104 protein-coding genes, 1 tRNA gene, 1 other RNA gene, 2 pseudogenes and 1 other annotated feature (1 of these 109 only partly in view) are annotated in these 114704 nt (G+C 56.9%); of the genes and pseudogenes, 58 read left to right on the forward strand and 50 right to left on the reverse strand.

Annotation, left to right across the window (positions count from 1 at the left end; all coding sequences use genetic code 11):
* From L384_RS10390 to amtB, 3 genes are all read left to right on the forward strand, one after another.
* A protein-coding gene (locus L384_RS10390) for a SmdB family multidrug efflux ABC transporter permease/ATP-binding protein (RefSeq protein ID WP_022650484.1) crosses the window boundary here: on the forward strand, positions 1-981 show its 3' portion. It extends 801 nt beyond the left edge of the window; the window shows 981 of its 1782 coding nt (coding positions 802-1782); its start codon lies beyond the left edge, outside the window; its stop codon occupies positions 979-981.
* Between the two features lie 211 nt (positions 982-1192).
* On the forward strand, positions 1193-1531 hold the full coding sequence (glnK, locus tag L384_RS10385) for a P-II family nitrogen regulator (RefSeq protein WP_006809867.1): 339 nt from the start codon (positions 1193-1195) through the stop codon (positions 1529-1531).
* Positions 1532-1566: 35 nt separating this feature from the next.
* Positions 1567-2853 (forward strand): ammonium transporter AmtB, encoded by a 1287-nt coding sequence (gene amtB, locus L384_RS10380; protein ID WP_022650485.1) that lies wholly within the window; start codon positions 1567-1569, stop codon positions 2851-2853.
* Between the two features lie 93 nt (positions 2854-2946).
* On the opposite strand, the gene tesB is transcribed toward amtB, so the two are convergent.
* A complete protein-coding gene (tesB, locus tag L384_RS10375; RefSeq protein WP_023324238.1) occupies positions 2947-3807 on the reverse strand; it encodes an acyl-CoA thioesterase II in 861 nt (286 codons plus the stop codon).
* 203 nt (positions 3808-4010) lie between these two features.
* Here tesB and L384_RS10370 point away from each other — a divergent pair, with 203 nt between their 5' ends.
* A complete protein-coding gene (locus L384_RS10370) occupies positions 4011-4538 on the forward strand; it encodes a YbaY family lipoprotein (RefSeq protein ID WP_003859018.1) in 528 nt (175 codons plus the stop codon).
* A gap of 37 nt (positions 4539-4575) precedes the next feature.
* Here L384_RS10370 and L384_RS10365 read toward each other — a convergent pair whose 3' ends face one another.
* On the reverse strand, positions 4576-4887 hold the full coding sequence (locus L384_RS10365; RefSeq protein ID WP_023315530.1) for an MGMT family protein: 312 nt from the start codon (positions 4885-4887) through the stop codon (positions 4576-4578).
* A 170-nt stretch (positions 4888-5057) separates the two neighbouring features.
* Between L384_RS10365 and ffs the strand changes: the two genes are divergently transcribed.
* The 3 genes from ffs to L384_RS10355 all read left to right on the forward strand — a co-directional run bounded on the left by ffs (position 5058) and on the right by L384_RS10355 (position 5864).
* Positions 5058-5154, forward strand: an RNA gene (gene ffs / locus L384_RS21945) — signal recognition particle sRNA small type.
* Positions 5155-5400: 246 nt separating this feature from the next.
* A complete protein-coding gene (locus L384_RS10360) occupies positions 5401-5652 on the forward strand; it encodes a hypothetical protein (RefSeq protein ID WP_006809862.1) in 252 nt (83 codons plus the stop codon).
* Positions 5649-5864: a hypothetical protein gene (locus tag L384_RS10355; protein WP_015571263.1), complete on the forward strand. Its 216-nt coding sequence runs from the start codon at positions 5649-5651 to the stop codon at positions 5862-5864. The genes L384_RS10360 and L384_RS10355 overlap by 4 nt, the downstream gene beginning before the upstream one ends.
* Positions 5865-5934: 70 nt before the next feature.
* On the opposite strand, the gene L384_RS10350 is transcribed toward L384_RS10355, so the two are convergent.
* Positions 5935-7356: a MocR-like transcription factor YczR gene (locus L384_RS10350; RefSeq protein ID WP_022650488.1), complete on the reverse strand. Its 1422-nt coding sequence runs from the start codon at positions 7354-7356 to the stop codon at positions 5935-5937.
* A gap of 84 nt (positions 7357-7440) precedes the next feature.
* Here L384_RS10350 and L384_RS10345 point away from each other — a divergent pair, with 84 nt between their 5' ends.
* The 3 genes from L384_RS10345 to L384_RS10335 all read left to right on the forward strand — a co-directional run bounded on the left by L384_RS10345 (position 7441) and on the right by L384_RS10335 (position 12393).
* A complete protein-coding gene (locus L384_RS10345; protein ID WP_023324239.1) occupies positions 7441-8052 on the forward strand; it encodes a membrane protein YczE in 612 nt (203 codons plus the stop codon).
* Between the two features lie 77 nt (positions 8053-8129).
* Positions 8130-9200: a LacI family DNA-binding transcriptional regulator gene (locus L384_RS10340; protein ID WP_023324240.1), complete on the forward strand. Its 1071-nt coding sequence runs from the start codon at positions 8130-8132 to the stop codon at positions 9198-9200.
* A 103-nt stretch (positions 9201-9303) separates the two neighbouring features.
* Positions 9304-12393 (forward strand): beta-galactosidase, encoded by a 3090-nt coding sequence (locus tag L384_RS10335; RefSeq protein WP_023324241.1) that lies wholly within the window; start codon positions 9304-9306, stop codon positions 12391-12393.
* Between the two features lie 51 nt (positions 12394-12444).
* Here L384_RS10335 and L384_RS10330 read toward each other — a convergent pair whose 3' ends face one another.
* Positions 12445-14004, reverse strand: a complete 1560-nt coding sequence (locus tag L384_RS10330; RefSeq protein ID WP_023324242.1) for an EAL domain-containing protein — start codon at positions 14002-14004, stop codon at positions 12445-12447.
* A 216-nt stretch (positions 14005-14220) separates the two neighbouring features.
* Here L384_RS10330 and L384_RS10325 point away from each other — a divergent pair, with 216 nt between their 5' ends.
* Positions 14221-14481 (forward strand): type B 50S ribosomal protein L31, encoded by a 261-nt coding sequence (locus L384_RS10325; RefSeq protein WP_015571255.1) that lies wholly within the window; start codon positions 14221-14223, stop codon positions 14479-14481.
* Positions 14482-14483: 2 nt separating this feature from the next.
* Complete coding sequence (gene ykgO / locus L384_RS10320; RefSeq protein ID WP_003859006.1) at positions 14484-14624, forward strand: type B 50S ribosomal protein L36; 141 nt, start codon at positions 14484-14486, stop codon at positions 14622-14624.
* Here ykgO and L384_RS10315 read toward each other — a convergent pair.
* On the reverse strand, positions 14621-15331 hold the full coding sequence (locus L384_RS10315) for a GNAT family N-acetyltransferase (RefSeq protein WP_023324243.1): 711 nt from the start codon (positions 15329-15331) through the stop codon (positions 14621-14623). The genes ykgO and L384_RS10315 overlap by 4 nt on opposite strands.
* Positions 15332-15432: 101 nt before the next feature.
* Here L384_RS10315 and L384_RS10310 point away from each other — a divergent pair, with 101 nt between their 5' ends.
* Positions 15433-16893: a MocR-like pyridoxine biosynthesis transcription factor PdxR gene (locus L384_RS10310; RefSeq protein WP_022650494.1), complete on the forward strand. Its 1461-nt coding sequence runs from the start codon at positions 15433-15435 to the stop codon at positions 16891-16893.
* Here the strand turns inward: L384_RS10310 and L384_RS10305 are convergent.
* From L384_RS10305 to acrA, 6 genes are all read right to left on the reverse strand, one after another.
* Positions 16865-17332: a YlaC family protein gene (locus tag L384_RS10305; protein WP_022650495.1), complete on the reverse strand. Its 468-nt coding sequence runs from the start codon at positions 17330-17332 to the stop codon at positions 16865-16867. The two genes, L384_RS10310 and L384_RS10305, sit on opposite strands and share 29 nt — an antisense overlap.
* Before the next feature lie 116 nt (positions 17333-17448).
* The gene (gene maa, locus L384_RS10300) at positions 17449-18000 is read right to left on the reverse strand and encodes a maltose O-acetyltransferase (protein ID WP_022650496.1); all 552 of its coding nucleotides are present in this window, start codon (positions 17998-18000) and stop codon (positions 17449-17451) included.
* Between the two features lie 208 nt (positions 18001-18208).
* Positions 18209-18427 carry an HHA domain-containing protein gene (locus L384_RS10295; RefSeq protein ID WP_015571250.1) on the reverse strand — a complete coding sequence of 73 codons (219 nt, stop codon included), beginning with the start codon at positions 18425-18427 and terminating at the stop codon, positions 18209-18211.
* A 27-nt stretch (positions 18428-18454) separates the two neighbouring features.
* Entirely contained in the window at positions 18455-18829 is a 375-nt protein-coding gene (tomB, locus tag L384_RS10290) for an Hha toxicity modulator TomB (protein WP_023324244.1), read from the reverse strand.
* A 510-nt stretch (positions 18830-19339) separates the two neighbouring features.
* Positions 19340-22486 (reverse strand): multidrug efflux RND transporter permease subunit AcrB, encoded by a 3147-nt coding sequence (gene acrB, locus L384_RS10285; RefSeq protein WP_022650497.1) that lies wholly within the window; start codon positions 22484-22486, stop codon positions 19340-19342.
* 22 nt (positions 22487-22508) lie between these two features.
* The gene (gene acrA, locus L384_RS10280; protein WP_022650498.1) at positions 22509-23702 is read right to left on the reverse strand and encodes a multidrug efflux RND transporter periplasmic adaptor subunit AcrA; all 1194 of its coding nucleotides are present in this window, start codon (positions 23700-23702) and stop codon (positions 22509-22511) included.
* A gap of 141 nt (positions 23703-23843) precedes the next feature.
* Between acrA and acrR the strand changes: the two genes are divergently transcribed.
* Both acrR and mscK read left to right on the forward strand, forming a co-directional pair.
* Positions 23844-24497, forward strand: a complete 654-nt coding sequence (acrR, locus tag L384_RS10275; RefSeq protein WP_032628152.1) for a multidrug efflux transporter transcriptional repressor AcrR — start codon at positions 23844-23846, stop codon at positions 24495-24497.
* Between the two features lie 113 nt (positions 24498-24610).
* Positions 24611-27958: a mechanosensitive channel MscK gene (mscK, locus tag L384_RS10270; RefSeq protein ID WP_023324246.1), complete on the forward strand. Its 3348-nt coding sequence runs from the start codon at positions 24611-24613 to the stop codon at positions 27956-27958.
* Between the two features lies 1 nt (position 27959).
* Here the strand turns inward: mscK and rsmS are convergent, their stop codons facing one another.
* Positions 27960-28136 carry a pleiotropic regulatory protein RsmS gene (rsmS, locus tag L384_RS10265; protein ID WP_022650501.1) on the reverse strand — a complete coding sequence of 59 codons (177 nt, stop codon included), beginning with the start codon at positions 28134-28136 and terminating at the stop codon, positions 27960-27962.
* A gap of 12 nt (positions 28137-28148) precedes the next feature.
* Positions 28149-28676 carry a primosomal replication protein N'' gene (gene priC, locus L384_RS10260; RefSeq protein WP_022650502.1) on the reverse strand — a complete coding sequence of 176 codons (528 nt, stop codon included), beginning with the start codon at positions 28674-28676 and terminating at the stop codon, positions 28149-28151.
* Between the two features lie 50 nt (positions 28677-28726).
* Here priC and L384_RS10255 point away from each other — a divergent pair, with 50 nt between their 5' ends.
* The 9 genes from L384_RS10255 (at position 28727) to L384_RS10215 (ending at position 38116) form a co-directional block, all read left to right on the forward strand.
* The gene (locus tag L384_RS10255) at positions 28727-29104 is read left to right on the forward strand and encodes a DUF454 family protein (RefSeq protein WP_022650503.1); all 378 of its coding nucleotides are present in this window, start codon (positions 28727-28729) and stop codon (positions 29102-29104) included.
* A 151-nt stretch (positions 29105-29255) separates the two neighbouring features.
* Positions 29256-29807, forward strand: a complete 552-nt coding sequence (apt, locus tag L384_RS10250; protein ID WP_000127359.1) for an adenine phosphoribosyltransferase — start codon at positions 29256-29258, stop codon at positions 29805-29807.
* Between the two features lie 88 nt (positions 29808-29895).
* The gene (gene dnaX, locus L384_RS10245) at positions 29896-31824 is read left to right on the forward strand and encodes a DNA polymerase III subunit gamma/tau (RefSeq protein ID WP_023324247.1); all 1929 of its coding nucleotides are present in this window, start codon (positions 29896-29898) and stop codon (positions 31822-31824) included.
* Positions 31154-31218 (forward strand) — a sequence feature (DnaX frameshifting element). (Overlaps the previous gene by 65 nt.)
* Positions 31825-31877: 53 nt before the next feature.
* Positions 31878-32210, forward strand: a complete 333-nt coding sequence (locus L384_RS10240; RefSeq protein ID WP_003858972.1) for a YbaB/EbfC family nucleoid-associated protein — start codon at positions 31878-31880, stop codon at positions 32208-32210.
* Positions 32210-32815, forward strand: coding sequence for a recombination mediator RecR (gene recR / locus L384_RS10235; protein WP_006809843.1), 606 nt, complete (start codon positions 32210-32212; stop codon positions 32813-32815). Before L384_RS10240 ends, recR begins: the two co-directional genes overlap by 1 nt.
* 110 nt (positions 32816-32925) lie before the next feature.
* A complete protein-coding gene (gene htpG / locus L384_RS10230) occupies positions 32926-34800 on the forward strand; it encodes a molecular chaperone HtpG (protein WP_023324248.1) in 1875 nt (624 codons plus the stop codon).
* A gap of 217 nt (positions 34801-35017) precedes the next feature.
* Complete coding sequence (gene adk, locus L384_RS10225; protein ID WP_006809841.1) at positions 35018-35662, forward strand: adenylate kinase; 645 nt, start codon at positions 35018-35020, stop codon at positions 35660-35662.
* Positions 35663-35786: 124 nt separating this feature from the next.
* Complete coding sequence (gene hemH, locus L384_RS10220; protein ID WP_003858963.1) at positions 35787-36749, forward strand: ferrochelatase; 963 nt, start codon at positions 35787-35789, stop codon at positions 36747-36749.
* Between the two features lie 62 nt (positions 36750-36811).
* Positions 36812-38116, forward strand: a complete 1305-nt coding sequence (locus tag L384_RS10215; protein WP_022650506.1) for an inosine/guanosine kinase — start codon at positions 36812-36814, stop codon at positions 38114-38116.
* Positions 38117-38209: 93 nt separating this feature from the next.
* Here the strand turns inward: L384_RS10215 and ybaL are convergent, their stop codons facing one another.
* Entirely contained in the window at positions 38210-39886 is a 1677-nt protein-coding gene (ybaL, locus tag L384_RS10210; RefSeq protein WP_022650507.1) for a YbaL family putative K(+) efflux transporter, read from the reverse strand.
* Between the two features lie 232 nt (positions 39887-40118).
* Positions 40119-41339: an MFS transporter gene (locus tag L384_RS10205; RefSeq protein ID WP_015571242.1), complete on the reverse strand. Its 1221-nt coding sequence runs from the start codon at positions 41337-41339 to the stop codon at positions 40119-40121.
* Between the two features lie 164 nt (positions 41340-41503).
* Here L384_RS10205 and ushA point away from each other — a divergent pair, with 164 nt between their 5' ends.
* Complete coding sequence (ushA, locus tag L384_RS10200; protein WP_023324249.1) at positions 41504-43156, forward strand: bifunctional UDP-sugar hydrolase/5'-nucleotidase UshA; 1653 nt, start codon at positions 41504-41506, stop codon at positions 43154-43156.
* A gap of 120 nt (positions 43157-43276) precedes the next feature.
* On the opposite strand, the gene ybaK is transcribed toward ushA, so the two are convergent.
* From ybaK to copA, 3 genes are all read right to left on the reverse strand, one after another.
* On the reverse strand, positions 43277-43756 hold the full coding sequence (gene ybaK / locus L384_RS10195; protein WP_003858950.1) for a Cys-tRNA(Pro)/Cys-tRNA(Cys) deacylase YbaK: 480 nt from the start codon (positions 43754-43756) through the stop codon (positions 43277-43279).
* A gap of 198 nt (positions 43757-43954) precedes the next feature.
* A complete protein-coding gene (locus tag L384_RS10190) occupies positions 43955-44749 on the reverse strand; it encodes a TraB/GumN family protein (RefSeq protein WP_022650510.1) in 795 nt (264 codons plus the stop codon).
* Between the two features lie 50 nt (positions 44750-44799).
* On the reverse strand, positions 44800-47298 hold the full coding sequence (gene copA / locus L384_RS10185) for a copper-exporting P-type ATPase CopA (RefSeq protein WP_023324250.1): 2499 nt from the start codon (positions 47296-47298) through the stop codon (positions 44800-44802).
* A 108-nt stretch (positions 47299-47406) separates the two neighbouring features.
* Here copA and cueR point away from each other — a divergent pair, with 108 nt between their 5' ends.
* Positions 47407-47817, forward strand: a complete 411-nt coding sequence (cueR, locus tag L384_RS10180) for a Cu(I)-responsive transcriptional regulator (RefSeq protein ID WP_017383222.1) — start codon at positions 47407-47409, stop codon at positions 47815-47817.
* On the opposite strand, the gene L384_RS10175 is transcribed toward cueR, so the two are convergent.
* From L384_RS10175 to L384_RS10165, 3 genes are all read right to left on the reverse strand, one after another.
* A complete protein-coding gene (locus L384_RS10175; RefSeq protein WP_023324251.1) occupies positions 47814-48266 on the reverse strand; it encodes an NfeD family protein in 453 nt (150 codons plus the stop codon). The two genes, cueR and L384_RS10175, sit on opposite strands and share 4 nt — an antisense overlap.
* Positions 48263-49177 carry an SPFH domain-containing protein gene (locus L384_RS10170; protein WP_003858941.1) on the reverse strand — a complete coding sequence of 305 codons (915 nt, stop codon included), beginning with the start codon at positions 49175-49177 and terminating at the stop codon, positions 48263-48265. Before L384_RS10170 ends, L384_RS10175 begins: the two co-directional genes overlap by 4 nt.
* Positions 49178-49331: 154 nt before the next feature.
* On the reverse strand, positions 49332-50186 hold the full coding sequence (locus L384_RS10165) for a hypothetical protein (RefSeq protein ID WP_023324252.1): 855 nt from the start codon (positions 50184-50186) through the stop codon (positions 49332-49334).
* Between the two features lie 142 nt (positions 50187-50328).
* On the opposite strand from L384_RS10165, the gene fetA reads away from it, so the two are divergent.
* The gene (gene fetA / locus L384_RS10160; protein WP_015571235.1) at positions 50329-51000 is read left to right on the forward strand and encodes an iron efflux ABC transporter ATP-binding subunit FetA; all 672 of its coding nucleotides are present in this window, start codon (positions 50329-50331) and stop codon (positions 50998-51000) included.
* On the forward strand, positions 50993-51775 hold the full coding sequence (gene fetB / locus L384_RS10155; protein WP_023324253.1) for an iron efflux ABC transporter permease subunit FetB: 783 nt from the start codon (positions 50993-50995) through the stop codon (positions 51773-51775). Before fetA ends, fetB begins: the two co-directional genes overlap by 8 nt.
* Before the next feature lie 51 nt (positions 51776-51826).
* On the opposite strand, the gene L384_RS10150 is transcribed toward fetB, so the two are convergent.
* The 3 genes from L384_RS10150 to tesA are packed head-to-tail and all read right to left on the reverse strand — an operon-like array spanning position 51827 to position 54162.
* Entirely contained in the window at positions 51827-52681 is an 855-nt protein-coding gene (locus L384_RS10150) for a co-chaperone YbbN (RefSeq protein WP_003858935.1), read from the reverse strand.
* Between the two features lie 58 nt (positions 52682-52739).
* Complete coding sequence (locus tag L384_RS10145) at positions 52740-53549, reverse strand: SDR family oxidoreductase (protein WP_104468573.1); 810 nt, start codon at positions 53547-53549, stop codon at positions 52740-52742.
* On the reverse strand, positions 53530-54162 hold the full coding sequence (tesA, locus tag L384_RS10140; protein WP_003858933.1) for a multifunctional acyl-CoA thioesterase I/protease I/lysophospholipase L1: 633 nt from the start codon (positions 54160-54162) through the stop codon (positions 53530-53532). The genes L384_RS10145 and tesA overlap by 20 nt, the downstream gene beginning before the upstream one ends.
* Between tesA and ybbA the strand changes: the two genes are divergently transcribed.
* The 3 genes from ybbA (at position 54133) to L384_RS10125 (ending at position 58558) form a co-directional block, all read left to right on the forward strand.
* The gene (ybbA, locus tag L384_RS10135; RefSeq protein WP_023315548.1) at positions 54133-54819 is read left to right on the forward strand and encodes a putative ABC transporter ATP-binding protein YbbA; all 687 of its coding nucleotides are present in this window, start codon (positions 54133-54135) and stop codon (positions 54817-54819) included. The two genes, tesA and ybbA, sit on opposite strands and share 30 nt — an antisense overlap.
* Positions 54816-57230 carry a putative ABC transporter permease subunit YbbP gene (gene ybbP / locus L384_RS10130; RefSeq protein WP_023324255.1) on the forward strand — a complete coding sequence of 805 codons (2415 nt, stop codon included), beginning with the start codon at positions 54816-54818 and terminating at the stop codon, positions 57228-57230. Before ybbA ends, ybbP begins: the two co-directional genes overlap by 4 nt.
* A 182-nt stretch (positions 57231-57412) precedes the next feature.
* Positions 57413-58558 (forward strand): porin, encoded by a 1146-nt coding sequence (locus L384_RS10125; protein ID WP_022650515.1) that lies wholly within the window; start codon positions 57413-57415, stop codon positions 58556-58558.
* A 125-nt stretch (positions 58559-58683) separates the two neighbouring features.
* On the opposite strand, the gene mnmH is transcribed toward L384_RS10125, so the two are convergent.
* The 5 genes from mnmH to ppiB all read right to left on the reverse strand — a co-directional run bounded on the left by mnmH (position 58684) and on the right by ppiB (position 62751).
* Positions 58684-59754: a tRNA 2-selenouridine(34) synthase MnmH gene (mnmH, locus tag L384_RS10120; RefSeq protein ID WP_022650516.1), complete on the reverse strand. Its 1071-nt coding sequence runs from the start codon at positions 59752-59754 to the stop codon at positions 58684-58686.
* Between the two features lie 84 nt (positions 59755-59838).
* Positions 59839-60906, reverse strand: coding sequence for a 5-(carboxyamino)imidazole ribonucleotide synthase (gene purK / locus L384_RS10115; protein WP_023324256.1), 1068 nt, complete (start codon positions 60904-60906; stop codon positions 59839-59841).
* Positions 60903-61412, reverse strand: a complete 510-nt coding sequence (gene purE / locus L384_RS10110) for a 5-(carboxyamino)imidazole ribonucleotide mutase (RefSeq protein ID WP_003858921.1) — start codon at positions 61410-61412, stop codon at positions 60903-60905. Before purE ends, purK begins: the two co-directional genes overlap by 4 nt.
* 118 nt (positions 61413-61530) lie before the next feature.
* Positions 61531-62253: a UDP-2,3-diacylglucosamine diphosphatase gene (gene lpxH / locus L384_RS10105; RefSeq protein ID WP_023324257.1), complete on the reverse strand. Its 723-nt coding sequence runs from the start codon at positions 62251-62253 to the stop codon at positions 61531-61533.
* A gap of 3 nt (positions 62254-62256) precedes the next feature.
* A complete protein-coding gene (gene ppiB, locus L384_RS10100; protein WP_000256009.1) occupies positions 62257-62751 on the reverse strand; it encodes a peptidylprolyl isomerase B in 495 nt (164 codons plus the stop codon).
* Positions 62752-62926: 175 nt separating this feature from the next.
* Here ppiB and cysS point away from each other — a divergent pair, with 175 nt between their 5' ends.
* The gene (cysS, locus tag L384_RS10095) at positions 62927-64312 is read left to right on the forward strand and encodes a cysteine--tRNA ligase (RefSeq protein ID WP_022650518.1); all 1386 of its coding nucleotides are present in this window, start codon (positions 62927-62929) and stop codon (positions 64310-64312) included.
* A gap of 89 nt (positions 64313-64401) precedes the next feature.
* On the opposite strand, the gene L384_RS10090 is transcribed toward cysS, so the two are convergent.
* From L384_RS10090 to folD, 5 genes are all read right to left on the reverse strand, one after another.
* Positions 64402-64929: a metal-dependent hydrolase gene (locus L384_RS10090; protein WP_023324258.1), complete on the reverse strand. Its 528-nt coding sequence runs from the start codon at positions 64927-64929 to the stop codon at positions 64402-64404.
* 73 nt (positions 64930-65002) lie between these two features.
* Entirely contained in the window at positions 65003-66019 is a 1017-nt protein-coding gene (malI, locus tag L384_RS10085; RefSeq protein ID WP_022650520.1) for a Mal regulon transcriptional regulator MalI, read from the reverse strand.
* Positions 66020-66102: 83 nt separating this feature from the next.
* Positions 66103-67602, reverse strand: a complete 1500-nt coding sequence (locus L384_RS10080; protein WP_023324259.1) for a PTS transporter subunit EIIC — start codon at positions 67600-67602, stop codon at positions 66103-66105.
* Positions 67603-67835: 233 nt separating this feature from the next.
* Positions 67836-68048: a ribosome-associated protein YbcJ gene (ybcJ, locus tag L384_RS10075; RefSeq protein WP_022650521.1), complete on the reverse strand. Its 213-nt coding sequence runs from the start codon at positions 68046-68048 to the stop codon at positions 67836-67838.
* 2 nt (positions 68049-68050) lie between these two features.
* Positions 68051-68917 carry a bifunctional methylenetetrahydrofolate dehydrogenase/methenyltetrahydrofolate cyclohydrolase FolD gene (gene folD / locus L384_RS10070; protein WP_006809817.1) on the reverse strand — a complete coding sequence of 289 codons (867 nt, stop codon included), beginning with the start codon at positions 68915-68917 and terminating at the stop codon, positions 68051-68053.
* A gap of 310 nt (positions 68918-69227) precedes the next feature.
* Between folD and fimA the strand changes: the two genes are divergently transcribed.
* The 6 genes from fimA (at position 69228) to sfmF (ending at position 75234) form a co-directional block, all read left to right on the forward strand.
* Complete coding sequence (fimA, locus tag L384_RS10065; RefSeq protein WP_003858911.1) at positions 69228-69791, forward strand: type 1 fimbrial major subunit FimA; 564 nt, start codon at positions 69228-69230, stop codon at positions 69789-69791.
* A 69-nt stretch (positions 69792-69860) separates the two neighbouring features.
* Positions 69861-70403: a type 1 fimbrial protein subunit FimI gene (gene fimI / locus L384_RS10060; protein ID WP_003858910.1), complete on the forward strand. Its 543-nt coding sequence runs from the start codon at positions 69861-69863 to the stop codon at positions 70401-70403.
* A gap of 34 nt (positions 70404-70437) precedes the next feature.
* Entirely contained in the window at positions 70438-71130 is a 693-nt protein-coding gene (gene fimC / locus L384_RS10055; RefSeq protein ID WP_023324260.1) for a type 1 fimbria chaperone FimC, read from the forward strand.
* 14 nt (positions 71131-71144) lie between these two features.
* On the forward strand, positions 71145-73703 hold the full coding sequence (locus tag L384_RS10050; RefSeq protein WP_022650523.1) for a fimbrial biogenesis usher protein: 2559 nt from the start codon (positions 71145-71147) through the stop codon (positions 73701-73703).
* Positions 73696-74703: a type 1 fimbria D-mannose specific adhesin FimH gene (fimH, locus tag L384_RS10045; RefSeq protein ID WP_003858903.1), complete on the forward strand. Its 1008-nt coding sequence runs from the start codon at positions 73696-73698 to the stop codon at positions 74701-74703. Before L384_RS10050 ends, fimH begins: the two co-directional genes overlap by 8 nt.
* 9 nt (positions 74704-74712) lie before the next feature.
* The gene (gene sfmF / locus L384_RS10040; protein WP_023315556.1) at positions 74713-75234 is read left to right on the forward strand and encodes a fimbria assembly protein; all 522 of its coding nucleotides are present in this window, start codon (positions 74713-74715) and stop codon (positions 75232-75234) included.
* Positions 75235-75284: 50 nt separating this feature from the next.
* Here sfmF and fimZ read toward each other — a convergent pair whose 3' ends face one another.
* From fimZ to L384_RS10025, 3 genes are all read right to left on the reverse strand, one after another.
* Positions 75285-75917: a fimbria biosynthesis transcriptional regulator FimZ gene (gene fimZ, locus L384_RS10035; protein ID WP_003858901.1), complete on the reverse strand. Its 633-nt coding sequence runs from the start codon at positions 75915-75917 to the stop codon at positions 75285-75287.
* Between the two features lie 809 nt (positions 75918-76726).
* Positions 76727-77443: a helix-turn-helix transcriptional regulator gene (locus tag L384_RS10030; RefSeq protein ID WP_022650524.1), complete on the reverse strand. Its 717-nt coding sequence runs from the start codon at positions 77441-77443 to the stop codon at positions 76727-76729.
* Between the two features lie 24 nt (positions 77444-77467).
* A complete protein-coding gene (locus L384_RS10025) occupies positions 77468-78130 on the reverse strand; it encodes an EAL domain-containing protein (protein ID WP_032628360.1) in 663 nt (220 codons plus the stop codon).
* A 303-nt stretch (positions 78131-78433) separates the two neighbouring features.
* On the opposite strand from L384_RS10025, the gene L384_RS10020 reads away from it, so the two are divergent.
* The 9 genes from L384_RS10020 to L384_RS09980 all read left to right on the forward strand — a co-directional run bounded on the left by L384_RS10020 (position 78434) and on the right by L384_RS09980 (position 89698).
* Positions 78434-78510 (forward strand) — tRNA-Arg (locus L384_RS10020).
* Between the two features lie 225 nt (positions 78511-78735).
* Positions 78736-79011 (forward strand): DUF1471 family periplasmic protein YahO, encoded by a 276-nt coding sequence (yahO, locus tag L384_RS10015; RefSeq protein ID WP_003858898.1) that lies wholly within the window; start codon positions 78736-78738, stop codon positions 79009-79011.
* 200 nt (positions 79012-79211) lie between these two features.
* On the forward strand, positions 79212-81395 hold the full coding sequence (locus L384_RS10010; protein ID WP_023324262.1) for a TonB-dependent receptor: 2184 nt from the start codon (positions 79212-79214) through the stop codon (positions 81393-81395).
* Between the two features lie 127 nt (positions 81396-81522).
* Positions 81523-83496 carry a PhoX family protein gene (locus L384_RS10005; RefSeq protein WP_023324263.1) on the forward strand — a complete coding sequence of 658 codons (1974 nt, stop codon included), beginning with the start codon at positions 81523-81525 and terminating at the stop codon, positions 83494-83496.
* Between the two features lie 102 nt (positions 83497-83598).
* Positions 83599-84987, forward strand: coding sequence for a phenylalanine transporter (gene pheP / locus L384_RS10000; RefSeq protein WP_023324264.1), 1389 nt, complete (start codon positions 83599-83601; stop codon positions 84985-84987).
* 252 nt (positions 84988-85239) lie between these two features.
* Entirely contained in the window at positions 85240-86475 is a 1236-nt protein-coding gene (locus L384_RS09995) for an MFS transporter (protein WP_023324265.1), read from the forward strand.
* Positions 86476-86490: 15 nt separating this feature from the next.
* Positions 86491-87516 carry a sugar phosphate isomerase/epimerase family protein gene (locus tag L384_RS09990; RefSeq protein WP_023324266.1) on the forward strand — a complete coding sequence of 342 codons (1026 nt, stop codon included), beginning with the start codon at positions 86491-86493 and terminating at the stop codon, positions 87514-87516.
* The gene (locus L384_RS09985; protein ID WP_032628156.1) at positions 87509-88651 is read left to right on the forward strand and encodes a Gfo/Idh/MocA family protein; all 1143 of its coding nucleotides are present in this window, start codon (positions 87509-87511) and stop codon (positions 88649-88651) included. Before L384_RS09990 ends, L384_RS09985 begins: the two co-directional genes overlap by 8 nt.
* A gap of 75 nt (positions 88652-88726) precedes the next feature.
* On the forward strand, positions 88727-89698 hold the full coding sequence (locus L384_RS09980) for a LacI family DNA-binding transcriptional regulator (RefSeq protein WP_023324268.1): 972 nt from the start codon (positions 88727-88729) through the stop codon (positions 89696-89698).
* On the opposite strand, the gene L384_RS09975 is transcribed toward L384_RS09980, so the two are convergent.
* Together L384_RS09975 and L384_RS09970 are read right to left on the reverse strand one after the other, a co-directional pair.
* Positions 89699-90943 (reverse strand): mechanosensitive ion channel family protein, encoded by a 1245-nt coding sequence (locus tag L384_RS09975; RefSeq protein ID WP_023315564.1) that lies wholly within the window; start codon positions 90941-90943, stop codon positions 89699-89701. It abuts the gene before it with no gap.
* 67 nt (positions 90944-91010) lie between these two features.
* Positions 91011-92447, reverse strand: coding sequence for an MFS transporter (locus L384_RS09970; RefSeq protein ID WP_023324269.1), 1437 nt, complete (start codon positions 92445-92447; stop codon positions 91011-91013).
* 107 nt (positions 92448-92554) lie between these two features.
* On the opposite strand from L384_RS09970, the gene L384_RS09965 reads away from it, so the two are divergent.
* On the forward strand, positions 92555-93424 hold the full coding sequence (locus L384_RS09965) for a helix-turn-helix transcriptional regulator (protein ID WP_003858886.1): 870 nt from the start codon (positions 92555-92557) through the stop codon (positions 93422-93424).
* Positions 93425-93696: 272 nt separating this feature from the next.
* Complete coding sequence (locus L384_RS09960; RefSeq protein WP_015571209.1) at positions 93697-93984, forward strand: helix-turn-helix domain-containing protein; 288 nt, start codon at positions 93697-93699, stop codon at positions 93982-93984.
* Between the two features lie 36 nt (positions 93985-94020).
* Here the strand turns inward: L384_RS09960 and nfsB are convergent, their stop codons facing one another.
* The 3 genes from nfsB to L384_RS09945 form a co-directional block, all read right to left on the reverse strand.
* Positions 94021-94674: an oxygen-insensitive NAD(P)H nitroreductase gene (gene nfsB, locus L384_RS09955; RefSeq protein WP_023324270.1), complete on the reverse strand. Its 654-nt coding sequence runs from the start codon at positions 94672-94674 to the stop codon at positions 94021-94023.
* A gap of 120 nt (positions 94675-94794) precedes the next feature.
* The gene (locus L384_RS09950) at positions 94795-95163 is read right to left on the reverse strand and encodes an MmcQ/YjbR family DNA-binding protein (RefSeq protein WP_003858883.1); all 369 of its coding nucleotides are present in this window, start codon (positions 95161-95163) and stop codon (positions 94795-94797) included.
* The gene (locus L384_RS09945) at positions 95153-95743 is read right to left on the reverse strand and encodes a TetR/AcrR family transcriptional regulator (RefSeq protein ID WP_003858882.1); all 591 of its coding nucleotides are present in this window, start codon (positions 95741-95743) and stop codon (positions 95153-95155) included. Before L384_RS09945 ends, L384_RS09950 begins: the two co-directional genes overlap by 11 nt.
* A gap of 191 nt (positions 95744-95934) precedes the next feature.
* Here L384_RS09945 and L384_RS09940 point away from each other — a divergent pair, with 191 nt between their 5' ends.
* Both L384_RS09940 and L384_RS09935 read left to right on the forward strand, forming a co-directional pair.
* The gene (locus L384_RS09940) at positions 95935-97038 is read left to right on the forward strand and encodes a RomA family MBL fold metallo-hydrolase (protein WP_023324271.1); all 1104 of its coding nucleotides are present in this window, start codon (positions 95935-95937) and stop codon (positions 97036-97038) included.
* A gap of 32 nt (positions 97039-97070) precedes the next feature.
* The gene (locus L384_RS09935; protein ID WP_003858880.1) at positions 97071-97412 is read left to right on the forward strand and encodes a RamA family antibiotic efflux transcriptional regulator; all 342 of its coding nucleotides are present in this window, start codon (positions 97071-97073) and stop codon (positions 97410-97412) included.
* Positions 97413-97518: 106 nt separating this feature from the next.
* On the opposite strand, the gene L384_RS09930 is transcribed toward L384_RS09935, so the two are convergent.
* Positions 97519-99663: a TonB-dependent siderophore receptor gene (locus tag L384_RS09930; RefSeq protein WP_023324272.1), complete on the reverse strand. Its 2145-nt coding sequence runs from the start codon at positions 99661-99663 to the stop codon at positions 97519-97521.
* Between the two features lie 123 nt (positions 99664-99786).
* On the opposite strand from L384_RS09930, the gene L384_RS09925 reads away from it, so the two are divergent.
* Positions 99787-101355 (forward strand): alpha/beta hydrolase-fold protein, encoded by a 1569-nt coding sequence (locus L384_RS09925; RefSeq protein ID WP_023324273.1) that lies wholly within the window; start codon positions 99787-99789, stop codon positions 101353-101355.
* On the opposite strand, the gene L384_RS09920 is transcribed toward L384_RS09925, so the two are convergent.
* On the reverse strand, positions 101341-101589 hold the full coding sequence (locus L384_RS09920) for a DUF1158 domain-containing protein (protein WP_003858875.1): 249 nt from the start codon (positions 101587-101589) through the stop codon (positions 101341-101343). The two genes, L384_RS09925 and L384_RS09920, sit on opposite strands and share 15 nt — an antisense overlap.
* Positions 101590-102077: 488 nt before the next feature.
* Between L384_RS09920 and L384_RS09915 the strand changes: the two genes are divergently transcribed.
* The 3 genes from L384_RS09915 to L384_RS09905 all read left to right on the forward strand — a co-directional run bounded on the left by L384_RS09915 (position 102078) and on the right by L384_RS09905 (position 109124).
* A complete protein-coding gene (locus L384_RS09915; protein WP_023324274.1) occupies positions 102078-104786 on the forward strand; it encodes a cation-transporting P-type ATPase in 2709 nt (902 codons plus the stop codon).
* A 108-nt stretch (positions 104787-104894) separates the two neighbouring features.
* Positions 104895-105959, forward strand: coding sequence for an efflux RND transporter periplasmic adaptor subunit (locus L384_RS09910; RefSeq protein WP_023324275.1), 1065 nt, complete (start codon positions 104895-104897; stop codon positions 105957-105959).
* A gap of 9 nt (positions 105960-105968) precedes the next feature.
* Positions 105969-109124, forward strand: a complete 3156-nt coding sequence (locus L384_RS09905; RefSeq protein ID WP_023324276.1) for an efflux RND transporter permease subunit — start codon at positions 105969-105971, stop codon at positions 109122-109124.
* Here L384_RS09905 and L384_RS09900 read toward each other — a convergent pair.
* Positions 109054-110175, reverse strand: a complete 1122-nt coding sequence (locus tag L384_RS09900; protein WP_023324277.1) for a YbdK family carboxylate-amine ligase — start codon at positions 110173-110175, stop codon at positions 109054-109056. The genes L384_RS09905 and L384_RS09900 overlap by 71 nt on opposite strands.
* A 105-nt stretch (positions 110176-110280) precedes the next feature.
* Between L384_RS09900 and L384_RS09895 the strand changes: the two genes are divergently transcribed.
* Positions 110281-111171, forward strand: a complete 891-nt coding sequence (locus L384_RS09895; RefSeq protein WP_023324278.1) for an oxidoreductase — start codon at positions 110281-110283, stop codon at positions 111169-111171.
* Between the two features lie 52 nt (positions 111172-111223).
* Here the strand turns inward: L384_RS09895 and L384_RS09890 are convergent, their stop codons facing one another.
* The 4 genes and pseudogenes from L384_RS09890 to L384_RS0121125 form a co-directional block, all read right to left on the reverse strand.
* Entirely contained in the window at positions 111224-111658 is a 435-nt protein-coding gene (locus tag L384_RS09890; protein WP_003858863.1) for a hypothetical protein, read from the reverse strand.
* Complete coding sequence (locus tag L384_RS09885) at positions 111655-112011, reverse strand: tlde1 domain-containing protein (RefSeq protein ID WP_006809708.1); 357 nt, start codon at positions 112009-112011, stop codon at positions 111655-111657. The genes L384_RS09890 and L384_RS09885 overlap by 4 nt, the downstream gene beginning before the upstream one ends.
* A gap of 10 nt (positions 112012-112021) precedes the next feature.
* Positions 112022-112513: an Hcp family type VI secretion system effector gene (locus L384_RS09880; protein ID WP_003858859.1), complete on the reverse strand. Its 492-nt coding sequence runs from the start codon at positions 112511-112513 to the stop codon at positions 112022-112024.
* 343 nt (positions 112514-112856) lie between these two features.
* Positions 112857-113080: pseudogene (locus L384_RS0121125) on the reverse strand (glutamate-cysteine ligase family protein); the annotation flags it as partial.
* On the opposite strand from L384_RS0121125, the pseudogene L384_RS0121130 reads away from it, so the two are divergent.
* Positions 113076-113228 (forward strand): annotated as a pseudogene (locus L384_RS0121130) (ketopantoate reductase C-terminal domain-containing protein); the annotation flags it as partial. The pseudogenes L384_RS0121125 and L384_RS0121130 overlap by 5 nt on opposite strands.
* Before the next feature lie 368 nt (positions 113229-113596).
* Positions 113597-114265 (forward strand): epoxyqueuosine reductase QueH, encoded by a 669-nt coding sequence (locus L384_RS09875; RefSeq protein WP_023315575.1) that lies wholly within the window; start codon positions 113597-113599, stop codon positions 114263-114265.
* A 223-nt stretch (positions 114266-114488) separates the two neighbouring features.
* On the opposite strand, the gene L384_RS09870 is transcribed toward L384_RS09875, so the two are convergent.
* Positions 114489-114683 (reverse strand): hypothetical protein, encoded by a 195-nt coding sequence (locus L384_RS09870; protein ID WP_023315576.1) that lies wholly within the window; start codon positions 114681-114683, stop codon positions 114489-114491.
* Between the last annotated feature and the right edge of the window lie 21 nt (positions 114684-114704).

A 114704-nucleotide genomic window follows, 5' to 3' on the forward strand; every position in this document is an offset into this window, starting at 1 on the left:
CTGATGCTGTTCGGCCTGACGACGCGCGGAACCATCGAGGTGGGGGTACTGTACGCGTTTATCAGTTACCTCGGACGCCTTAACGAACCGCTGATTGAACTCACCACGCAGCAGTCGATGCTGCAACAGGCAGTGGTCGCGGGCGAACGTGTATTCGAACTCATGGACAGGCCGCGTCAGACCTATGGCGATGACGAACGTCCGCTGGAAAGTGGATCCATAGCGTTTGATCATGTCTCGTTTGCCTACCGCGACGACCAGCTTGTCTTGCAGGATATCAACCTCGAGGTACCGTCGCGTGGTTTTGTCGCCCTGGTTGGGCATACCGGCAGCGGCAAAAGCACGCTCGCCAGTTTGCTGATGGGCTACTATCCGTTGACGCAGGGGGAGATCCGTCTGGACGGACGGCCGCTTGCCTCGCTTAGCCACAACGCGTTGCGTAAGGGCGTCGCGATGGTGCAGCAGGATCCGGTGGTGCTGGCGGATACCTTTTATGCTAACGTGACGCTGGGGCGTCCTTTCACCCCTGAGCAGGTATGGGAGGTGCTGGAAACGGTGCAGCTGGCGGATCTGGCGCGCGGGTTAAGCGAGGGGATCAATACCCGGCTGGGTGAGCAGGGCAACAACCTCTCCGTCGGGCAAAAGCAACTTCTGGCGCTGGCGCGCGTGCTGATTGAGACGCCGCAGGTGTTAATTCTGGATGAAGCGACAGCAAGCATTGACTCCGGTACCGAGCAGGCGATCCAGCAGGCGCTGGCTGCCGTGCGGGATCACACTACGCTGGTGGTGATCGCCCACCGCCTGTCAACGATCGTCGATGCCGATACCATTCTGGTTCTGCACCGTGGCCAGGCCGTTGAACGGGGTACACACAGAGCGCTGCTTGAGGCAAAAGGACGCTACTGGCAGATGTATCAGTTGCAGCTGGCAGGCGACGAACTGGCCGCCAGCGTGCGCGAGGAAGAGTCACTCAGCGCCTGATGCACCATAACAAGGCAATGCGCTAACAGACTTAACCGTTGGTGCAAAACTGAAACGCACCCTGCACTGCCATGGTGCGTTTTTTTTCACTTTTTCCCGGCGCATGCGCGCTGCGGCGCTTTCCTCCTCACCTTTCACTTCTGGCACACCCTTTGCAATATCACTCTCGTGTTAGCTGCGGCCATTACCGAATTCTGACTGGAGGGGATATATGAAGCTGGTTACGGTGGTAATCAAACCATTCAAACTCGAAGACGTGCGTGAAGCGCTGTCTTCAATGGGTATTCAGGGACTGACTGTCACCGAAGTGAAAGGCTTTGGGCGTCAGAAAGGTCATGCCGAGCTTTATCGCGGGGCGGAATACAGCGTTAACTTCCTGCCAAAAGTGAAAATTGATGTGGCGATTGCCGACGATCAGCTTGATGAGGTGATTGATGTCGTCAGCAAAGCGGCCTACACCGGAAAAATTGGCGACGGCAAAATTTTCGTTGCCGAACTACAGCGCGTTATTCGCATCCGTACCGGCGAATCTGACGAAGCGGCGTTGTAAGTAACTCCTGGCACACAGTGATAGGGATCGAGAAAATGAAGAAAGCAACAATGAAAACAGGTCTGGGGTCGCTGGCACTGCTGCCGGGCCTGGCAATGGCCGCACCTGCTGTGGCAGACAAAGCCGATAACGCCTTTATGATGATTTGCACCGCGCTGGTGCTGTTCATGACGATTCCGGGGATCGCGCTGTTTTACGGCGGCCTGATCCGCGGCAAGAACGTACTCTCCATGCTGACGCAGGTTGCCGTCACGTTTGCGCTGGTGTGCGTGCTGTGGGTGGTTTACGGTTACTCGCTGGCCTTCGGGGAGGGCAACGCCTTCTTCGGCAACGTTAACTGGGCGATGCTGAAAAATATCGAACTGACCGCGGTTATGGGCAGCTTCTATCAGTATATTCATGTCGCGTTTCAGGGCTCATTCGCCTGCATCACCGTGGGGCTGATTGTGGGCGCGCTGGCTGAGCGTATCCGCTTCTCTGCGGTACTGATTTTCGTGGTGGTCTGGCTGACGCTCTCCTATATCCCGATTGCGCATATGGTCTGGGGCGGTGGTCTGTTGGCTTCCCATGGCGCGCTGGACTTTGCGGGTGGTACCGTTGTGCACATCAACGCCGCGGTAGCAGGCCTGGTAGGCGCCTACCTGATTGGCAAGCGCGTGGGCTTCGGGAAGGAAGCATTCAAGCCGCACAATCTGCCGATGGTCTTTACCGGCACCGCCATCCTCTACTTTGGCTGGTTCGGCTTCAACGCAGGTTCAGCCAGCGCCGCTAACGAAATCGCTGCACTGGCCTTCGTGAATACCGTTGTGGCAACCGCCGGCGCTATCCTCTCATGGGTATTTGGCGAGTGGGCCGTTCGCGGCAAGCCATCGCTGCTGGGTGCCTGTTCCGGGGCGATTGCCGGTCTGGTAGGTATTACGCCAGCGTGCGGTTACGTGGGCGTAGGCGGTGCGCTGCTGATCGGTATCGTCGCAGGACTGGCGGGGCTGTGGGGCGTTACCGCACTGAAACGTGTTCTGCGCGTTGACGATCCGTGTGATGTATTCGGCGTGCACGGTGTGTGCGGCATTGTCGGCTGTATCATGACCGGTATCTTTGCTGCCCAATCTCTGGGCGGTGTGGGTTACGCAGAAGGTGTAACCATGGGGCATCAGGTGCTGGTACAGCTGGAAAGTATCGCAATCACCGTTGTCTGGTCGGGTGTTGTGGCCTTTATCGGTTACAAGCTGGCTGATATGACCGTTGGGCTGCGCGTGCCGGAAGAGCAGGAGCGCGAAGGCCTGGACGTCAACAGCCACGGCGAGAATGCCTATAACGCATAATTTGAGTGCCTTGCCGGGCGGCGGCTTCGCCTTACCCGGCCTGAAAAAGCGTAATTTGCAGGCCCGGTAAGCATAGCCACCGGGCTTTTTACCTCACCCGCGATTACGCATCACACCTTCCTGCACGGTAGAAGCCACCAGCACACCATCCTGGGTGTAAAATTCCCCGCGAACAAAACCGCGCGCGCTGGACGCAGAGGTACTTTCCACGCTGTAAAGCAGCCACTCGTTCATATCGAAAGGACGATGGAACCACATGGAATGGTCAATTGTGGCTACCTGCATCCCTTTTTCCAGGAATCCCACGCCGTGCGGCTGTAGCGCAACCGGCAGGAAGTTGAAATCCGACGCATAACCCAGCAGATACTGCTGCACGCGCAAGTCTGCCGGTACGCTGCCGTTGGCGCGGATCCACACCTGGCGGGTGGGCTCAGCGGTATGCCCCTTCATTGGGTTATGAAATTCGACCGGGCGGATCTCCAGCGGTTTATCGCACAGAAACTTCTCTTTTACCTGCGGCGGCAACAGATGCGCGAGTGCGCGGGCTATTTCGGTTTCCGATTTCAGATCGTCCGGCGACGGGGCAGACGGCATCTGTTTTTGATGCTCATAGCCCGGCTCTGGCGCCTGGAAGGAGGCGGTCATGTAGAAAATGGGTTTCCCATGCTGGATGGCCGCCACGCGACGGGCGCTGAAGCTTTGGCCGTCACGCAGAACTTCCACGTCGTACACAATCGGTTTAGCGCTGTCACCGGGGCGTAAAAAGTAGCTGTGAAACGAGTGCACCAGACGGTCTGCCGGGACGGTCTCCTTGGCGGCATACAGCGCTTGCCCCACGACTTGGCCGCCAAAAACCTGGCGTAAGCCTAAATCTTCGCTCTGTCCGCGAAATAGCCCTTCTTCTATTTTTTCCAGGTTAAGCAATGTCAGCAGATTGTTCAGTGCCTGACTCATAGTGGTCCTCAATAAACGCCGTGGCGAAAGATACGCTGAGTATAACGCAGAAACGATAGTGGTCCGATGGGTAGAATAATCTTAATACCTGGGCAAAATTAGGCATAAATCCGTGATTTGTGCCACACTTGTTTACGTTATGTGAATAAAACGACATCGGATGGGATCGATCCCGCCGGTGCATTGATGATAAGGAGACTTCAATGAAACTCGTGCCTATGTTAAGCGGTGTTGCAATGGCGGTGGCGTTGTCCGCCTGTGCGGATAAGAGTGCCGATGTAGCGGTACCAACGGCGACCCCAAACGGGATTAACACCCTTTCACAGCAAGCTATTCGACAGCCTAACGTGTCCGGTACCATCTGGATCAAACAGAAAGTCGCTCTGCCGCCGGACGCGGTTTTAACGGTCACGTTATCCGATGCGTCTCTGGCGGATGCACCGTCTAAAGTCCTTGCACAGCGTGCAGTTCGTACAGAGGGTAAACAGGCGCCGTTCAGCTTCGTGCTGCCGTACAACCCGTCTGACGTCCAGCCTAACGCGCGTATCCTCCTGAGCGCGGCGGTAACGATCAACGATAAGCTGGTCTTTATCACCGATACCGTACAGGAAGCGGTCAACAAAGGCGGCACCAAAATCGACCTGACCCTGGTACCGGTGCAGCAAACTGAAGTGCCTGTTGCAACGCAAACCAATCAGCCGACTCTGCCTACACCCCCAACACAGATGTAATTTTCCTTCGCCCTCTCCATGTTGACGGGAGAGGGCGTCAGTACTCCCAGCGATACTTCTGCATATCAATCTGTCCTGCCCCAGACACCTGTACCCCTTCTGAGAGTAATGCCTGACGCTGGCGCTGCAAGTCTGGCCCGGTGAGGGAAATGGCGCCATGGCGATTGACGACCCGGTGCCACGGTAACGTGCTTCCCTCCGGTAGCCTTCTCAGCACGCCTCCAACCTGACGCGCCGCGCGCGGAGAACCCGCCAGCCGGGCGACTTCCCCATAGGTCGTGACACAGCCTTCCGGAATCGAAGCCACGATTTGCCACACTCGCTGTGGGAAATTGTCATGTTCGTCCATTGTTTCTCCTGCGGGAAATCAGCGAAGGGTAATGTTATACGAAGATAAAGAAGATTGTCGGGGCAGTTTGCGCAATAATCCAGCATCCGGTTGTCAGCGGCTTGCAATTGAGGTGCTCCACAGGGATAATGCGCCAGCGCGTTGGTTATCAACGCTCTCAATGGGGGCTCTGTTGGTTCTCCCGCAACGCTACTCTGTTCACCAGGTCAGGTCCGGAAGGAAGCAGCCAGGGCAGACGACGTGGGTGCCGGGATGTAGCTGGCAGGGCCCCCACCCATTTGTGATCCTCTCAGTTGTTCCCCTGAATAAACCTTCTAAATTATGTGACTATTGTATTTTCTGTAATACAGCCTTCATTTAACTGAAATAATAATGTCATAAACCTGTAATAATAGACTGTCATTTTATTTTCGGATGCCTTTATTCTGTCATAAGCTAAAAAATATATATCTGGATAACAAACTTATCTTCGTGTATTAAATTAAACACGTGTTCCGAAAGGATGTGACAATCATGGTTACTGCGGTTTTAAACGTTAAAATTGATGAAGCGCTAAAAGAAAGACTTCGCCACTATGCGGAAGACAATAATGAGAATTTAAGCGTGACCACAGAGAAACTGCTGCTGCTGGCATTTGAAGCAGTAGAAGAGGCGGGAGTATCGGAAGAGGATGTTGATAATCAGCATACGGAAGAAGAGAGCGTAACTCCATTTACTCCTAAAGAAATCAAAGCACTACGTAAACTTCTGAAGAAGAGAAAATGAAACAACAACTATCGACTGCCAGTGACTACAACGAGGCCTGCAATCTGTTACGTTCCGGCTACGTGAAACATGTTCGTCTTGGCTGGAATGTAGGAAGTGATGAGTTCTTTCGAATTGCGTCTGACTGGTGTGATACCGGTGCAAAAATAAAGAAAGAAGGGGATAATTTCATTATTTCGCTGAAAGGCTTCCCGATTCCTCCTCAACATTAAGCTGTTCTTCATGAAAACTGCTGACTGCATGCGTTACAGTCAGCAGTTTTTATTGTTTCTGGCGAATAATTTACACCAGGCTCCGTTTTACTGGCGCTACACTTTTATTTAACGCACGCCACAGCGGTTTGATCCGCAATAATGCCTCTTCAAGTTCTGGCGGACTGAGTGAGAAGGGCATTCGCAGATAGCGGTCAAACGCGCCTGAAAGCCCAAAGCGCGTGCCGGTGCCCATAATGATGCCTGTCGTCTCGGCGCGTGCCGCCAGCTGCGTCGCCAGCATGCCGGGTAATTCAATCCAGTATGAGAGCCCTCCCTCCGCTTCCTGAAACCGCCATTCGGGGAAATGTTCCCGCAGCATCTGGCCGCAGCGGTCGCGACGTTCTGCCAGCATTTCCCGCCGGGCAGGCAGGAAGGTTTCACTGTTTTCGATAAGCCACAGCGTGGCCAGTTGTTCCAGCACCGGAGAACCCAGATCCAGCGTGTCGCGCGTCTGCGCGAGCGTGGCGATAGTGCGGGACGAGGCGCGGATCCAGCCGAGACGCAGCCCACCCCAGAAACTTTTGCCTGCGGAACCCAGCGTCATCACCGCGGCCTCCGGGTTAAAGGCGGCCAGCGGCGGCGGCGGGGGAGCATCGAACCAGAGATCGACCATGGTTTCATCCACCACCAGCGTGGTGCGGGTTTGCGCGGCGATGTCGGTTATGGTCTGGCGCGTCGCGGCATCCATGCAACGCCCGGTCGGATTATGAAAATCCGGCATCAGATAGGCCAGACGCGGGGCGGTCTGGGCGAGCGTTGCGGCAAAACCGTCGGTATCCCAACCCGTTTCAGGCAGCGAGACGCCCACGGGCCGGCATAGTGCTCCCTGAATGGCGGCTATTGCCAGCGGGTAAGTGGGATGATCCACCACCACGCGATCCCCGGGACCGGTCATCATTCTTAAGATCAGGGCAAAGCCGCTGACGGCGCCGTTCACCACCATCACTTCGTCTGCCCGGGTGGGCAGACCGCGTGCGGTGTAGCGGGCGGCGATAGCTTCACGCAGCGCCGGAAGCCCAAGCTGATCGTACCCGGTCAGCGCCAGATTCGGCGTGATGGCCGTCAGCGCGTGGGCGTAGGCCTGGTGGATCTCTGGCCCCGCATTGAGCGCGGCGGTTGAGAGATCCAGCGCCGCACTGGCTGTGGAAAGCGTGGGCACGGCGCGGCTGTCTGGCAGGATCGCCCGCGAACCGCTGCCGTGACGGCTCTCCAGATAACCTTCTTCCCGCAGATGCGCCAGCGCGCTGCTGATGGTGGTGCGGCTTACGCTCAGTGCGGTGGCCAGCTCCCGCTCTCCGGGCAGGCGCGTGTTTAGCGCCAGCCTGCCATCCAGAATCAACAGGCGTAACGCGTCAGCCAGCTGGCGCCACAGCGGGGTACGGGAAGAGGCTTGCTGCCAGTGCCCTAACAGGCGTACCAGAGACTGGCTTCCAAAACGACGTGATGACATGTGCAGTCCACTATTTGAAAACTGGACATTAATCATAGTGCCATTTTCACCGAAGATGGAACCTGGTACTTCGGAGAAGAGAAAATGGTACGTCGTCTGGTACAACTTTATGTCGGTTTAGGCCTGTACGGGCTTTCAACCGCGATGTTTATTCGTTCGGATCTGGGTGTCGACCCTTGGGATGTCTTTCACCTTGGCGTCGCCATCCAGACAGGGATGAGCATCGGCACGGTGATTATTTTAACCGGGGCAGCGGTGCTGCTGCTGTGGATCCCGCTGCGTCAGCTGCCGGGGCTGGGCACTATCAGTAATGTGATTTGTATTGGTCTGGCGGCAGATGCGTCAATGGCGCTGATCCCTGAGCTCACCTCGCTGCCCGTGCGCATCACCCTGCTGGTTTCCGGCATTGTGGTTAACGCCCTTGCCACCGGGATGTATATCGGCGCGGGTTTTGGCGCAGGCCCGCGCGACGGCCTGATGACCGGCATACACGCCCGGCTGGGCTGGTCGATCCGCAGCGTGCGTACCGCGATCGAGGTGACTGTGTTGATCGTCGGCTACCTCCTCGGGGGAGCGTTTGGCGTTGGAACCGTGCTGTATGCATTAACCATCGGCCCGCTGATCCAGCTCTGTTTGCCGTGGTTTCGCCAGAGACCGCGCATTCAGAAAGCTGCACAGCCGGAGCGGATTGTTTAATTTTGCGAAGCGCTCACAGGCTATGATGGCGTAACTGTGTCAGAATAGAGACTTCTCTTTTCACGACGCCAGAATGTATGAAAGCGATCACTCTTTATGACGTTGCCCGCGTGGCAGGCGTTTCTTATCAGACCGTTTCCCGGGTGATTAACGACGCGGAACACGTTTCTGCCCGTACGCGGGAAAAGGTCCGGCAGGCCATGGCGGCGCTACACTATGTGCCCAACCGTGGCGCGCAGCAGCTGGCCGGGAAACGCACCCGCACGCTGGGGCTGATGACCAGCGATCTGGCGCTACATGCGCCGTCGCAAATCGCCTCAGCTGTAAAATCCCGGGCAGTGGAGCAGGGGGCTAGCGTACTCATCTCCATGGTGGAGCAACCCGCGCAGTGTCAGGCTGCTTTGCAGGAATTACTGGCGCAGCGCGTAGAGGCGCTGCTGGTGAACGTTCCGCTGGAAGATGCCCTGGCAGAAATGCTTCAGGAAATGGCCTCGCCGACCCCGGTTCTTTTTCTCGATGTGTCCCCCACAGCTCGGGTTAACAGTCTCGTTTTCAATGCCGAACAGGGCGCTGCCCTGGGGGCAGAGCATCTGCTTTCGCTGGGGCACCAGCGAATTGCGCTGCTCGCCGGGCCGGAAAGTTCTGTCTCTGCCCGGGCTCGTCTGGCGGGATGGAAAACCACGCTGGCTCAGGCCGGCGTGGAGGCGTTTGCGGTGGCGCAGGGCGACTGGAGCGCGGCTTCGGGCTATGAGAAAGGGCATCAGCTCCTGGCGGGCGCGCAGCTGCCGGAGGCGATCCTCGTCGCTAACGATCAGATGGCGCTTGGCGTTTTACGCGCCTGTGCGGAAAAAGGCGTTGCGGTACCGGGGCAGATCTCGGTTGTCGGGTTTGATGATACGGCTGACAGCGCGTGGTTTTCACCTCCGCTCACCACCGTTCGGCAGGCGTTCCGCGAGGCCGGTGAGCGCAGCGTGGAGTGGCTGATGGCACCTGCCCATCACGACGAATGCTGGCAGGAACAACTTCCCGTTACGTTGATCGTGCGTCATTCCACCGCGCCGCGCGCCGCACAGCAGGCCGATCGTGAAGATCTTGCGCAACAGCTCAGAACGCTGGCGCTGCTGGCGGAGAAACTGGCGCGCAGCTAGCACTTTTGTGATCGTGCTCGCCTGGTGACGATCAAAGTCTTTACCGCTACCGTTTACCAGGGCATGTTGGCTAAAATTGTGAGCGCTTCGCAAAGAGGTTGATATGTCTTCTACATTGCCGCTGACTCTCAGCGCACTTCTGGCGCGTCGTGACTGGGAAAACCCGGGTGTGACGCAGTGGAATCGTCTGGCCGCACACGCGCCTTTTCATAGCTGGCGCGATGAAACTTTCGCCCGCGAGGATAAGCCTTCGCGGAGCAAGCGTCTGCTTAACGGCATCTGGCGATTCAGCTTTTTCCCGGCGCCAGAGCAGGTTCCGGAGGCATGGATAACGGACGATCTGGCTGATGCCGTTGAGATGCCCGTGCCGTCGAACTGGCAGATGCAGGGATTTGATACTCCCATCTATACCAACGTCACCTATCCGATAAATGTGAACCCGCCCTATGTTCCGGTTGAAAACCCAACCGGTTGTTACTCGCTCACATTTGAGATGGATGACGCCTGGATGTGCAGCGGGCAAACCCGCATTATTTTTGACGGGGTGAATTCAGCTTTTCATCTGTGGTGTAACGGCCAGTGGATGGGCTATTCGCAGGACAGCCGTCTGCCTGCGGAGTTCGATCTCAGCGCGGTGCTGCGACCGGGGCAGAACCGCCTGGCGGTGATGGTGTTACGCTGGTGCGACGGAAGCTATCTGGAAGATCAGGACATGTGGCGGATGAGTGGCATTTTCCGTGACGTCTCGCTGCTGCACAAGCCGGAAACGCGAATTGCCGATTATCAGATCGTGACCGATCTGAATGCCGAATGCGATCGGGCGATACTCCGGGTTGACGTTGCGCTGGAAGGCACACGCTACGCCGAATGCGAGGTGGCGTTTACCCTGTGGCGTAACGGCGAAGCCTGCGCGCAAACCACGCAGCAGCCCGGATCGGCCATCGTGGACGAACGCGGCAGTTGGGCAGAACGGCTTAGGGTGGCGATACCCGTGAACGCTCCTGCGCTATGGAGCGCTGAAACACCGGAATGCTATCGGCTGACAATGTCGCTTCGGGATGCGCAGGGTAACGTGCTGGAGACTGAAGCCTGCAATGTCGGTTTCAGACGCGTCGAAATCAGCAACGGCCAGCTGAAGCTTAACGGCAAACCGCTGCTGATCCGCGGCGTGAACCGTCACGAACATCATCCTGAGAAGGGGCAGGTGATGGATGAGGCGACCATGCGCCGCGACATCGAACTGATGAAGCAGCATAACTTCAACGCCGTGCGCTGCTCGCATTATCCGAACCATCCTCTGTGGTACACGCTTTGCGATCGCTACGGCCTGTACGTGGTTGATGAGGCGAATATTGAAACCCATGGCATGGTGCCAATGAGCCGCCTGGCGGACGATCCGCGCTGGCTGCCTGCCATGAGCGAACGCGTAACGCGTATGGTGCAGCGGGACCGGAATCATCCGTCCATCATCATCTGGTCCCTGGGGAATGAGTCCGGGCATGGGGCGAATCACGATGCGCTGTACCGCTGGCTGAAAACCACCGATCCCACGCGGCCGGTGCAGTATGAAGGCGGCGGCGCCAGTACGGCGGCAACCGATATTGTCTGCCCGATGTACGCTCGCGTCGATCAGGATCAGCCGTTCCCGGCGGTGCCAAAGTGGTCGATTAAAAAGTGGATTGGTATGCCGGACGAAACCCGTCCGCTGATCCTGTGCGAGTATGCCCACGCGATGGGCAACAGCTTTGGCGGCTTTGCCAGCTACTGGCAGGCATTCCGCAGCCATCCCCGGTTGCAGGGCGGCTTTGTCTGGGACTGGGTCGATCAGGCGCTGACGAAAAAAGCGGAAGACGGCACGGTATTCTGGGCCTACGGCGGCGATTTTGGCGATAAGCCCAACGACCGTCAGTTCTGCCTCAACGGACTGGTGTTTCCCGATCGCACTCCGCATCCCGCCCTTTACGAGGCGCAGCGTGCCCAGCAGTTCTTTACCTTTACGCTGGTGAGCACCGCTCCGCTGGTCGTCGAGATCCAGAGCGATTATCTGTTCCGTCATACTGACAACGAGTATCTGCGATGGTCGGTGGCGCGTGACGGTGCGGTACTGGCTTCCGGCGAAACACCCCTTTCTGTTGCGCCCGAGGGGACGCAGCACGTTGAGATCCCGCTGCCTGAACTTGTCGCTGAGCCGGGCGAGGTCTGGCTCAACGTGGAGATCGTTCAGCCGCAGGCCACGCCGTGGTCGCCGCCCGGCCACCGTTGTGCCTGGGATCAGTGGCCGCTTCCGGCGCCGCTGTACCTTGCGCCACCGAAAGCAGGCGGAACCCCTCCGCAGCTAACGGTGCAGGACGAGGCGCTGGACATTACTCATCAGCAGCAGCGCTGGCAGTTTAGCCGTCTCACCGGAAACTTGACCCAGTGGTGGAACGAGGGCGCTGAAACGCTCCGTTCTCCGCTAACGGATAACTTCACCCGCGCGCCGCTGGACAATGACATTGGCGTCAGCGAGGCGACCCGCATCGATCCGAACGCGTGGGTGGAACGCTGGAAAGCGGCAGGGATGTATGAGATGTCCGCGCGCCTCCTCCAGTGTGAAGCGGAGCAGCATAACCGTGAGGTGATAGTGACCACGCAGCACGTCTGGGAGCATCAGGGTAAAGCGCTGTTTATCAGCTGCAAGGTCTGGCGGATTGATGACCACGGGGTGCTGCACGGTGATGTGCAGGTGACGGTGGCGTCTGACATTCCTGAGCCCGCTCGCGTGGGCCTGAGCGTTATGATGGCGGATATCCCGGAAACGGTGCGCTGGCTGGGACTAGGCCCGCTGGAAAACTATCCGGACAGAAAACTGGCGGCGCAGCAGGGGCGCTGGGCGTTACCGCTGGAAGAGATGCAGACGCCGTATATCTTCCCGACGGAGAACGGTTTGCGCTGCGACACCCGCGAGCTGACGTTTGGCTCCCATCAGTTGCAGGGACAGTTCCATTTCTCCCTGAGCCGTTATAGCCAGCGGCAGCTGCATGAGACAACGCATCAGCACTTGCTGCGGGAAGAGGCTGGCTGCTGGTTGAATCTTGATGCGTTTCACATGGGCGTAGGGGGGGACGACTCATGGAGCCCGAGCGTAGCCCCGGCCTTCATTCTGCAAAACCGCCGGCTGCGCTACACGTTTAGCTGGCAGCAAAACGGCTGAGCCGAAACGTGCGGCCACTGCCGTGGCCGCACGTAACACCGCACAATCGGTTTATTTCCTGAGGTTGTGCGCGGCCCAGAGAATGAAATCCTCTTTAGGCAGCGCCTTGCTGAAATACCAGCCCTGGCCGTACTGCACGCCGTGGCGATGCAACCATTCGATCTGCCCTTCAGTTTCAATGCCTTCTGCGACCATCGCCAGTTTAAGCGATTTGGCCATTTCGATGATGTGGGGAGTCACGTGCTTGTACTCCAGCGCATCCACAAAGGATTTATCAATCTTCAGAGTATCGACATCCAGATCCTGCAAATAGCTCAGGCTGGAGTAACCCGTGCCAAAATCATCAATGTAGATAGCGTGCCCGGCGCGGCGAAATGCAGCGATAGCAGGTACGCTGACGGCAGGATCGGCAAACCCGCGCTCGGTTAATTCAAGGGCGATCTGGCGCGGGTGGACGCCCCATTTGTTGAGCAACTGACTCAGCTGGCGAGGCAGCTCGGGGGACGTTAAATCCGATGGCGCAAGGTTGACAGAAATATGCAGTTCCGGGTGATGGTGCAGCCAGGCGCCTAGATCCTCAAATACCTCATTTACTACTAGCCGCGTCAGCGTTGAAATAAGCCCTGTCTGCTCAGCCAGCGGAACAAAGAGATTAGGCGACAGGTTACTGCCATCCGGCTGGGGCCAGCGCATCAGCGCTTCAGCACCCACCAGTTTTCCACTACACAGCGCCACGATGGGCTGGTAGTGAACCTCGATCTCCCGGTTGTTGATCGCGTCGATCAGGCGGTGACGCGGGGACAGCAAACGGCGCAGAATGCGCAGGACAATAAGGGTAGCAACCAGGCTTAGCAGTATGCCAGCCGGTAGCCAGATGATCAGTTGCTGGTGCCAGGAAGCCGCCAGCGGTTTTAACGACGCCCACGCGATCACCGTAAACCCCAGTTCGGGTACAGGTTTCATCACGTACATTGAGCCGTTGTATTGCACGCGCGTAACGTCCTGCTGCTCCTTAACGACAGAGAGAATATACGGGTCGAGAACATTGCTTCTGGCAAATATATGATGGGTTGAGCTGCCCACCAGGGCGGCATCCATTGAGATTTCACCAAACGGAACAACATCCACAAGCGACGCCGGATCGACCATTACCAGATAATGTCCTTTCCCCAGAACGGCCATATAACGCTGAATGCCGAGGTCGTTTTGCGAGGTGAGCCACGCGCTATAACCATCTTCGGTGATCCGCATTGGGGGCGGTAAGATCGCCGTATCACTGGATTGTTCAAGCGATGAGCAGAGCGGTTTCAGGTTATCGATATACATCACTTCCTGGATATAGCGCCATGAGAACGCGACCCGGCGCATTTCGCGTAAATGCGGGGGAGTGCAGGGCGGGGCGTGGAATGTCTGTAGGTGCGTGAGCGCCTGTTTTGCTTGCGCAACGACTCTGTCGGTACGGATCAGGACACGCGAGGCATAGCTGTCCAGCGCGTCCACAAATTTCTCCTCAGCCTGACGATGCGCCAGCCAGATACTGAGGCACACAGGGACCAGCACAGAGAAGATCAGTACGCCTGTCACCAGGCTGACCAGATGTCGGGTTCGCATGCTGTTTTATCCTTCCCATATGCCCGCCCCGGGCCTGGAGTTTGCGCGCCAGAGGAAAAAGTTTTTATCGGTAAATGATATAGTTATAGCATGCAACCGTCTCAGGCAGGTATCTGAATAAACCTTTCAAAAACAGGCTGCGCGTCACAGGGGTTGTTTTTGCAGCAAAGCTCAGATAGTATTTTGTTATGTTATAACAATACATGAAGGCCAGAGATGAAACCGAATATCCATCCAACCTATCGCACCGTTGTGTTTCACGACACCACGGCTAATGAATATTTTAAAGTTGGCTCAACGATTAAGACAGATCGTGAAATTGAGCTTGAGGGGAAAACGTATCCTTACGTTACTCTTGATGTCTCCTCTAAATCACATCCGTTTTATACCGGGAAGCAGAAGACCTTCTCGACAGATGGCAGCGCGGCACGCTTCCGCAAGCGTTTTGGCGGCTTTCTTGATGCGAAGCGAGGCTAATCATGCAGGTGCTTAACTCATTGCGCAGTGCAAAACAGCGTCACCCGGATTGCCAGATAGTCAAACGCAAGGGACGCTTATACGTGATTTGCAAATCTAACCCGCGCTTTAAGGCGGTGCAGGGGCGTAAAAAAAGGCGCTAGACGCGCGTTTCTCGCCAGCTTTCCAGGGATCTTTTCTGTTTGCCATCGGCAGTAAAATTGTCGGTGGCAAGCCAGCTTTCAAAGGCGCTCGCCAGCGCTGGCCACTCTTTGTCGAGAATTGAAAACCAGTCGGTGTCCCGGTTTCGGCCTTTAATGACCAGCGCCTGGCGAAAACGCCCTTCAAACTGAAAGCCAAGACGCAGGGCCGCTTTCAGGGAGGGTTCGTTCAGGCTATTGCACTTCCATTCATAACGCCGGTAGCCCAGGGTATCGAACACGTACCGCATCAGCAGATACTGCGCTTCTGTCGACATGGGCGTGCGGCTTAACAGTGACGAGAAGTGAACATGTCCCACTTCCACGACGCCGTTTTTAGGATCGATCCGCATCAGGGACAGCGTCCCGACAGGAGACTGGGTCTGGTTATCGATAACGGTAAAGTGGATGGGATCGGCTAATTCGCTTACGCTCGCCACCCATTCGGCAAACTCCTCTGCGGTGGCATCGGGCTCACGCAGCAGCCACGTCCAGCTTCGGGTATCTCCGGCCACGGAATACGCAGAGAACAACGCGTGGGCATGCTCCATGCGCAGCGGCTCAAGCCGACAATAGCGACCCTGAAGTACCACCCGGGACGGGCGCGGCCGAGGCTGCCAGTCGATAAGACTTTCCCCTACAGGTTGACCAAACTCATTGAATGTATTCATCTTTATTTCCATGATGTTAAGAAGATCTCCAGATTAATGAATTGCTGGTTCCTTAAAAAGAACCACCAGGTTATGTTTTTCTGGTACCACAAGGAGGAATGATGAATATACCGGGTGATGAGCTATACACCTTGCTCCATGCTGCGCTGAAAAAACGTGGGACAGAGACGCTCCAGCGCGCGCTCTATCTTGCTTTGCGGGAGGCCATACTGTGCGGAAGGCTTCGTTCCGGCAGCCATTTGCCCGGCTCACGAACGCTGGCGCATCAGATCTCGGTGTCCCGAAATACCGTCAACGCGGCGCTGGACCAGCTCACGCTCGAAGGTTATTTGCTGCGTAGCCGCCAGGGCACGCGGGTGGGGCAATTCGCTCCTCGTACGATTGCCCGGACATTACCGGACCCGGAAGTCAGGCTGACAAAACGTGTCGCCCGGCTGCCCGCGCCTGTGCCGCGTGACACTCCGGTGATGGCGTTTACGCCGGGAACGCCTGCCATCAACTATTTCCCCTTGCCGCTGTGGCGGCGGTTGTACGATCGCGTCCTGCGCGAGGAGGGAAGCGCCCTGTTAGGGTATGGCGACCCTGCCGGCGAGCCGTCGCTACGGGCCGCCATTGCCCGCCATCTTGCGCTCTCCCGCGGCATTGACTGTGACGCCAGCCAGATAGTGATAACCGAAGGGGCGCTGGAGGGCGTCAATCTGTGCACAATGCTGTTAAGCGAGCCGGGGGATGTCGCCTGGGTGGAAAATCCCGGCTATAGCGGCGCCAAAAGCGCTTTTGTCAAAACCGGTCTGGCGATGACCGGCATACCGGTGGATGACGAGGGGATGTGCTGGGAAGGGCTGTGTGCGCCTTCACCCACGCTGATTTTTACCTCGCCATCGCATCAGTTCCCTTACGGAAGCGTACTCAGCGCGCGGCGGCGTCTGGCGCTGCTGGAACTGGCCCGGCAGCACAACGCGTGGATCATTGAGGACGATTACGACAGCGAATTCCGTTATACCGGTGAGCCCGTCCCGGCGATGCTGGGTATGGTCAACAACGCGCCCGTTGTGTATCTGGGGACGTTCAGCAAAACGCTGTTTCCGTCGCTCCGAATGGGGTTCATGGTGTTACCGCCAGCGCTGGCGAAGGCGGCACGTCCCGCCATCGGCTCGCTGCTGCGCGGCGGGCATCGCGCTGAACAGCGCACCCTGGCGCTGTTTATTGAGGAAGGCCACTATGCGCGACATCTTGCCGCCATGCGCCGACTTTATCGTAAGCGATACCGCCAACTGCGAGAGGTGCTAAGCGCAGAGCTTCATACGCCGCACCGTGTTCTTGCCGGAGAAGGAGGGATGCACCTGGCGCTGGCGATTGACGGTATCGACGACCAGCGGCTGGTGGAGCAGGCAAGAGCGTTTCAGCTGGCACCCGCTGCGCTGAGCGGATATTACCTTGAGACGAAGCAGGGGCAAACCGGTCTGGTTTTAGGTTACGGCAATACCTCTGCTTCGCAGTTTGCGCCGGGTATCCGACGTCTTCAGGCGTTAATTACGCAGCAGTGGGGCGGGAAAGGGTAAAGACATCATAAAAAGAGAGCTGGCCCTTGGTGGTGACCATTTTCTGCAACTTCTCTTTTTGCCCGGCTTCGACAGCCGGCGAGTGCAGGATGCTGTCGATCAGCTCCTTCGGCACATAACGCGTGTTGTACCACTCCCCGTTGTAGCACACGCGGAAATCGAGTACGTCGATATCTTCATACCGGTAACGCGGATTGACGTCGAAAAAGAAAAACGCGTTAAACACCACGAACAGCACTACCAGCAGCCAGACGGAATCGACCAGCGTTTCAGACTTCAGCATGACGATAAGCGTTGCCAGCCAGGCGGCGTACATGGCGACGAACAACCCGGGGTGTTTGCGAATAAAGCTGATGCTAAAGCGCGGGCGATTGTCGCGCTTTTCGCGAGTATTGAGATCGTCGATGGTGGCGGTAAGCAGGCGCTGTATCTCTGTCATTTTTTGCCTTTATGATTGTTGAAAATACAGGTGATCTGCTTATTTTATGAGAGGGGTTTACGCGATGAAAGTAACAGTTATGCCAGGAAAAAGCATAACAGTTACTCAGGATGCGCTTAGAGCATTTTAATGATTTTCGCCGGATTGCCGCCCACGACAGCATTGGCCGGCACGTCTTTGGTCACTACCGCGCCGGAAGCGATAACCGCATTATCGCCAATGGTTACGCCCGGGTTAATGATCGCACGTCCGCCGATCCAGACGTTATCACCAATGGTGACCGGTTTACCGTACTCCAGCCCGCTGTTACGTTCGGTCGCATCCAGAGGATGCGTGGCCGTATAAATGTGCACCCCCGGCGCAAGCATACAGTTATCGCCAATGCGGACAGGGCAGACATCCAGCATGACGCAGTCAAAGTTGGCATAAAAATTTTTGCCCAGATAGATGTTATACCCGTAGTCGCAGCGGAAGCTCGGTTCTATATAGGCGCCTTCGCTTTGGCCCAGCAGGTCAGCTAATAAGGCGCGACGTTCGGCCTTCTCATCGGGTGCGGTATGGTTATAGCGGTGAACAAGATGACGCGCGCGTAAACGGTCAGCCCTCAGCGTGTCATCGCCAGGGCGGTAATATTCACCTGCAATCATCTTCTGTTTTTCTTCACTCATGGGAACCTCTCTGGAATCGTTTTACGCAGCGTAAAGAGGATTAACCAGAAAGGGAACGTTCCCTAAAAGCGGCTGTGACGGGAGTCACAACATTTATGCGCATAAATACGTTTTATACGGGAACCTGGCGTTTGCACTTGAAGCGTAATTCGAAAGGTAAATTCAGCTTAACAACGGGCGTAATGCCTTTACAGTCTCTCTTCAACGATTAACGAACAAATTTCCATACCGAAGAGGGGATCTTGTCATACAGTTTATTCATGGTTAGTTCAGCCAGACGATGGTCGGCAGCTGAATAAAATACCGCCAGTTCATTATCAGAGAGCTCGTATTTATTTTTTTCAATAACACGTTCGAGGGTGTCAATTGACTGGCAGCGTCGCAGGCGCATCAAATAATCGACTTTTGTTAATGGTTTATCAGACATAAATTCACCTTAGTAATTGTAATAATTTTAACAGGAAAGACTAACCGGATTAGCTCTGCTGACATTAGTGAAGCAGCGAAATAGGCGGTTTCCTGATTTACGCCATTTCTGCAAATCCTGTGCGTTAATGCCGTAGCTGCTGAACAACAAAAAGGTGTCGTCCAGGTATTCATCAATTTGCTCTATCAACTTATTATCTTCATTGTACTTAATTTTATAATTAAGTGCGAAGGTGGCGATATGCTCGATCAGCTCGTTAAGCTGTAAATTGATAGCAGACGTTGGATCGTTCACCCAGCCATGGTTACTTTCTTCAAGATTGGCAAGGCAGTCATGGTACAAGGATTCGCAGAGAAATTTCAACTGCGCGATATCATGCCTTTTTGGCGAGTACTCGTCCATAGCGCATCCCCTTCTGAGTGATTTTTTACTCACCGAACATCATGTCGGGATGGATACAACTTGCTTAGCCACATGGGAGCTGTGTTCCTGATAACTCTAACTATAAGCCACTCTGATCAAGATTTCACCGCGCTATTACGAAAAATTACAATTAAATCGTTACTGTGCGAGCCTTTACGCAAATGTACCTTTTGCAGCAACCACGTTAATCAAATAAAAAACCGTTTTTTATCGGTTCCTTAAAATTCATTGAGTTAGCGCAAAGTTTCATGTGAAGTCCGAAACCAGATATCTTCAGATAATTTCCGTTACTTAGGAATAGTCCGAATAATTTACGCCGCAAAATGATAATAAAAGAAGGCTGAGTCCCTGGTGTAAGTTATCGGCCTATTATGCCAAGCCTCATTTAAAAAGAAGAAAATAAATAGAAAAGCAATAGGTCTATTTTATGATTTTTTCTGAAAATGAAAAAGGCCGCAAATGCGGCCTTTTTATCATGTGAAACCGGTATCAGTGATGTTCTACCGAATGATTGTGCTCAACATCTTCATTTTTGCGGCTGAAGCGGCGACGAACCACCACGAAGAACACCGGTACGAAGAAGATGGCGAGAACGGTCGCCGTGACCATACCACCCATTACACCCGTACCTACCGCGTTCTGTGCGCCGGAGCCCGCGCCGGAGCTGATAACCAGCGGCATAACGCCGAGGATAAACGCCAGGGACGTCATCAGGATTGGACGCAAACGCATACGAACGGCTTCCAGCGTGGCTTCAATCAGGCCTTTTCCTTCTTTCTCCATCAGATCTTTGGCGAATTCGACGATGAGTATCGCGTTCTTCGCCGACAAGCCAATGGTTGTCAGCAGGCCCACCTGGAAGTAAACGTCGTTGGTCAGCCCACGGAAGGTCGCGGCAAGCAGTGCACCGATAACCCCCAGCGGAACCACCAGCATAACGGAGAACGGAATCGACCAGCTCTCATACAATGCCGCCAGACACAGGAACACCACAATCAGAGAAATGGCGTACAGGGCAGGGGCCTGGTTACCGGACAGACGTTCCTGATAGGACATGCCGGTCCAGTCGTAGCCGATACCCGCAGGTAGTTTGCTGGCCAGTTCTTCCATCAGGTTCATGGCTTCACCGGTGCTTCGGCCTGGCGCTGCCTGACCGAGGATTTCCATCGATGGCAAGCCGTTATAACGCTCCAGACGCGGCGAACCGTATTCCCAGCGCGAGGTTGAGAAGGCGGAGAACGGCACCATCTGGCCATCGCTACCGCGAACGTACCAGTTGTTGATATCGTTCGGCAGCATGCGGTATTGCGCTTCGGACATCACGTACACTTTCTTCACGCGACCACGGTCGATGAAGTCGTTAACGTAGCTACCGCCCCAGGCGGCGCCCAGCGTGGTATTAATGTCACTGATGGAAACACCCAGCGCCTGCGCTTTTTCCTGGTCGATATCGATCTTGTACTGCGGCGTATCTTCCAGACCGTTAGGACGTACGCCCACCAGCAGGTCAGGGTGTTTTGCCACCTCGCCAAACAGCTGGTTACGCGCCTGCGTCAGCTTTTCGTGGCCCAGACCGCCCTGGTCAATCAGCTGGAAGTCGAAGCCGGTCGCCGTACCCAGTTCAACAATCGCTGGCAGGTTAAAGGCGAAGACCATCGCATCTTTAATCTGTGAGAAGGTGCCCATCGCGCGGCCGGTAATGGCTTCTACCTTGTTCTCTGCACCTGGACGTTCAGACCAGTCTTTCAGAGAAACGAAGGCGATACCGGTGTTCTGACCACGACCCGCGAAGCCAAAGCCGTTAACCGCAAACACGGATTCGACGTTGTCTTTCTCTTTGGTCAGGAAGTAGTCGGTCATCTCATCCAGCACTTTCTGCGTACGCTCTTGCGTCGCACCGGCCGGAAGCTGCGCCATACTCAGGAACACGCCCTGGTCTTCATCTGGCAGGAACGAGCTTGGCAGACGAACGAACAGGAATGCCATCCCCACCACGATGATGATATAGAGCAGCAGGTAACGACCGGTGCTGCGCAGGATGTTACCCACGCTGTCGGTGTAGTGGTGCGTGCTCTTATCAAACATGCGGTTGAACCAGCCGAAGAACCCTTTATGCTCGCCGTGTCCGCCTTTCTGAATCGGCTTCAGCATCGTCGCGCACAGGGCTGGCGTCAGGATCAGCGCAACCAGTACCGACAGCGCCATCGCCGAAACGATGGTGATGGAGAACTGACGGTAAATCGCACCGGTAGAGCCGCCAAAGAAGGCCATCGGGATAAATACCGCGGACAGTACCATCGCGATACCGACCAGCGCGCCCTGGATCTGGCCCATAGATTTACGGGTTGCTTCCTTCGGCGGCAGGCCTTCTTCCGCCATCACACGCTCGACGTTTTCGACCACCACGATGGCGTCATCCACTAGCAGGCCGATGGCGAGCACCATCCCGAACATCGTCAGGGTGTTTATCGAGTAGCCAAATATCGCCAGAACCGCGAAGGTCCCAAGCAATACAACCGGTACGGCGATGGTTGGGATCAGCGTCGCGCGGAAGTTTTGCAGGAACAGGTACATTACCAGGAAGACGAGGATGATCGCCTCAACCAGGGTTTTTACCACTTCGTGAATCGAAATTTTTACGAACGGCGTAGTGTCATACGGATAAACGATTTTCAGACCTGACGGGAAGAACGGTTCCATCTTCTTCAGCTCTGCACGAATAGCCGTCGCGGTGTCCAGGGCGTTAGCGCCGGTCGCCAGTTTGATACCCAGACCAGATGCCGGCTTGCCGTTGAACTTCGCGATAACGTCGTAGTTCTCGCCGCCCAGCTCCACTTTCGCTACGTCACGCAGGCGAACCTGCGAACCGTCCTGATTCACTTTCAGCAGAATTTTGCTGAACTCATCCGCGGAGGTCAGACGGGTTTGCGCGATGATCGAGGCGTTAAGCTGCTGGCCCTTGACCGGCGGCGTACCGCCTAACTGACCGGCTGCCACCTGGGCGTTCTGCGCTTTAATGGCGTTAATCACGTCAACCGGCGTCAGCTGGAAGTTATTCAGTTTATTCGGATCCATCCAGATACGCATGGCGTACTGGGAACCAAACAGCTGAACGTCACCCACACCTGACGTACGGCTGATGGCGTCCTTCATGTTGGCGCCCACGTAGTCGGAAATATCCTCCTGCGTCATGGTGCCGTTGGTGTTGATCACGCCGACAACCATCAGGAAGCTACTGGACGATTTCTCGACGCTCACGCCCTGCTGTTGTACTTCCTGCGGCAGCAGAGGCATCGCCAGCTGCAATTTGTTCTGCACCTGAACCTGCGCAATGTCCGCATCCGTACCGGATTCAAAGGTCAGGGTGATCTGAACCGTACCGGTTGAGTCACTGTTTGAGGACATGTACATCAGGTTATCGATACCGTTCATGTTCTGTTCGATAACCTGCGTAACGGTATCCTGCACCGTTTTCGCATCAGCGCCCGGGTAGGTTGCGGAGATCGTTACTGCCGGTGGCGCAATCGTTGGATATTGCGCAACAGGCAGCTTCAGGATCGCAAGTCCCCCGGCCAGCATGATGATAATGGCGATCACCCACGCAAATATGGGGCGATCGATAAAGAAATTAGGCATGTCTTAACGGCTCCTGTTTAAGTTAAGACTTGGTTTGTTCTGACTGGCCAGCGGCCGACGCTTGTTGTTTGTCGTCAGATTTCACTTCCTGCGCTTTGACCTGCGCGCCAGGACGAACTTTTTGCAAACCAGTAATAATCACGCGATCGCCATCTTTCAGACCTTCCGTCACCAGCCACTTGTCGCCAATCGCCTGCGTTGCAGTGATATTGCGCATTTCGACTTTGTTATCGGCACCCACAACCAGCGCGCTCGCATCGCCGCGTGGCGTACGGGTCACACCCTGCTGAGGAACCAGAATGGCGCTTGGGTTAGTCCCCTCCTCAAGACGGGCGCGTACGAACATACCCGGCAGCAGGGTTTTATCCGGATTCGGGAAAATGGCCCGGATGGTGATTGAGCCGGTGGTCTGATCGACGGTCACATCAGAAAATTCCAGTGTACCGGTCTGCGAGAACTCGATACCGTCGTTGGTAACCAGTTCAACCTTGGCTTTACCGTTTTCCTGTTTCAGTTGACCGCTTGCCAGCTCCTGTTTGAGACGCAGGAAATCGTTGCTGGACTGTGTAACGTCAACATAGATCGGGTCAAGCTGCTGCACGGTGGCCAGTGCGTTGGTCTGACCGTTTTGCACCAGTGCACCTTCGGTGACGGCAGATTTACCAATGCGACCGCTGATAGGGGAGGTCACTTTGGTGTAGGCCAGGTTAATACGCGCGGTTTCTACCGCCGCTTTCGCCGCCACAACGGCCGCGTTGGCTTGCTGCGCATCGGCCAGGGCTGAATCATAATCCTGTTGGCTGATGTACTGCGTGCCGAGCAGCTTCTTGTAACGATTCAACGTCAGCTGCGAAATTTTGGCTGCCGCTTCTGCTTTCGCCAGATCGCCTTTAGCGCTCTCATAAGACGCCTGGTAGGTTGCTGGATCAATCTGATACAGAGACTCACCTGCCTTGACATCACCGCCTTCGGTGAAGTTACGTTTCAGGATGATACCGCTTACCTGCGGACGCACTTCCGCAATGCGATAGGCGCTGGTGCGGCCCGGTAGTTCTGTTGTCATCTGGAGAGGTTCGGATTTGAGCGTCACGACGCCAACTTCTGGCACCTGCTGAGCTCCTTGTTGAGCCTCTTTGTCGTCACATCCTGTAAGCGCTAAGCTGCCTGAGAGCATCAGAACGACCGCCAGAGGCGTTAACCCTCTGTTTTTGTTCATATGTAAACCTCGAGTGTCCGATTTCAAATTGATCAAGGGTCCTGAGTCTAAAAACCCATTGCTGCGTTTATATTATCGTCATGCTATGGTACATACATTCATAAATGTATGTAAATCTGACTCCTGTAAATTCATCAACGTATGGCACGAAAAACCAAACAACAAGCGCTGGAAACCCGACAACACATTCTGGATGTGGCAATGCGTTTGTTCTCACAGCAGGGTGTTTCGGCAACCTCGCTGGCACAGATTGCTCAGGCCGCGGGCGTCACGCGGGGAGCGATTTACTGGCATTTCAAAGACAAGTCCGATCTGTTTGGTGAAATCTGGGAGCTTTCAGAGTCCAGCATTAGCGATCTTGAGAGTGAGTATCGGGCAAAATTCCCTCACGATCCACTCTCTGTGTTAAGAGAAATTCTAGTATATATCCTTGAAGCGACAGTTGTTGAAGAGCGCCGCCGTCTGATGATGGAAATCATCTTCCATAAATGTGAGTTCGTTGGCGAAATGGCGGTGGTTCAGCAGGCGCAACGCGACCTGTGTCTGGAAAGCTACGATCGCATCGAACAGGTCCTCACGGAGTGCATGCAGGCCAAAATGCTTCCTGCCACCTTACTCACCCGCCGGGCGGCGATCCTGATGCGCGGCTATATTTCCGGCCTGATGGAAAACTGGCTTTTTGCTCCGGAGTCGTTCGATCTCAGATCAGAGGCGCGCAGCTATGTCGACATTTTTCTTGAGATGTGCCAGCTCTGTCCGACCCTTCAAAGTAAGCATCACCCCCGTTCTGCCTGATCGGGTACGGGAAAAATCGTAGACCCTTTCCGTCGTACTATTCTGCTTCAGCCGGGCGTGATATCCTTCATGCCCGACTATTTCCGGTCATTTCTCACATCACATTCACAACTATGCTGCACACCAATCGCTCGCAACATCCTGTTCTGGCCCTGTTTTTGATCCTGCTGTTTTACTTTGCAGCCGCGCCGCTTTCCTGGGCCCGTGCAGACAACGGCAGTGACATTCCCACGCGTGCTGATGTTCAGGCGCAACTCGACACCCTGAATAAGCAGAAAGATCTGTCCGCCCTGGAAAAACTTGTTCAGCAGGACCTGACGGAAACCCTGGAAACGCTGGACAAGATAGAGCGCATCAAAGCCGAAACGGCCCAGCTGAGGCAGAAGGTCGCTCAGGCGCCGGAAAACATGCGTAAGGCTACGGAGGCGCTGAATGCGCTCAGCGACGTCGACAACGACGATGAAACCCGAAAAACGCTTGCCACGCTGTCGTTGCGCCAGCTTGAGTCGCGCGTGGCGCAGCTGCTGGACGATCTGCAAACGGCGCAGTCCGATCTCTCAACCTATAACAGCCAGCTGGTTTCGCTGCAAACCCAGCCTGAGCGCGTGCAGAACGCCATGTACTCCGCATCGCAACAGCTACAGCAGATACGTAACCGTCTGAATGGCGTCACCGTTGGGGAAGGGGCGCTTCGCCCCACCCAGCAAACGCTGCTGAATATCCAGCAGACGCTGCTAAACGCGGAGATTGAACAGCAGCGTAAGAGCCTGGAAGGCAACACGGTGCTACAGGATGCGCTGCAAAAACAGCGTGACTACGTGACCGCGAATATCAACCGGCTTGAGCATCAGCTTCAGCTGTTGCAGGAAGCGGTAAACAGCAAGCGCCTGACCCTGACTGAAAAAACGGCCCAGGAAGCGGTCTCGCCAGACGAGACGGCGCGTATTCAGGCCAACCCGCTGGTGAAGCAGGAGCTGGAGATTAACCACCAGCTGAGCGAACGTCTGATCCAGGCGACTGAAAACGGCAGCGCGCTGGTACAGCAGAATATCAAGGTCAAAAACTGGCTGGATCGCGCGTTGCAGGCCGAGCGTAACGTCAAGGAGCAGATTGCCGTCCTGAAGGGCAGCCTGCTGCTGTCGCGCATTCTCTACCAGCAACAGCAGACGCTGCCGTCCGCCGACGAGCTGGAAGACATGACCAATCGCATTGCGGATTTGCGTCTTGAACAGTTTGACGTCAACCAGCAGCGCGATGCGCTATTCCAGAGCGATACCTTCGTTGCCAAAGTGGAAGAGGGCCATTCAGGTGAAGTGAACGCTGAAGTTCACGACGCGCTGTTGCAGGTGGTGGACATGCGCCGCGAACTGCTCGATCAGCTCAACAAGCAGCTGGGCAACCAGTTGATGATGGCGATTAACCTGCAAATCAACCAGCAGCAGCTGGTGAGCGTTTCTAAAAGCCTCCAGGAGATCCTGACCCAGCAGATTTTCTGGGTGAACAGCAATAAACCCATGGACTGGGACTGGTTTAAATCTTTCCCGGAAACGCTGAAATCCCAGATAAAAAGCATGAAAATTACCGTGAACTGGGAGAAAGCCTGGCCTGCGGTAATGATTGCCTTCCTGGCGGGACTGCCTTTGCTGCTCATCGCTGGCGTAATACGCTGGCGTTTGAAATGGCTGAAACAGTACCAGGCGAAGCTGGCCTCGGAAGTGGGGCAACTGCGTAACGACAGCCAGCTGCACACCCCGAAAGCGATCCTGATCGATCTGATCCGTGCTCTGCCGGTCTGCCTGTTGATACTCGCCGTGGGCCTGATCCTGCTGACCATGCAGTTGAATATCAGCGATCTGCTGTGGGCGTTCAGCAAGAAGCTGGCGCTGTTCTGGCTGGTGTTTGGCCTGTGCTGGAAAGTGCTGGAAAAAGATGGCGTCGCCGTCCGCCACTTCAACATGCCGGAAAAACTCACCAGCCACTGGCGTCGCCAGATTGTACGCATCAGCCTCGCGCTGCTGCCGCTGCACTTCTGGTCAGTTGTGGCCGAGCTTTCGCCGCTGCATCTGATGGATGACGTACTGGGGCAACTGGTGATTATGCTGAACCTGCTGCTGATTGCCGTCCTTATGTGGCCGATGTGCCGCGACAGCTGGCGGGATAAAGAGTCCCATAATCTTCGTCTGGTTACCGTAACGGTGCTGGCGATCATTCCGCTGGCGCTGATGGTGCTGACGGCGACGGGTTACTTCTATACCACGCTGCGTCTGTCAGGCCGCTGGATCGAAACGGTTTATCTGGTGATTTTGTGGAACCTGCTGTTCCAGACCGTGCTGCGTGGTTTGAGCGTAGCGGCGCGCCGCATCGCGTATCGTCGTGCTGTTGCCCGTCGGCAGCATCAGGTGAAAGAGGGGGCTGAAGGGGCAGAGCCGCAGGAAGAGCCGACTATCGCCCTGGAGCAGGTCAACCAGCAAACGATGCGTATTACCATGCTGGTGATGATCGCCCTGTTTGCGGTGATGTTCTGGGCCATCTGGTCTGATTTAATTACCGTTTTCGCCTACCTCGACAGTATCACGCTCTGGCAATACAACGGTACCGAAGCGGGCGCTGCGGTAATGAAAAGCGTCACCATGGGCAGCCTGCTCTTTGCGCTGGTGTCGTCAGTGGTTGCCTGGGCGTTGATCCGCAACCTGCCGGGTCTGCTGGAAGTGCTGGTGCTCTCGAGGCTGAACCTGCGTCAGGGGGCGTCGTACGCCATTACTACCATCCTGAACTACGTCATTATTATTGTCGGGGCGATGACGGTATTCGGCTCGCTGGGCGTCTCGTGGGATAAACTTCAGTGGCTGGCGGCAGCGTTGTCGGTGGGTCTGGGCTTCGGCTTGCAGGAGATCTTCGGTAACTTTGTCTCTGGCCTGATTATCCTGTTCGAACGTCCGGTGCGTATCGGCGATACCGTCACCATCGGCACCTTCTCCGGGACCGTCAGCAAGATCCGCATCCGTGCGACCACCATTACCGACTTCGATCGTAAAGAGGTGATCATCCCGAACAAAGCCTTTGTGACCGAGCGCCTGATCAACTGGTCGCTCTCGGATACCACCACCCGCGTGGTGATCCGACTCGGGGTGGCCTACGGTTCAGATCTGGATAAAGTGAAAGAGGTCCTGCTGGAAGCCGCGAAATCACATCCTAAAGTTATGCACGATCCTGCGCCTGACGTGTTCTTCACCACCTTCGGGCCAAGCACGCTGGATCATGAGCTGCGCCTGTACGTACGCGAACTGCGCGATCGCAGCTACACCGTCGATGAGCTGAACCGCACCATTGACCGTCTGTGTCGTGAAAACAACATTAATATCGCCTTCAACCAGCTTGAAGTGCATCTGCGTAACGAGAAAGGTGACGAGCATACGGAAGTGAAGCGCGAAATTAAGGGGGACGACCCGACTCCTGCCTGAATTATTTCCCTCTCCCCTCTGGGGAGAGGGCAGGGTGAGGGGGAAGTTTCCCCTCAAAATCCCGCCGCACAATCTCCAGCGCTTTCAGCACCGTCTCAGCCGGGATCGCATGATTCTCCAGCAGCATAATTAAATCGACGGCCAGTTTGACCTCATCGGGGGCATTTTCCAGTGACATCCGCGGCTCCTGTTAACGGGTCAGGCGTTCAATGACGCGTTCAATCTCATCCAGCGCCTGACGGCAGCGGACGATGCGGCCTTCCAGCGCGCTGATTTCACGCATTAATAACTGCTGCTCTTCCAGCGTTTCGCTGGTGTTCAGGCGGGCTTCGCGCTCACGCTTCATCTCAAACAGACGGCGCTCAAACTCCTGGTTCTCCAGCCGCTTGCGCTGCCATTTTCCCAGTCCCGGCGAGGCGCTGTCCCACGCCCGTAGCGGCCAGGCGGCGATTTCCCGGTGCAGGGCGGTGATCTGCTCGGTAAGATGCTCCGCAAGCCACGCGACCTGTTCCTGCTGTTCACTCTCAACCGCGTGGCGAAGCTCGTCGAGGTTGGTCTGCGCTTCAGCAAGGTAATCCTGAATGACGGTGCTGCGGGTGCGGAAGAGCTGCCGATCAAAGCGCGGTTTCAGCGTGGCGTGGCCCATCAGCGGTGTGGCCTGCGCCCGCAGCGCGATCAGCTGATTTTGCAGCCTCTCAAGAAGCAGTGCTGTTTTCAAGGCGCTCTCCAGTGGTAAAGTAGCCGTTCAGTTTGATAACGATTCGCATTATGCAGCGTACTATTTTAATCATCATTGGCTGGCTCGCGGTAGTGCTGGGTACGCTGGGTGTGGTTTTGCCCTTGCTGCCGACCACCCCGTTTATCCTGTTGGCCGCCTGGTGCTTCGCCCGCTCGTCGCCGCGTTTTCACCACTGGCTCCTGTACCGTTCGTGGTTTGGCGGCTACCTGCGGCACTGGCAAAAACACCGGGCCATGCCGCCCGGGGCCAAGCCGCGCGCCATTGCCTTCATCCTGATCACCTTCGCCGTCTCGTTATGGCTGGTGAAAATGATGTGGGTGCGCATTCTGCTGCTGGCGATCCTGGCCTGCCTGCTGATCTTTATGTGGCGGATCCCCGTGGTTGATGAAAAGCAACAAAAGCACTGAAGCCTCATCATGGCGGTTGCAATTATGGCGCACAGCCAGTAAATTCGACCGTTTTCGAGCACAGGTGCGCCTGGTCAAAGGTTAAACAACTGTTACTTTGACCGACTCGTCGCGCGCCGTGAGTAACACTGTTTCATTTAGGCACAAACCGATGACCGCAACTGCACAGCAGCTTGAATATCTGAAAAATAGCATCAAAAGTATCCAGGACTATCCAAAACCTGGCATTCTTTTCCGCGATGTCACCAGCTTGCTGGAAGACCCGAAAGCGTACGCCCTCAGCATTGAACTGCTGGTTGAGCGTTATAAAAACGCCGGGATCACCAAAGTAGTAGGTACTGAAGCCCGTGGCTTCCTGTTTGGCGCACCGGTTGCGCTGGCGATGGGCGTGGGTTTTGTGCCGGTGCGTAAGCCGCGCAAACTGCCGCGTGAAACCATTGCTGAGAGCTATGAGCTGGAATACGGCACCGATCAGCTGGAAATTCACGTTGATGCTATCAAGCCAGGCGACAAAGTGCTGGTGGTGGACGATCTGCTGGCAACCGGCGGCACCATCGAAGCGACCGTGAAGCTGATCCGTCGTCTGGGCGGGGAAGTGACCGACGCGGCATTCATCATCAACCTGTTCGATCTCGGCGGCGAGCAGCGTCTGGAAAAACAGGGTATTACCAGCTACAGCCTGGTGCCATTCCCGGGACATTAATCCCATATCTCACAACCTCGCTCAATGGGTGAGGTTGTGATAGCATTCCCCTCCATTAATTCACCTTCCAGCGTTGCAGAGCCTGCCCATGAGTTATCAGGTGTTAGCCCGTAAATGGCGACCACAAACCTTTGCTGACGTTGTCGGTCAGGAACATGTGCTGACGGCCCTGGCGAACGGCTTGTCGCTAGGTCGCATCCATCACGCCTATCTTTTTTCCGGCACCCGCGGCGTCGGTAAAACCTCTATTGCCCGTCTGCTGGCAAAAGGTCTGAACTGCGAAACCGGGATCACCGCCACCCCGTGCGGCGTGTGCGACAACTGTCGTGAGATCGAGCAGGGGCGTTTTGTCGATCTGATTGAGATCGACGCCGCCTCGCGCACCAAAGTGGAAGACACCCGCGATCTGCTCGACAACGTGCAGTACGCCCCGGCGCGCGGCCGCTTCAAGGTCTATCTGATCGATGAAGTGCACATGCTGTCGCGCCACAGCTTCAACGCCCTGCTGAAAACGCTGGAAGAGCCGCCTGCGCATGTCAAATTCCTGCTGGCGACCACCGATCCGCAAAAGCTGCCGGTCACGATCCTGTCGCGCTGCCTGCAATTCCATCTGAAGGCGCTGGACGTTGAGCAGATCCGCGCTCAGCTTGAGCATATTCTCGATGAAGAGAACATTGTTCATGAACCGCGCGCGCTGCAACTGCTGGCCCGTGCGGCGGACGGCAGCCTGCGCGATGCGCTAAGCCTGACCGACCAGGCGATTGCCAGCGGTGACGGTAAACTCTCCACCGACGCGGTCAGCACCATGCTCGGCACGCTGGATGACGATCAGGCGCTGTCGCTTATTGAAGCGATGATCGCCGCCAACGGTGAGCGGGTGATGACGCTCGTCAACGATGCCGCCGCCCGTGGCATTGAATGGGAAGCGCTGCTGGTCGAGATGCTCAGCCTGCTGCACCGCGTGGCGATGCTGCAACTGTCCCCGTCGGCCATTGGCGCAGACATGGCGACCATTGAACAGCGGATGCGTGAACTTGCGCGCACCGTGCCGCCGGCTGACGTTCAGCTTTATTATCAGACGCTGCTGATCGGCCGCAAAGAGCTGCCGTTTGCACCGGATCGCCGGATGGGCGTTGAAATGACGCTGCTGCGTGCGTTGGCCTTCCATCCGCGCAAGCCACTGCCGGAGCCGGAAACGCCCCGGCAGTCCTTTGTGCCGGTTGCGCCGACCGCGGTAATGTCACCGCAGCAGGTGCCACCGCAACCGGCATCGCCGCCGCCGCAAAACGTGCCGCTGTCGGATGCCACCAGTTCGGTGCTTGCCGCACGAAGCCAGTTGCAACGTGCGCAGGGAGCAACCAAACCAAAAAAGAGTGAACCGGCAGCGCCTGCAAGAGCGCGGCCGGTGAACAACGCCGCGCTTGAACGACTGGCCTCGGTAACGGAGCGCGTGCAGTCGCGTCCGGCACCGTCCGCGCTCGAGCAAAAAGCCCCGGCGAAAGAAGAGGCATACCGCTGGAAGGCGACTACCGTTGTTGAAACGGTCAAGGAAGTGGTCGCCACGCCAAAAGCGCTGAAAAAGGCGCTGGAGCATGAAAAAACGCCGGAGCTGTCCGCGAAGCTTGCGGAAGAGTCCATTGCGCGCGACGCCTGGGCCGCAGAGGTCAGCAAACTGCAACTGCCGAAGCTGGTTGAGCAGGTCGCGCTGAACGCCTGGAAAGAGCAGGACGGTAATCAGGTGCGTCTGCACCTGCGCCCTGGCCAGCGGCACCTCAACTCCCCAGGCGCGCAAAAGGCGCTGGCCGAGGCGCTTACCGCATTACAGGGTGTGCCGGTTGAATTGACTATCATTGAAGATGATAATCCGGCGGTGAAAACGCCGCTCGAGTGGCGACAGGCGATTTATGAAGAGAAGCTCGCGCAGGCGCGCGAGTCGATTATCGCGGATAACAACATCCAGACCCTGCGCCGGTTCTTCGACGCCGATCTGGATGAAGAGAGTATTCGCCCCATTTGATCGTGAGTCTGACTTACGGTTGTAATCCTTAACGTGAAAGAAGAGAGAAGCCTATGTTTGGTGGAAAAGGCGGTCTGGGTGGCCTGATGAAGCAGGCTCAGCAGATGCAGGAAAAAATGCAGAAGATGCAGGAAGAGATCGCTCAACTGGAAGTCACGGGTGAATCCGGTGCCGGTCTGGTCAAGGTGACCATCAACGGTGCGCATAACTGCCGTCGCGTGGAAATCGACCCGAGCCTGCTCGAAGACGACAAAGAGATGCTGGAAGATCTGGTTGCAGCCGCGTTTAACGATGCCGCTCGCCGTATCGACGAAACCCAGAAAGAGAAAATGGCCTCTGTTTCCAGCGGTATGCAACTGCCGCCGGGCTTTAAGATGCCATTCTGATGCAAACCAGTCCGCTGCTCACGCAGTTAATGGAAGCACTGCGCTGCCTGCCGGGCGTTGGCCCGAAGTCGGCGCAGCGTATGGCGTTTACGCTATTGCAGCGCGACCGCAGCGGCGGGATGCGCCTGGCGCAGGCTCTGACCCGCGCTATGTCAGAAATTGGTCACTGTGCGGATTGCCGTACCTTTACCGAGCAGGACGTATGTAACATCTGCACGAACCCGCGTCGTCAGGAAAACGGTCAGATTTGCGTGGTGGAGAGTCCGGCGGACATCTACGCCATCGAACAAACCGGGCAGTTTTCCGGCCGCTATTTCGTGCTGATGGGGCATCTCTCCCCGCTGGACGGCATCGGCCCGGACGATATCGGTCTTGACCGCCTGGAGCAGCGCCTGGAGTCGGAAACCATCAAAGAGGTGATCCTCGCCACCAACCCCACGGTGGAAGGGGAGGCAACCGCCAACTACATCGCCGAACTGTGCGCGCAGTACGGCGTTGACGCAAGCCGCATCGCCCACGGCGTGCCGGTCGGCGGTGAGCTGGAGATGGTCGACGGCACCACGCTGTCGCACTCGCTGGCCGGACGTCACAAGATTATTTTCTGACCAAACGGAGGCTGCGCGCGCGGCCTCCGCTTGAAAATTTCCCCCTTTATCCCCATCTCTCACTCAACGTTTTACAACTCCATTAAATGGCATTGTTGAGGTCGACTTAGATGAAAGGACAAGAAACCCGTGGTTTCCAGTCAGAAGTAAAACAGCTTCTGCACCTGATGATCCATTCCCTGTATTCCAACAAAGAAATTTTCCTGCGTGAGCTGATTTCCAACGCCTCCGATGCGGCGGACAAGCTGCGCTTCCGCGCGCTGTCTAACCCGGATCTGTATGAAGGCGACGGCGAACTGCGCGTGCGCGTCTCGTTCAATAAAGAGAACCGCACCCTGACGATTGCCGATAACGGCATCGGGATGAACCGCGACGAGGTGATCGACCACCTCGGGACCATCGCCAAATCCGGCACCAAAGCGTTCCTTGAGTCCATGGGCTCTGACCAGGCGAAAGACAGCCAGCTGATTGGTCAGTTCGGCGTAGGCTTCTACTCGGCGTTCATCGTGGCGGACAAAGTCACCGTGCGCACCCGCGCCGCGGGCGACAGCGCCGAGAACGGCGTGCTGTGGGAATCCAAAGGGGAAGGCGAGTACACCGTTGATGACATCACCAAAGCGGATCGCGGCACCGAAATCACCCTGCACCTGCGTGAAGGCGAAGACGATTTCCTGAACGACTGGCGCGTACGCTCCATCATCAGCAAGTATTCCGACCACATCGCGCTGCCGGTTGAGATTGAAAAACAGGAAGAGAAAGACGGCGAAACCGTGGTTTCCTGGGAGAAAATCAACAAGGCGCAGGCGCTGTGGACGCGTAACAAAGCTGAAATTAAAGACGACGAGTACAATGAGTTCTACAAGCACATTGCCCACGACTTCACCGATCCGCTGACCTGGAGCCACAACCGTGTGGAAGGGAAGCAGGAGTACACCAGCCTGCTGTACATTCCGGCGCAGGCACCATGGGACATGTGGAACCGCGATCACAAGCACGGCCTGAAGTTGTACGTGCAGCGCGTGTTCATTATGGACGACGCCGAGCAGTTCATGCCGAACTACCTGCGCTTTGTGCGTGGTCTGATCGATTCCAACGATCTGCCGCTGAACGTCTCGCGTGAAATCCTTCAGGACAGCACCGTCACCCGTAACCTGCGTAACGCCCTGACCAAACGTGCGTTGCAGATGCTGGAAAAACTGGCGAAGGACGATGCGGAAAAATACCAGACCTTCTGGAAACAGTTTGGCCTGGTGCTGAAAGAAGGTCCGGCGGAAGACACCGCGAATGTGGAAGCTATCGCTAAACTGCTGCGCTTCGCCTCTACGCACAACGACTCCTCCGCCCAGACCGTGTCGCTGGAAGAGTACGTCTCCCGCATGAAAGAAGGGCAGGAGAAGATCTACTACATCACCGCCGACAGCTATGCGGCAGCGAAGAGCAGCCCGCACCTGGAGCTGCTGCGTAAGAAAGGCATCGAAGTGCTGCTGCTGTCTGACCGCATCGACGAATGGATGATGAACTACCTGACCGAGTTCGACGGTAAGGCGTTCCAGTCCGTTGCCAAAGCTGACGAGTCCATCGACAAGCTGGCAGATGAAGTGGACGAAAGCGCGAAAGAAGCCGAGAAGGCGCTGGAGCCGTTCATTGAGCGCGTGAAAACCCTGCTGGGTGACCGCGTGAAAGAGGTGCGCTTCACGCACCGTCTGACCGATACGCCAGCCATTGTCACCACCGATGCGGACGAAATGAGCACCCAGATGGCGAAACTGTTCGCTGCGGCGGGCCAGGCCGTGCCGGAAGTGAAATATATCTTTGAGCTTAATCCGGATCATCCGCTGGTGAAACGCGCGGCGGATACCCAGGACGACGCCCGCTTTGCGGAGTGGGTTGAACTGCTGCTGGATCAGTCCCTGCTGGCCGAGCGCGGTACGCTGGAAGATCCTAACCTGTTCATTAAACGTGTGAATGCGCTGCTGCTGGCGTAATCTTCCCTCACCCCGGCCCTCTCCCACAGGGAGAGGGTGAAAGAGTTCCCTCTCCCTGTGGGAGAGGGTTAAGGTGAGGGCACCAGACCGCACTCTCCCAAATTATCTCCCCTCATTAACCGTTTCAGCCTCCCCGCCTTCCTTGAGCGATACCCGTTCTGGTGGTATTGTTTAGCGCTTTTGAAAAATTGAATCGACATTTGAGGGGATTTTCGCAATGCGTATTATTCTGCTTGGCGCTCCGGGCGCGGGTAAGGGAACTCAGGCTCAGTTCATCATGGAGAAATACGGTATTCCGCAAATCTCTACTGGTGACATGCTGCGTGCCGCTGTTAAATCTGGCTCCGAGCTGGGCAAACAAGCTAAAGACATCATGGACGCAGGCAAGCTGGTGACCGACGAACTGGTTATCGCGCTGGTAAAAGAGCGCATTGCTCAGGAAGACTGCCGCAATGGTTTCCTGCTGGACGGCTTCCCGCGCACCATTCCTCAGGCTGACGCCATGAAAGAAGCGGGCATCAACGTGGATTACGTGCTGGAGTTCGACGTACCGGACGAGCTGATCGTTGACCGTATCGTTGGCCGTCGCGTACACGCTGCTTCTGGCCGCGTTTACCACATTAAATTCAACCCACCTAAGGTTGAAGGCAAAGACGACGTGACCGGCGAAGAGCTGACCACCCGTAAAGACGATCAGGAAGAAACCGTGCGTAAACGCCTGGTGGAATACCATCAGATGACCGCACCGCTGATCGGCTACTACACCAAAGAAGCGCAGGCGGGTAACACCAAATACGCGAAAGTGGACGGCACCAAAGCCGTGGCTGACGTACGTGCAGAGCTGGAAAAAATTCTCGGCTAAGCGCACCTCTCTCACCCGGAGCCCCGGGTGAGAAAAATTCTCATCTTACCTATTGCAGCAATGGGTTTCGTTTAAACGCATTTCCGCTACAATTGACAGCCTATCAAATGGTTAAGAGGCGTGAATGAGTCAGGCGAAAACCGGCATCCTGCTTGCCAATCTGGGCACCCCAGAAGCACCTACTCCAGCGGCGGTAAAACGCTACCTGCGACAATTTTTAAGCGACACGCGCGTCGTGGATACCCCAAGACTGCTGTGGTGGCCACTGCTGCGTGGCGTCATTCTGCCGATTCGTTCCCCGCGTGTGGCAAAGCTCTATCAGTCCGTGTGGATGGAAGAGGGCTCGCCGCTGATGGTGTACAGCCGTCGTCAGGAGAAGGCGCTGGCCGCCCGCCTGCCGGACATGCCCGTTGCGCTCGGCATGAGCTACGGTAAGCCGTCCCTGGAAAGCGCCGTTGACTCTCTGCTGGCGCAGGGCGTTGAACACATTGTGGTGCTGGCTCTATATCCGCAGTATTCGTGCTCCACGGTAGCTGCCGTCTGGGACGAACTGGGGCGCATTCTGGCGACCCGCCGCCGTATACCGGGTATCACCTTTATCCGCGACTACGCCGATAACGAGCTGTACATTCAGGCGCTTGCCAGCAGCGTGCGCGCGTCGTTTGAAAAACACGGCGAGCCGGATCTGCTGCTGCTCTCCTATCACGGTATTCCGCAGCGTTTCGCGAACGAAGGGGACGATTACCCCCAGCGTTGCCGCGATACCACCCGCGAGCTGGTCTCCGCCCTCGGCCTGCCGCCTGAGAAGGTGATGATGACCTTCCAGTCGCGCTTCGGCCGTGAACCTTGGCTGACCCCGTATACTGATGAAACGCTAAAAATGCTGGGCGAGAAGGGCGTGAAGCACATTCAGGTGATGTCGCCGGGCTTCTCGGCGGACTGTCTGGAAACGCTGGAAGAAATTGCCGTCCAGAACAAAGAGTTCTTTATGGAGGCGGGCGGAACGAAATACGAATACATTCCTGCGCTTAACGACTCCCCTGAACACATCGACATGATGGTGTCACTGGTCACCACCCGCCGCTGATCGCGTTACGGGCCGGGTTTGTGCTACCATTCCCGGCCCGTATTCTTTGCACAGTTCAGACCATGAAATTTCCCGGTAAACGTAAGTCCAAACACTATTTCCCCGTCGATGCCCGCGATCCGCTGTTACAGCAAATTCAGCAGGAAAGCGAAACCAGCGCTGCCTGGGTGGTCGGTATCGATCAGACGCTGGTGGACATTGAAGCCAAAGTGGATGATGCGTTTGTCGCTCGTTACGGTCTGAGCGCCGGGCACTCGCTGGTGATTGAGGATGACGTTGCTGAAGCGCTGTATCAGGAGCTGGTGCGCGAAAATCTTATCACCCACCAGTTTGCCGGCGGCACTATCGGCAACACCATGCACAACTACTCCGTACTGGCAGACGACCGCTCGGTGCTGCTTGGCGTGATGTGCAGCAATATCGAAATCGGTGGCTACGCCTACCGCTACCTGTGCAATACCTCCAGCCGCACCGATCTGAACTATTTACAGGGCGTTGACGGGCCGATTGGCCGCTGCTTTACGCTGATAAGCGATTCCGGCGAGCGTACCTTTGCCATCAGCCCCGGCCATATGAATAAGCTGCGCGCTGAAAGTATCCCGGAAGAGGTGATCGCGGGCGCGTCTGCGCTGGTACTGACCTCCTATCTGGTGCGCTGCAAGCCGGGCGAACCAATGCCGGACGCAACCATGAAGGCAATTGAGTACGCGAAGAAATACAACGTGCCTGTGGTTCTGACGCTGGGCACCAAATTCGTCATTGCCGACAACCCGGAGTGGTGGCAGGCCTTCCTGAAAGAACACGTCTCGATTCTGGCGATGAATGAAGAAGAAGCCGAAGCGCTGACCGGTGAAAGCGATCCGCTGCTGGCGTCTGATAAGGCGCTGGACTGGGTGGACCTGGTGCTCTGCACCGCCGGGCCGGTCGGGCTGTACATGGCGGGCTTCACGGAAGAAGAGAGCAAGCGTAAAACCCAGCACCCGCTGCTGCCGGGCGCAATCGCCGAATTTAACCAGTACGAGTTCAGCCGCGCTATGCGTCATAAAGACTGCATCAACCCGCTGCGCATCTTCTCTCACATCGCACCGTATATGGGTGGCCCTGAGAAGATCATGAACACCAACGGCGCGGGCGACGGCGCGCTGGCCGCGCTGCTGCACGACATTACCGCCAACGCCTACCACAAAACCAACGTGCCGAATTCCAGCAAACATACCTTCGACTGGCTGACCTATTCCTCGCTGGCGCAGGTGTGTAAGTACGCGAACCGCGTGAGTTATCAGGTGCTGAACCAGCATTCTCCGCGCTTAACGCGGGGGCTGCCGGAACGGGAAGACAGCCTCGAAGAGGCTTATTGGGACAGGTAAAAGTAAAACGGCAACCTGTGGTTGCCGTTTTTAGTGTTTGTTCCCTCTCCCTGCGGGAGAGGGTCAGGGTGAGGGCATCAGGCAGCACAAAACTTACCCCGTTACTGCCTCTTCAACCGGCGGTTTCGTCAGCATTGTCAGCATCGTATTCGCAATCTCACGCTCACCCATCACCACCTGATTCGCGCCGCGCTCGGTGATGTACTCCACTTCGTCATCATAATGGGCGCGGGCAATGATTTCGATATGCGGGCATTTTTCACGGGCTGTGGCGACAATCTCGCCAGCCTCGTAACCGTTCGGGATAGTGAGCAGCAGCCAGCGAGCGCAGTCCAGATGCGCCAGATTCATAATCTCTTCGTTAGCCGCGTTGCCCAGCACCGCGCGGATGCCGCGCTCGCGAAGTTCGTCGACGCGGGTGCGTGACGTTTCAATCACTACAAGTGGAATGCCCTGAGCCATCAGTTTTTCACCCAGCAGGCTGCCGACGCGGCCAAAACCGACCAGCAGCGCGTGGTTGCAGATATCCACCGGGATCTGTTTCTCTTCTTCTGTCGCCTCTTCCAGCGTCAGCTCTTCGAGGGTTTCGGTCTTCTCGAGATATTTCTCCAGCAGGGCAAACAATACCGGGTTCAACATGATGGAGAGGATCGCCCCCGCCAGCACCAGATTTTGCCCAGCCTGTGGCAGCAGGTTCAGGGCCATCCCCAGACCGGCAAGAATAAAGGCGAACTCGCCAATCTGCGCCAGGCTGGCGGCGATGGTCAGCGCCGTGCGCGGCGAGTGACCGAACATCCGCACCAGGAAGAAGGCGGCAACGGACTTACCAAAGATGATGATTGCCAGCGTACCCAGCACGGCCAGCGGCTGCTGGATGAGGATCAACGGGTCGAACAGCATCCCGACGGAGACGAAGAACAGCACCGCGAATGCATCACGTAGCGGCAGGGTATCGTGCGCGGCGCGGTGGCTCAGCTCGGACTCGTTCAGCACCATCCCGGCGAAGAACGCGCCCAGCGCAAAGGAGACGTCAAACAGCTCGACGGCGCCAAAGGCAATGCCCAGCGCCAGCGCAAGGACTGAAAGCGTGAACAGTTCACGCGAGCCCGTGGCGGCGCTGCGGGACATGATCCACGGCACCAGACGGCGGCCCACCAGCATCATGATGGCGATAAACGCCACAACCTTACCGATGGTAATGCTCATATCTAGTGCCAGCGAGGCGAAGCCGATATTCTCTTTTTCCATCATCCCGGCGACGGCGGGCAGCAGTACCAGCGTCAACACCATTACCAGATCTTCAACAATCAGCCAGCCTATCGCGATTTGCCCGCGCTGGCTGTCTATCAGCTGCCTCTCTTCAAGCGCGCGCAGCAGCACCACGGTACTGGCGGTTGAAAGACACAGCCCAAATACGATACCGGTCATGATTGACCAGCCCAGCACCGCCGAAAGCGCCATGCCCAGCAGCGTAGCCACCCCTATCTGGGCGATCGCTCCCGGTATGGCGATCGACTTTACCGCCATCAGATCCTTCAGGGAAAAATGCAGCCCGACGCCAAACATCAGCAGGATCACGCCTAATTCCGCCAGCTCAGGCGCCAGTTTGGTATCTGCGACAAAACCCGGCGTAAAGGGCCCTGCCAGCACGCCCGCCAGCAAATAGCCTACCAGGGGCGAAATACGCAGTTTATTGGCAATCATGCCGAGAATAAAAGCGAGCACAAGTCCACCAACAATGGTGGTGATAAGCGGTGTGGCGTGGTGCATTCCGTCTCCTTTTGCGATGGGTGATCCATTTTTGGTGCAAATACCAAAAAGCCGATTAATAGTTTATGACAATTTTTACGCTTATGTTTATGAATAATTGTTGAAAACACAATAAAAAGACAATAAGCATGAAAAAAGGCGGATTTTGATAAATTTGCTGAGGGGAGGGAGAGGAAAGCCTTATGGCATCAGGTTATCCGGCTGCCAAAGTTTAACTTTGGCAGCCGTGAAGTTACGCTTTATGACGGTTGTCAGGCAGGAATATGGTCAACATCCCCAGAAGTGGCAGGAAAGCGCAGATTTTATAGACCAGGAAGATGCTGGTGTGGTCTGCAACCATCCCTAACACGGCTGCGCCAAGGCCGCCCATGCCAAAGGCAAAACCGAAAAAGAGGCCGGAAACCATACCGATACGTCCCGGCAGCAGTTCCTGCGCATAGACCAGAATGGCTGAAAACGCCGACGCGAGAATAAAACCAATAATCACCGTCAATATTCCGGTCCATTCCAGCGTTGCGTACGGTAAAACAAGCGTAAACGGCGCAACGCCGAGGATAGAGCCCCAAATCACATATTTACGTCCGATTTTATCCCCCACAGGGCCGCCAATCACCGTGCCTGCCGCCACCGCAAACAGGAAGGCAAAGAGGTGGAACTGGGCGTTTTGTACCGATAATCCGAATTTTTGCATCAGATAGAAGGTGTAATAGCTGCTGATGCTCGCCATATAGAAATATTTCGAGAAAATCAGCACCAGCAGCACGCTGACGGCAAGGATCACCTTATTGCGCGGAAGGGGGTTGGTTATCTTCGCGGCAGGTTTTCCCTTATTTACGCGATGCTGCGCGGCATACCAGCGGCTGATTTGCGCCAGGACGACAATCGCCAGCAGCGCGGCCAGCACAAACCACGCCACGTTGCCTTTACCGTAGGGCGCGATAATCACCGCCGCCAGCAGAGGACCGAGGGAGCTACCAAAGTTCCCCCCCACCTGGAACAGAGACTGCGCCAGCCCGTGGCGTCCGCCGGAGGCCATACGCGCCACGCGGGACGATTCCGGATGGAACACCGATGAACCGGTTCCCACCAGCGCCGCGGCAACCAGTACCGCCTCAAAGCTGCCCGCCATGGCCAGCAGCACCAGCCCGCTCAGGGTGAAGCACATCCCAATGGGCAGCGACCATGGCATTGGGTATTTGTCCGTCCAGTAACCCACCACCGGCTGTAGCAGCGAAGAGGCCAGCTGGAAGGTCAGGGTGATCATCCCGATCTGCACGAAGGTTAATGAGAACTCAGACTGCAACAGCGGGTAGATCGCCAGAATCAGCGACTGGATCATGTCGTTGAGCAGATGAGAGAGACTGATTGCGCCTAATACTTTAAAGGAAGTGCGCGATTTCGGCGGCGACGCCGGAGCGCCCTGGACGGGCTGGGTTGATTCACTGATTGCCATAAATACCACGTCGATTTGTTATTAGAGATGCAGGGAGTAATTATTATCCGACTAACATACCCGTCCGTGACATTTGAAGAAAGTCGCAATTCTGAAAACTTATTTGTCTATTCTTGTGAGTCACTGTAATTTTTGCGTTTGTCTATGGGTCAGGGAGAGAGAAGATGAAGTTAATGAAGCGTGGCGTCGCGCTGGCGCTCATCGCCGCATGGGGGCTAACAAGCCTGCCCGCGCAGGCGTATGAAAAAGATAAAACCTATAAAATTACCATTCTGCATACTAACGATCATCACGGCCATTTCTGGCGCAGCGAATACGGTGAATATGGCCTGGCGGCGCAAAAAACGCTGGTGGACGGCATTCGTAAAGAGGTCGCGGCCCAGGGCGGCAGCGTGCTGTTGCTGTCGGGCGGGGATATTAATACCGGCGTACCGGAATCTGATTTGCAGGATGCCGAGCCTGATTTCCGCGGCATGAATTTAATTGGTTACGATGCGATGGCGGTCGGAAACCACGAGTTTGATAATCCGCTGAGCGTGTTGCGCCAGCAGGAGAAGTGGTCCAAATTCCCGTTCCTTTCCGCCAATATTTATCAGAAAAGCACCGGCGAGCGCTTGTTTAAACCGTGGGCGCTGTTCAAGCGTCAGGATCTGAAGATCGCGGTCATCGGCTTAACCACCGACGATACGGCCAAAATTGGTAATCCTGAATTTTTCACCGACATCGAATTCCGTAAACCGGCGGACGAAGCGAAGCTGGTGATCCAGGAGTTGCAGCAGAATGAAAAACCGGATGTGATTATCGCGACCACCCACATGGGGCATTACGATAACGGTCAGCACGGCTCTAACGCGCCGGGCGACGTGGAGATGGCGCGCAGCCTTCCAGCGGGCTCGCTGGCGATGATTGTGGGCGGTCATTCGCAGGATCCGGTCTGCATGGCTTCTGAGAATAAAAAGCAGGCAGATTATGTGCCCGGCACGCCGTGCGCGCCGGATCGTCAGAACGGGATCTGGATTGTACAGGCCCACGAGTGGGGTAAATACGTTGGCCGCGCGGATTTCGAATTCCGTAACGGCGAGATGAAGCTGGTGCACTATCAGCTCATCCCGGTCAACCTGAAGAAGAAAGTGACCTACCCGGACGGCAAAAGCGAGCGGGTACTCTACACGCCAGAGATCGCTGAAAACCAGCAGATGCTCTCTCTGCTGACGCCGTTCCAGAGCAAAGGGAAAGCGCAGCTGGACGTGAAGATTGGCACGCTTAACGGACGACTGGAAGGGGACCGCAGCAAAGTCCGCTTCGTGCAGACCAACATGGGGCGTCTGGTGCTGGCCGCGCAGATGGCGCGCACGAATGCGGATTTCGCCGTGATGAGCGGCGGCGGTATTCGTGACTCCATCGAAGGCGGAGACATCACCTATAAAGACGTGCTCAAAGTGCAGCCGTTTGGCAACGTGGTGGTCTATGCGGACATGAGCGGGAAGGAGGTGATTGACTACCTGACCGCCGTGGCGCAGATGAAGCCAGATTCCGGGGCGTATCCGCAGTTTGCTAACGTCAGCTTCGTCGCGAAGGACGGTAAGCTCAACGATCTCAAAATCAAAGGCGAACCGGTTGATACGGCGAAAACCTACCGCCTGGCAACGTTAAGCTTTAACGCCACCGGCGGCGACGGCTATCCGCATATCGATAACAAACCGGGCTATGTAAATACCGGGTTTATTGATGCGGAAGTGTTGAAGCAGTATATCCAGCAAAATTCACCGATTGACGTGAACGCGTATGAGCCGAAAGGTGAGGTGAGCTGGCAGTAGTGTTGTGCGGCCTGATGCCCTCACCCCAACCCTCTCCCACCGGGAGAGGGCGCGAACACAAAAAACGGTAACGCCTGTTACCGTTTTGCTTTTACCTCGCAGCGCCACCGGGCAATTTTCTCAATCCCGGCGCGCAATATCCGCAAATTTCGCGTCCAGCATTTTCGCCAGATCGCCTGCGGATAGTTCGATATCCAGCCCGCGTTTGCCGCCAGAAATATAGATCGTTTCAAATTCTTGCGAAGGCGCATCGATCAGTGTGGGCAGACGCTTTTTCTGGCCGAGCGGGCTGATCCCGCCGACCAGATAACCCGTTGTGCGTTGCGCAACCATCGGGTCTGCCATATCGACCTTTTTCGCTCCCAGCGCTTTGGCCACTTTCTTCAGATCAAGCTGTCCGGCGACGGGCGTCACTGCCACAGCGAGGTGCTTCATATCGCCGTTCACCGCGACCAGCAGCGTTTTGTAGACCTGGTCCGCGTTCAGCCCCAGCTTGCGCACCACTTCATCACCAAAGTTGGTTTCGTTCGGATCGTGATCGTAGGTGTGGATCCGGAAAGAAATTTTGTTTTTTTCGAGTAATTTAACGGCGGGAGTCATGGCTATCCTTCTTACGACAGACGATTCATGCCAGCAGCATACGCCTGACGTTTGTCTAAAAAATAGCACCATCTTGCGCAATAGTATTGGCAGTGATGGTTACTTTGAGCGACAATCGGCGTAGCCGAAGGTCACTTCGGTATAATAAAAACGATGAAATTCCTCTTTGACGGGCCAATAGAGATATTGGCCATTTTTTTATTTCAGCAGCGACGGCAAATTCCCTTCTCCGTACAAATGCAACGCGCCAACCGCGACAACATAACGACCGGCAGGCAGGGCATATAGCGTCTCCCGCCACGCCTGGTTGCGCGCGTTCATCAGCACATCATACAACGATTCACTGAACGTCGACGGTAACGCCAGCTTACCGTCTGCGGGCGGCGCATCCAGCCACCAGCCAATCATCGTTTGCAGCAGACGCGCGTTGGTGTGCCAGTGGGTCAGGGTATCATCCAGTAGCATCTTGCCGTCATCGGGAAGCTGGCGAAGGAGCGCAATCTGGCTGTCCGTGCCTTCCAGTTCAATAACGGACAGGTTGCGCGCCCTTGCCGCATTCAGCAGTTGATAATCGATACCGTAATCGCCGCGCAGCCCCAGGCGCTGCGCCTGGGTGGCCTGTAGCACCATGGCAATTTGCCACAGGGGCAGGGTGTCGAGCATTGAGAGCGAGACGCCGGTCTCATCCGCAAGACGAGTAAGCTCAGCCAACTGCGTCTCGTTAAGACGTTCCGCCAGGGGGCGGTCGCTTTCCAGCCCGGCAAACGGCGATTCATGGCCGGAGATGTCGGCTTCGACGATCAGCGCGTCGGCGCGCTTCAGTAGTTTAATCAGGCCGGAGGGCAGGGGGGACATATCCTGCGTGCCCATATGAATGCTTCCCACCAGGTGCAGATGCTGCCCGCCCGGAAGCGAAATATCCATACCGGGCCAGGCATAACGGCGGGGAAAAAGGGCGCGAAACGATGTTTTTATACGATTAAACAGACCCATACGCGCTCCATAAACGGAAAGGTTCATGCTAGCGCGTACGGGTACAAGGTTCAATCCTTCGGTTTAAACCGCAGCAGACGGTTAGCGTTGCTCACCACGGTAATTGACGAGAGCGCCATCGCCGCACCCGCAACAACCGGGTTCAGCAGGGTACCGGTCAGCGGCCACAAAATCCCGGCGGCAATCGGAATGCCGAGCGAGTTATAGACGAACGCCCCCAGCAGGTTCTGCTTCATGTTGCGCAACGTGGCTTTCGAAATCGCCAGCGCGTCCGCCACGCCCATCAGGCTGTGGCGCATCAGGGTGATCGCCGCGGTTTCAATGGCGACATCGCTCCCGCCGCCCATCGCAATTCCTACGTCAGCCTGCGCCAGCGCCGGGGCGTCGTTGATGCCGTCGCCCACCATCGCCACCTGGCGACCCTGACTTTGCAGGTTCTTGATGGCGTCCGCTTTGCCGTCCGGCAGCACGCCCGCGATCACTTCATCAATACCGGCTTCTTTGGCGATGGCGTTGGCGGTGGTCGGGTTGTCCCCGGTCAGCATCACCAGACGATAGCCCGCGCGGTGCAGGCGCTGTAAGGCATCTACGCTGTCCTGGCGTAACGGATCGCGCACGGCCAGTAGCGCCGCCACCTGACCATCCCTCGCCAGCAGAACCGGCGTCGCGCCCTGAGAGGCCTGCGCGTTCAGCTCTGCGTCCAGTGCGGACGTATCAACGCCGTGTTCAGTCAGCAGTGCCTGGTTTCCCAGCAGCAGCGTATGGCCTTCGGCTTCACCGCTGACCCCTAAACCGCGCAGGGTGCGGAAGTTACTTACCTGCGGCAGACGGGCATCACCGGCTTTCTCCAGGATGGCGCGCGCTAGCGGGTGGCTGGAGCCTTGTTCCAGCGCGGCGGCCAGGCGCAGGGCATCCGTCTCCGTACAGCCAACGGTACTGACGGCCACCACCTGCGGTTTGCCCTCGGTGAGCGTGCCGGTTTTATCAAAGACAAGGGTGTCCAGCGTGCTTGCCCGTTGCAGGGCGTCAGCATCACGGACCAGTACGCCAAATTCGGCGGCGCGTCCGACGCCAGAGATAATCGACATCGGCGTTGCCAGGCCAAGGGCACAAGGGCAGGCGATGATCAGTACCGTGGTGGCGATCACCAGGGTGTAGACAATCTGCGGCGCCGGGCCGAAGAAATACCAGATTGCCGCGCTCAGCAGGGCAATACCGACGACCACCGGCACAAAAATGGCGGAGATTTTATCGGCAAGCTGACCAATCTCCGGCTTACTGCTCTGCGCCTGGCGGACCATGCGAATGATGCGTGACAGCGTGGTATGGCTCCCGACCGCGCTGGCGCGGAACAGCACGCTGCCGTCCTGCACGACCGTACCGGCATGCACGGCGTCGCCCTGAGATTTCTGCTGAGGAATCGGCTCGCCGGTCAGCATCGCTTCATCCAGCCAGGCATCGCCCTGGGTGATTTCACCGTCGACGGGCACGCGGTCGCCGGTGGTCAGGCGCAGCGTCATTCCCGGCTGTACCTCTGAGAGCGGAACGCTTTTTTCCCCGTCGTCCGTGACCACGCGGGCCGTCGGCGGGGTTAAATCAAGCAATCTTTCCAGCGCTTTCGAGGAACGCTGACGGGCGCGGGCTTCCAGCATATGGCCTAAGTTGATCAGGCCGATAATCATTGCGCTCGCTTCATAATAGAGATGCCGGGCTTCCAGCGGGAACCACTGGGGCCAGACGTTCACGCTCATGGAATAGAGCCACGCCGCGCCGGTCCCGAGGGCGACCAGCGTGTCCATCGTCGCGGTGCGGTTTTTCAGGCTCTTCCAGGCGCTGGTATAGAAATGCCCGCCTGCAAACACCATCACCGCAAGGGTAATCAGACCAATCACCAGCCACAGGGTGCGGTTGTCAGCGGTGACCATCATGTTGTCACCCATCATGCCCCACACCATCACCGGAATACCGACCAGCAGGGCGACAATCGCCTGCCAGCGGAAGCGCTTCATGGTGGCGACAGCCGTTTCCTGCTGGCGCTCGCGGCGCTCGGCATCATCTTCGATGGCCTCCGCCCCGTAGCCCGCTTTCTCCACGGCCTGCACTAACTCTGCGGCGGAGGCGCTGCCCATCACCAGCGCAGTACGCTCCGCCAGGTTTACCCGTGCCTGTGCTACACCCGGTACCGCCTGTAAGGCGTTTTGTACCCGGGAAACGCAGCTGGCGCAGCTCATGCCGTTGATCAGCAGTTGTTGGCTGTCATCAATGTCATCAGCTACCGGAAGCTCAGGAGTGGCCGCTGTCAGTGCTTCCGACGGGGATGATGACTCTGCCAGCGGTTTAGCCTTTGGGTGGCTTAACTCCGCCCCGTAACCGGCCTGTTTAATGGTATCAATCAGCGCGTCGGCGCTGGCGCTGCCGGTCACGGCGGCATGATCGATAGTCACCTCAGCGCTTTCCACGTCAGGACGCTGCTCCAGGCTTTCTTTAACGCGTTTGACACAGTGGCCGCAGGAGAGGCCGTCCAGTGTCAGGTCAATAGTGTGAGACATAACAAAACTCCCGTATAATGTTCTGGTCAATTGTTGACCTTCACTCTGCTTTTCGCTAACTGTTATGAAGGTTAAACCTTCCATCAAGGGGAAGGTCAAGGGGGAAATGTGAATATCAGCGATGTTGCGAAAAAAACCGGCTTAACCAGCAAAGCGATTCGCTTTTATGAGGAAAAAGGGCTGGTGACGCCACCGTTGCGCAGTGAGAACGGCTACCGCAGCTATACGCAGCTGCATCTTGATGAACTGACGTTACTGCGCCAGGCAAGACAGGTAGGATTTAACCTTGAAGAGTGCGGCGAGCTGGTTAACCTGTTTAACGATCCGAAACGCCACAGTGCCGACGTGAAAAAACGTACGCTGGAAAAAGTGGCGGAGATCGAACGCCATATCATCGAATTACAGGCGATGCGTGAGCAACTGTTACAGCTGGCAGAATCCTGCCCGGGAGATGACAGCGCCGAGTGCCCGATTATCGACAATCTTTCCGGCTGCTGCCACCGTAAAACCCACGCCTAACAGGCTTTAACCCGCAGGGTAATACCTTCCACCGCGATGACCTCAACCCGCGTGCCGGCGCTGAGGTCATCATCGGCCACCACCGGCCACGAACTGTCCCCCACGCGCATATGACCGCGTCCGTTTATTAGCGTGTTATCAAGCGTAAAGCGTTTACCCACGATCTGCTGCCCACGCTGGTTGAGATGCGCGTCGATCGGCTTCTGCGCCTTCACCCGTTTGTTCAGCCAGCGCCACCACAGCCAGGCGGCCAGCAGCGTCAGCACGGCAAACAGCGCGCCCTGCCACTCCCAGCCGACAGGCAGCAGCCAGACGACCAGCCCGGTAATCACCGCGGCAACCCCGCTCCACAGCAGATAACCGTTGCCGCCAAGCATCTCGGCGGCCAGCAGCAGTCCGCCAAGGCTTAGCCAGAACGCATGAGGATGTGCAACGATGAGCTCAATCATTTTTTACGCTCGTTTCCGCCGTCTTTGATCAGTTCGGCAATTCCGGCGATAGACCCCATCAGGCTGCTGGCATCCAGCGGCATCATCACCACTTTGCTGTTGTTCGCGGAGCCGATCTCCTTCAGCGCATCGGTATATTTTTGTGCGACGAAGTAGTTCACGGCCTGGATATCCCCGGCGGCAATCGCCTCGGAGACCATTTGCGTCGCGCGGGCTTCCGCTTCTGCCGAACGTTCACGCGCTTCCGCCTGGAGGAAGGCAGACTGACGGTCGCCCTCGGCTTTCAGGATCTGCGACTGTTTTTCCCCTTCCGCTTTCAGGATTTCAGCCTGACGCACCCCTTCGGCTTCAAGAATATAGGCACGCTTGGTACGCTCGGCCTTCATCTGCGCGTTCATGGAAGCAATCAGCTCTGCCGGTGGGCGCACGTCGCGGATCTCAATGCGTGTCACTTTGATCCCCCACGGATTGGTGGCTTCATCCACAATGTGCAGCAGGCGGGTATTAATGCTGTCGCGCTGGGAGAGCATTTCATCCAGCTCCATCGAGCCAAGCACGGTACGGATGTTGGTCATGGTCAGGTTGACGATCGCCAGCTCCAGGTTGCTCACCTCATAGGCCGCTTTTGGCGCATCAATCACCTGAATAAAGCACACCGCATCGATGGTGACGTTGGCGTTATCCTTGGAGATGACTTCCTGAGAAGGGATATCCAGCACCTGCTCCATCATGTTGATCTTGCGCCCAATTCTGTCCATGAACGGGACGATCAGGCTTAAACCCGGCTGAAGGGTATTGGTGTAGCGACCGAAGCGTTCGACGGTCCACTGGTAACCCTGCGGGACAATTTTGACGCCTGCGCCCACGATAACCAGCGCAACGAAAATAAGGACGGGAACAACGATGAGCATAAAAACCTCCTGTTTTGCATGCCGTAACGAGAAAAACTGCGTATTTGTTGAACGTAAGTATATCGGCTAACGAACAGGATTTCGCCCCTGTAAAGAGGTGGGAACCGGACTGGCAGAAATAAAACGCCCCGTTCGGGATGCGGGGCGCAAAGCGTTACTTTTCAGACCAGGTATAGCTGAAGTCAGTGATAAACCCATCCCCGGCGTCAGCGATGGCTTTTGATAATCCCTGATAGTATTTTTCCAGGCCGATGGCCTCTATCTGCTGGATCTGCTCGCGAACGGGAGCGCAGAACAGCACCGCATTGCCCGCTCCGACACGTTTGTTGTTCGGCGGCAGATCGCCAGTAATCGCTTTAAACCAGGTTCTGATCCCTTGCTTTAAGTTGTGCGGCGCTTTTGTAAGATCCTCCTGGCCGGTCAGCACCTGTAGGGTAGGGAATTCATTAGCATTGACGGCGGTTTTCATACGCGCAAAGAACGCGGTAAAAAGCTCAAAAGAGCCGAGATCCGTAACGCGAGGCTTGGTAGTTTTTCCGTTTTTATTGCCCATTTTTCCGGCAGGGGCTGTAGGTGCCGGAACCACATTGACCTTATGCAGATCCAGACCAAACAGCAGATTGCAGTGCGCCCGGCGCTCTTTAAGCGGGTAGGACATCAGCACGTCAATAAACGCCGTCGCCTTCACATCGGCCAGGTCATGGTTAATCAGCCATTGCGAGCGGGCAAATTCCGCAGGGGAAACGAACCAGTCAGGCACCTCAGTAAAGCGTCTGGATTTACCCTTGCCGTCAAACTCGAGAAAGTAAGCCCCATCATCGAAAGCAAAATAGCAGTTTTTAAAGCTACCGATTGTGGTGTTAACGATGAGCGCCTTCTTAACAAAATCGACCACCTCTGCCCCCATGACAAAACGCGTGAGTTCAGAAGAATTGATGACTTCCATTAATGTTTCCACATCAGGAACACCAGGCTTCAGGGAGGAGAACTCATAAAAGATATGTGTCATGTTGCTGACTTCCTGTAGTTATAGAGGTGACAATAAACAGGCAAAAAGTTTAACACTTGCTATAGGTTAAGGCTATTCGCGCTGCGTAGCGGAAAGGATTATGCTAAAGGCTCTTCTTATCACAGCGGTTAATGGAATCGGAATGAATAATAAAAAAAATCTTCTGGATATCAGGGATGTTGGCTTTCGTGTGGGTGATAACACCATCCTTCAGCACGTCGATTTTTGTCTCTCTCCGGGCGAATTTAAACTGATAACCGGTCCCTCCGGCTGCGGCAAAAGCACCCTCCTGAAAATCGTGGCTTCGCTACTGAGCCCAACGGAGGGAACCATCCTGTTTGCAGGAAAAGATATCGCCACGCTTTCACCGGAAAGCTATCGCCAGCAGGTGTCATACTGCGTGCAGACGCCGTCCCTGTTTGGCGACACGGTGTACGACAATCTGGTTTTCCCCTGGCACATCCGCAACCAAACGCCTGATCCGAAAAAGTTTACCGACGATCTGACCCGGTTCGGGCTTTCGCCGGAGACGCTGACCAAATCGATCGCCGAACTGTCGGGCGGGGAAAAGCAGCGCGTCTCGCTGATCCGTAACCTGCAATTCTTGCCGAAGGCGCTGTTGCTGGACGAAATCACCAGCGCGCTGGATGACGCTAACAAGCGCAACGTCAATGACATTATCCATCGCTACGCCCGGGAGCAGAATATTGCCGTGCTGTGGGTGACGCATGATTCAAATGAAATTACCCATGCGGATGATGTCATCACGCTCAGGCCGCAGGGCGGGAAAATGGAGGAGGCTCACCGTGGGTGAACATAACATAACTAACGAATCGCTGGCGCTGTCGATGGTCCTGGTGCTGGTGGCGATTGTGGTCAGCTACCGGGAAAAGCTGGGGCTGGAAAAAGATATTCTTTGGAGTATCGCCCGCGCGGTCATTCAGCTCATCATCGTCGGCTATGTGCTGAAATACATCTTCAACGTCAATCATGCCGTGCTGACCCTGTTGATGGTGCTGTTTATCTGCTTTAACGCGGCATGGAACGCGCAGAAACGCAGTAAATACATCGATAAAGCGTTCATTTCGTCGTTGATCGCCATCACTACCGGGACCGCGTTAACGCTGGCTGTGCTGGTGCTTTCCGGCTCGATAGAATTTACGCCGATGCAGGTGATCCCCATTTCCGGGATGATTGCGGGCAATGCGATGGTGGCGGTCGGGTTGTGCTACAACAATCTGGGGCAACGGTTCAGCAGTGAACGGCAGCAGCTTCAGGAGAAGCTAAGCCTTGGCGCGACGCCGAAGGTGGCCTCGGCGAGGTTGATCCGCGACAGCATTCGCTCTTCGCTGATCCCAACGGTGGATTCCGCCAAAACGGTGGGGCTGGTGAGCCTGCCGGGCATGATGTCGGGGCTGATTTTTGCCGGTATCGATCCGGTAAAAGCCATTAAATACCAGATTATGGTGACGTTTATGCTGCTCTCTACGGCGAGCCTGTCCACCATCATTGCCTGCTACCTGACCTATCGGAAGTTTTACAACGCGCGCCACCAGCTGGTGGTGACGCAGTTGAAAAAGACGGGGTAATATCTGCTTTTGTAGGCCCGGTAAGCGTTAGCGCCACCGGGCATTTTTTTGCTAGTAGAGCAACGCGTACAGCTGACGACGATATTTCGACGCCAGCGCGTCACCGGTACCCAGCGCGGCCAGGATCTCCTGGAACATCTTCCGCGCCTGTCCGTCTGCGGCGCCCAGGTCCTTTTGAAGATGGCTAAACAGCAGCTCCAGCGCCTCTTCGTTACGCCCCACCTGATGAAGCTGAAGCGCCAGCTGGCTTGCCAGCGCGGCATCCTGCGGGTTGTCCGCAACCTGCTGCTGAAGCTGTTGAATTTCAGGGGTATCGGCCGCCTGTTTAAGCAGGTCAATCTGCGCCACCAGACCCTGATAACGGGTATCCTGATCCTGCATCGGCACCGTTTTCAGCACGGCTTCCGCGTCTTCAGGGCGGTGCAGTGCAATCTGGGTCTCTGCCAGCAGCAGACCAATCTGGCTGTTCTGGTTCGACAGCTGCCACGCGTCTTTTAACAGCGGCAGCGCCTCGTCGTACTTGCCTTCCTGCATCAGCGCCATGGCTTCCTGCGCTTTCAGCTCTTCTTCGCGCGGCAGGACTTTATCCAGCAGGGCGCGGATCGCCTCTTCCGGCTGCGGCCCCTGGAAGCCATCCACCGGCTGACCGTTCTGGAACAGGTAGACGGTTGGGATCGCGCGCAGGCCAAACTGGGAAGCCACCATCGGTTCGGCGTCACAATCCAGCTTCGCCAGAATGAACTGACCATTGTACTGCGCGGCAAGGCTTTCCAGGACCGGCGTCAGTTGCAGGCAGTGTTGGCTGCGTTCAGACCAGAAGTAGAACAGCACCGGTTTAGTCATTGACTGTTCGAGCGTCTGTTGCAGGTTAGCTTCAGTTATGTTGACGATATTCTGTACGGACATGCGGCATTCTCTTTTATCGGTTTACTCTTTACATGGGGGTAAGCGTGGTCGCTTCAACTCAACCCTGCAAAATTTTGTCCATCATCCGCCCCGGCAGCAGGCGTTTCAACCAGCCGACGGCATGGGTCACCAGCGTGACCGGATAGCGCATTTTAGGGGTATCGCTCTCAAACGCGTGGCGCACTTTGGCAACGACGGCTTCTGGCCCAAGCGTAAAACGCGCCGCGATGCCGGGATTTTCGACCGGTTTGTCCGCCTGCGTCTGGTTAACGTTTTCCGTAAAGCGGGTGCGGATCGGGCCGGGTTCAATCAGGCTGACCTTAATACCGCTGTGGCGCAGCTCCATGCGCAACGCATCGGACCAGGCTTCAAGCGCATATTTACTGGCAGCGTAAGCCCCGCGGCCCGGCGTGGAGATCAGGCCCATCACCGAGGAGGTCATGACAATCCGCCCTTCGCCGTGTGGCAGCATGGCCGGGAGAAGGTGCATGGTAAGCTGATGCGCCCCGAAAAAGTTTGCGGAGAACTGCTGCTCCAGCTGTTCCCGTGAGAGAGTCTGTAGCGGGCCGTACACGCCGTAGCCCGCATTGTTGAACAGACCGTAAAGACGGTTGTTAGTCAGGGCGATAACCTCATCGGCGGCCTGCTCTACGCTCTCTGGCGAATCGAGATCCAGCAGAATGCCGGTAAATCCCAGCCCTCGCATGCGTTCGACATCCTCGGGTTTGCGGCAGGCTGCCAGCACCCAAAACCCCTGACGTTTCAGTTCAAGGGCGCTTTCAAGGCCAATTCCGCTGGAACATCCTGTTATTAAGACCGATTTTTGCATAACTTTACCTGTCAGGTTCTCAGCTGTTTGACGAGTCATGTTTTACTAAAGGAGCCAGCCGGGTTGCCATCCAGTCGGCAATAAACGGCTGGGCATCGCGATTGGGGTGAATGCCATCATCCTGCATCCACTGGGGTTTCAGATAGACCTCTTCCATGAAAAATGGCAGCAGCGGAATATCAAACTCTTTGGCAAGCTTAGGATAGATCGCGCTAAACGCCTCATTATACCGACGGCCGTAGTTAGCGGGCAGGCGAATTTGCATCAGCAGCGGCTGGGCATTGGCGGCCTTAATGGTCTGCAAAATGGTCCGCAGCGTTTGCTCCGTTTGCTGAGGCTGGAAGCCGCGCAAACCATCATTACCGCCCAGTTCGACCAGCACCCAACGCGGTTGATGCTGCTTAAGCAGGGCAGGCAGGCGCGATAAGCCTTGCTGCGACGTATCGCCGCTGATGCTGCCGTTCACGACAGAGGCCCGGGACTGCCATTTATCATTGAGCAGGGCGGGCCAGGCCGCACTGGCGGCCATACGATAGCCCGCGCTCAGGCTGTCGCCCAGAATCAATAACGTGTCCGCAGCCGCCGCGCGGAAGGTCATCAGCATCAAAAACAGGAAGGGCAAATGCCAGCGGAAAACATTGTTGAAGTTCATCGTCTTAAGAAGTCCGTCGGTCAGGGGGAACACGAGCTTTCCATCCTCACCGGAGTTGAACTCGTTGTCAAACGTGCCGAAACCATCGCCCTGATTGGTGAATCCGGTTCCGGTAAGTCCACGCTGCTGGCCATTCTCGCCGGTCTGGACGATGGCAGCAGTGGGGAAGTGAACCTGGTCGGCCAGCCCCTCCACGCGCTTGATGAAGAGGCCCGCGCCGCGCTGCGAGCCCGGCATATCGGGTTTGTCTTTCAGTCATTCATGCTGATCCCGACGCTGAACGCGCTGGAAAACGTTGAGCTACCTGGCCTGCTGCGCGGTGAAAATACCCGTGAAAGCCGCGATCACGCGAAGGCGTTGCTGGAACAGCTGGGGCTGGGAAAACGTCTCGACCACCTTCCGGCACAGCTTTCCGGCGGTGAGCAGCAGCGCGTGGCGCTGGCCAGGGCGTTTAACGGGCGCCCGGAAGTGCTGTTTGCCGATGAGCCAACGGGCAATCTCGACCGTAAAACCGGGGACAAAATTGCCGATCTGCTGTTTTCCCTCAACCGCGAGCACGGCACCACGCTGATTCTGGTTACCCACGACCCGCAGCTGGCCGCCCGCTGCGACCGCCGCCTGCGGCTGGTGAACGGTATTCTTCAGGAGGAAGCATGATTGCCCGCTGGTTCTGGCGCGAGTGGCGCTCGCCCTCGCTGCTGATTGTCTGGCTGGCGTTGAGCCTGGCGGTGGCCTGCGTGCTGGCGCTCGGTAGCGTCAGCGATCGTATGGAGAAAGGGCTTAGCCAGCAGAGTCGGGAATTTATGGCCGGGGACCGGGCTCTGCAAAGTTCTCGCCCCGTGCCGCCGGGCTGGATTGAGGAAGCGCGCAAAGAGGGGCTGAAAGTAGGGGAGCAGATCACCTTTCAGACCATGACCTTTGCGGGCGACACGCCGCAGCTTGCCAGCGTAAAAGCCGTGGATGACATCTACCCGATGTACGGTGACTTACAAACCAGCCCGCCGGGGCTAAAACCGACGGCCGGTACGGTCCTGCTGGCATCGCGACTGATGGCGCTGCTGAACCTGAAACCCGGAGACAGTATCGACGTCGGCGACGCGACACTCAAAATTGCCGGGGAAGTGGTGCAGGAGCCCGACTCCGGATTTAATCCGTTCCAGCTTGCGCCGCGCCTGCTGATGAACACCGCGGATGTGGCGAAAACCCACGCCGTCCAGCCGGGAAGCCGTGTCACCTGGCGGTATAAGTTTGGCGGAACGCCAGCTCAGCTGGAGGCGTACGAAAAATGGCTCCTGCCGCAGCTCAAGCCGGAACACCGCTGGTACGGGCTGGAGCAGGATGACGGGGCGCTCGGCAAATCTCTTGAGCGTTCTCAGCAGTTCCTGCTGCTGTCGGCGCTGTTAACCCTGCTGCTTGCCATTGCGGCGGTTGCCGTGGCGATGGGGCACTACTGCCGCAGCCGTTACGATCTGGTGGCGATCCTCAAAACCCTCGGCGCGGGCCGCGCGCAACTGCGCAAGCTGATTGTCGGCCAGTGGCTGATGGTGCTGGCGCTGTCGGCTCTGACCGGCGGGGCGATAGGGCTGCTGTTTGAAAAGCTGCTGATGGCGCTGCTCAAACCGGTACTGCCCGCCGCATTACCGCCTGCCAGCCTCTGGCCGTGGCTGTGGGCAATCGGCGCGATGACGACGATCTCCCTGCTGGTGGGGTTACGCCCGTACCGGCTGCTACTCGCCACCCAGCCGCTGCGCGTGCTGCGCCGCGATGTGGTGGCCAGCGTTTGGCCGCTGAAGTTCTACCTGCCGGTGATTATTGCGGTGGCGGTCGGGCTGCTGGCCTGGCTGATGGGCGGCAGTACGCTGCTGTGGGCGGTGCTGGCGGGCGCGGTGGTGCTGGCGCTGCTGTGCGGCGTAGTGGGCTGGATACTGCTTAATGTGCTGAGAAAGCTGACAGTTAAATCACTTTCCATACGGTTAGCGGTTAACCGACTGCTGCACCAGCCGTGGTCTACCCTCAGCCAGCTCTCGGCATTTTCGCTGTCGTTTATGCTGCTGGCGCTTCTGCTGGTGCTGCGCGGGGATCTGCTGGATCGCTGGCAGCAGCAGCTTCCGCCAGAAAGCCCGAACTATTTCCTGATCAACATCGCGCCCGAGCAGGTGACGCCGCTGAAGGGCTTCCTGTCCGAGCATCACATTATTCCCGAGTCGTTCTATCCGATCGTGCGCGCCCGACTGACGCAGATCAACGGCCAGTCGACGGAGGGAAATAAGGATGAATCGCTCAACCGCGAACTCAACCTGACCTGGCAGGCGAAACGTCCGGACCATAACCCGATCGTTGCTGGCACCTGGCCGCCGAAAGCGGGGGAAGTGTCGATGGAGGAGGGGCTGGCGACACGCCTGAACGTGAACCTCGGCGACAGCGTGACCTTCACCGGTGATACCCAGGATTTCACCGCCAAAGTTACCAGCCTGCGTAAAGTGGACTGGGAAAGCCTGCGGCCAAACTTCTTCTTCATCTTCCCGCCGGGTGCGCTGGACGGACAGCCCCAGAGCTGGCTCACCAGCTTCCGCTGGGAAAACGGCAACGGCATGCTGACGCAGCTTAACCGGGAATTTCCGACGGTGAGCCTGCTGGATATCGGCGCGATCCTTAAACAGGTCGGGCAGGTGCTGGAGCAGGTAAGCCGCGCGCTGGAGGTGATGGTGGTGCTGGTGACGATCTGTGGCATATTGCTGCTGCTGGCGCAGGTGCAGGTCGGCATGCGTCAGCGTCATCAGGAGCTGGTTGTCTACCGCACGCTGGGGGCCAGTAAACGGCTGCTGCGCGCCACGCTGTGGAGCGAATTTGCCCTGCTCGGGCTGGTGGCGGGCCTGGTGGCGGCCATCGGGGCGGAAACGGCGCTGGCGGTACTCCAGAGCAAAGTCTTCGACTTCCCGTGGGAGCCCGACTGGCGGCTGTGGCTCACGCTGCCCGTCTGCGGCGCCGTGCTGCTGTCCCTGTGCGGCGGCTGGCTCGGATCCCGGCTGTTGAAAGGTAAAGCGCTATTCCGCCAGTTTGTCAGCTAGTTTACTGACGTGATGATGACGCACCGGCATTTCTGCTGGTGCGTCATTGCTTAACGGCACAAATCGTTAATGTCCCTGCATTTAGTAGCACAAAACATTAAAAACCCGCCCACACAGCCCGAATTTTTCCGGTTAATATTCACCAGCTAAATATTTAGTAGCGTGTCTATCAAGGAAAAAGAATGACTATAAGAAAAACAGCGCTGGCGACAACGATCGGCGCAGCAGTGGCATTGGCTTCTTTCGCATCCCAGGCGGAAATCACTCTTCTGAAACAGGATCCGCAGGCGGGTAACCCGCTGAGCCGCCTGAACTTCACCGTTGGCGGTAGTATTCGTCCTCAGTTCCAGAACATGACCGGCGATGACGGCAAAAACGGCTACAAGCGCAACGGCTTTGACGGCGGTACCCGCTTCCGTTTCGCGGCAGACTACTACCTGTTCGATGACATCAGCTGGATCACTTACTACGAGCTGGGTGTGAACATTCCGGCGCAGTTTAACTGGGATAACCACTACGCCGACGGCGCGCACGATACTTCACGCCGTATGCTCTACACCGGTCTGAAGAGCGACACCTGGGGTACGCTGACCTTCGGCCAGCAGAACAGCGTGTACTATGACGTGGTGGGCGCAAAAACCGATATCTGGGACTACGACATGATTGGTCAGGCGCCAGGTAACGGGATTAATGGCGACTACGACGGCTCTTACCGTTCACGCCAGATGCTGAAGTACAAGAAAACCGTGGGCGATGCTGACATCTACGCCTCTTACCTGTTTGAAGACAGCGAATACCTGCCGGGCAACGGCCTGCGCTACAAGCGTAAAGGCGGCGGTTCACTGGGTATCGATTATCACCTGACCACCGATCTGACCTGGGGCGCAGCGTGGAACTACACCCGCGCGGACATGCGTAACCCGGACAACGGCGACAGCAAATCCTACGACCAGAACATCCTTGGTACCGCCCTGAGCTGGACGCCGGATAACTGGACCTTCTCCGCAGGCGGCGGCTGGTATCAAAACTTCCTGACCACCAAAAAAGTGTCCGTTAACGACTACTTCGCCGGTGATGCATGGGGTATTGAATACTTTGCGGGTTACAAGTTCCCTGTTGGTCAGTATGCGGTGAAATCCATCCAGCCGTACTTCATGGGCGACCGTATCGAGTACGTGAATGGCCGTAACTACCAGCGCATCGACAACGGTGTGGGTATCAGCTTCCAGCTGGATTACGGTTTCCGCGTGGATTACGAACACGTGTTTACCTCCAGCACCGACAACCTGGGCGACATGAACCTGGTGCGTCTGCGTTACGACTTCTAAGTTGTCATGTAGGGTGCGGCCTGATGCCCTCACCCTGACCCTCTCCCACGGGGAGAGGGAAAAAACATTAAAAACGGCAACCCAGGTTGCCGTTTTGCTTTTACCTCGCCACCCGGCTTTATTTTTCAGCGATCGAGCCACTCAGCAATTTCTTCGTACGTCCCGCGATACACAATCTTCTCCGCCTTTTTCTCCAGCTGATAGCCGTACATCGGGTCGTAATAATCCTTCAGCAGCGGCACAAGCCAGCTGAAGTGCGCGTCAGTGCTGCCAGTACGCTGTTGCTCGACAAGCGCGGCATCCAGCAGGGCGGTAAATTCCGCGAAGCGTTGCAGCCCCAGACGGCGACGAATGGCGTACAGGCCGTGATGCAGATATTCGCTATACGCTTTCCAGCCCGCTTTCTCGCCGTAGGCAGCAGAAAAATCGGCCCACATATGGTCGAAATACTCTTCGCGCAGGCGCTCCAGGCGGACTTCAAAGGGGTCTTCGACGACAACGACAGGGGCGTCAACCATGCGGTCGCGCAGGCATTCCGGCAGGTGGTTAGAGCCAATCATCCGGCCTTCATCTTCCAGCACCCAGCGCGCGGCGTCTTTTTTTAGCAGTTCGACGGCAAGGTGATTTTCAAAACTGGCCTGGGAAAGCTGCGGGGTGAGCGTGCGACCAAATGATGAGCCGCGATGGTGCGCCAGCCCTTCCAGATCGATGCCCTGCGCATGCTGCTTAACCAGCAGCGTTTTACCGTTTCCGGTACAGCCGCCGATAAGCACCATCGGTTTTTGTGACTGCTCAATGGTCACCTGAATCGCCGTCTGACGCAGGGCCTTATAGCCGCCGCGGATCAGCGGATAATCGATTCCCGCCTCTTTCAGCCAGGCCTGGGAGATGTGTGAGCGCTGGCCACCGCGCGCGCAGCAAAGGTAGCCCTCAGGATGGGCCAGGCTGGCTTCCCGCCAGGCGTTGATGCGCGCCTCTCGCGTCTCGCCGTTGACCAGGCTATGGCCGAGCGCCAGCGCGGCGTCCGGACCCTGGCGTTTATAGCAGGTGCCGACGGCGGCACGCTCGTCGTCGTTCATTAAGGGCAGGTTGAGTGCGGCGGGCATCGCACCCTGGGCAAATTCGATCGGCGCGCGAACGTCGATTAAAGGGGTATCGGACGCGAGGATCGCGCGATAGTCCGTTCCATCGTTCATGGTGATTCCAGAAGAAAACTGAGCAGCAATGGGCGGGAATTGTACGCCGGGGAAGGGGAAGGTCAACTCCCCGGCGGGGGATACTTACTTCAGTTTTGACTGCGCCCAGACAATGCCGCTCGCGTATTCTGGCGGCAGCAGGGGAACAATCGCTTCCAGCGTAGCGCTCAGGCGGTCCGTGTCAGTATCGTTCAGGTTCAGGTGGCCGACCTTACGCCCCGGACGTACCTCTTTGTCGTACCAGTGCAGGTGCACCAGCGGCAGCTTCAGCCAGTTGTAGTTCAGATCGGTGCCGATCAGGTTGATCATCACCGACGGGCTGGTCACCACCGGCTGCGGCAGCGGCAGGTCAGTGATGGCGCGCAGGTGCAGCTCGAACTGGCTGATGGAGGCGCCGTTTTGCGTCCAGTGACCGCTGTTGTGCACGCGCGGCGCAAGTTCGTTGATCAGCAGACCCGACGGCGTGACGAAACACTCCATCGCCATTACGCCCACATAGCCCAGCTCATGCATGATGGCAGAGAGCATTTCTTCCGCCTGCGCCTGCTGGTCAGCATTGGCCTGCGGGAAGGCGACGCTGGTGCGCAGAATCCCGTCCTGATGCAGGTTATGCGTTAGCGGGTAAAAAACGGTGTGCCCGTCATGCCCGCGCGCGCCAACCAGCGACACTTCACCGCTAAAGTTAATGCCCTGCTCAACGATGCACTCGCCGTAGCAGTCATCCGGCAGCTCGGCGGTGTCGTTCGCGCGCAGGCGCCACTGCCCGCGGCCGTCGTAGCCGCCGACGCGACGCTTCACAATCGCCAGGTGTCCCAGCATCGCAAAGACGTCATCCCATTCGCGCTTATCGGAAAGCAGCTGCCACGGCGCGGTCGCGAGGCCGAGCTTGTCGAAAAGCTGTTTTTGCGTCAGGCGGTCGGCAATGATCGGAAACACGTCGCGGTTTACAAAGGCGTTATGGCGCGCCAGCTCGCGGGTCAGGGCGGTTTCCGGCCAGCGTTCAATTTCGGCGGTGATCACGCTCTGGTGGAACGGCACGGCTTCCGGCTCGGCATCCAGCCCGACGGGCCAGACGGCAATACCCAGCGGCTCACCGGCCTGACGCAGCATCCGGCCAAGCTGACCATTACCAAGAACGCAAACCTGCTTCATGCTGCACCCCGCGGATCCGGGTTATCCAGCACCTCGTCGGTCTGGGCTTTACGCCACTCCGCCAGACGCTGATGTAACTCTTTATCATGCGTCGCCAGGATCTGCGCGGCCAGCAGGGCGGCATTTGCCGCACCCGCTTTACCAATCGCCAGCGTACCGACAGGAATACCGCGCGGCATCTGGACGATAGAGTAAAGGCTATCAACCCCGCTTAACGCGGCGCTTTGCACAGGAACACCCAGTACCGGCACCAGCGTTTTGGCGGCAATCATGCCCGGCAGATGTGCTGCGCCGCCCGCACCGGCAATGATCACCTCGTAACCGTTCTCTTCGGCGCTTTCGGCGAAGCTGAACAGTTTATCCGGCGTACGGTGCGCGGAAACCACTTCGACGTGGTGCGGAACATTCAGGATTTCAAAGATTTCGGCGGCGAACTGCATGGTAGCCCAGTCGCTTTTGGACCCCATCACGATGGCGACACGCGCCGGATTATTGCGGGAAGACATGCGTCTTAAAACTCCTGTGGTGCGGAACACACTGCTTTCGAGGGCACAGAGAATAGCATGTAATACCGGCAAGGAAAACGGTTGCGTGGTCGGGAAATGGGCGAAAAGACGGGGAGGGTTAAAACGGGAAGGCGATCAGTTCAACACCTTCCGGCGTGACTTTGACCATCGATCCTTCGCTGTGCCAGGCCCCTAAAACCACGCGATGGGCGGGCTCGCCGTTGGTGATAAGGGAATGAACATCGGGACGATGGGTATGGCCATGGATCAGCCACTGAACGCGATGCTTCTCCATCACCTTCACCACCGCCTGCGGGTTGACGTCCATGATGGTCATCGATTTGCTGCTGTTGGCGGCCTTGCTGCCCGCGCGCATTCTGGCGGCGATGCGGTTGCGAATAAACAGCGGCAGGGCGAGGAACACTTTCTGGATCCACGGGGTGTGAACTTTGGCGCGAAACGCCAGGTAGCCGGTATCGTCAGTGCAGAGCGTGTCGCCGTGCATGATCAGAATATTGCGGCCATAGAGGTTTAGCACCTGCTCTTCCGGCAGCAGCGTCATGCCGCTCTCGCGGGCGTAGCGCTGGCCGATCAGGAAATCACGGTTGCCGTGAATGAAATAGCAGGGGACGCCGGAATCCACCAGCGTTTTAATGGCCGCAGCCATCTCACGGTGCAGCGGGTTCGGATCGTCGTCGCCAATCCAGGCCTCAAACAGGTCGCCCAGAATGTACAGCGCGTCGGCGTTTTTCGCTTCACCGCGTAAAAAACGCAGAAAACCGGCGGTTATCGCCGGTTCTTCTGTTTGCAGATGTAGATCCGCAATAAAGAGTGTCGCCACGAATTACTCGCTGACGGTCACGCTTGTAATCACAACGTCTTCTTTAGGAACGTCCTGGTGCATACCGCTGCGGCCAGTAGAAACGGCTTTGATCTTGTCGACCACGTCCATCCCTTCAACCACTTCTGCGAATACGCAGTAGCCCCAGCCTTGCAGACTTTCGCCAGAGAAGTTCAGGAAGTCGTTGTCCGCTACGTTGATGAAGAACTGTGCGGTTGCAGAATGTGGCGCCTGAGTACGGGCCATTGCCAGCGTACCACGGGTGTTTTTCAGGCCGTTGTTCGCTTCGTTTTTGATCGCTTCTTTCGTCTCTTTCTGGCGCATGCCAGGCTCGAAACCGCCGCCCTGGATCATAAAGCCGTTGATCACACGGTGGAAAATAGTGTTGTTGTAGAAACCTTCGCGGCAGTAGTCCAGGAAGTTTTTAACTGTTTCAGGCGCTTTGTCATCAAAGGTTTTGATTACGATATCGCCATGATTAGTGTGGAAAGTAACCATTTTTGCATCCTGTTCCGTTATTGTGGTGCGTCGACCCGTGCTCGGGTCACATATAGGGGCTTGTTATAGCATAACCACAGGACACGATCACCTTGCATTGTGTGCTGACCGTACTCCGAATTATGGGTATTATAAGGAACAAACAATCCACACACGTGTTTACATGGAATCTTCGATGTTAAAAATCTTTAATACAATGACGCGCCAAAAAGAGGAATTTAAACCTATCCATGCCGGGGAAGTCGGCATGTACGTGTGTGGTATTACGGTTTACGATCTCTGTCACATCGGCCATGGCCGTACCTTTGTCGCGTTCGACGTGGTGTCACGCTACCTGCGCTTCCTGGGCTACAACCTGAAGTATGTGCGCAATATCACCGACATCGACGACAAAATCATTAAACGTGCTAATGAAAATGGCGAAAGCTTTGTCGCGCTGGTGGATCGCATGATCGCCGAAATGCACAAGGATTTTGACGCCTTAAATATTCTGCGCCCGGACAGCGAGCCGCGTGCGACCCACCATATCCATGAAATCATTGATATCACCCAAAAGCTGATCGAGCGCGGTCACGCCTATGTGGCGGACAACGGCGACGTGATGTTCTCGGTGCCGACGGACCCAACCTACGGTGCGCTTTCCCGCCAGGATCTGGACCAGCTCCAGGCCGGTGCGCGCGTGGACGTGGTTGACGTGAAGCGTAATCCGATGGACTTCGTGCTGTGGAAGATGTCCAAAGCGGGCGAACCAAGCTGGCCATCACCGTGGGGCGAAGGGCGTCCGGGCTGGCACATTGAATGTTCCGCGATGAACTGCAAGCAGCTGGGCAACCATTTCGACATCCACGGCGGCGGTTCGGATCTGATGTTCCCGCACCACGAAAACGAAATCGCGCAGTCCACCTGTGCTCACGGCGGCGAGTACGTGAACTACTGGATGCACTCCGGGATGGTGATGGTTGACCGCGAGAAGATGTCGAAATCGCTGGGTAACTTCTTCACCGTGCGCGACGTGCTGAAGTATTACGACGCGGAAACCGTGCGTTACTTCCTGATGTCTGGCCACTATCGCAGCCAGCTGAACTACAGCGAAGAGAACCTGAAGCAGGCGCGCGCTGCGCTGGAGCGTCTGTATACCGCACTGCGCGGCACCGACAAGTCTGTTCCAGCCGCAGGCGGCGAGGCGTTCGAAGCCCGCTTCGTTGAGGTCATGAACGACGACTTCAACACCCCTGAAGCCTATTCCGTGCTGTTCGACATGGCGCGTGAGGTGAATCGCCTGAAGTCAGAAGATATGGCGGCGGCCAATGCGCTGGCGTCTCATCTGCGTAAGCTCTCTTCCGTGCTCGGCCTGCTGGAGCAGGAGCCGGATGTGTTCCTGCAAAGCGGCGCGCAGGCGGACGACGGCGAAGTGGCGGAAATTGAAGCACTGATTAAAGCGCGTCTGGAAGCGCGTCAGGCGAAAGACTGGGCGGCGGCGGATGCGGCGCGTAACCGTCTGACCGAGATGGGCATTATTCTGGAAGATGGCCCGCAGGGAACCACCTGGCGTCGTAAGTAATTTTCTCCTCACTCTAACCCTCTCCCACAGGGAGAGGGAATTGTTAGGTTTTCTCCCTCTTTACGTGGGAGAGGGCCGGGGTGAGGGCATCAGCGCGCACGTTTTCTCCACCATAACATCCCCATCAGCACCATCCCCGGCAGCCACACCCACAGCAGTTCCGAGATAATGACCTCATGCCCGTACGGCGTGGTATAGCGTGACAGCGCAAACGGCGCGACCTTGATCACCTGCCACGGCGCAAAGAAGCGCTCATCTGACCACGGCCACAGCCAGCCGACGCCTTTCCCGCCGGTGGTGATCGAATCCAGCAGGCTGTGCGACAGCAATGACACGGTTAAAAACAGCCAGCAGCGCATCACGCTGGCCCTGAACCATCGTCGGCCTGCCAGCACGCAGAGTATCGGCACCACCAGGGCAAACAGTAGCGAATGAGTGAAACCGCGATGGCCGAAAATATTCCCGTAGGCAACACCGAATTTAAACGCCAGTACGTCGGCATCGGGCAGCATGGCGAGGACGATCCCGGCAAACAGCAGGCGGGGTGGGATGACGTTGGTTCCGAGCCCTAAGCCCAGACACAGAGGTACGGCAGCGTGGGTGATAACGGTAGGCATTGCATTTATCCATGGCAAATCATGGAAATATAGCAGTCATCTCGCGCTAAAAGACCCATGCTAAATTCTGATTTTACGCCGATTCCCGCGCGATAAGCTGCCCGGAGAGGGTTATGCGCTGCGTTTGCAGGTCCGGCTCTTTCAGCCTGCGGATCATCAGCCCTGCCGCCTGGCGGCCGGTCTCTTCGCTGGCAGACGAAACGTAAGTCAGTGACGGCGACGTGAGATTAACGTGGAGCATATCTTCAAAACCAATCAGCGCCACCTGCTGGGTTAAAAACACGTCTTTACCCACCGTGCGCCCCACCTGGTGAATACCTGAGATCGAACCGATCATCGCGTCCGGTGAATGGCAGAGCAGGGCGGTAATCGTGTTGTTCTTCTCCAGCAGCTGGCGAGTCGCCATGGCCGCCGCCTGCGTGTCATCGGTGCAGGCTGGAGAATATTCCTCACGCCAGATCAGACCGTTCTGCGTCATCGCGCTGCGAAAACCGAGCAGGCGCTGCTCGCGGATACGGCACCCGTCGCGCCCGCCAATATAGGCGATGGTGCGGTGCCCGCGTTCGATAAGATAACGCGCGGCCAGGTTCGCCGCCTGGCGGTTATCGCGCATCACCAGATTGCATTTCTCTTCCAGCAACGACTGCGAAACCGCCACAAGCGGCAGCGGGCAGTGGCGAATGTGTTCCGGGAGAGAGGCGGTGCGGGTGTCCGACGCCAGGTAGATGACGCCCGCCACGCCCTGCTGCTTAAACGAGAGCAGGGTACGCTCAAGATGTTCGCCGTCATTCAGCGGCTGGCCGAGAAAAACCATATAACCCTGCTTCTCCAGCTCCTGAACGATACTCGCCATCACCTTGATGGAAAAGCTGTCGCTGAAGTCGCGCAGGATCAGGCCGATTAAGTTGGAGGTGTTGGCGCGAAGATTGGCAGCGGCGACGTTATGAACATAGCCCAGCGTTGTGATGGCGGCATTGACCTTCCCGATCGTCGCCTCTGAGATCTTCCCTTTCTGGCGCAGCACCAGCGAAACGGTAGAAACCGACACGCCCGCATGCTTTGCGACATCAATAATGCTGACTTTCTTCAAAACCGCTCCCTGAAATTTACCGATTATCAGCCAGATAAGAGGCGACCCCCAGCGTACAGGAGACGCCTCCTTCAGGCATCTTATTATTTGCCAATCATCGTAGACATCGTCTGGGCGATAAACTGTGCTCTGGCCCCGAAAATCACCTGTATCCCGTTATCGCCCACGAACACCACGCCGCGCGCGCCAAGCCCGTTCAGCCCGTCCCGGTCCACCGCTTCGCTCTTCGCCACTTCCAGACGCAGACGCGTGATGCAGGAGCCGACGGAATGAATGTTCTGCGCACCGCCCAGCAGGCCGATGATTTCGGTGGCAAGTTCGGAATCGGACTTGTCATTCGCGCTGGCGGTCACTTCGGTGCGGCCCGGCGTTTTCACGTCGAAACGGCGGATCACGAAGCGGAAGGTGAAGTAGTAGATTAATGCCATCGGAATGCCGATGATAATGGCGCTCAGGAAGTTGGTCTGATAGCCGTTAAACGACGGCAGGATCCCGAACGACAGGTAGTCGATAAAGCCCGCCGAGAACGACTTGGCGATATGCGCATGCAGCAGGTACATGGTCATGTACGCCAGGCCTGCCATGATGGCGTTGAAGACGTAAAGGATCGGCGCCACGAAGATAAAGGTGAACTCTACCGGCTCGGTGATGCCCGTCAGGAAGCAGGTGAGGGCGGCGGAGAAGAGAATACCGGCCGCGATTTTCTTATTCTTCGTGTGCGCTTCGTGGTACATCGCCAGACACGCCGCGGGCAGTGCGAACAGCATCAGCGGGAACTCGCCCTGCATGAATTTCCCGGCGTTATGGTAGGTGTCGCTGCTGAAGGATTTCACTCCCTCTTCCAGCATCTTGAACCAGATGGTCTGGTCGCCGTGGATCACCTGACCCGCCTGGGTAGTGTAATCCCCGAACGAATACCAGAAGGAGGGATACCAGATGTGGTGCAGGCCGAGCGGGATCAGCGCGCGCTCCACTAGCCCGAAGATAAAGGTCGAGGCCGCCTGGTTATCGCCGTTCACCACCACGGACAGGGCGTCGATGCCGGACTGAATATGCTGCCAGACGTACGGCAGCAGCAGGCCGAGCAGGAACGATAGAAACGCCGTCGCAATCGCCACAAAGCGCTTGCCGGAGAAGAAGCCGAGGAATTCCGGCAGCTGCATGGTGTGGAAGCGGTTGTAACACCAGGCCGCAAGAATACCGCAGATCAGGCCGCCAAAGACGCCCATCTGTAACGTCGGAATGCCGACGACCATGGCGTATTTCCCGCCCTGGGAGGCCATTTCCGGCGTAATGCTCAGCACGGTGCTGATGGTGATGTTAGTGACAAACACGGAGACCGCCGCAGAGAGAGCGGCAATGCCGGATTCCGAAGCCAGTCCGACGGCAGAGCCGATGGCGAAGAGCATTGGCAGGTTATCAAAGATAACCCCGCCTGCGTTCATCATCAGCGGCAAGTGGAACTTATCGCCGAAGGCCAGCAACAGGCCCGCAGCGGGAAGCAGTGAAATTGGCAGCATTAAGGCGCGACCAATCATCGATAACTTAGACAGCGATTTAACAAACCCTGATATCAGGCTCATGCTGATTTCCCCCGAGTAGCGCTTTTTTTGCGCTGTTATTGTAAGTAGAACGTTTTAGTAGAACGTTCTACTTATCGTGGGGAAAGTCTGAAAATCGCGCAACTTAAATTTCACATTTCGCCAGAGGGAATAGTGATTATTTGAAGTTGATCGATAATTAACCGTGATGGGTGTGAGGGGATGTTTATCCCCTCTCCCTGTGGGAGAGGGTTAGGGTGAGGGCATCAGACAGCTCAGGCCGTCACGGTCACGCTCTGACCTGCGAAGCTCACGGTCTGACCCGCGACAATTTTGCAGCGCTTGCGGGTTTCCACCGCGCCGTCTACTGTTACCTGCCCGTCGGCGATGACGATTTTCGCCTGCGCGCCGCTTTCGCTCCAACCTTCCAGCTTCAGCAGATCGCACAGCTCAACGTGCGGGTGTTTACCTAAAGAAAAAGTTGCCATGATTACGCGTCCTCTACGTCGTGATACTCCTCGCACGCCTGCAAGGTATTCTGAATCAGTGTTGCTACCGTCATCGGGCCAACGCCGCCCGGGACCGGAGTAATATAGGATGCGCGCGCTGCGGCATCTTCATACACCACGTCGCCAACCACTTTGCCGTTTTCCAGGCGGTTAATACCCACGTCCACGACGATTGCGCCCTCTTTGATCCACTCGCCCGGAATAAAGCCCGGCTTGCCGACCGCAACGATCAGCAGATCGGCGTTTTCGACGTGATGACGCAGGTTTTTGGTGAAGCGGTGGGTGACGGTGGTGGTGCAGCCCGCCAGCAGCAGCTCCATGCTCATCGGACGGCCCACGATGTTGGAGGCGCCAATCACCACGGCGTTCAGGCCATAGGTATCGATGTTATAACGCTCCAGCAGCGTCACGATGCCGCGCGGGGTGCATGGACGCAGGCGCGGCGCGCGCTGGCACAGGCGGCCTACGTTATACGGATGGAAACCGTCAACGTCTTTGTCCGGCGCGATACGCTCCAGCACCTTCACGTTGTCGATGCCCGCAGGCAGCGGCAGCTGAACCAGGATGCCGTCGATCTCTTTATCGGCATTCAGGGTGTCGATCAGTTCCAGCAGTTCCGCTTCGCTGGTGGTTTCCGGCAGATCGTAAGAGCGGGAGACGAACCCCACCTCTTCACACGCTTTGCGTTTGCTGCCGACATAAATTTGCGAAGCCGGGTTGCTGCCAACCAGCACAACGGCCAGCCCGGGGGCGCGAAATCCGGCGGCTTTACGCGCCTTCACTTTTTCCGCAACCTCAGAGCGCACCTGCTGCGCAATCGTTTTACCGTCAATAATCTTTGCTGCCATCAGAGAGAAGATTCCGTCTGTAACGTTAGAAAGGGGGGATTGCCTGTATTTTGTCAGAAGCGAGCGCCGCTGTCAGTCACCCTTTACGAGATTTCATCGATGTCCCGCAAAATCCCTTCTCAGGGCATGGTCAATTTCTTAGAGGTGATTAGGATGTGACCTGGCTAAATGGCAGCGTTTTGACATATTACAAAATAGATTCCTGAGCTACTTTGTCCTCTCCGAAATAAGCCTTCAATTTTTTAATTGAACGTATTTCTTATTCCCGAATATGCGCGGGAAGGGTTATTTACATTTTAAAGGAATAGACATGAAACTCAGCAACATTGCTTCTACTGTTATTGCAACTCTGGCCCTGGTCGCGGGTGCCGCTCACGCAGAAGATCCGGTAGCGCCTGTATCTGTAAACGGTGGTACGGTGCATTTTAAAGGTGAATTAGTGAATGCCGCGTGTTCAGTGAATACTGACTCTTCAGAGCAGACGGTTAATCTTGGCCAGTACCGTACCGCGAAATTCACTAAAGTGGGTGACACCACCTCCAATATTCCGTTCACCATCGAACTGAACGACTGCGATCCTGCGGTAGCGAAAACCGCTGCTGTCGCGTTTACCGGCCAGATCGACGCCACCGACAAAACGCTGCTGGCGGTAAGCTCCGGTAACAACGACAACTCCGCGAAGGGCGTAGGTATTGAGATCCTCGACAGCAAATCCTCCACGCTGACCCCGGACGGTGCAACCTTCTCTGCGGCGCAGAACCTGATTGAAGGGACTAACACCCTGAACTTCACCGCGCGCTATAAAGCCACGGCGGCGACCACCGAGCCAGGCCAGGCAAACGCGGACGCAACATTCGTAATGAAATACGAGTAATGCCTGAGTACAGGGATGTGGCTGGCCTCAGGGAAGAGGTCTTTTGATCGCCTATACCGGGAGCGAAGGATGACAAGGACTGGGATACTGCTGTGCGCCCTTGCGATTGCCCCAGCGGTAAACGCACATACCGTGGTTATTGACGGCGGCAAAGTACACCTCAGGGGAGAGCTGGTTAACGGCGGCTGCGCCGTGGCTCCGGACAGCCAGAATATGCGCGTGGATATGGGGCAATACCGCACAAACGCCTTTTCCGGCGTCGGCAGCTTTTCCACGGTTAATGTGCCGTTCACCGTACGTCTGCTGGATTGCAGCGTGGACGTCTCCCGCACCGTGGGGATCCAGTTCCAGGGAGTGACACCGGCAGAAGACCCGCAGGTTTTCCTGGCGACATCGCGGCCGGGGGAAAATGCGGTCAGCAGTGGTGTCGGGCTGGCGCTTTTTGACGAACAGCAACGTCAGATTATCCCGAACGCGACGGCGGTGAGCTGGTTACCCATTAACACCCGCGAGCTGGTATTTCATTTCAGCGCCCGCTACCGGGCAATTTCCGAACACCTTGTACCAGGCACTATTCAGTCGAATGTCTGGTTTACGTTGATTTATCCCTGACGCCTGCGAACTAATTATTAAAGGTACGGTTGTGATGAACACCCTGATTAAACCTGGACTGTTTTTATCTTTTATTTTGATGATGGTTTCTGCCAGCACGAATGCGTCCGGCGGAATTGCGCTGGGTGCGACGCGCGTTATTTATCCGGCCGATGCCAAACAAACGTCGCTGGCGATCACCAACAGCAATAAACAAGAGCGCTATTTAATTAACGCGTGGATAGAAAATGCCAACGGGCAAAAGGAAAAAACCTTTGCCGTCACGCCGCCGCTGTTTGTCAGCGAGCCGGCCAGCGAAAACACCCTGCGCATTATCTACGCAGGCCCGGCGCTGCCTGCCGATCGCGAATCGCTCTTTTACATGAACGTCAAAGCGATTCCCTCCGTCAGCAAAAAACATCAGGACGGCAACAACGTCCTGCAACTGGCTATTCTGTCACGTATCAAGCTGTTTGTTCGCCCGGCTAACCTGGCGATGCCGCCGGAAGAGGCGCTCTCACAGCTGCGCTTTGAGCGCGTCGGCAACCATCTTAAGGTGAGCAATGCCTCACCGTATTACGTCACGCTGGTCAATCTGAAGCTCGGCGGACAGACGCTGGATAACCTGATGGTTGCTCCTAAAAGCTCGGCGCAGCAGGTGCTGCCTGCCGCTACGAGCGCCACGCTCTCCTGGCAGAGTGTGAATGACTATGGCGCCATTACGCCGGCGCGTAGCGTCAGCCTGTGAGCAGAGACAGGGCGATGAACACTCAATGGCGTTACTGCCCGGTTGCGCTGGCACTGATGGCAACGCTCTGGCCACTCGCTGGCTGGGGCGAAAGCTACTTTAACCCGGCGTTTCTCTCCGATGACACGGCGAACGTCGCGGATTTGTCGCGTTTTGAAAAAGGCCACCAGCAGGCACCGGGCGTCTATCGCGTCGATATCTGGCGTAACGATGAGTTTATCGGCACGCAGGACGTGCGGTTTGAGCAAGCTGACAACACGCCGCCGGTCGCAGGCGGTTTGTCGCCGTGCATTACGCGCGCGATGCTCGATCGCTTTGGCGTCAATATCGCCGCCTTCCCGGAACTGAGCAACGTGCAGGGCGATACCTGCGTTCCGCTCACAACGGCTATTCCGGGCAGCGAAGCGGCGTTCAACTTCGCCTCGTTGCGCCTGAACGTCAGCCTGCCTCAGGTGGCGATGCAAAACAGCGCCCGCGGATATATTCCGCCTGAACAGTGGGATGAAGGCATCCCTGCCGCGCTGCTGAACTACAGCTTTACCGGCAACCGGGGCAGCGACGACGACAGCTACTATCTGAACCTGCAAAGCGGGTTGAACTATGGCGCCTGGCGATTACGCAATAACGGCGCGTGGCGTTATACCGAAAGCAACGGCCAGCGGCACAGCAGCTGGCAAAATATTGGTACCTGGGCGCAGCGTACGATCATCCCGCTGAAAAGCGAGCTGGTGCTTGGCGACAGCAACACCGGTAACGATGTCTTCGACAGCGTCGGTTTTCGCGGTGGTCGCCTCTATTCGTCCGACAGTATGTACCCGGACAGTCTGCAAGGTTACGCGCCTACCGTGCGCGGAATCGCCCGCACCCCTGCCAAAGTGGTGATCCGCCAGAACGGATACGTGATTTACCAGAGCTATGTGCAGCCGGGGGCTTTTGCGATAACTGACCTTAACCCGACCTCCTCAAGCGGTGACCTGGAGGTGACGGTGGAAGAGAAGGACGGCAGCCAGCAGCGCTACACCGTCCCGTATTCCACCGTTCCGCTGCTCCAGCGTGAAGGACGCTGGAAATACGATCTGGTGGCAGGGGACTATCGCAGCGGCAACAGCGAGCAGGACACGCCGTTCTTTACTCAGGGTACGATGATTGCGGGTCTTGCCGACGGCTACACGCTGTACGGCGGAACGCAGCTGGCCTCGCGCTATACCGCCATCGCCATTGGCGCGGGTAAAAACCTCGGTGACTGGGGGGCGGTTTCACTTGATCTCACCCATGCCCGCAGCCAGCTTGCCGATGATAGCCGCCATGAAGGGCAGTCCCTGCGGTTCCTGTACGCAAAATCCCTTAACGGATTCGGTACCAACTTCCAGCTGCTGGGCTATCGCTACTCGACCAAAGGCTTCTACACCCTCGACGATGTGGCCTGGCGCACAATGGAAGGCTACCAGTATGGCGACGATCAGGACGATGACGGCGTGCCGGACGTGCAGAGCTATCACAACCTGACGCTGAATAAAAAAGGGCGTTTCCAGCTCAATATCTCCCAGTCTCTTGGCGATTACGGCTCGGTGTACGTGTCGGGCAGCCAGCAAAGTTACTGGGGCACCAGCGAATCCAACGTCTGGTATCAGCTCGGCTACGCGGGCGGGGTGAAAGGGGTCAGCTACGCCTTATCCTGGTCGTGGAACAAGGCCGTCGGCATTGATGGAACCGACCGTATCGCCTCTTTCAACGTCTCCGTACCGTTCAGCCTGTTCACCCGTCACGGCTACCGTCGCGATAGCGCGATCGACAGAGCCTATGCCACGGCCTCTTCCAGCCGAAACAGCAACGGTGATACCAGCTGGCAGACCGGAATAAGCGGAACGCTGCTAAAAGATCGTAACCTGAACTACAGCGTTACGCAGGGCCACACCAGCAATAACGGTGCCAGCGGCAGCGCCAGCGCTAACTGGCAGGCAACGTACGGTACGCTGGGCGTGGGCTACAACTACACGCGGGATCAGCACGACCTCAACTGGCAGCTTTCCGGCGGCGTGGTAGGGCATTCAGACGGCATCACATTCAGTCAGCCGCTGGGCGATACCAACGTCTTGATCAAAGCGCCGGGCGCGTCAGGCGTGAGCGTCGAAAACCAGACCGGCGTCAAAACAGACTGGCGTGGCTATGCGGTGATGCCGTACGCCACGGTGTACCGTTACAACCGCGTGGCGCTCGACACTAACACCATGAGCAACAACACCGACATTGAAAATAACGTTTCCAGCGTCGTGCCGACGAACGGTGCGCTGGTGCGCGCCAGTTTTGACACCCGCATCGGCGTGCGCGCGTTGCTCACCGTTAAGCGTGATAACCAGCCTGTGCCGTTTGGGGCGGTGGTGCGTGAGACGCAGAGCGGCGTAACCAGCATGGTGGGAGATGACGGTCAGATTTACCTGAGCGGGCTGCCACTGAGCGGGGAGCTGCTGATTCAGTGGGGAGACGGGAAGCAGTCCCAGTGTCGTGCGCCCTACAGCCTGCCAGAACAGAGCCTGCAACAGGCGATCACACTTAAGGGGATCCGCTGTGAATAAAATCCATTATCTGGGGCTATCCCTGCTGGCATTTTTGCCGCTATCTCAGGCGTTCGCCACCGTCTGCGTCAATGAAAATGGCGTGCCGACGGAGGTGTATTACGACCTGACGGATAAATTCAACAGCTCCAATAACCAGGTGGGGCAGATTGTCACACTCAGCGAGAAGTCTCAGTGGGTGGGTGTTAACGCCGTCTGTCCTAAGGGAACGTCCGGGAACACCACCAAGCGCAGCTATGTTACCGATTTCCCGGTCACGGGCACCAGCGATGGCTACCAGTATCTGAAGCTTAACGACTATCTGGACGGAGCGATGAAAATCACCGACAGCTACGCTGGCACCTTCTATCCACCCAGAAAGTACATTCAGATGGGGAGCCATCCGAACGTGTCTAAAAACAAACCGTTTGGTGTACAGGATTCCAGCCTCGTCTTCCGGCTTAAGGTGACCCGACGCTTTATTAATATGGTGGTGATCCCCCGGGCGACCATGTTCCGGGTTTACGTCACCACGACCTCCTCGGATCCGCTCACCACGCCGGTTTATACCATCAGCTACAGCGGGACCATTCAGGTGCCTCAGAGCTGTGAAATTAATGCCGGGAATGTGGTGGAGTTCGATTTCGGAGACATCGGCGCCTCCCTGTTCAGTAAAGCGGGCATCGGGAATAAGCCGGAGGGGATCTCAGCGCAAAGCAAAACCATCGGCATAAAATGCACCAACGTCGAGGCGAACGCCATGCTCACGATGCGTGTTGAAGCGGAGAAGGTTTCAGGCAGTACGCTGGTTTCCGATAACGCGGATGTGGGTTTTGTGATTGCCAACAGTAATGGCGTGCCGCTGACGCCCAACAACCTGACCAGCAAAATCCCGTTCCGTCTGGACGACAGCGCTCAGGCACAGGTGGGGATCCGCGCGTGGCCCGTCAGCGTGACCGGTAAAAAACCTGCCGAGGGGCGTTTTACCTCTCGCGGCTATTTACGCGTCGACTACGACTAAGGAGCAGATATGCGAAACGGAATACGGTATTTAGCCGTCGCGCTCTTTGCGCTTTGCTCCCCTGCACACGCAGAGACGGCGCTTGGGGAAATTAACATTCAGCTCTACGGCAATATCGTGGATTTTACCTGCGTGGCGGAGGGGGACGACAGCAATAAAACCGTCACGCTCGGCACCTGGCCCACGAAACAGCTCCGCACAACGGGGAGCCGGACGCAGCCTGTGCCGTTCACCCTGAAGCTGACCGGATGCCCGCCGGGGGCAGCTTCGGTCACATTTACGGGGAAGATGGACGGGCATGATAACAGCCTGCTGGCGCTGAATGATGCCAGCGCGGCCAGCAACGTGGCCGTGGAGATCCTTGACCGGGATAAAACGCGCCTCGCGTTGCAGCAGGCCAGCCAGACGGTGGCGGTGGATGCGCAGGGAAATGCAGAACTGTCGTTTTATGCCAATTATATCGCCACGGCGGATAATCCGCAGCCGGGCCGGGCTGACGCCGATGCAACGTTCATGATCAATTATAATTAATCGTATCCACTCTCCCTGTGACGATTATATGTTGCAGGGAGATAGAGGGATTACAGTAATTCGTGCGCTTTCGCGTAATCAATTAATTCAACGATACTTTGCACGCCCAGCTTGGAAAAGATATTAGACTTATGGGCACTAATTGTTTTGTTGCTAAGTAATAATTGATCCGCAATCTCCTTATTAGATAATCCGTTCGCCAGATATCGCAGAACCGTCACTTCACGATTCGATAATGGCATATCCACAGCGGCGCCCGTCCGCGACCCCAGATGGTTTATAAAACTTAATGTTTCTGAAGGGAAGAAAGAATAGCCCGTCAGTATCATTTCCACCGCGTTATAAATTTCCCCCAGATCTTTTCGCTTACTGACAAAACCATTTGCCCCGGCGCGGATGGCGCGTCCTGCGTAGAAGGCTTCAGATTTTGAAGAGAGGAAAAGAACCTTAATGTCTTTATTTAAGTTCCTGATTCTTTTCAGTAATACGAACCCATCCGTGCCCGTCATTTCAATATCGAGAATGACCAGGTCAATGGGGTGGTTGCGTATACAGTCAAGCACTTCGTGGCTGTCGCCTGACTTCAGTTTGACCTGGATGTTTTTATTTTTCTGTAGCAGGACTTCTATCGACATTCTGACGATAGGGTGTTCGTCCATAATGATAACGGATGCCGGTTTCATTTTTTATGCCTCAGATTGTTAAAAGCGTTATGCTGAGTTTTGTTAAAACTCTCGAAAAGCCGGAAGGATAATTGCGCAGATCCTTGTACGGTAAATGTCCCTGGGAAGAGCGAAAGCATCCTTGTTTACGTAGTGGTGATATCAATGCCTCAGCGCAGTTATCTCATAAGGCTGGTTATGGCAAAATGATTTTTCTTATTCGCGTGTCAAACACGTCTTATTATACCGTTTAAGTATTGTCCGAAAAGCCTGTAAATTAATATCCATATATTGCTGATTATTATGTTCTGGATCTGAATCACTAACTTTTTAAAATTAGCAAAAATGTCCTGATATTGCATTTACCACACACTTTCATCTTTATGTAATAACAAAAAATAAACGATTTTACTGTATGTTAAATGAATGTTAACAGTGAGCGGGCTGTGACAACCAGCATCCCGCCTGCCCGCCATCCCTGAAATCCGCCATTTCGTGCGTCATCTCTCCGTTTCAAACGTCTCCTGGCAAATTGCCGTTCCCAACAACAGAACAGCACTATCTGCTGTTTTCTTCACCTCTCATCGCATTCTTTTACAGGTAAATCGCTTGTTTTTACACCATTATCATCCTGTTAACGGAAGCGCCAGAACCTTAACGCATGGATAAAATCACTCTCGTTGAGCGTACCAGCAGCATTTCGCATGGTTTAAGGTCAAGAATTAGGAATAGTTATAAAATCGAAAGTTTTGTTAAAAAACACAAAAATTTAACATGTTTCCTAAGTAATTTCCTAAAGGTCTTTAGGAATTAAGAAGTTACTGAATACGTTAATACGTGAAATCTGAGAGGTTGTTGAGAAGATGTAGCAACTCATGACGATGATTCAGTCCAAGTTTCGCCAGGATGCAGCTGAGACGGTAAATAATGCGGCTATATGGGCGGTTCTGTAACTGCGCGATCTGACGCAAGGAGCTACCCTGTGACAGCGCCTGTAAGATCGGCCATTCATCCCGTGAAAACCACTCTTTGCGGTTGCCGGCGGGTGCCGGTGCTTCCAGCAAGGTTTGTTGCATAGCTAACGCCGTAAGCTGGCGTTCAAGCACATGAAAAGGGCCAGCCGCTTTACAAAACAGGCGAGCATCATAATCATCGGCGCGGACGAGCAGGTAGGGTGTCAGGTAGGGGGCGAACAGGCTGTGGCGGCGTAATCGGTCCAGCAGGTCAATGAGCGGCGAGGCGCGGCTTTCAATGTCAACTACCAGACGCGATGAAGGCCAGTGATTTAAATCACTGAGAGCGGCATCCAGCGTGGAATAGTCGCAGCAATTGCTCAGGGGCGACTGCCCGCTCAGAAAACCGGAACGGAAATAATTATCCTGTGTGACCAGAATGATAAAGGGAGCATCGGTTTTGCGGGTCTGGTTGATTGACTGGCTCAAATATTCGAGACGATCAAAAAATGGGAGAGCAAAAGGCGAGTGCGTAGAACCCAGTGAATCACTTCCTGTCCGACGACGCCGGTAACGGCGTACTGTCATTCGCATAGCTTCCCTCTTGGCGATGACCGTTCAGTCCTCCTGCCATCTCCAGGATGGCCAATAATATCCCTGACCGAAGCGCGCGCCAGCATGAAGCGCGCATGTACGGTCCCGTTCTGTTTCAATGCCTTCAATAAGCACATTCGCAGCAATTTTTGAACAAAGGGTGACCAGCTGTGTCAGCGCCGGCGTTTCACGTAAACGCCAGAAAGCGATCTTATCGATTTTTATTCCGCTTAACGGCAGGCGACAGGATAAAAATGCTTGCCCTGACGCTTCATCAATATCATCCAGCCAGATCCGGTGTCCCCGCGCGGTCAACTGCTGAAGCGCACAACTCACCCTCTGACGTACCGGGTCTGAGAGTGAAAAGAACGAGGCAGGTTCCACGAGTTCAATGTTCAGCGGTGGGCTGTTAAGTTGCAGTAAACGCTGGAACATTTCCGGTATGGTCAGAACGGTTATCGGCAAATTTATGAAAAGGTTGTCACAGGGGAAGGGGTTTTTTAACGCGGCGATCTGTGCTTCCAGCAACATAAGCGCCCGGGTGGCTGACCAGTCCTGGAAAAAGCTTTCGCTTTGCTGATGCGGCGACAGCACGCTGAGCACTTCGGCCCCCACCGCGCGTGAAGAGGAGAGGGCGACAATAGGTTCAAGCTTAATGCCTGTAATGTCGTGTGAGATGTGCTGCACGCACGCGGGAAAACCTGTCTGCTCTGGCGCTGTCACTCCGTCGTCCTGTTCACTTCCAGCCTCCAGGCGGCCGGGATACCGCAGGACAGTGTGAAGGTGAAGTAAACAGGAAAACAGCAGGCGTTACTTAAAAGCGGCTAAGCCTTTTCGCAGCCCGTAAAAGAGGGATAAATGTTGAAAAAACAGCCGTATTTACAATCAGCTAGTCATTATCGCCAGAGAAGGCGGAAAAGGCATTGACTCACTACGCATTGACCGTATAATTCCAGGCGTTTCACCACCGCGAAGTACACTCTTCTCCGTGCGCCCTTAGCTCAGTTGGATAGAGCAACGGCCTTCTAAGCCGTAGGTCGTAGGTTCGAATCCTACAGGGCGTGCCATTTAAAAACAGGCGCTTACGCCAGTTTCAAGCCAGCCTGATTTTCTTCATGAAACACCCATCGCGAAAGTAGCGTTAACGCACATTTTTCACAGCACAATTGACTGTTATAACAGTATTTTTCTTACGCTGTGGCAATTTTATTATTCCTCTACCATGCTCATATCACCTCACTCTCACTCGTGGGGCTTTTTGTAGTTGCTGATTAATCTCAAGGAAAAAGGTTATGAAAAAAACGACTGCTATTTTGATGGGCGCTGCATTTCTGTTTACCACCAATACCTTTGCGGCTGAACTGCTGACGAAAAACGAGTTTGAGAAAGTTGAATCACAGTACGAAAAAATCGGTACCGTGAGCACGGCTAACGAAGTCTCTGTCGACGATGCGAAAAAAGAGCTGGTCGAAAAGGCCGATAAAGAAGGTGCTGATGTACTGGTGCTGACTTCCGGTAATACAAACAACAAAATTCACGGCACCGCCGATATTTACAAGAAAAAATAATACCTTAGTAACCACCCCTGTTTCGGGGTGGTTGCGCGCCCTACCTCCCTCCCAACATTGTTTCTTGCCGCTTCTCGCTCAGAGAGGCCGTTTACACTTGATTACGTATACATAATGCGTATAGTTCTCATTTGCATTTCTTTTAATAACTTTTAAGGCCCGACAACGGGTCATTTTTGCGCGCACGTTAAGAGCTCATTATGAACAACACCACAATGCACAAAACGCTGCTGGCGATTGCCATCGGCGCGGTAACCCACTCCGCTTTTGCGGCGGATGAGAAAAAAGAGGACACCATCGTCGTCCAGTCCACGGCGGGGAGTGATTTCAAACCCGGCGGCGACCAGCTGGTGCCCGCCTTCCTTGACGGGCAGGTGGCGAACGGCGGGCGCATGGGTATGCTCGGTCAGCAAAACGCCATGGACGTGCCGTTCAATATCATCAGCTACACCTCGAAGCTGGTGGAAGATCAGCAGGCAAAAACCATTGCTGACGTGGTTGCCAACGACGCGGGCGTGCAATTTGTTCAGGGGTACGGCAACAGCGCGGAAACCTTCCGCATTCGCGGCCTGAAGTTTGACGGCGACGACATGACTTTTGGCGGATTGTCCGGCGTACTGCCGCGTCAGGTGGTGGATGCCCAGATGGTCGACCGCATCGAGATCTTCAAAGGGGCCAACTCCCTGATGAACGGTGCCGCAAGCTCGGGCGTGGGCGGGATGATCAACCTTGAGCCAAAACACGCGGGCGACACCCCGCAGGCGAAAGTGGGTGTGGACTACACCTCGGATTCCCAGATTGGCACCACGCTGGATGCGGGCCGCCGCTTTGGCGATAACGACCAGTTTGGCGCGCGGGTGAACCTTGTGCATCGTGAAGGCGAAACCGGCGTGCCGAACGACCGCCGCCGCACCACGCTGCTCTCCACCGGCCTGGATTACAAAGGCGACCGTTTCCGCACCTCGCTGGACCTGGGCTACCAGAAAAAAACCTTCCACGGCAGCCCGACCAGCGTCAACATTTCGGCGGTGGATTTTGTGCCTGAACCGCCGAAGAACGATCGCAACTTCTCGCAGAAGTGGGCCTACAGCGATATCGAAAACGAGTTCGGGATGTGGCGCAGCGAGTATGACATCACCGATAGCTGGACGGCGTATACCGGTCTCGGCGCGCAGCACGCGCACGAAGAAGGGATCTACAGCGCGCCGAAGCTCCTCGATAAGAGCGGTAATGCGGTGGTCAGCCGTCTTGATACCAACCGCATCAGCGATTCTGTCAGCGGCATGGCGGGCATTCGCGGTAACTTCACTACCGGATTCGTCTCGCACAAGGTCAATGTTGGCTATTCGGCGATGACCAAAAACGAAAAGATCGCGTGGAAAATGTCGGCGACGAAGGATAATCCGACCACCAACATCTACCACAACACCGGCGTCGATATGCCGGACAGCTCCAACCTCAACGGCTCAGGCGGCAAATACAGCGATCCGCTGACCAGCGGGCGCACCCGCACGCAGGGTTGGCTGCTGAGCGATACCCTGGGCGTGCTGGACGACAAGCTGCTGTTCACCGCAGGCGCGCGGCATCAGAAAGTGGTGATTCGCGGGTACAACAAAATCACCGGTGCGGAAAACGACGCGGACGGTTTCGACGGCAGCCGCTGGATGCCCACCTACGGCGTAGTCTATAAACCGTGGGAGGAAATTTCCCTCTACGCCAACCACACCGAGGCGTTACAGCCCGGTGAAACCGCGCCTCGCTCAGCAAACAACTACGGCCAGAGCACCGGTATCGTTCACTCTAAGCAGAACGAAGTGGGCGTAAAGGCGGACTTTGGCCGCGTGGGCGGCTCCCTGGCGCTGTTTGAGATCAAAATGCCGTCGGCGATCCTTGACGACAGCGGTCACTACGGCCTGGATGCAGAACAGCGTAACCGCGGCGTGGAGCTGAACGTCTTCGGCGAGCCAATGCTCGGGATGCGTCTGAACGCCAGCGCCACCTGGTTGCAGGCCGAGCTGACCAAAACCAAAAACGGCGTCAATCAGGGCAACGATGCGATCGGTATTCCGAGCTTCTACGCCGTGCTGGGCGCAGAGTACGATATCAAGCCGATTGAAGGCCTGACGGCGACTGCGCGCGTTAACCACTCCGGCACGCAGTATGCCGATCTTGCGAACAGCAAAAAGCTGGACAGCTACACCACGCTGGATCTGGGCATGCGCTATCGCTTCGCGGTGAACCACAATGAAAATCAGATGACCGTACGGGCAGGTATCGACAACGTGACCAACGAGAACTACTGGTCAAGCGTGGACGATTCCGGTACTTACATTACTCAGGGCGAGCCGCGTACCTTTAAGGTCTCGGTTGGCTACGAGTTCTAAGCGTTCCACCTCGTTATCCGGGGCAGGGACGCCCCAATCCCTTCGTTGTCGTGTTATAAAATTGTAATAAAAGCTTCTTACACTGGTCGCCACAACCTTACCTCTTGGCCAATGACAGGAAGCCGCTATGGGCAGACCCCTCAAATCCGTATTTAAAAAAGAACATCGCGACGATATCAGTAACCGCAGCGCTAACCCGGTATTCTCCGAGGTTGCAGAAGTGTTCCTCTCGCGCCGCCGTTTTCTCCAGATGGGGGCCGTAGCGGGGGCTGCCGTATCATTCCCGTATCTGATCACACCCGAAAATGCCATTGCCGCGGTATCGAAGCCTTCCGCGCTGGCAAAAGCGGTTTCCCTGGGCTTTACCAGCATCGACGTCTCTACGGAAGACACGGTCAGGGTGCCGGAAGGTTATATCGCCCGCCCGTTCTATCGCTGGGGTGATCCGACGGGGATCAAAGACAACATGCCGGCCTTTAAGCCGGACGCCAGCAATACCACAGACGAACAGGCTGTGCAGGCGGGCATGCACCACGACGGCATGGCGTGGTTTAGCCTGCCGCAGGGGGCGCAAAACCCGGAGCATGGCCTGCTGGCGCTGAACCATGAGTACATCGACAACGGAATGCTGTTTACCGACGGTACGGCGAACTGGAGTCTCGACAAGGCCCGCAAGGGGCAGAACGCGATGGGCGTGTCGGTGGTGGAAGTGAAAAAAACGGGCAGCGGCTGGGAGGTAGTGCGTCCGTCTTCCTTCGCCCGGCGTATTACCGTCAATACGCCGATGCAGCTTACCGGCCCGGCGCGGCATCAGGATTTAATGAAAACCGCCGCCGACCCGCAGGGGGAACGCGTTCTGGGCACCATGCAGAACTGCGCCAACGGCCACACGCCGTGGGGCACCTATCTCACCTGCGAGGAGAATTGGTCGGACATTTTTGTCAAAAAAGCCGATCTCAACCCGCTGGAAAAACGCTACGGCATCAGCGACAGCGATGAATCGTACCGCTGGAACGAGGTGGATGAGCGGTTCAGCGTTGATAAAACCCCTAACGAACCCAACCGTTTCGGCTGGGTGGTGGAGATCGATCCCTACAACCCGACCTCCACCCCGCGCAAGCACACCGCGCTCGGCCGCTTCAAGCATGAGGGGGCCGCCGTCACGCTCGCCGCCGATAATCGCGTGGTGGTCTACATGGGCGACGACCAGAAGTTTGAGTACATCTATAAGTTTGTCTCGGATAAAAAATACGATCCCGCGAACCGGGAAGCCAATATGCAGCTGCTGACGTCCGGCACGCTGTACGTCGCCAGGTTCAACGAGGACGGCAGCGGCGACTGGCTGCCGCTGATCTTCGGGCAAAATGGCCTGGATAAAAGCAACGGTTTTGCAAGCCAGGGCGATCTGCTGATTAAAACCCGTCTGGCGGCCGACGTGGTGGGGGCGACGAAAATGGATCGCCCGGAGTGGATAGCCGTCGATCCGCACGCCAGCGGCAGCGTCTACTGTACGCTCACCAACAACAGCGATCGCGGGAAGGAGGGCAAGGCGCCGGTCGATGCCGCCAACCCGCGCGCCAACAACGTGTTTGGGCACATCATGCACTGGCACGAAGACGGTGCCGACCCTGCCGCCGCACGCTTTAAGTGGGATATTCTGGTTATGGCCGGGCGTACCGACGGCGACGATCCCATAGCCAAAGGCTCGATGCAGGGCGCGGCATTTGGCAGCCCGGATGGGTTGTCGTTCGATCACCAGGGCGTGCTGTGGATCCAGACCGACGTTTCCTCCAGCACCATCAATAAGAAAGCGTACGAGGGGATGGGCAATAACCAGATGGTGGCCACCATTCCGGGCACCAACGAGTATCGCCGTTTCCTGACCGGGCCGCGCGGGTGCGAAATCACCGGCATTGCGTTTACGCCGGACAACCGCACGCTGTTTATCAACATTCAGCATCCGGGGGAGGGCGGGGATGATATTACCGACCCGGCCAATCCGCGCGCTGTTTCCAACTGGCCAGACGCCAGCCCGAACGGGCGTCCGCGATCGTCAACAGTGGTGATTACCAAAGCGGACGGCGGGATCATCGGGTCGTGACGTTTATCCGCCGGGCGCATGCGCTGACCCGGCGTTAAGCTTGCTACCACCAGCATGAAGTGTTAAAACGTGCCCCTTCTAAAAAAGAGACAGGGGTAGGGCGTGAAAGACGCGTCATCCGCTTCAGGCCATGGTAGCGCTGAAGCTTCGTCGGATCAGAGTCCGACGCTGCAACGTGGTTTGCAAAATCGACATATTCAGTTAATTGCCCTCGGCGGCGCAATCGGTACCGGGCTGTTTCTCGGCATCGGCCCCGCTATACAGATGGCTGGCCCGGCGGTTCTGCTGGGTTACGGTATCGCCGGGATTATCGCCTTCCTGATCATGCGCCAGCTCGGCGAGATGGTCGTTGAAGAGCCGGTGTCCGGCTCCTTCGCACACTTTGCCTATAAATACTGGGGGCCGTTCGCAGGTTTCCTCTCCGGCTGGAACTACTGGGTGATGTTCGTGCTGGTGGGCATGGCCGAGCTGACCGCCGCCGGCATCTATATGCAGTACTGGCTCCCGGACGTGCCAACGTGGATTTGGGCCGCGGCCTTCTTCATCATCATTAACGCCGTTAACCTTGTGAACGTCCGCCTGTATGGCGAGACCGAGTTCTGGTTCGCGCTGATCAAGGTGCTGGCGATTATCGGCATGATCGGCTTTGGCCTGTGGCTGCTGTTCTCCGGCCACGGCGGCGAGCGCGCCACGATCGATAACCTGTGGCAGCACGGCGGCTTCCTGGCGACTGGATGGAAAGGGCTGATCCTCTCGCTGGCGGTCATTATGTTCTCCTTCGGCGGGCTGGAGCTGATTGGCATCACCGCGGCTGAAGCGCGCGATCCGCACAAAAGCATCCCGAAAGCGGTCAACCAGGTGGTGTACCGTATCCTGCTGTTCTATATCGGCTCGCTGGTGGTGCTGCTGGCGCTCTACCCGTGGGTGGAAGTGAAATCTGACAGTAGCCCGTTCGTGATGATCTTCCACAATTTGAACAGCAACGTGGTCGCTTCGGCGCTTAACTTCGTCATTCTTGTGGCGTCGCTGTCGGTCTACAACAGCGGGGTTTACTCCAACAGCCGCATGCTGTTTGGCCTCTCCGTACAGGGTAACGCGCCGAAGTTCCTTACCCGCGTCAGCCGTCGCGGCGTGCCGGTCAACTCGCTGTTCCTTTCTGGCGCTATCACCTCGCTGGTGGTGCTGATTAACTATCTGCTGCCGAAAGAGGCGTTTGGCCTGCTGATGGCGCTGGTTGTCGCCACGCTGCTGCTTAACTGGATCATGATCTGCCTGGCGCACCTGCGCTTCCGCGCGGCGATGCGCCGCAAGGGGCGCGAGACGCAGTTTAAAGCGCTGCTCTATCCGGCGGGGAACTACCTCTGTATCGCCTTCCTCGGCCTGATTCTGGTGCTGATGTGCACCATGGATGAGATGCGCCTGTCAGCGATGCTGCTGCCGGTGTGGGTGGTGTTCCTGTTTATTGCATTTAAGCTCTCGCGCAAAAAGTAGCACGGTTTTCTCCCTCTCCCTGTGGGAGAGGGCCGGGGTGAGGGCACCAGACCGCACCAAACCAGACCACACCACACTGCCCCGCCTTCACCCCGGTGGCGCTGCGCTTACCGGGCCTACAAAGTATCACTCCACCTTTATCGTGACCCCCCTCCCAATTCCGTTTCGATCCACAGGATCTTTATTTTGTAATCGATTACTTTTTATTTGAACTGTTTTGTAATCGATTACTTTTTCCGGGTGAGGCTTATCATGGTGTCAACTGAGAGTAGTGAAAAGGCGATAACGCAACACCGGCTGCTGGTGCCGCGTCTGTCGCTGATGATGTTTCTGCAATTTTTTATCTGGGGTAGCTGGTCGGTCACGCTTGGCCTGGTGATGACCCGGCACAACATGTCTTTGCTGATTGGCGACGCGTTCTCTGCCGGGCCCATCGCTTCTATTCTTTCGCCGTTCGTGCTCGGGATGCTGGTGGACCGCTTCTTCGCCTCGCAGAAGGTGATGGCGGTGATGCACCTCGCGGGCGCGGCGATCCTCTGGTTCGTGCCGGGGGCGCTGATTGCTGAGAATGGCGCGCTGCTGATTGGCCTGCTGTTTGGCTACACGCTCTGCTATATGCCGACACTGGCGCTGACCAACAACATTGCGTTTCACAGCCTGGCGAACGTGGATAAAACCTTCCCGGTAGTGCGCGTGTTCGGCACCATCGGCTGGATCGCGGCGGGCATTTTCATCGGCGTCACCGGCGTGGCGTCCAGCGTCACCATCTTCCAGGTGGCGGCGGTCAGCTCCGTGCTGCTGGCGCTTTACAGCCTGACGCTGCCGCACACGCCAGCGCCGGCAAAAGGCCTGCCGGTTAAGGTGCGGGATCTCTTCTGCGCGGACGCCTTCGCGCTGCTTAAAACCCGCCACTTCTTCGTCTTCTCCGTCTGCGCGATGCTGATCTCTGTCCCGCTCGGCACCTATTACGCCTACACCGCCTCGTATCTGGCGGATGCCGGCATTGCCGACGTCAGCACCGCCATGTCCTTCGGGCAGATGTCTGAGATCGTCTTCATGCTGGTTATTCCTCTGCTGTTCCGCCGCCTGGGCGTGAAATATATGCTGCTGATCGGCATGCTGGCGTGGTTCGTGCGTTATGCCATGTTCGCGTTGGGCGTCAGCGAAGAGGGGCGCATTCTGCTGTACCTCGGCATTCTGCTGCACGGCGTCTGCTACGATTTCTTCTTTGTCGTCGGCTTTATCTATACCGACCGCGTGGCGGGCGAAAAGGTGAAAGGCCAGGCCCAGAGCATGATCGTGATGTTCACCTACGGCATCGGCATGCTGCTCGGCTCGCAGATTTCCGGCGCGCTCTACAACCGCCTGGTGGCAGGACAGACCGTGCCGCAGGCGTGGGTCACATTCTGGTGGATACCGGCGGTGGCTGCCGCGGCGATCGCGCTGATTTTCCTTCTCACGTTTAAGTATGACGATGACAAGGCGTAACGTTCAGGAGGTGGTATGAGGACAATGAAAGGACCGGGCATTTTTCTGTCGCAGTTTATTGGCGCAGAAGCGCCGTTTAATTCGCTCGACGGGCTTGCTGAATGGGCGGCAGGTAAAGGTTATAAGGCGGTGCAGATCCCCTGCAACCATCCGCACATCTTTGACGTCGAGAAAGCCGCAGAGAGCCAGGCCTACTGCGACGACATCACCGCCAGGCTGGCCGCACACGGGCTGGTTATCAGCGAGCTGTCGACCCATCTGAAAGGGCAGCTCGTGGCGGTGAATCCGGTTTACAGCGAGGCGTTTGACCACTTCGCACCCGCCGCCGTGCGCGGTAACGAGGCGGCGCGCCGGGCGTGGGCGACGGAAAAGCTGAAGCAGGCGGCGGTCGCTTCGGCCAGATTAGGGCTGAAGGCGCACGCGACCTTCTCCGGCTCGCTGGCGTGGCCGTTTTTCTATCCGTGGCCGCCGCATAACGAGCAGCGTTTTCAGGAAGCGTTCGAGGAGCTGGCAACCCGCTGGCGGCCAATACTGGATACCTTCGACGAGCAGGGGGTGGACGTCTGCTTTGAGCTGCATCCCGGGGAAGATCTGCACGACGGCGTGACCTTCGAGCGTTTTCTGGCGCTGGTGGATAACCATCCGCGCTGCAACATTCTCTACGACCCGAGCCATATGCTGCTTCAGCAGATGGACTATCTGGCCTTTATCGATATTTTCCACGCGCGCATTAAAGCGTTCCACGTGAAGGACGCGGAGTTCCGACCCAGCGGGCGCAGCGGCGTCTACGGCGGCTACCAGCCGTGGATCAACCGCGCCGGACGCTTTCGCTCGCCCGGCGACGGGCAAATCGACTTTAAGGGCATCTTCAGCAAGCTGACCCAGTACGACTACGACGGCTGGGCGGTGCTGGAGTGGGAGTGCTGCCTGAAGGATGGCGATACCGGCGCGAGTGAGGGCAGCGAATTTATCCGCCGCCACATTATTCCCGTTTCCGGACGGGCGTTTGATGATTTCGCCGCAGGGGGCTGCCATGATTAACGTCGGGATTATCGGCAGCGGGTTTATTGGCCCGGCACACATCGAGGCGCTCAGGCGTCTCGGGTTTGTGCAGGTGGTCGCGCTCTGCGACGGTTCGCTCGTTAAGGCGCAGGAAAAGGCGCGCCAGCTAAATGTCCCGCATGCTTACGCCAGCGTGGAAGAACTGCTCGCGCACCCCAATCTGCATGCGGTGCACAACTGCACGCCGAACCACCTGCACGCGGAGATTAACCGCCAGATCCTGCGCGCGGGCAAGCACGTGTTTTCCGAAAAGCCGCTGTGCATGACGCCGGACGAGGCGCGCGAGCTGGTGGCGCTGGCAGAGCAGGCGGGCGTGGTGCATGGCGTGAGCTTTGTCTATCGTCAGTTTGCGATGGTGCGCCAGGCGGCGAGCATGATGCGCGCGGGCACCGTCGGGCGGCTGTTCGCCTCGCACGGCAGCTATTTGCAGGACTGGATGCTGCTGGAAACCGACTACAACTGGCGGGTGGATGCCGCGCTCGGCGGCGCGTCGCGGGCGGTGGCGGATATCGGTTCCCACTGGTGCGATACGGTACAGTATGTGACAGGCAGGCGCATTACCGAGGTGATGGCTGATTTATCCATCGTCTGGCCGAGGCGCAAGGCCAGCGCGGGTGGTTATCAGACCTTCTCCCATGACGAGCAGGCGGAGTATGAAGTCAAACCGGTCACCACCGAAGATTTTGGCTCGGTGCTGTTCCGCTTTGACGACGGCAGCAAGGGCAGCTTTAGCGTCTCGCAGGTGAGCGCGGGGCGAAAAAACCGCCTGACCTTTGAAATTAACGGCAGCGAGCAGTCGGTGGCGTGGGATCAGGAAATCCCGCAGCAGCTGTGGATCGGCCATCGCGCCCGGGCAAACCAGACGCTCACCGATGATCCAGGCCTGATGAACCCTGACGTGGCCGACAGCGCCCACTTCCCCGGCGGACATATCGAAGGCTGGCCGGATGCCTTTAAAAATATGATGGCGCAGTTTTACCGTGCCGTGCAGGCGGGCGCGATGCCGGATAATCCGCAGTTTGCCACCTTTTACGATGGCGCCAGTGTGATGTATATCATTGATGCAATTGTGAAAAGTCATCAGCAGCAGCGCTGGGTGCGCGTGGAATACTGACGCATTGCCCGGTTCGCCGGGCAATCAATTTATGGTAGCCTGCACAAAACGCTAACCGCAGGATGTATCGTCGCTATGTCAATTCAGAAAATCGCTCAACTGGCCGGGGTATCCGTGGCAACGGTCTCCCGCGTACTGAATAACAGCGATACCGTAAAGGCGAAAAACCGCGAGCGCGTTCTGCGGGCGATTCAGGAGAGCAACTACCAGCCAAACCTGCTCGCCCGTCAGCTGCGCACCGCCCGCAGCTATATGATCCTGGTGATGGTGTCCAACATTGCCAACCCGTTCTGCGCCGAAGTGGTGAAGGGCATCGAAGCCGAGGCGGAGAAAAACGGCTACCGCATTCTGCTGTGCAACTCCGGCTCGGACATCGAGCGCTCCCGCTCGGGCTTAAGCCTGCTCTCCGGCAAAATCGTCGACGGCATTATCACCATGGATGCATTCTCGAAACTGCCGGAACTGGCCGCGCTGATTGGCAACGCGCCGTGGGTACAGTGCGCTGAATACGCCGATGCGGGCGCGGTCTCCTGCGTCGGCATCAATGATGTGGACGCTTCACAGCATGCCGTCAGCCAGCTGGCCGACGGCGGCCGCAAGCGTATCGCGATGATCAACCACGATCTCAGCTACAAATATGCCCGCCTGCGCGAACGCGGCTACAAGAGCGTGATCCACCTGCGGGATCTGGACTATCAGGCGGTGGAGTATGCCAGCGATCTCAGCTCCGGGGCGGGCATGGCGGCGATGCAAAACCTGCTAAAAGCAAACCCGCCGGATGCGGTATTTGCCGTTTCCGATACGCTGGCGGCGGGCGCGCTGCGCGCCATTCAGCAGGCAGGTCTTCGGGTGCCGGAGGATATTGCCGTGGTCGGCTTTGACGGTACGGAGCTGGCGGACATGATTTCGCTCACCACCATCGAACAGCCGTCGCGGGATATCGGGCGCAAGGCGGTCGATCTGCTCTTAAATAAGATCGACAACCCGGACGCGCCCACGGAAAGGGTGATGATGGACTGGCGCTTTATTTCCCGCGCCAGCACCTGATTATTGCGCGATGACGCCAGCCAGGGAGCGAATATCGTTCCCGGTTGGCGACTGGTGAATACGCAGGCCAAATTCATCCACCACCGCGAAAATATGATCGAAGATGTCGGCCTGAATATCTTCGTATTCCGCCCAGATCACCGTGTTGGTAAAGGCATATATTTCAATCGGCAGCCCGTTGGCATCCGGCGCGAGCTGGCGCACCATCAGCGTCATATCTTTACGAATACGCGGGTGGTTACGCAGATATTCATTCAGGTAGGCACGGAAGGTGCCGATATTGGTCATCTTGCGCAGGTTTAATACCGATTCCCCTTCGCCGTTCTGCTGATTCCACAGGTTAATTTCCTCATGACGCGCCGCCAGATACGGCTTCAGCAGTTTCGCCTGAATCAGTTTTTGCTGCTCCTGCTCGTCGAGGAAATGAATGCTGGTGGTATCGATATTCAGGCTGCGCTTGATGCGGCGACCACCGGAGGCGGACATGCCGCTCCAGTTGATGAACGCATCGGACACCAGCGCCCAGGTCGGGATGGTGGTGATGGTGTTATCGAAGTTGCGCACTTTAACGGTGGTCAGGCCGATGTCGGTCACCGTGCCGTTGGCGCCGTATTTCGGCATCTCCAGCCAGTCGCCGAGCTTGAGCATGTCGTTGGCTGAGAGCTGAATACCGGCCACCAGGCCGAGTATCGGGTCTTTAAAGACCAGCATCAGAACGGCAGCCATCGCACCCAGGCCGCTTATCAGAATGGCGGGTGACTGACCGATCAGCAGGGAGATAATTAGTATCCCCACCAGAATGGCGCTTACCAGCTTGATGCCCTGGAATATCCCCTTCAGCGGCAGCTGTGACGCGGTGGCCATTTTCTGCGACAGATTGAAAATCACGTCCAGCAACGAGAAGAAGGAGAGCAGGGCATAAACCATCACCCACAATTTCGCGCAGGTGGTAAGTAATTCCGCCGCTTCGCTGCCTTTTTGCAGCCACAGAACCGCCTGAACGTTGACGATTATCCCCTGGAGGGTAAACGCCAGACGGTGAAATAACTTGTTCTGCGTAATGATCTGCAACCATAAATGGCTGCTGGCCTGGGCGCGTTTCTCGAATGCGCGCAGCACCACTTTGTGCAGAATAAAATGAACGATAATGGCCGTAAGAAAAATAATACCAAAGATAATCACTAAAGAGGTGGTGTGATTAATTTCAATCCCTAACTCTTCAACCTGAGCAATTAATTCCTGCATAACGTCTCCTGTATTGATGCAGCCCCATAATGGCGGCTGCGGATCTATTATGCAAATTCAGGCAGTTTTATTTTGTCGCCGGACAGGCCTTGACGACCGGTAAACACAGACGATGGCGCATACGCAGCGTGGCCAGCGCCAGCACCACCATCATGGCCGTTTCCACCATCAGGAAGACATTGACCGCCTGGGTGTAATCTCCGTGATGATTTTGCAGCCCGTGCAGCAAAATCTCGCCGAAAATGGCCGGGCCAAGCCCCAGCGCAGCCTGTTGCAGCGTGCTTAAAATCGCGCTCGCGGCCCCCGCGTCGTCAGGCTGAATATCACGCATCCCGATACGGTAGAAGCTGTTTACAATCAGCGCCTGCCCGTAACCCACCAGCCCGGTGGCCGGGGCCAGCGTCAGCGCGGTATTCTGCATTCCCCAGTGACGGAACGTGGCGATCAACGCCACCAGACCGACAAGCTGAATCGCAAGTCCGGTCAGCAGGATGGCGCTGGTGCTGTAGCGGGCAATCAGGCGTGGGGCGAACCAGGCAGAAATAAAATAGGTGACGCCAAGCGCGATAAAGCTGTTCCCGGACTGCCACGGCGCCATCCCCAGACCGCTTTGCATGGTCAGCGCCATACAGAACATGAACCCGGACCAGACGCTGAAAAAGAGTATCCCGATTAGCACGCCAAAGCGGATGCTGCGCAGCTGCAACAGGCGCGGCGCGATGAGCGGGTGGGCATTCTCACGCTCTTTTTTGCGCGCGTTCAGCACCATTACACAGACCAGCGGCACAATCGCCAGCAGTGCGGCCTTCAGCGGCCACGACCAGTGCCACTGCGGGCCGAGCGCCATCGGGAACAGCAGACAGCACAGTATTGCCGTCAGCAGGACAGTCCCGGTCCAGTCAATGCGCGACGGCGTGTCGCGGCGGGTTTCCGGCACGTAGCGACGGCTCAGCGCCAGCACCACCAGACAAATCGGCACGTTGATAAAGAAGGCGTTGCGCCAGCCCAGCCCGGCGATGTCCGCCGACACCAGCCAGCCGCCACCCATCTGGCCGACGATAAACGCAATTCCGCCGATACCCCCGAACAGGCTGATCGCTCTGGCGTGTGCCGTTCCTTTTAACGTCACATGCAACGTCGCGAGAATTTGCGGCATGATCAGCGCGGCGCCCGCACCCTGAATAATGCGCGCGCCAAGCAACTGTTCGATATTGCCCGCCATGCCGCACAGCAGTGAGGCCAGGCCAAAACACGCCACGCCCCACATAAACAGGCGACGGCGGCCAAGGTTATCGCCCAGCTTGCTGCCGGGTGCCAGGCAGACGGCAAAGGCCACGCCGTAGAGGGCGACGATCAGCTCCAGTTCAGTGGCGGTGGCGTGTAATGAATGGGTGATGGAATCCAGCGCCACGTTGGTGATTGAGGTATCAATCAACGGCAGCATCTGGCCGGTTAACAGCAATATCAGGCCCGCACGACCCGGTGAAACAACTGACGTATTCATGGTGACTCCATTGCGTCAAACAGCGTAGAGTCGTAGCATCAACCATCTGATAAACGGGTACCAGTTCTTACTTATACTGGTACTGGCACTACCATGCAGGAGATGTTATGGCGCTGATGTCTGAACCTGTCACCTCTCTCCAGGATGACACCCGCAAGCAGCTGGGCGCGTTTTTGCGTGCCCGGCGCGAAAGCCTCGATCCGCAGCGCCTCGGCTTACCGCGCAGCGGTCGCCGCCGCACGCCGGGCCTGCGCCGGGAAGAGGTGGCGATGCTCGCGGATGTCGGCGTGACCTGGTACACCTGGCTGGAACAGGGCCGGGACGTCAATCCGTCCAGCGCGGTGATGGCCGCCATCGCAAAAGCGCTGCAATGCACCCCGACCGAAGCCCGGCATCTTTTTGTGCTCGCCGGTTTGCCGCCGGGCGAAGCCCCGCAGGCGGTGTGCTGCGAGGGGATCAGCGAAGGCACGCGTCGCCTGCTGGATACCCTGATGCCGAAACCCGCCAGCATTCAGAAACCGAACTTTGATATCGTGGCGTGGAACGACAGCTTCGGCCACCTGATGGGCGTCGATTTCAACGCTATCCCGCCGGAAGATCGCAACTGTATTTACCTGTTCCTCACCCATCCGGCGTGGCGCGCGCGGCTCGGCAAACGTGACGACGTGCTGCCGATTTTCGTCTCCTACTTCCGCGCGGCAATGGCTGAGCACCGTGGCGACCCGCTCTGGGAAGCGAAGCTGGCGCGTTTTTTTGCGGTGTCCGAAGAGTTCAAAACCCTGTGGCACCAGCGTAACGACGTGCGCGGCGTGGAGAACCAGCTCAAGTTGTTCACCCATCCCGAGCTGGGGGATTTTCATCTCCAGCAGATGTACTGGTACTCCGCCCCGCGAAACGGATCGCGGCTGCTGGTCTATTTACCCGTGGATGAGGCAGGGGAGAGGGCGATGGCGTGGCTGGCGGAGCAGGGGATATAAATTTTTGCGAGGGGCTTTCAGGGAATCAACGCTGATCCGGTCCTGCCTGGAATAAGCTGGTAAGGTGAATCACGAAAGGCAAAATTAGCCTTTAATGCAAATTGCCTTACATGCTAATATTATCAGGGATGAAATACAGTGTTCAGACTTATCGTTCATGCGGCAGTGAGGGAGGAGATCCTCTCATTGCCTGCGGGTGTTTATCAAGAAGACGCAAAAAATGCCCTCTGCTGAACTCCGTCTGGCACTGAAACGACAACAGGAGATGTTGGATGAGCAAGAAGATTATTGACTGGGATGAACTCAGAGCTGAACTGTTAAGCGATTCAGAAGTTCAGGCTTCCTTTGATGCAGAAGAGCGCAAGGAACGCCTGCGGGAGATGCTGGCGCAATGGCGCAATCATGCTGGTCTGACGCGCGCCCAGGTGGCGGAGCGGATGGGCGTCAGCGCACCGACGGTATCACGAATGGAAGCAAATATTACCCGGGCGAGTCTCGATACATTAACGCGTTATGCGCTGGTGTGCGGGGTAAAGCATCCGCAGATAACGCTTTACTGAAAACGGGCACGCCGATAGCCGGCGTGCCAGAAGCGCTTAGCACTCAGTTACAATCGTGCTCAGCGGCAGGCGAGATTTCGGCAGCGTGGCGTTGAAATCTTCCACGCTGTGATGCCCGACCGGGACCACCACCAGGCTGGTGAAGCCTTTCTCTTTCAGGCCAAACTCTTCGTCGAGGATCGCGGCGTCAAACCCTTCGATGGGTACCGCATCCAGGCCCATCGCGGCCACGCCCAGCAGGAAGTTGCCGACGTTCAGGTAAACCTGCTTCGCCATCCACTGGTCGTCATCTTTCAGATCCACGCGGTGCATGTCGGCAAAATAGCAGCGGCCTTTGTGGTTCGCGGCTTTTGCTTCTGGCGTGTTGAAACGGCCATCGGCTTCTTCCTGATCGACAACGCGCTCAAGCCAGGCATCGTCCATCGCGGTTTTCGCGCAGAACACCACTACGTGAGAGGCATCCAGCATTTTGCGTTCGTTAAACACATAGGTGCCCGCCGCGGATTTTGCCACGCGCGCTTTACCCTCTTCAGTGCTGGCAACAATAAAGTGCCACGGCTGGGAGTTGGTGCTGGACGGGCTGTATTGCAGCAGCGTTTTGATTTTTTCCGCTTCTTCTGCGGTCAGTTTTTTGGCTGGGTCGAACGCCTTGGTAGAGTGGCGTTTCAGGGCGACAGAAATAATATCCATAACAACTCCTGGTGATGAAATTCGCCCGCGGGCGGGCGTGAAAGGAAAGCAGATTACCGCGCGAAGCGGGAAAAGATAAGTGCGATTCGAGCGCTTATTCTGTTCGTCTGAGACGAACAATCAGGCTGGGCGAATCCACTTCTGATCTTTTTTCGGCAGTTTATCAACGACCAGATTCCACGAATCCGTAATCAGGTCGGTGACCAGTTCAGGCGTGATGTCGTCCGTGCCATAAAGGGAGATCCAGTGTTTTTTATTCAGGTGGTAACCGGGCTCCACGCCACGGTAGATCTGCTGATTGAGCAGCGATTTTTCCGGATCGGATTTCAGGCTGACGTGGGCCCGACCGTGTGCGGTCGCCATCAGCATAAAAATTTTCCCGCCCACCTTAAACACGTCATACTCCGGGCCAAACGGCCAGCAATGTTCGGTAAAAGGCATCTCCAGCGCGACGCGTCTGGCATGTTCCTGCAAGGATTTACTGTCCATGGTTATCTTCCTCAGCAAGCCCGCGCCACATGGCTTCAAAGCCCAGCGCTTTAAAATCGACGGCACGGGACGGATCGCGGGCGGCAAACTCCATGGTGGTTTCAGCCAGCGATAAGAACATTGCATCACCGAAGGTCTTAAACTCGTCAGACATAAACACCGGGCGGATCGAACGACGACACAGTTCATGCAGTTCCGGGAACATGTCTTTCACCGCCTGCTCGGTTTCGGCGTTCAGCTTTTCACTGACGCCAATCTGACGGATAGCCGCATGCGCCAGGGGGTTACGAATGCCCCAGTCCACATAGCTGTTCCAGATATTGCGGGTATGCTCTTTTGGCTCGGTGATGGTGCGATCGAGATTCGCCAGCATGGTCTGGCAGAGATCCTGCTTCAGATGCAGGTAGAGGGCATTCAGCAGATCGTCTTTGGTAGCAAAGTAGCGAAACAGTGTCCCTTCAGCGACGCCCGCATTACGGGCAATTAACGCCGTTGAGGCGGCAATACCTGACTGCGCAAACGCAGCCGTTGCTGCTTCCAGTAAGGCCTGTTTTTTATCTTCACTCTTCGGACGTGCCACTAAATTTTTCCTCCCGTCAATTGTAAAAGCCCTGATTGAAACACGAGCCTTGATACGCTGCAACGCGGAATGTCAAAGATCGAAAACCTTCTTGACGGCGTAATCATCCTATCTATAATGAGTGCTTACTCACTCATAATCAAGTATCACCCGCGCAAACCATCGGATGGGGCGCGTAGGCGGGTCAGGAAATGAAAAAGCCTCTATTCATCTGCGTGGTGTTAGTCATGATTATTGCTTCAGCTGCCAGTTTACCGTTTGTACTGAATGCCGGATTTGGCCAGCCACCGCAGGGTGCGCAGCTCTCTGAAGTGGAAGCCTCTCCGCACTATCGCGACGGGCAATTCCATAACACGCTCCCTACGCCGGGCTTTACCGGGCAACAAAATATGCTGGTGGCGTGGTGGCAGTTCCTTACCCGTAAAACCGAAAACGCCCGTCCTGCGCAGCCGCTGCCGCTGGTGAAAACCGATCTGGCTAGCCTGTCGCCTGAACAGGACACGCTGGTGTGGCTCGGCCACTCCTCCTGGTATATGCAGCTGGCAGGGAAACGCATCCTGATCGATCCGGTTCTGAGTAGCTACGCCGCACCGTTCTCGTTTCTCAATAAAGCATTTGCGGGGGAGTACCCGTGGCGTGCGGAGAGCATGCCGGAGATCGACCTGCTGATTATCTCCCACGATCACTATGACCATCTGGATTACGCCACCATCAAGGCGCTGCTGCCGAAGGTTAAGCGCGTGGTCACGCCGCTGGGCGTGGGTTCGCATCTGCGCTACTGGGGGATGACCCCGGAGATAATCGACGAGCGGGACTGGAACCAATCGGTGCATATCAGCGATGCGCTGACGGTACATGTTCTGCCCGCGCGCCATTTTTCCGGGCGCGGCATTAAGCGTAACCAGACCCTGTGGGGGAGCTTTATGTTTGTCACCCCAGAGCGAAAGGTTTACTACAGCGGAGACTCCGGTTACGGCCCGCACTTCAAGGCTATTGGCGAGCAGTTTGGCGGAGTGGACTTAGCCATTATGGAAAACGGGCAGTACGACCAGGACTGGAAGTACATCCATATGCATCCGGCGGAAACGGCGCAGGCCTCGGCAGATCTCAATGCCAAAGCGGTCGTACCGGGACATAACGGGCGTTTTGTGCTGGCGAAACATACCTGGAACGATCCACTGATCCAGCTGGCGAAAGCCAGCAAGGATAAAAACTACCGGCTGCTGACGCCGGAGCTGGGCGAGCCCGTGCGGGTGAGTTATACCACGCAACAATTTCGCGAGTGGTGGGAATAATGTTTAAGCGAGAAGCAGAGGGGGAGAGCAGTATGACGATTTCCGCTCAGGTCATTGATACGATTGTCGAATGGATCGATGACAACCTACACCAGCCGTTACGCATCGAAGAGATTGCCCGCCATGCGGGTTACTCAAAATGGCATTTACAGCGGCTGTTTATGCAGTACAAAGGCGAAAGTCTGGGGCGCTACATCCGCGAACGCAAGCTGTTGATGGCGGCGCGCGATCTGCGTGAGTCAGACGAGCGCGTGTACGATATCTGCCTGCGCTACGGGTTTGACTCGCAGCAGACGTTTACCCGCATCTTTACCCGCACCTTCAACCAGCCGCCCGGTGCGTACCGCAAAGAAAACCACGGTCGGGCGCACTGAAAAACATCCCCTCACCCCGGCCCTCTCCCCAAAGGGGCGAGGGCGTAATCGTCCCCTCTCCCCTTTGGGGAGAGGGTTAGGGTGAGGGGATCAGACCGCACCATGCTTACCAGCTGTAATTCACCGTCGCCGTCACCGTCCGGCCAATCCCGTAGAAGCACGCCGTATCGCTTGCGCACGACGCCACATACTTTGTGTCTGCCACGTTATTGACGTTGAACTGCACGCTTGCCCCTTTCAGGCTGCGGTTCATCTCGCCCAGGTCGTAGCGCAGCATCGCGTCATACAGATCCACCGATGGCACCTTGAAGGTATTCTTCGCATCGCCGTAGCTGGTGCCGATGTAGCGCATCCCCACGCCAGCGGTCAGGCTCTTCAGCGCGCCGCCCGGAACGGTATAGCTGGCGAACGCCGATGCCATATGTGCCGGAATGCGTGCAGGCGTTTTGCCTTCAGTTCCCGCCACCGTGGTGCTTTCGGTTTCTGCATCGGTGTAAGTGTAGGAGCCAATCAGGTTGATGTTATCCATCAGCGTGGCGTGGATTTCCGCTTCAGCGCCTTTCGAACGCACCTTGCCCGCATTTTCGAACCAGCCTTCAGCGCTGTTATAGGTCGCGACGTTGTTCTGAGTTAAATCGTACAGCGCCAGGGTCATCAGCGTGGTGTCGACCGGCTGATATTTCACGCCAATCTCGGTCTGCTCCCCGGTAGTAGGCCTGAATGGCGCAACGCCCGGCGCACGGTTGGTTTGCAGGTTCGGTTCAAACGAGGTGCTGTAGCTGATGTACGGCGACAGGCCAGAATCAAACGCGTACAGCAGGCCAGTGCGCCAGGTAAATTTGCTGTCGTTCTGCTGCGTAACGCTGTTATCGGTGAAGTCGCTGGTACGCACTTCGCTCCAGTCGTAGCGCCCGGAAACCAGCCACTCCCAGTTATTCCAGCTCATCTGATCCTGAAGATACAGGCCCATCTGGTCGAGATTTTGCTGCTCGTCGGACGCCGTTTTGAAGGTACTTTCATCCACGTTCACGCCGTAAACCGGGTTTGTCCAGTCAAGGTCATACTGTGAGCCGCTCCCGCGCGCCAGCAGCTGTTTATCCTTGCTGGTCTTGTAATCAAACCCGCCGAGCAGGGTGTGGCTGACGCTTCCGGTCTCCAGCTGATATTCCAGCTGGTTATCAAGGCCAAATTCGTTGGTCGTGCGCGCTTCACGCTGGGCGCGACGGGTCAACACCGTGCTGTTGGCCGCGCTGTTGGCGTAAACCAGATAACGATATTTCTGCTTGATGGTGGCGTAACGGGCGTTCTGGCGGAAGGTGAGGTTGTCGGCGAACTGGTGTTCCAGCTCGTAGCCAATCATCGTCTGCTCGCGCCAGGATTGATTGTAATTCGGATCGCTGACGTTAAAATCGCGCGGGATGTACTTCCCGTCGGCACTTTTCACCGTGCCATACGCGGGCAGGAAGTTGCGGTATCCGGCATCCGGATCTTTCTGGTAGCTGGTCAGCAGCGTAAAGCGGGTCTGATCGTTCGGGTACCAGGTGATTGCCGGGGCGATCGCCATCCGCGTCTCTTTATAATCGTCCACTTGATTATGCTGCGTACGGGCGATACCGTTCACGCGATACAGCACGCGGCCGTCGTCGCTCAGCCTGCCGCCGAAATCAAACGCACCTTCGGCGAGATCGTTATTGCCGGTGCGGAACTGCACGTTGTGAATGGCCTCCGCCGTCGGGCGCTTGCTGGTCATGCTGATTAACCCGCCCGGATTGACCTGTCCAAACAGGACCGAGGCCGGGCCGCGCACCAGCTCCACGCGCTCCAGCAGCCACGGGTCAACTGTGCCCGTCTGTGATGAGGCCGTTGCGCCAAAGCTTAAGCCGTCGAGGAATTTCGGCACGTAGCTAAAGCCGCGCACAAACACCTCGTCGTTACGGTTAGACGAGCCCCGGTACTCGGTAAACACGCCCGCCGAGTAGCGCAGCGCCTGCGAAACGGAGGTGACGTCCTGCATGTTCATCTGATCGCGGGTGATCACCGATACCGACTGCGGCGTCTTCACGATCTCCGCGCTGGTCTTGGTGGCGGAGAGCGTTTTCGTCGCCACAATGCCTTTTACGGGCGCAGTGGGCTCTTCACTCACGCCCTGCGTCACCGTAATCGTTTCTTCTTTCGTTTCTGCCTGAGCCGCGACGCTGGTCGTCGCCAGACTCAGTAGCCAGAGCCGCATTATCTTATTATTTTTAAACATTTTTATTGAACGTCCTTGGTTGCTATCGCCATAAAATCACCGGTAAATCCCCGTTGATGATATTGCAAACTATTACCATTTGCATTAGCGTTGTTAACAAATTTCGTTGGGGAACAAGCGGTAATGAAGAGGGTATGGAGTGGGTTGCTGTTGGGGATCGGCGCGCTGCCCGCCGTGGCGGCAACGTGCGAGCAGACGTCCCGGCAGGGCGATATTCAGGGAAAGTTTGATGCCAGCGGCGAAGTCTGCTTCTCCCTGCCTGAACTGGGTGAAAACTACGTTTCCGCCACGCTGAATGGCGTGACGGATGCGCGCCTGCTTGATGGGCAAAACCGCCGCATCCGCACGCTGATCGAAAATGGTCCTGCGGACGGGGAACACACGCTGCTGTTTGCCCTGCCGGTGAAACAGAACACCTCGCTGGTGCTACACGGAGAAGCCGGTAAGCCGTGGCGTTTTCAGTGGCGGATGAAAGAGACCTCTCCGTTACCACGCGTGCAGATGCTGGCGCCTGAAAGCCCGACGCTGAAGGCGCTGGCAAGCGTCATTTCTGCCGGTGGAAGTACCGAGGCGTTCTGGCAGGCGCAGCGTCGACAGGGAACGCCGATGGTGGAGCCGGTAGATGCGAGCCATAAGCGCGTGACCTTTCTGTGGCGCGGCGCGCGGGATAACGTCTTCATTCTCGGCTCGCCGGCGGGGGATCACGATCCGCTGTTCCGCCTGGGCAACAGCGACGTCTGGTTCCGCAGCTATGTAGTCCCCGCTGATACGGTAATGCAGTACAAGCTCGCGCCCGATGTGCCGATCGTCGAGGGTTCCACACGCGATCAACGCCGCGCCATCCTGGTAAGCGCGCAGGCCGATCCGCTTAACCCGAATACCTTCGGGGAGCAGAAGACCGATCGCTGGAATCGCTTTTCTCTGCTCGATCTCAGCCCGGCGCGCTATTGCTCCGTTCAGGCCACGGCAAAGCCGCTGGTGCACGGGACGTTGAGCCGTCAGAGTTTTTCCAGCCACATCCTTGGCAACGCCCGCGACGTGATGATCTACCAACCGCGCGGCGCACAGCCTGCACGCTGGACGCTCATCCTTTTCGACGGACAGGTTTATCAGGACGAATACCATTTTGCCAACGTGCTGGACGGTCTGATTGCCCGGCATCACCTGCCGCCGATTAACGTGGTGTTTATCGACAGCCTCGATCACGCCCGTCGCGGCAACGAGCTGCCGCCGAACCCGGATTTTGCTGACTTTATGGCGCACGAGCTGCTGCCGTGGCTGCGGGGGAAGGGCATCGGCATGCAGCGGCAGAAAACCGTACTGGCAGGATCCAGCTACGGGGGAATTGCCTCTTCATGGGTGGCGCTGCGCTATCCGCGCCTGTTTGGCAACGTGCTGAGCCTTTCCGGTTCTTACTGGTGGGCGCCGGAAGGTGACGCCCCGGGCTGGCTGACGCGTCAGTACCAACAGTCTCCACCGTATCCGGTGCGCTTCTGGTTACAGGCCGGGAAGTTTGAAACCGCGGGGCCGGGCGGCGGCATCTATCGCACCACGCAGGATTTTGAACAGGTGCTGAGGAATAAAGGCTATCGCGTCAGCTTCCACCCCTCATCCAGCGGCCACGACTACGCGGCCTGGTGTGAAGCGCTGATCCACGGGATGCGCGATCTCACTGGCTTACGACGCCAGTGAAAACCAGCGGCGCCAGATGAAACGCAGGATAAAGAATTCGATGGCGCCGAGCACCAAAAACCACAGACAGAACAGAATGGTGTACAGCTGATTCAGATCGACCATATGAAAGGTCTGAACCAGCTTCTGCGCCAGCACCAGACCCAGCGACGGCGCAGGTAACAGCAGGCAGGAGAGCAGGGCCATCAGCAAAATTCCCCCTGCGGTGAGCAGCGATTCTAACGGGTGTTTCATCGTAATGTTAATCGTCAGTTAAAAATGTCATTGTCCGGCATCCTGAAACGTAAAGCAATATCATCCCCGCTGGCAAAATTGGGTGAAAGGCCACCGTTATTCTGCGAATTAATAACAGAAAACAAATAATATTTTCGGGGCGATTAAATTAATATCGCGTTATGTAAATAAACGTCTTTCTCACGAAAATAATTTTACAAAGCTATAGGTGCTATATCCAATTAACGTCGCAATAACAATGGCTGCGACAATGTATAACGCCAGACGCCGTCCGCGATAAATACCAAACATGCTTCCTCCTCGTTTAGTGTTGGTTTAGAAATATTTTGTAAAAATCAACGCGTCGAAATAATTTTAATCAGTTTTGAATAACCGGGTAGTCAATATATTGCGGTAGATCAATTTAACCCGCAAGACTTAAAAATGAATTATTTAAAGCCAGAAAGGAATTCCGGCTTCCGTCCACCGGATATTGAAGGAAAAATACCATGACCAAAAAAAATTTCTCGCAGAATATGCCACCCGCAGGCGGGCAGGCGTACCAGAAGACCGTAGAGCAGGTGCTTGCTCAGGCGCAGAGCCAGGCTAATGGCCTGGACCGCGCCGAGGCGCAGGCACGTTTGCAGAAACATGGCCCGAACGCGCTGCCGGAGAAAAAAGGCAAGCCGGGCTGGCTGCGTTTTCTCGCGCATTTTAACGATGTCCTGATTTACGTCCTGCTGGCAGCCGCCGTATTAACGGCAGTAATGGGACACTGGGTTGATACGCTGGTTATTCTGGGCGTGGCGGTAATCAATGCCTTAATTGGCCACATTCAGGAAAGTAACGCGGAAAAATCCCTGAAGAGTATTCGCAATATGCTCTCCAGCGAGGCGCGCGTTATTCGTAACGGCAACCATGAAACTATCCCGACGACGGAAATCGTCCCGGGCGATATTATTGTGTTGCGCGCAGGAGATCGTATTCCGGCGGATATGCGCTTAATCGAAGCGCATAATTTACGCGTGGAAGAGGCTATTCTGACCGGTGAATCCACCGTGGTGGATAAACACACGAACCCGCTGAGCGGCGAATTACCGCTGGGCGACCGTACGAACCTGGTCTTTTCCGGTACGACGGTCAGCGCGGGCGGCGGCGTGGGCGTGGTCATTGCCACGGGCCAGGAGACCGAACTCGGCCACATCAACCAGATGATGGCGGGCATTGAAAAACACCGCACCCCGCTGCTGGTGCAGATGGACAAGCTGGGCAAAGCGATCTTCGCCATCATTCTGGCGATGATGGCCGCGCTGTTTGTCTTCAGCCTGGTGTTCCGCGAGATCCCGATGGGCGAGCTGCTGCTCTCCCTGATTAGCCTGGCGGTCGCCTCCGTACCGGAAGGTCTGCCGGCAATTATCTCCATCATCCTCTCTCTGGGCGTGCAGGCGATGGCGCGCAAGCGGGCGATTATCCGCAAGCTGCCGACGGTTGAAACCCTGGGCGCGATGACCGTGGTCTGCTCGGATAAAACCGGCACCCTGACCATGAACGAGATGACGGTGAAAGCCATCATTACCGCCGACACCTGCTACCGCGTGGACGGCAACAGCTACGAGCCGGTGGGCAACATCTATCTCGAAGGCAGCGATGAGCCGGTGCAGATCCAGCCGGGCACCGTGCTGGAGCAGTACCTGCGCACCATCGACCTGTGTAACGACAGCCAGCTGATTCAGGACGAGCGCGGCCTGTGGGGCATCACCGGCGGCCCGACCGAGGGCGCGCTGAAGGTGCTGGCGGCCAAGGCCCACCTCGAGCCGGTCGTGACCACGCTGGTTAACAAGATCCCGTTCGACTCGCAGTACAAGTACATGAGCACCCACTACCAGATTGGCGGTGAGGAGCAGATCCTGATCACCGGCGCGCCGGACGTCATTTTCGCCCTCTGCGCGCAGCAGCAGACCCGTCACGGTGCAGAAGCCTTCAACCGCACGTACTGGGAAAGTGAGATGGAGCGCTATGCGCGTCAGGGGCTGCGCATGGTCGCCGCGGCGTTCAAGCCAGCGAACGGTGAGCAGGCATTGACTCACGACGATCTGAGCCACGGCCTGATCTTCCTCGGCATCGCCGGGATGATGGATCCGCCGCGTCCGGAAGCGATTGAGGCGATTAACGCCTGCCAGCAGGCGGGGATCCGCGTGAAGATGATCACCGGGGATCACCCGCAGACGGCGATGAGCATCGGCCAGATGCTGGGGATCACCAACAGCGAGCAGGCGGTTACCGGCTATCAGCTGGAGAAAATGGACGACGCCGAGCTGGCGGAAGCGGCGGTAAAATATGACATCTTCGCCCGTACCAGCCCGGAGCATAAGCTGCGCCTGGTGAAAGCGTTGCAGGATAAAGGCGAAATCGTCGGTATGACCGGTGACGGCGTGAACGACGCGCCGGCGCTGCGCCAGGCGGACGTGGGTATCGCGATGGGCATCAAAGGCACGGAAGTCACCAAAGAGGCGGCGGACATGGTCCTGACGGACGATAACTTCGCCACCATCGCCAGCGCGGTGAAAGAGGGGCGTCGCGTTTACGACAACCTGAAGAAGACCATTCTGTTCATCATGCCGACCAACCTGGCGCAGGGGCTACTGATTGTGATTGCGCTGCTGGCGGGGAACATCATTCCGCTGACGCCGGTGCTGATTCTGTGGATGAACATGGCGACCTCCGCCACGCTCTCCTTCGGCCTGGCCTTTGAGGCCGCCGAGCGCAACATCATGCGCCGCCCGCCGCGCCAGACCGGGCAGCACGTGATGGATGCCTACGCCGTCTGGCGGGTGGCCTTCGTCGGCACCATGATTGCCATCGCCGCCTTTGCGCTTGAAGCCTGGCTGGCCCCGCGCGGGCACAGCGCGGAGTTCATCCGCACCGTGCTGCTCCAGATGCTGGTCTGCGCCCAGTGGGTGTACATGATTAACTGCCGCAATACCGAAGGGTTCTCCCTGAACCGCGGCCTGCTGGCGAACAAAGGGATCTGGCTGGTAACGGGCGTGCTGTTCCTGCTCCAGGCGGCGATCATCTACCTGCCGTTTATGCAGATGCTGTTCGGCACCGAAGCGCTGCCGCTGCGCTACTGGTTCGTGACGCTGGCGGTGGCGGGGGTGATGTTCTTCGTCGTCGAAATCGAGAAGCGACTGACCCGCAGGTTCCGTAAGGCTGCATAACTTTTTGCCCTCACCCTAACCCTCTCCCACAGGGAGAGGGAACCCTGACCTCCCTCTCCCTGTGGGAGAGGGCCGGGGTGAGGGAAAACAACGCCGAGGTACTTCTTAATGAAATTCCCACTCCTGTTCGCGCTCCTCGCCTGCACCCTGCAACCCGCATTCGCCGCAGTCATTCCCGTTCGCGTCGCCACCGTGGAGCAAACCGCCCACGCCGCCGAGCGCCAAATTCCGGGCCGCATTGAAGCTATCCACACCGTTGAACTGCGTGCACGTACGGAAGGCGTCATCACCAGAATCCACTTCCGCGACGGCCAGTATGTGAAAAAAGGCGACGTGTTGTTCGAACTGGACGACGCCGAGCCGCGCGCCGCCCTGCGTCTGGCGCAGGCCGAAGTGAGAAGCGCCGAAGCCACGCTGCGTCAGGCGCAGCAGCAGCTGTCCCGCTTCGAAAGCCTTGGCAGCAGCAACGCCATCAGCCGCCACGACGTGGACAACGCCCGCATGCAGCGCGACGTGGCGAGCGCCGCGCTGGAGCAGGCGAAAGCCCGTCTCGACACCCGCAGCGTCACTCTCGACTACACGCGCATTATTTCACCGATTGACGGGCGCGTGGGGCACAGCAACTTTCACGTCGGCAGCCTGGTGAATCCTGCCAGCGGTGTGCTGGTGGAGGTGGTGCAGCTCGATCCGATCCGCATCGCCTTTGCGCTGGAAGAGGGCGCGTTTGCCACCAAAGCCGGACAGCATGCGGATATCAGCGCCATGAAGCAGGCCTGGCAGGCGCTGATTGACAGCAACGGCCAGCGCATCAGCGGGGAACTCACCTCCGTGGACAACCGCATCGACCCGCGTACCGCCAGCGTGATGCTGCGCGCCGAGTTCGCCAACCCGCGCCATCAGCTGCTGCCCGGCGGCAATGTGAACGTTTACCTGCGTCCGGCAAGCGAGCTACCGGTGCTGACTCTGCCCGCCGCTGCCGTACAGCAGAATGGCGACGGGTTCTTCGCCTGGGTGATTAACGCCGAGGATAAAGCCGAAATGCGTCCGCTGAAGGTCGCCGGGCAGATCGGCCAGCAGTTCCAGATTGCCTCCGGCGTGAAGCCCGGTGAGCGAGCGATTACTGACGGTGCGCAGCGCGTGCAGCCAGGCGTTGCCGTCCAGATACTGAATTAAGGAGCCATCATGCTGACGTTTTTCATCAAACGCCCGCGCTTTGCGATGGTGATTGCGCTGGTCATCACCCTGCTGGGAGCCATCGCGCTGAGGATTATTCCGGTGGAGCAGTACCCGCAGATCACCCCGCCGGTCGTGAATGTGTCAGCGTCATGGCCGGGCGCCAGCTCGGCTGACGTGGCGGAGGCCATCGCCACACCGCTGGAAACGCAGCTGAACGGCGTGGATCACATGCTCTATATGGAGTCCACCAGTTCGGATGAGGGCTCTTACAGCCTGAACATCACCTTTGCGGCGGGCACCGATCCGGATCTCGCCGCCATCGATGTGCAGAACCGCGTGGCGCAGGCCGTGGCGCAGCTGCCGACCGAGGCGCAGCAAAACGGCGTGCAGGTGCGCAAGCGGGCCACCAACCTGATGATGGGGGTAAGCCTTTACTCACCGAACAACACCCACACGCCGCTGTTCGTCAGCAACTACGCCAGCACCCAGGTGCGCGAGGCGCTGTCGCGTCTGCCGGGCGTCGGGCAGGTACAGATGTTTGGCGCACGGGACTACAGCATGCGCATCTGGCTGAGGCCGGACCGCATGAACGCCCTGAACGTGACCAGCGATGACGTGGCGCAGGCGCTGCGCGAGCAGAACGTGCAGGGGGCGGCGGGCCAGGTCGGCACGCCGCCGGTGTTTAACGGCCAGCAGCAGACGCTGACCATTAACGGGCTGGGGCGCTTAAACCAGGCCGACGACTTTGCCAATATCATTATCCGCGCCGGGGAGATGGGGCAGCTGCTGCGCCTGAAGGACGTCGCCACCATCGAGCTTGGCTCGCGCAGCTACAGCTCTGGCGCGCAGCTGAACGGGCATGACTCCGCCTATTTGGGTATCTACCCGACGCCGTCCGCCAACGCCCTGCGCGTGGCCGATGCGGTGCGCGCGGAGCTGGAACGGTTATCCACGCGCTTCCCGGACGATCTGGTCTATGAAGTCAAATTCGACACCACCTCGTTTGTGGCCGCCACCATCAAAGAGATTGGCGTCTCGCTGGCGCTGACGATGCTGGCGGTGGTGGTCGTGGTGTCCCTGTTCCTGCAAAGCTGGCGCGCGACGCTGATTGTCGCCCTTGCCATTCCGGTGTCGCTGGTGGGCACCTTCGCGGTGCTCTATACGCTCGGCTACTCCGCCAATACGCTGAGCCTGTTCGCCATCATTCTGGCGCTGACCATGGTGGTGGATGACGCCATCGTGGTGGTGGAGAGCGTCGAAACCCTGATGGCGGAAGGGCAGAGCCGCACGGCGGCGACCGCGCTGGCGCTGCGCCAGATTGCCGGGCCAGTGATTGCCACCACGCTGGTGCTGCTGGCGGTGTTTGTACCGGTGGCGCTCCTGCCAGGGATCGTGGGCGAGCTGTACCGCCAGTTCGCGGTGACGCTCTCGACCGCCGTCACGCTCTCAAGCCTGGTGGCGCTGACCCTGACGCCCGCGCTCTGCGCGCTGCTGCTGCGCCCGCGACCGGCACAGCCCGCCGCCGTTTTCCGTGGGTTCAACCGCGGGCTGGACGCCACGCGCACGCTTTACACCCGGATCGTGAGCGTGTTCAACCTCCGTCCGTGGCTGGCGCTGCTGGCCACCGCAGGCGCGGCGGCGGTGGTGGTATTCAGCTTTATGTCGATGCCAAAGGGCTTCCTGCCCCAGGAGGATCAGGGCTACTTCTTCGCCAGCGTCCAACTGCCGGAGGCAGCCTCGCTGGAGCGCACCGAAGCGGTGATGACCACCGCGCGCGAGCTGATCGCTAAAAACCCGGCGGTAGAAGACGTGATTCAGGTCTCCGGGTTTAACATCCTCAACGGCACCAGCGCATCGAACGGCGGGTTTATCTCCATCATGCTCAAAGACTGGAGCGAGCGTCCGCCGCTGGATGAGGTGATGGGCACCCTTCAGCGACAGCTGCTGGCCCTGCCGGAAGCCACCATCATGACCTTTGCGCCGCCGACGCTGCCGGGGCTGGGCAACGCCTCCGGCTTCGACCTGCGCATTCAGGCGCAGGCGGGGCAAAGCCCGGCGGAGCTGGAGCGCGTGACGCGTGAGGTGCTGGCGAAAGCCAACCAGCACCCGCAGCTGAGCCGCGTGTTCACCACCTGGAGCAGCAACGTGCCGCAGATGACGCTCACCGTTGACCGCGAGCGCGCGGCCCGCCTCGACGTGCCGGTGTCACGCATCTTCAGCAGCCTGCAAACCGCCTTTGGCGGCACGCGCGCCGGGGATTTCAGCGTCAACAACCGCGTCTACCACGTAGTGATGCAGAACGAAATGCAGTGGCGCGAGCGCGCGGAGCAAATCAGCGAGCTGTTCGTGCGCAGCAACAGCGGCGAGCGGGTGCGTCTGAGCAACCTCGTCACCATCACGCCGACCGTCGGCGCGCCATTTATTCAGCAGTACAACCAGTTCCCGTCGGTATCGGTGAGCGGCTCGGCAGCGGAAGGGGTGAGCAGCAGCACCGCAATGGCGGCGATGGGCGAGATTCTGGCGGAAAACCTGCCAGCCGGGTACGACTACGCCTGGAGCGGCATGTCGTATCAGGAGCAGCAGACCGGCAATCAGGCGATATGGATCGTGCTGGCGGCGGTGGTGATGGCGTGGCTGTTCCTCGTCGCCCAGTATGAGAGCTGGACGCTGCCGGCGAGCGTGATGCTCTCGGTGCTGTTCGCCATCGGCGGGGCGCTGGTCTGGCTGTGGCTGGCGGGCTACGCCAACGACGTGTACGTGCAGATTGGTCTGGTGCTACTGATAGCCCTCGCCGCCAAGAACGCAATTCTTATCGTGGAGTTTGCCCGCGCCCGGCGCATGGACGGAATGGCGATTGTCGATGCCGCACGGGAGGGAGCATCGCGCCGCTTCCGCGCGGTAATGATGACCGCCGTGTCGTTCATTATCGGCGTCCTGCCGATGATGCTGGCGACCGGGGCGGGTGCCCAGAGCCGCCGCATCATCGGCACTACGGTCTTCAGCGGCATGCTGGTGGCGACCGTAGTGGGGATAGTGTTCATCCCGGCGCTGTTCGTGCTGTTCCAGCGCCTGCGCGAGTGGGGCCACGGCCTTACGGACTCGTCGCCCACAGCTCACAGTGCTTCTGCACCAGAGAAATCAGCGAGCCGCCATCGGCGATAAAGTCCCGCATGCGCTGCGCCTCGCTCTTGCCCTGCTTTAACAGCAGGGCAATTTCCTTGATTGCGCTTGTCGCGCCGAGCTTCTCGGCGGACGGCGCAACCTGCTCCAGCAGCCAGGCGATATCTTCCGCCACGGTTTTGTGCTCGCCGGTATGCACGTCTGTCAGAATGCCTTCCAGCCCGTAGCGACAGGCCTGAAAACGGTTAAAGCGATACAGCAGAAAATCCCGTTCCTGATGCTTATACGGCCGCGTGGTCAGCAGCCAGTGCGACGTCGCCTGAATAAGCCCGGCGATGTTAATCGCGTGGCCGAGCGTCAGCGGCGTATCCATTACCCGCACCTCCACGGTGCCAAAATGCGGGCTGGGGCGGATGTCCCAGTGCAGATCCTTAATGCTGTCGATCATGCTGGTGGAGCTCAAGCGGCGGAACAGCCCCTCGAACTCCTGCCAGCTGTTGACCCACGGCATCTGTCCGTTATCCGGGAAGCCCGAGAAGATGTTAAGACGCGATGAGGCGAACTTCGTGTCCGTGCCCTGCATATACGGTGATGCGGCGGCCAGGGCGATAAAGTGCGGCACAAAGCGCGACAGGCCGTGCAGCAGATAAATTGCGTCGTCCCCGGTCCGACAGCCGACGTGTACGTGCTGGCCGAACACCGTCGCCTGCAAAATCAGATAGCCAAAGCGCTCCAGCGTGACGTTATAGCGCTCGTCGTCACACACCTCCTGACGCTGCCACTTCTGGAACGGGTGCGTTCCGCCGCCGCAGATCTGGATGTGATGCTCCGCCGCCGCGCGCAGGATGCTCTGCTGCATCACCGAGAACTGCGCCGCTGCCTGGTCGATGGTCTGGCACACGCCGGTGGCGATTTCGAGCATGCTTTCGGTGATATCGTGTTTGACTTCGCCCCCTTTGATGTCGTCTTTGACGGCGGCGATGAGGGCAGAGGAGTCCTGGCTCAGATCGTAACCCGGCGGGTTAACCACCTGGAGTTCGAGCTCAATGCCGAGGGTATAAGGTTCAGAGGATTTGAAGTCGGGTAAGGGCATGGCGCACTCCGTTGTATGTTATGAGTTGAGTATAGACAATGGGCGTGGCGCGCTCTTTTCAGGGTGGTATAACTGATTGCAGGCTTAGCAAAAGGGGAGTGACCCATGTCTGACTATCCAACCATTGCGCTGACAGGACCCGGTGCGATTGGGACCACCATCGCCGCGGTGCTGCATGAAGCGGGCCGCACGCCGCTGCTGTGTGGTCGCACCGCGCATCCGGAACTGCGCCTGCGTCATGATGAGGGTGAAATTGTGGTGCCCGGTCCGGTACTCACCGATCCCAGCGTCATTACGCGCCCCGTTGACCTCGTTTTTTTGGCGGTAAAAACGACGCAAAATGCCTACAGCGCCGGTTGGCTGCGCGCCCTGTGCGATGAACACACCGTGGTCTGCGCGCTGCAAAACGGCGTGGAGCAGAAAGCCCAGCTTGCGCCTTTGGTCAATGGCGCAACGGTGCTGCCGTCGGTGGTGTGGTTCCCTGCCCAGCGCGAGCCGGATGCCTCCGTCTGGCTGCGGGCTAAACCGCGCCTGACGTTACCGGACGTGCCGCAGGCGCAGCGGGTGGTGGAGGCGCTTCGCGGGACGCGCTGTGACGTTGAGTTCTCGACAGATTTCACTACCGTCGCCTGGCGCAAGCTGCTGCAAAACGCGGTCGCCGGGCTGATGGTGCTGGCTAATCGCCGCGCCGGGATGTTCAGGCGCGAGGATATCAGCGAGCTGGCGCTGGCCTACCTGCGCGAGGGGCTTACCGTCTCCCGCGCCGAAGGGGCGAAGCTGGACGATGCGGTGGCGGAGGAGATCCTGGCGAACTTCCAACGCGCGCCCGTGGATTTAGGTACGTCGATTCTCGCTGACCGCCAGGCGGATCGCCCGATGGAGTGGGACATCCGCAACGGCGTGATCCAGCGCTATGGCCGCAGGCACGGGATTGCGGTGCCCATCAGCGACGTGGTGGTGCCGCTGCTGGCGGCGGGGAGTGAGGGGCCGGGGTGAGCCAGGGTCTGGCGAGAAGGAAGACCCGGCCGTTGTGCGCCGGGTAACTCTCTTACTTACCCTGACGGGCTTTCTCAGCGTTTAGCTCTTCCATTGTTGCTTCCAGGATCCAGAGGCACTGAGCACCCTCAACCGTATCCAGCAGCGCCCGACGGGTGCGCTGATAGAACGCGTCGACTTCGGCGGGGGATTTCTCTAGAGGCGGCGTGCAGACGATATCGCTGCCAACCATGTGCGGCCACTTTCCCGCGTCAATGGTCTGGAGCGCTTTCAGTGTGGCGCTGGTGTTTGTTGTGAGCGCTGCGGCCAAAGCATCCTCCAGCAGTTGCGCCTGCCTGACGTCAGCCGTGGCAGCCAGCGTTGGGGCTTGCTCAATCCAGTGTGTGTCACCTGAGGCGATTCCATGAAGTGCTGATGGCCAGTCAGTGCTGGCTGCAATGGCTGGGACAGTGAGCGCACAAAGCAGCAGGACGATTGGATATTTCATCGCACTACCTCAAGCTCACCGCCGTCACGAAGGATTTTACGTCGCGTTGACAGTGAGAGAATAATGCACCCCTCCGAAGCAAATCCGGCTGGACCGTACTTATGGTCACCATGAATGCGGAACTCTGAACGACCAAAACTCTCTCCCGAAGTTTGCTCAAGGATAATGGTAATGGGTCCTTTAGAATTCGAATGTCCCGCAATTTTATATGTTCCGCGCGGCAATGGACCCAGACCCTTCACATGCTGACGGTCCGGATTATTTTTATTGGTAAGGGCACCGGAATATCCTGTCTCAATTAATTTGCCGTCTTTATACATCTTGCCAGTTGATTGCTCATACTTCCATCCCATAACGTTCTCCTTATGCCGTCTTACGGTCATTCCAGCTATCTGAATGCATGATGTTACCGTCCACGTAGCGCCAGGTAATTTTTTCATAGAGCAGCTCTACCAGCTCAAGATGGTTATGCTTCTCATAGTCAGGATCTTTGATATCAAGCATCATTGGACAGACGCTGGCGATCTTCACGCCTTCCAGAAGGGTGGAAAAATATTCCACTTCCTGACCAGCATCGTTGATACGGTAAAACTTTATCTCTGCGGATTTTAGCTTCTGGCCCGTGCTAACAGCCTTGTACAAATAGGGGCTGGAAGCGTCGATCTCTTTATCGAAAGAATAGGGGGAATGGATGCGAAGACTTGTCGCCTTGCCGTTATGCTTGTCCGTGGGCTGCATTATGCCGTGATTTAAGGCGATAATCTCGATGCTACCTTCACGTCCATATATATCGACAGAGCCTTTTATATCAGCGCCGCCGTCATCTTTAAGCCATAAATAAGCGGGAATAGCCATTTGTTTAAAACTCCATTTAAGGAAATCCTGAAAAGACCTTATGGTTTAGCTAGTTACGTAACTAGTGCAACGCTAGCGCGTACAAAATTGGCCGTCAATTTTGTACAGGGTGGATATAAAACGATCTGCGGTTTCGTTGATGCAAATTAAGAAAGTATGGGGGCTTATGGTTTGGATCTGGATAAATTGTTAATGATTAATACGGTGGTTTTGCTTAAATAATAATTAAGTGAATATTAATTGAAGATGTAATAAATACTTGAATGTTTATTGGGTATTCTGTCTATTTGACTCTTTATTAATTGTTTAAAAACGCATAACGGCTCGTCTGAATATCCACCTATCCGTAGCGACACACCTGAAAACGGTAAAGAGGTACCGCAGAAAATCCCGTTCCTGATGCTTATAAGGCCGCGTGGTCAGCAGCCAGTGTGACGTGGCCTGGATCAGCCAGGCGATATTAATCGCGTTGTTGAGCGTCAGCGGCTTATCCGTCGACCGCACCTGCATGGTGCTAATGTGCGGGCTGGGGCGAATGTCCCAGTGCAGATCTTTAATGCTGTCGATCCTGTCCGACCGTCAGGCGGATCGCCTGATGGAGTGGGACATACGCAACGGCGTGATCCAGCGCTATGGCCGCAGGCACGGGATTGCGGTGCCCGTCAGCGATGTGGTGGTGCCGCTGCTGGCGGCGGGGAGCGAGGGGCCGGGGTGAGAGAGATAGTGGTATTAACGTCTGGGGAATTGGTCTGGGTGAAAACCTCGCATCAGTTCCCTACAAACGCACTCACCGGCAAACCAAAACGCTTCGCCAGCGCGCATATGATCCAGCGTTAACGTGCCTGATCTATCTTGGTCTGAAATATTTGTTTAAGTTGCGTAGCGTATTCAGGAATTGCTTGCTGAGAAGAAGTGCAGCGGAGATAGTTTTGCTAACCAGGTTATATAGAAACGTGTGAAAGATGCGTCCGCTATGTGTCAATAACAGGCATTGCGGGATATGTATGAGACTGGCCGCCATTCCCGATAGCACAGCTCTGATGCTACACTGTTTTCAGTCCTCATTACCTCATCAAATAAATTATGACTACCGCTGATTTCAAACGCCCTAAACTAGAACTCCCAAACGGGGCTGATAAACTGCTGCTGCACTCCTGTTGCGCTCCGTGTTCTGGTGAGGTAATGGAGGCGATCCAGGCCTCAGGGATCGACTACACCATCTTCTTCTACAATCCGAACATTCATCCGCAGAAAGAGTATCTGATTCGTAAGGATGAGAATATTCGCTTTGCCGAACAGCACGGCGTACCGTTTATCGATGCGGATTACGATACAGATAACTGGTTTGAGCGCGCCAAAGGCATGGAATGGGAACCCGAGCGCGGCATTCGCTGCACCATGTGTTTTGACATGCGCTTTGAGCGGACTGCGCTTTACGCCGCTGAAAATGGCTTCAACGTGATTAGCAGCTCACTGGGCATCTCTCGCTGGAAAAATATGCAGCAAATCAACGACTGCGGTCAGCGAGCCGCCGCCCACTATCCGGGTATGGTCTATTGGGACTATAACTGGCGGAAACTGGGCGGTTCGTCGCGCATGATTGAAATCAGCAAGCGCGAGCAGTTCTACCAGCAGGAATACTGCGGCTGCGTTTATTCACTGCGTGACAGCAACCTGCACCGCAAATCCCAGGGCCGTCCTCTCATTCAGATCGGTAAGCTTTACTACGGTAAAGAAGACGACCAGGCCTGATTTTATGTCACGCCCTCTGTGGCGTGACCGCCTTCCTGTGCATTCCTCTAACAATTGCATGCCCCACCCGGCACGAACAGTAATTTTTAGTCATGAGATGGCTGAAAGTCGATCTGGCATCGAAGCCAGCTGAACGCTCTTAACCGTCATTCATCAAACAACGTTGTCCTTTGTGTAAGGCCGACTCAGTGAGCCGTTATATAAGGCTCCTTCACAAACTCCGCTAACAACCCAGCAGTTGCTTACAGAGCGTAGAAAATGTCACCGCATCGTCCATTTCCACCAGTACGCTCACGTACGCCGCACAGGTGCCAGCCAGTTCAAAGAGATCCGCAGAATCGGGAAGTTGCAGGTGAAGAAGGTGATGAACAGCGCTTTCTTCAGCGTGTACGTATGAAAATCCAGGGGTAGTCGCCATTTAGCATCCTCGTTGTCCAAA

The sequence above is a fragment of the Enterobacter sp. MGH 38 genome (assembly GCF_000492855.1).
GTDB classification, from domain to species: Bacteria; Pseudomonadota; Gammaproteobacteria; order Enterobacterales; family Enterobacteriaceae; genus Enterobacter; species Enterobacter hormaechei_C.

What these genes read in the sequence shown, in the direction of transcription:
- glnK (WP_006809867.1), top strand. Translation starts at nt 1,193, where the DNA reads ATGAAGCTGGTTACGGTGGTAATCAAACCATTCAAACTCGAAGACGTG.
- amtB (WP_022650485.1), top strand. Translation starts at nt 1,567, where the DNA reads ATGAAGAAAGCAACAATGAAAACAGGTCTGGGGTCGCTGGCACTGCTG.
- tesB (WP_023324238.1), bottom strand. Translation starts at nt 3,807, where the DNA reads ATGAGTCAGGCACTGAACAATCTGCTGACATTGCTTAACCTGGAAAAA.
- L384_RS10370 (WP_003859018.1), top strand. Translation starts at nt 4,011, where the DNA reads ATGAAACTCGTGCCTATGTTAAGCGGTGTTGCAATGGCGGTGGCGTTG.
- L384_RS10365 (WP_023315530.1), bottom strand. Translation starts at nt 4,887, where the DNA reads ATGGACGAACATGACAATTTCCCACAGCGAGTGTGGCAAATCGTGGCT.
- L384_RS10360 (WP_006809862.1), top strand. Translation starts at nt 5,401, where the DNA reads ATGGTTACTGCGGTTTTAAACGTTAAAATTGATGAAGCGCTAAAAGAA.
- L384_RS10355 (WP_015571263.1), top strand. Translation starts at nt 5,649, where the DNA reads ATGAAACAACAACTATCGACTGCCAGTGACTACAACGAGGCCTGCAAT.
- L384_RS10350 (WP_022650488.1), bottom strand. Translation starts at nt 7,356, where the DNA reads ATGTCATCACGTCGTTTTGGAAGCCAGTCTCTGGTACGCCTGTTAGGG.
- L384_RS10345 (WP_023324239.1), top strand. Translation starts at nt 7,441, where the DNA reads ATGGTACGTCGTCTGGTACAACTTTATGTCGGTTTAGGCCTGTACGGG.
- L384_RS10340 (WP_023324240.1), top strand. Translation starts at nt 8,130, where the DNA reads ATGAAAGCGATCACTCTTTATGACGTTGCCCGCGTGGCAGGCGTTTCT.
- L384_RS10335 (WP_023324241.1), top strand. Translation starts at nt 9,304, where the DNA reads ATGTCTTCTACATTGCCGCTGACTCTCAGCGCACTTCTGGCGCGTCGT.
- L384_RS10330 (WP_023324242.1), bottom strand. Translation starts at nt 14,004, where the DNA reads ATGCGAACCCGACATCTGGTCAGCCTGGTGACAGGCGTACTGATCTTC.
- L384_RS10325 (WP_015571255.1), top strand. Translation starts at nt 14,221, where the DNA reads ATGAAACCGAATATCCATCCAACCTATCGCACCGTTGTGTTTCACGAC.
- ykgO (WP_003859006.1), top strand. Translation starts at nt 14,484, where the DNA reads ATGCAGGTGCTTAACTCATTGCGCAGTGCAAAACAGCGTCACCCGGAT.
- L384_RS10315 (WP_023324243.1), bottom strand. Translation starts at nt 15,331, where the DNA reads ATGAATACATTCAATGAGTTTGGTCAACCTGTAGGGGAAAGTCTTATC.
- L384_RS10310 (WP_022650494.1), top strand. Translation starts at nt 15,433, where the DNA reads ATGAATATACCGGGTGATGAGCTATACACCTTGCTCCATGCTGCGCTG.
- L384_RS10305 (WP_022650495.1), bottom strand. Translation starts at nt 17,332, where the DNA reads ATGACAGAGATACAGCGCCTGCTTACCGCCACCATCGACGATCTCAAT.
- maa (WP_022650496.1), bottom strand. Translation starts at nt 18,000, where the DNA reads ATGAGTGAAGAAAAACAGAAGATGATTGCAGGTGAATATTACCGCCCT.
- L384_RS10295 (WP_015571250.1), bottom strand. Translation starts at nt 18,427, where the DNA reads ATGTCTGATAAACCATTAACAAAAGTCGATTATTTGATGCGCCTGCGA.
- tomB (WP_023324244.1), bottom strand. Translation starts at nt 18,829, where the DNA reads ATGGACGAGTACTCGCCAAAAAGGCATGATATCGCGCAGTTGAAATTT.
- acrB (WP_022650497.1), bottom strand. Translation starts at nt 22,486, where the DNA reads ATGCCTAATTTCTTTATCGATCGCCCCATATTTGCGTGGGTGATCGCC.
- acrA (WP_022650498.1), bottom strand. Translation starts at nt 23,702, where the DNA reads ATGAACAAAAACAGAGGGTTAACGCCTCTGGCGGTCGTTCTGATGCTC.
- acrR (WP_032628152.1), top strand. Translation starts at nt 23,844, where the DNA reads ATGGCACGAAAAACCAAACAACAAGCGCTGGAAACCCGACAACACATT.
- mscK (WP_023324246.1), top strand. Translation starts at nt 24,611, where the DNA reads ATGCTGCACACCAATCGCTCGCAACATCCTGTTCTGGCCCTGTTTTTG.
- rsmS (WP_022650501.1), bottom strand. Translation starts at nt 28,136, where the DNA reads ATGTCACTGGAAAATGCCCCCGATGAGGTCAAACTGGCCGTCGATTTA.
- L384_RS10255 (WP_022650503.1), top strand. Translation starts at nt 28,727, where the DNA reads ATGCAGCGTACTATTTTAATCATCATTGGCTGGCTCGCGGTAGTGCTG.
- apt (WP_000127359.1), top strand. Translation starts at nt 29,256, where the DNA reads ATGACCGCAACTGCACAGCAGCTTGAATATCTGAAAAATAGCATCAAA.
- dnaX (WP_023324247.1), top strand. Translation starts at nt 29,896, where the DNA reads ATGAGTTATCAGGTGTTAGCCCGTAAATGGCGACCACAAACCTTTGCT.
- L384_RS10240 (WP_003858972.1), top strand. Translation starts at nt 31,878, where the DNA reads ATGTTTGGTGGAAAAGGCGGTCTGGGTGGCCTGATGAAGCAGGCTCAG.
- recR (WP_006809843.1), top strand. Translation starts at nt 32,210, where the DNA reads ATGCAAACCAGTCCGCTGCTCACGCAGTTAATGGAAGCACTGCGCTGC.
- htpG (WP_023324248.1), top strand. Translation starts at nt 32,926, where the DNA reads ATGAAAGGACAAGAAACCCGTGGTTTCCAGTCAGAAGTAAAACAGCTT.
- adk (WP_006809841.1), top strand. Translation starts at nt 35,018, where the DNA reads ATGCGTATTATTCTGCTTGGCGCTCCGGGCGCGGGTAAGGGAACTCAG.
- hemH (WP_003858963.1), top strand. Translation starts at nt 35,787, where the DNA reads ATGAGTCAGGCGAAAACCGGCATCCTGCTTGCCAATCTGGGCACCCCA.
- L384_RS10215 (WP_022650506.1), top strand. Translation starts at nt 36,812, where the DNA reads ATGAAATTTCCCGGTAAACGTAAGTCCAAACACTATTTCCCCGTCGAT.
- ybaL (WP_022650507.1), bottom strand. Translation starts at nt 39,886, where the DNA reads ATGCACCACGCCACACCGCTTATCACCACCATTGTTGGTGGACTTGTG.
- L384_RS10205 (WP_015571242.1), bottom strand. Translation starts at nt 41,339, where the DNA reads ATGGCAATCAGTGAATCAACCCAGCCCGTCCAGGGCGCTCCGGCGTCG.
- ushA (WP_023324249.1), top strand. Translation starts at nt 41,504, where the DNA reads ATGAAGTTAATGAAGCGTGGCGTCGCGCTGGCGCTCATCGCCGCATGG.
- ybaK (WP_003858950.1), bottom strand. Translation starts at nt 43,756, where the DNA reads ATGACTCCCGCCGTTAAATTACTCGAAAAAAACAAAATTTCTTTCCGG.
- L384_RS10190 (WP_022650510.1), bottom strand. Translation starts at nt 44,749, where the DNA reads ATGGGTCTGTTTAATCGTATAAAAACATCGTTTCGCGCCCTTTTTCCC.
- copA (WP_023324250.1), bottom strand. Translation starts at nt 47,298, where the DNA reads ATGTCTCACACTATTGACCTGACACTGGACGGCCTCTCCTGCGGCCAC.
- L384_RS10175 (WP_023324251.1), bottom strand. Translation starts at nt 48,266, where the DNA reads ATGATTGAGCTCATCGTTGCACATCCTCATGCGTTCTGGCTAAGCCTT.
- L384_RS10170 (WP_003858941.1), bottom strand. Translation starts at nt 49,177, where the DNA reads ATGCTCATCGTTGTTCCCGTCCTTATTTTCGTTGCGCTGGTTATCGTG.
- L384_RS10165 (WP_023324252.1), bottom strand. Translation starts at nt 50,186, where the DNA reads ATGACACATATCTTTTATGAGTTCTCCTCCCTGAAGCCTGGTGTTCCT.
- fetA (WP_015571235.1), top strand. Translation starts at nt 50,329, where the DNA reads ATGAATAATAAAAAAAATCTTCTGGATATCAGGGATGTTGGCTTTCGT.
- L384_RS10150 (WP_003858935.1), bottom strand. Translation starts at nt 52,681, where the DNA reads ATGTCCGTACAGAATATCGTCAACATAACTGAAGCTAACCTGCAACAG.
- L384_RS10145 (WP_104468573.1), bottom strand. Translation starts at nt 53,549, where the DNA reads ATGACTCGTCAAACAGCTGAGAACCTGACAGGTAAAGTTATGCAAAAA.
- ybbA (WP_023315548.1), top strand. Translation starts at nt 54,133, where the DNA reads ATGCCAGCGGAAAACATTGTTGAAGTTCATCGTCTTAAGAAGTCCGTC.
- tesA (WP_003858933.1), bottom strand. Translation starts at nt 54,162, where the DNA reads ATGAACTTCAACAATGTTTTCCGCTGGCATTTGCCCTTCCTGTTTTTG.
- ybbP (WP_023324255.1), top strand. Translation starts at nt 54,816, where the DNA reads ATGATTGCCCGCTGGTTCTGGCGCGAGTGGCGCTCGCCCTCGCTGCTG.
- L384_RS10125 (WP_022650515.1), top strand. Translation starts at nt 57,413, where the DNA reads ATGACTATAAGAAAAACAGCGCTGGCGACAACGATCGGCGCAGCAGTG.
- mnmH (WP_022650516.1), bottom strand. Translation starts at nt 59,754, where the DNA reads ATGAACGATGGAACGGACTATCGCGCGATCCTCGCGTCCGATACCCCT.
- purK (WP_023324256.1), bottom strand. Translation starts at nt 60,906, where the DNA reads ATGAAGCAGGTTTGCGTTCTTGGTAATGGTCAGCTTGGCCGGATGCTG.
- purE (WP_003858921.1), bottom strand. Translation starts at nt 61,412, where the DNA reads ATGTCTTCCCGCAATAATCCGGCGCGTGTCGCCATCGTGATGGGGTCC.
- ppiB (WP_000256009.1), bottom strand. Translation starts at nt 62,751, where the DNA reads ATGGTTACTTTCCACACTAATCATGGCGATATCGTAATCAAAACCTTT.
- cysS (WP_022650518.1), top strand. Translation starts at nt 62,927, where the DNA reads ATGTTAAAAATCTTTAATACAATGACGCGCCAAAAAGAGGAATTTAAA.
- L384_RS10090 (WP_023324258.1), bottom strand. Translation starts at nt 64,929, where the DNA reads ATGCCTACCGTTATCACCCACGCTGCCGTACCTCTGTGTCTGGGCTTA.
- L384_RS10080 (WP_023324259.1), bottom strand. Translation starts at nt 67,602, where the DNA reads ATGAGCCTGATATCAGGGTTTGTTAAATCGCTGTCTAAGTTATCGATG.
- ybcJ (WP_022650521.1), bottom strand. Translation starts at nt 68,048, where the DNA reads ATGGCAACTTTTTCTTTAGGTAAACACCCGCACGTTGAGCTGTGCGAT.
- folD (WP_006809817.1), bottom strand. Translation starts at nt 68,917, where the DNA reads ATGGCAGCAAAGATTATTGACGGTAAAACGATTGCGCAGCAGGTGCGC.
- fimA (WP_003858911.1), top strand. Translation starts at nt 69,228, where the DNA reads ATGAAACTCAGCAACATTGCTTCTACTGTTATTGCAACTCTGGCCCTG.
- fimI (WP_003858910.1), top strand. Translation starts at nt 69,861, where the DNA reads ATGACAAGGACTGGGATACTGCTGTGCGCCCTTGCGATTGCCCCAGCG.
- fimC (WP_023324260.1), top strand. Translation starts at nt 70,438, where the DNA reads ATGAACACCCTGATTAAACCTGGACTGTTTTTATCTTTTATTTTGATG.
- L384_RS10050 (WP_022650523.1), top strand. Translation starts at nt 71,145, where the DNA reads ATGAACACTCAATGGCGTTACTGCCCGGTTGCGCTGGCACTGATGGCA.
- sfmF (WP_023315556.1), top strand. Translation starts at nt 74,713, where the DNA reads ATGCGAAACGGAATACGGTATTTAGCCGTCGCGCTCTTTGCGCTTTGC.
- fimZ (WP_003858901.1), bottom strand. Translation starts at nt 75,917, where the DNA reads ATGAAACCGGCATCCGTTATCATTATGGACGAACACCCTATCGTCAGA.
- L384_RS10030 (WP_022650524.1), bottom strand. Translation starts at nt 77,443, where the DNA reads ATGCGAATGACAGTACGCCGTTACCGGCGTCGTCGGACAGGAAGTGAT.
- yahO (WP_003858898.1), top strand. Translation starts at nt 78,736, where the DNA reads ATGAAAAAAACGACTGCTATTTTGATGGGCGCTGCATTTCTGTTTACC.
- L384_RS10010 (WP_023324262.1), top strand. Translation starts at nt 79,212, where the DNA reads ATGAACAACACCACAATGCACAAAACGCTGCTGGCGATTGCCATCGGC.
- L384_RS10005 (WP_023324263.1), top strand. Translation starts at nt 81,523, where the DNA reads ATGGGCAGACCCCTCAAATCCGTATTTAAAAAAGAACATCGCGACGAT.
- L384_RS09995 (WP_023324265.1), top strand. Translation starts at nt 85,240, where the DNA reads ATGGTGTCAACTGAGAGTAGTGAAAAGGCGATAACGCAACACCGGCTG.
- L384_RS09990 (WP_023324266.1), top strand. Translation starts at nt 86,491, where the DNA reads ATGAGGACAATGAAAGGACCGGGCATTTTTCTGTCGCAGTTTATTGGC.
- L384_RS09985 (WP_032628156.1), top strand. Translation starts at nt 87,509, where the DNA reads ATGATTAACGTCGGGATTATCGGCAGCGGGTTTATTGGCCCGGCACAC.
- L384_RS09980 (WP_023324268.1), top strand. Translation starts at nt 88,727, where the DNA reads ATGTCAATTCAGAAAATCGCTCAACTGGCCGGGGTATCCGTGGCAACG.
- L384_RS09975 (WP_023315564.1), bottom strand. Translation starts at nt 90,943, where the DNA reads ATGCAGGAATTAATTGCTCAGGTTGAAGAGTTAGGGATTGAAATTAAT.
- L384_RS09970 (WP_023324269.1), bottom strand. Translation starts at nt 92,447, where the DNA reads ATGAATACGTCAGTTGTTTCACCGGGTCGTGCGGGCCTGATATTGCTG.
- L384_RS09965 (WP_003858886.1), top strand. Translation starts at nt 92,555, where the DNA reads ATGGCGCTGATGTCTGAACCTGTCACCTCTCTCCAGGATGACACCCGC.
- L384_RS09960 (WP_015571209.1), top strand. Translation starts at nt 93,697, where the DNA reads ATGAGCAAGAAGATTATTGACTGGGATGAACTCAGAGCTGAACTGTTA.
- nfsB (WP_023324270.1), bottom strand. Translation starts at nt 94,674, where the DNA reads ATGGATATTATTTCTGTCGCCCTGAAACGCCACTCTACCAAGGCGTTC.
- L384_RS09950 (WP_003858883.1), bottom strand. Translation starts at nt 95,163, where the DNA reads ATGGACAGTAAATCCTTGCAGGAACATGCCAGACGCGTCGCGCTGGAG.
- L384_RS09940 (WP_023324271.1), top strand. Translation starts at nt 95,935, where the DNA reads ATGAAAAAGCCTCTATTCATCTGCGTGGTGTTAGTCATGATTATTGCT.
- L384_RS09935 (WP_003858880.1), top strand. Translation starts at nt 97,071, where the DNA reads ATGACGATTTCCGCTCAGGTCATTGATACGATTGTCGAATGGATCGAT.
- L384_RS09930 (WP_023324272.1), bottom strand. Translation starts at nt 99,663, where the DNA reads ATGTTTAAAAATAATAAGATAATGCGGCTCTGGCTACTGAGTCTGGCG.
- L384_RS09925 (WP_023324273.1), top strand. Translation starts at nt 99,787, where the DNA reads ATGAAGAGGGTATGGAGTGGGTTGCTGTTGGGGATCGGCGCGCTGCCC.
- L384_RS09920 (WP_003858875.1), bottom strand. Translation starts at nt 101,589, where the DNA reads ATGAAACACCCGTTAGAATCGCTGCTCACCGCAGGGGGAATTTTGCTG.
- L384_RS09915 (WP_023324274.1), top strand. Translation starts at nt 102,078, where the DNA reads ATGACCAAAAAAAATTTCTCGCAGAATATGCCACCCGCAGGCGGGCAG.
- L384_RS09910 (WP_023324275.1), top strand. Translation starts at nt 104,895, where the DNA reads ATGAAATTCCCACTCCTGTTCGCGCTCCTCGCCTGCACCCTGCAACCC.
- L384_RS09905 (WP_023324276.1), top strand. Translation starts at nt 105,969, where the DNA reads ATGCTGACGTTTTTCATCAAACGCCCGCGCTTTGCGATGGTGATTGCG.
- L384_RS09900 (WP_023324277.1), bottom strand. Translation starts at nt 110,175, where the DNA reads ATGCCCTTACCCGACTTCAAATCCTCTGAACCTTATACCCTCGGCATT.
- L384_RS09895 (WP_023324278.1), top strand. Translation starts at nt 110,281, where the DNA reads ATGTCTGACTATCCAACCATTGCGCTGACAGGACCCGGTGCGATTGGG.
- L384_RS09890 (WP_003858863.1), bottom strand. Translation starts at nt 111,658, where the DNA reads ATGAAATATCCAATCGTCCTGCTGCTTTGTGCGCTCACTGTCCCAGCC.
- L384_RS09885 (WP_006809708.1), bottom strand. Translation starts at nt 112,011, where the DNA reads ATGGGATGGAAGTATGAGCAATCAACTGGCAAGATGTATAAAGACGGC.
- L384_RS09880 (WP_003858859.1), bottom strand. Translation starts at nt 112,513, where the DNA reads ATGGCTATTCCCGCTTATTTATGGCTTAAAGATGACGGCGGCGCTGAT.
- L384_RS09875 (WP_023315575.1), top strand. Translation starts at nt 113,597, where the DNA reads ATGACTACCGCTGATTTCAAACGCCCTAAACTAGAACTCCCAAACGGG.
- L384_RS09870 (WP_023315576.1), bottom strand. Translation starts at nt 114,683, where the DNA reads ATGGCGACTACCCCTGGATTTTCATACGTACACGCTGAAGAAAGCGCT.